Origin of the sequence: Pontibacter silvestris, assembly GCF_020907275.1 — a bacterium.
Taxonomy (GTDB): domain Bacteria; phylum Bacteroidota; class Bacteroidia; order Cytophagales; family Hymenobacteraceae; genus Pontibacter; species Pontibacter silvestris.
The window spans coordinates 57,672-156,728 of record NZ_JAJJWI010000013.1 but is presented as its reverse complement, the minus strand read 5'-3'; the positions used below and the strand labels follow the sequence as shown (position 1 = coordinate 156,728).

The following is a 99,057-nucleotide window of genomic DNA, read 5'->3' as shown; positions in this document are numbered from 1 at the left end:
ATACTTGCGCAATATATTTTATGAACTTAACTTAAAGTGATTGTGTATCAGGTACAAAACTTTTGTCCCTGCAGAACTTGCTTCTTCCAACCATAAAAAGCTTATTACGTTATAAAATAAAACACATTAATTTTTTTGTAAAGCGTCGTATGGCTAAAAATGTTCAGTATGCCGGAGTAAAACCGGAAGCTTTTGATCAGCTAAAAAGTAAATTACAGCAAATGGGGCTGAGCCTAAAGGGTAATAGTGGTAATATCAGTGAAAAAGGAGTATCTGCTAAATATGATTATAATCCAGAGGCGGAGATGCTGGCTATTGATGATTTGAAAGTAGGGTTTCCTGCTAGCATGATGCTAAATTCCGATAGCCTTGTGCAACGGCTGACACAGATAGTAGAGCAACATGGCGGTCGTGCAACAGCATAAATTAACACTTATGTAGCTCTTCCGTATAAGGGGAAAATACTATTTTAACAGAAATTGAAGACAATAACTATGGAAAATAACTCATCAAAAAGCCAAAGCAGTCAGAACAAGAAAGAAAGTTCTGAGGGTGTTCTTACATTACTGCAACCAACTGACATGTCCAGAACAGTAGAGTCTGCTTTGCATGTGTATCAGGGGCGGCATGAAAAATTGCCAGAGCTGATGCAGGATGTTGGGACAATCATTTTAAGAGCTACAAAGAAATTCTCAACAACACAACTTATTTTAGCTGCTGGTGCGTTAACAATTGGTGCTGTACTATTAACTAAATATGGTCCTAATATGGATTTAGATATTGACGCTGCTGCCTAAGGAATAAGATGCTAAAGAAAAAAGCCTTGGTTTCTTAAGAAGCCAGGGCTTTTTTTTGTCTTTCTCCTACATTATGGTACAGGTTTTGATAAGTCTAAAGCTATATATTAATAGGCAATACTTTAAGCCTTGCCTCAACATAATAAAATTTGAAGATGAAAAAGATTAGCTTGATTGCTTTGGTAGTTGTTTTACTGACATTTATGAAAACAAATGCGCAGCAAACAACAAGTATTCCACTTATTCATGTAAATGGGATTGGGGAAGTGCGTGTGCAGCCCGATGAGGTCGTGATAAATTTAGGAGTTGAGACACGGCATCTTAAACTGGAGGAAGCAAGAACCCAAACAGATGCTCAGACAGCTGCTATTCTCAAGTACCTTAAAAAGCAGGGAGTTGATCAAAAAGATGTACAGACCTCTTATGTAAATGTGCAGCCAATCTATAGTGGAGGTGAATATGGAAGAACTACACCTGAGTCTTATATGGCACAGAAAAATATGGTAGTAGTTGTAAAACAATTAAATAATTTTGAAGAAATAATGTCAGGTTTGTACAAAGCTGGTGCCAATCATGTTGATGGAATCAACTTTCGGGTTTCTGATGTCGAAAAGTACAAAGTTGAGGCTAGAAAGAAGGCTGTTGCCAATGCCAAAATGAAAGCTGAATCACTTACTTCAGAGCTAAATGCCAAGCTAGGGCGGGTGTATACTATTAATGAAAGTTCTTATGACAACGGCCCAAGACCTTTGTATACCGAAACTGCTATGATGAAATCTGCTGTGCGGGATGCCGGGAGTGCAACAATTGCAGGAGGAGAAGTAGTTGTAACTTCTAACGTAGACATTAGTTTTGTTATTGAATAAGAACCTGTGTCTTATTAACAATAAAAGGAAGCATTAACGCTTCCTTTTATTGTTAATAATTTTTAGAACTAGCTCCTGATAGACTGATACTTTTCCATCCGCATAAAGTTTCCATCTTCATCAATCAGAAAGCTAAGAGGCTGCTTCGGGTTTTGTAGAATATCTTCTTCCCTGATAGACCACGGCTTCAGCATCTCTTCCAGCATGTGGGCATAGGCTGTCATTTCCCAAGGATTAAATACTTCGTTCGTAACATCATCAATAAGGGTGTCCATAATCAGGTGATCATCTCCTGGCTTAACGGCACGTTCAAAATACTCTGGCACCACACTAAAAATATAAGCAGCATAAAAAACTCGTGCTTTAACTTCTGCTAACTGAATAGGATGCAACTGCTGTCCCTGTACTAAGCGATTTAGCCGGCCAAGCGCTTTAAGGATAATGCCATTATCAAGTAAGGTACAGACAATAGCTACAGAACCAAGCTTAATACTGAAAGCCATGGTAGTCAGTTCATCCTGATACTCAAACGGCAGATCATCTTCTGTTGGGTTTATTTCTGCAATAAAAATTGAACATGGAACAAAATCAGAAAACACCATGGGTACTCTCAGAGACTGCAGCACTTTGTAGAACGAGCGGAACTTGCCCAGCATTTTGGGGTCTTCACTTACAGGGTACTCCGGTGATATAAGCGGGTCTGCTTCTTTTATAAGTTCTGTAACTAAAGTGCCGTAATACATTTTCCCGATCCACTGGAACAGCCGCTGCTCATTTAATTCCTGCATGCCAGCTACGCCTTTCTCGGTTGCAGCTTCCACTTCTTTTTCAAGAGGAATTATGTGGTTTAAATGGCAATGGTCGCAGCAGGGGATGGTTAGTTCACCGAACGTGCTTACGCTCTTATCTAAAAGTAGAAGTTCTTTATTTTTCAGTTGATATTTTTGCTGCATCCATTCCCCAAAAACAGGTGTACGTTGCTCTTTGGTTATAGTAGTGCCACATAAGAAACAGGTAGCATCGCTAAACTGCATCTTCTCAAATGGATCATATAGTTTAAGGTTGGCCATTATTTATATCATGGTTTAAAGCTGCAAAGATAGCTGTGTAAGGCTCTACTTCCGAATTACTGATGTGAAGTTTAAGTGTAATTATTATGTTAAGTAAAAGTTTTTAAAAATTTTCCCTTACGTAGTGCTTAACTTTATCTAACCCTAAAGATTATGAGGTTAAAGAAGGAGAGAGGTATATAAAAAGTTAACAGCAAGCCTGTAAGCCGGGTTCTGTCGCACCCCCTGAGAGAGAGTGCGTCTTATCATTTATCTAGGCCTGCACTCACGCACAGGCTCCATCGACCTACCCACTGACATCGGACGAGCAGCCCTTAGCCCCACTGAAGCGAGGCGCTGTCAGCCTATTTGGTCTTTCAACTCCTAAGGTTTACCCAGCTGGGACGGTCACCCGCCCACTGGTGCGCTCTTACCGCACCTTTTCACCCTTACCTCTCTTGCAAGAGGCGGTAATTTTCTGTGGCACTAGCTGTACCTTTGCCGTTACCGACAAAGGTCCTTCCTGTTAGGAAGTAAGATGCTCTGCGTTGCCCGGACTTTCCTCTCTCCCTAAAGGGACAGCGATAAGATGGCTTGCTGTTAATTTTTTAATGCTGTAAAGGTAACAATCATTTATCAGTAATCATTTCAAAACATGCACAAACATCAGGATGGTTAGATAGTTGTACGTGTTCTTACTATAGTAGCAAGTTGATAAATGCTGCTGTTAATGTATTCTTACCAGTGTAGCTCCATAACCAAATTTTTCTTTGCGGGCATCTTCATAATACTTTATTCCCGGTGTACGGCTAAGGAGTTTCTGGATTTCTTTGCGCAACACACCATTACCTGTCCCATGTATAAATATGATTTCATGCATGTTAGTGGCGATGGCCTTGTCTAAAGCATCTAGGAACTTCTCTAGCTGTAGCTTTAGCATAGCACTATTACTCATGCCGCTATGGTCATTTACCAGCTTCTCAATGTGCAGGTCTACTTCGTGGTCTGGTGCCTGTACTTTTATGTTTTCTTTTGTAGATGCCGTTGCAGGAGCTTCTGAAAGCTGTTCTTTTATCTTGTTCGCATCTACTGCAACAGGTTTAAAATCGAGCTGAAAAAGATAAGCTTCTTTGTTTAACACTGGTGCAGTCTTTTTGCTTTTATAAAAGGAGCTGGCTTTGAATTGCACACGTCTTGTAACAGGCTCAAAAATGTTTGTTATACCATTCCGGTGCTGGATAAACTGCACCAAAAGGCTTGGCCATTTTTCAAATTCCTTTAAATGATAATGGGTGATAACGCGGGTGGCTTTAGGAGCCAGTTTATCGTTTTGCAGGCCTCGGTAATTGCCGTCTCGCTCTTCACCAGAAGTGAAAAGAACATCATAATCAGAATTATTTACTACCGTTACAGCTAACAATTCATCTGATTGATGCACCAGTGCCAGGTAAATCCCTCGTGCTGCTAAAACAGGAGTTGCTGGCTCTTTCTTTTTTACAAACTTTGGCTCCTCATCATTCTTTAAAAACTTTTGTTCTTCTGCGGCAATAACAACTATTTCACGACGAGCCACCGGAATGGTAAAGTCATTATCAATGGCTACTTCTACTATGTTATTATCTAAAATGCGGGTAACAATGCCTTCCTCCCGGCCAGACATCAGGCGCACACGATCTCCTACGTTCATATCTTATTTTGTTCTTACTATACAAAGGTACGAGGTTTTAACTAAACTAGTCAGGCTTAGAATCAGAAGTAGAGGAGGTGGGTTTTAAAGCCATCTTTATTATTGTATTCCAGCGTAGGAGCTGGAAGTTTAAGGATGCTCAATACATACAGCGCCGTTTTCAGTAACTTATTTTTGCCTTTAAAGTGCATCAGGTTTAGGTCTGGGCTGAGGTAGTACTGCCTGTGTGCCTTAAAGCCCTGTGCAATGTTTGCTGCCTCATGGTTATAAACGATCTCATCGGCTCCATATCCCATAGCTATGTTCAGCCATTTGGGATATTTGCTTTCTTCTTTCAGAAAAGCGCTAACGTTTACTGAAAGCCAGTACGTTTGTCCGTTATAGTCTTTAAGCAAACGCTCTGATAAATTATTCCCTAACACATTTGGACGCTCTGCTGCATAGCGTGTAGTATGTCCGGAGAATTTAGGCATAATGCGTATTTCGTTCCACGTCAGTTCCTGTACTATTACTGAAGCCGACCCAACGGTATTTGCCAGCTGATCTCCCCAAGAAGCCCCATATTCTGATTGATATCCATCAAATATTTCGACAGGAGTTTGCATTACAAGACCTAATAAACCTCCATAGATTACTGCTTTTTTGTCTGGTATCCCTGCCCAGCGCAACAAATCTATTCCTGCACGACTTTCATGGAATGAAGTCCATAAGTGCCCGGCTTTGTCCATTTGCATCCATTCTTTATTGTCGTTAAAGAAATGGAAACTAGTGCGTTCATTTTCTTTGTACCAAGCTTTATCCAAAGAAATAAGCATGGCTGCATAACCTGCTGTAAAGCCTGTACCTAGTAAGATTAGCCGTTTGTTATTTATATCTGGTGCTGTAGTCAGTGACGAGTCAGGCTCCACAATAGTAGCTTTGGCTGATAATGTCAGGATCAGGTTAAATAGGATGAAAATAGAAAATGCTTTTACAGTAGGCATACTGCAAAGATAAGCAATCAGGAGAAGCGCTATTCTTATTTCGCATGGTAAAAGCAATTATGATGGAAGAGTTATTTTATAACCTCAGTGTTACAGAGTGTTTGGTTATAGTAGACCAACTCTTTTACAACACATTAGAATACAAAAAAAGAGGATCAGCAGTCCCTGCTTGCCCAGGGGCTGCTGATCAGGAAAGGAAAAGGCACTAAAATTTTAAACGCTTTATTCAACTGTGGTTCCATAATTATAAGAACCTGTTCTTTGACTTTTACGATCAGAGCCTATTTTACGGCTTCTTTCAGTCATTATCAATTCTCGTCCTGATTTTCTTCCTGGTGCTCTTCCAGTGCATGAGCTTCCTGTAGCAGGCTTTCATCCAGTGTCTTGCTGGTTTTTGCTCCCAGCTCTTTTAATATTTCGACACGACGGATTAGATTGCCTTTACCATCGGTGAGTTTGTTCATGGCTGAACTGTAGGAGCTCTGGCTGTTTTCCAGGTGTTTACCAATGGTTTTAAGATCATCTACAAAGCCAACAAACTTGTCGTACAGTTTACCGCTTTCCTCTGCTATTTTTATAACATTTCGATTTTGGTCTTCCTGCCGCCACACACCTGCCACGGTACGTAATGTAGCCAGCAGGGTAGAGGTAGTTACTAGAACTATGTTTCGGTCAAAGGCATCAGTAAATAAATCGTGATCGTGCTGAACGGCCAGGTTAAAGGCTGGTTCAATTGGTATATACATCATCACGAAGTCAGGTGAATTGATACCGTTGAGGCGATGGTAGTTCTTGCGTCCTAAATCGTTAAAGTGCGTTCGAATGGAGTTGATGTGGCTACGCAGGTAAGCTTCCTGTTGGTTATCGTCTTCACAGCTGCAATAAGCTTCATAAGCTACCAGTGATAGTTTAGAATCAATGATCAGATGTTTACTGTCTGGCAAGCGCACGATCACGTCAGGGCGGTAAACTTTGTTATCTTCATTTTGCCTTACTTCTTCCCGCTCATAATGTACGCCTTTTCGCAAGCCTGATTTTTCTAACAGGCTCTCCAGCAAGTACTCTCCCCAATTACCCTGGGTTTTGCTTTCGCCTTTTAAGGCACGAGTCAGGTTTAAGGCATCCTGGCTCATTTGCTGATTTAAGGAGGCTAGCTGTGTAATTTGCTCTTTCAGTGACACGCTTTCTTTCAGCGTTTTCTCATACGTCTGGTCAACTTTAGCTTCAAAATCCTTGATGCGTTCTTTTAATGGAGCCAAGATACGCTCCAGGTTTTCAGATGATGATTTATTAAAATGCTCCGCATTGGTCATCAGGACCTGGTTGGAAATACTCTGAAACTGTTGCAGGAACTTATCCCGTAATTGTTCCAGTTCCAATGCCTGCTCTTTCATTCGCTGGCGCAGGTGATCATAATCGGTTTCTACTTTTGTTAGCGCATTAGTCAGCTCCAGGGTCTCTGTCTGTGCTTCGCGCAACTGAGACTTTAGCTGTTCATTTTCTTCTGCTTTTATTTTGACCTGGCCCTCTAATACCCCCTGTGTTACTAGAGATTGATTTACAGTTTGTTGTAACGTGTTTTGCTTCCCCCGCTGGACCAAAAAGGCTACTACCAAACCACCCAAAAAAGCCGCTATTCCGATAATGATTTCCATAGGGGTAAAGGTAGGACTTTTTATTTTTTTAGCTAAATGCTAATGTAATTAGTTTAAACCGTTTTCGACAAAACAATTTACAAATGAAGAAATATACCTGTTTGTACTGAAATGAGTATTCTGGTACTGCTGCATCAAACGCTCCGTGGCTTTATCTGTCAAAACTTTTGTATGTAGTTTTTACTTAAGAAACGGAGTATGCTTTATTGTGGTCAATCTAAGGCATGACATGAGACATATATGCCAAAGCTTATCAGTAAATTACCCACTGAATGAGCATCAATCAATATGACGCACAGATAAATTATCGTTGTTATTATTCGCTTTCTCTTCTATTTTAACCAGTATCGTGGTGGCTAAATAGTTACTACCTCCGTTACTTACAACGCGCCACCCCATGTTTTCAAGGTTCTTTTTGATGTAACGGTTCAGGAATCCATGAGCTACAAGAACGACTTTGGGTTTTTCCTCTGTAGCTCGGTCTAGTAAGTTTGCTGCTTTTTTTGCCCTTTTTTTGGCATCGGCAAAGCTTTCGACTCCCTTACCTTTTATCCCCAATATCCATTTTATGCGGGCAGTAGTAGTCCAGAACTTGATAGGCAGACGGAATTTAGGAATAAGTTTGCCAATATAGGTTTCAAACTCTCTGAAGTCATGCGATACGTTTATGGCTTCATTGTCTCCGAACAAATACTTAGCTGTAGCACGAGCACGGTTGATGGAACTGGTAAAGATGGCAACTTCATCAGTATTCTTGATGTTAAGAAAAGGCTTATCTGGAACTACTATACCTACACTATCATAGTCTTTTACAAACTGTCTGGCTTCTTTAAAGGAGAACTTGCCATCTTTAAGAAGGTCAGGCTCACCATGCCGCACCAAAGCAATCTGGCGTAGGTTATTGTAGTCAGGGACAACCTCATCTTCGGGGCGTATGAAACGGGTGTCCTGAGCCACGGGAACATCATTGACTTTCACATAGCCAGCCTGTGCATTTAATTCCTTATATTTTTGTGCTATGTTCTCTATCATCTGGTAATTTGGGTTCTTACGCTGGGCACTGGCAGAGAGCGAAGCGAATAAAACTAATATTGTCAGAGATATTTTAACCATATCCTATTAAACTTTGCTTAAGAGGCTATGGTTCAGATTTTTTGTGCAATTTTAAAAGTAAAGTTTATTATTTTAGATGAGGAAATGGCCAGAACAGTTTTTTACAACTTGGTTCTGAGTGACTTTTAATTCAGATATTAGCAGGTTAAATTTATAAAACTAAAAAAAGCGGCTATATCTGCCTCAACAAGTATAGCCGCTTTTAAATCATTGGCTTAATTAAGTGCTAATCTTTCTTTTGTGCTGCAATTACTTTATCATCCTCAAACAGCTTGTTGTTCTTCCAGGATTTAAGTTCTTTCTTCAGTTCTTTCTTCTCCGCTTTGCTGATTTTTTCTGTCAAAAGTTTGTCCAGGTTTGGTTTACCACCATCTACCCAGCAGGTATACCAGAAGTTCGAAACCATTTGAGCTGCATTACTCATTTGCTGCTCTACCATAGGGCCAAGTAGTTCCTGGTACTTCTTTGCAAATTCATCAGAATAGTACTGGCGCATTTTGCCATAACGCTCTACCTGAATAAATTTCGTATCGGAGGTAAAGCTTTTACTTGCTTCACGCTCTAATGTCAGCGTTTGCGGGACAAGGCTATTAGTGTGTCTGACAACTTCCCAGATTGCTTTTTCTGTGTTAGGCAAATACACTGCCTGTTTATTTTGTAGCTTGTACGCCTGCGCATTCATTTCCGGAACCTTTGACTCCCACAGGCTATGCAGGCCCTTTTGTTCGGTTAGCTGTCCATCGTAATTTACTGTAGTATGTAAAGGTACATGGGCATCTGCAATATAGTGGCCAAGGTCTGCTGCATAGAACAATATACTGTCAGCATTTTGAGTTCTAAATGCATTCGTTAGCCGCTCTTTCATCACAACCACGTGCCATGGCACTATTCCATATTTTAATAAGGTGTCAGTGCTGTAACGTGCTGTCGCAGCTTTCCATTCTTCAGGCATGGTATTAACGGCATCTTTACCATATACATCAATGTCAATAAAATGCCGAGGGGCTTCTGCCGGATCTTCATTCCGGCGCTCATCTGGCCTTACAGCTTTTTCTATTAGGTAGTCCTGATGTTTATAGAAGAAGTTTTGCATTTGCTTTGGCAACCCGTAAATAGCCAGCTGATGGATAACTTTATGGCCAAAGAAGCCCCAGCCATAAGACATAACACTGCAAAACAGCAAGACTGTAGCTAAAAGTGATATTTTTTTCATTATAAAACAAAGATTAATCTGGCACAAAAGTAGTGCATCTGAAGGATGTTTGCAGTAATAGTATACAAAGTTATTGTTAAGTTAATGAGGCAGAAAAGGGAAACTGATGCTACAGCTTTTACAAAGTATGCTATGTAGTTCAACCATTTTATGCTACTAAATTAACTTTATATTTTCGCCCTTTAATTTTACATGAGCTAAGTTTAGTTACGATAGCAGTTACCTGCTCTTCTGGAACAGCTACAAAACTTTGGCGGTCCTGTACTTCTATTTTACCTATCTGGTCAGCTTTTAAACCTGCTTCAGCAATTAAGGCACCTACAATATCGCGGGGGCTGATCTTATCTTTTCGCCCGCCACTGATATGTATTGTAGCAAAAGCTGGAGCAGACTTAACTGGTGGTTTGGCATCCGTTTCCTTTATATTTTTAGCAGAGAGCCACTCGTCCATACGAACCTGTTCCCAGTCCCGAAGTTGTTGTTCATCTCTGGATGAGGCCAGAGTGTAGACCATACCACTTTTGCCTGCGCGCCCTGTGCGACCACTACGGTGCAGGTAAGCGGCTGCATCGTCGGGTAACTCGTAATGTACAATAGTGGTTAGTGCCGCAATATCCAGTCCGCGGGCAGCAAGATCTGTTGCTACCAGAATGGCTGTGGTTTTATTACGGAAAAGGGTCATGGTTTTATCACGATCAGGTTGTTCCATTCCTCCATGAAGCGGTTTAGCAGCCAAGCCCTGTGCCTGTAAATGTGCTGCCAATTTATCGGCTTCAGCACGTGTGTTACAAAAAACAACAGTTCCTGCATAAGGTATGCTTTTTAGTAAACTCGTCACCACCGGCTGTCTTTCGTTATGATCAACTTTCACGCCCACTAGCCTTACCTTATCTGGAATGGCATTGGCAGAGGCTTTAACAAAAGTGGGATTTTTAAGGGAGTTTGCTATCAATTCTTTTACTTCGTCTGGCATAGTGGCAGAAAAAAGTACTGTCTGCTTCTTGCGCGGTAAGGCACCTAATATCTGGTCTAGCTCCTCTTGAAATCCCATTTCCAGTAGTTTATCTGCTTCGTCCAGAACAATTAGTGCGGTATTGGTTAACTCAAGTGTTCTGCGGTTAAGATGATCAGTCAGGCGACCGGGAGTGCCTACTAAAACCTGTGGTGGGTGTGCCAGGGAAGCACGTTCCTGAGAGAATGCATGTCCTCCGTAAAAAGCACTTATTTTAAGGTTCGGGGTAATAAGCTTGGCAAATAATTTCAATTCCTGGCGTACCTGTACAGCTAGCTCACGGGTAGGTACTATAACAAGAGCCTGTACCTGTTGCTGTTCAGGGTCAACTTTATTTAACAGCGGCAAGCCATATGCAGCTGTTTTACCGCTGCCGGTTTCTGCCTGTCCTACCACATCGTGCCCTTGCAGGAGCAATGGAATGGCATCAGCCTGAATAGGAGTAGGAGTGGTATATTTTAATTCCTGTAGGCCTTGTACCAGGGCAGGCTTTAGGTTTAGATTTTTGAAAGTGGTCATGTTACGATTTATAGTGCAAAGGTACTTAAAAAGGAGACGCTATGTGTTACACGTTACTAATTGGCAAAAGATGTTTACTCTTTCATCATTACTACTGCTTTTGTCTTCACTTCTGATGCTTAAATATATCTTATAACCTATAAAAGCAGTAATAGAAAATATGAGCAAAAAAATAAATCAGATTAAGAAGCTAACTTGGATACTCCTGTTCCTTATACTAAGTGTATATGTGCTGGTGCAGGCAAGGGAGTTTTTATATCCTATTTTTATGGCTGTGCTTTTTGCCTATCTGCTGTACCCGGTAGTAAAGAAGTTGGAGGAATGGGGAGTGCCAAGAATTATTGCCAACTTTGTTACCATTATTACAGCTATGGCCGTTGTAGTAGGGTTGTTGACTATGCTCTACAAGCAATTGGCCACGTTCCTCGACGATTTTCCGGGCTTACAGCAACAGGCTTTAAGTAACCTGGACAGGTTACAGGAGGTAATTGACAGAAAGTTTGGCGATTCCAGTCCTGATAATGAACACTGGTTACGAGCGCAGGTAGATAATGCCCTGGAATTTAGCGGAAGTGTTCTAAGGGACGTTTTGTTCGCTACTACAGGTACAATAACTAAGTTTGCCTTAATGCCTGTTTATGTCTTCCTGATGCTGTATTATCGAAACAAGTTTGAGAATTTTCTGCTTCGTTTGCTACCTTCATATAGGCACTCTACAGCTGCAAAAATCATCAGCGAAATTTCAGATGTAACCAAGCATTATATGGGAGGTGTGGTTATTGTTATTCTAATACTATGTGTGATCAATTCTACAGGATTACTGCTGATAGGAGTACAATATGCTATCTTATTAGGTGTTGTCTCAGCCTTTATAAATTTCATACCTTATTTTGGTACGCTCATAGGTGGGACCATCCCTCTGTTATACACGCTAACTGTGCAGGGTGATCCTCATAAAGCACTTTTAGTGGTTGTCCTTTTCTTGGCAGTTCAGTTTACGGAAAATAATATACTGACGCCCAACATAACTGGTAGTAAAGTTAATATTAACCCTATGTTTACTATACTTAGTATTATTATAGGAGGGATGATATGGGGATTACCAGGCATGTTTGTGGCAGTACCCTTCCTGGGCATGTTTAAAATTTACTGCGATCACCATAGCCGTTTAAGTGCTTACTCTTTTCTTTTGGGAACAGAAGGCACAGAGGAACATGCATTAACGTTAAGTAAAGTAAAAGATTTATTCAGTTCTGGTACGAAAGATAAACGATCTTAGACTTTATAGATATGGTAACAGACTTAATCTTGTCTCTAGTAAGTTTTTATCTCTTTATGATCAATAGACATAATAGCTAATATTTATTACATTTAATACTTATTCACTTGAACCAACCAGATAAAATAGATACTTTAAAACTGGAAGTGTGGCTTAGAGGGCCTTTGCCTGATATGCCTCCCTTACTTCAGCCTGTTGCGCATGCGCTGCTTCAGGCTCGTGAAGAGGTAAATGCTCTTATGAAGGATTTCCCTGAAGAGTTGCTTTGGGAGAAACCTTCAGGAGTTGCCTCTGTTGGTTTCCACCTGCAGCATTTAACGGGTGTACTGGATCGTTTATTTACCTACGCCCGTAAAGAACCCTTAACAGAAAGGCAGCTTGCAGGTCTTGCTGCCGAAGGAAAAGCCTCTGAGACTAGTGCAGGCGTTAAAGAACTGCTGGAGATTTTCAATAAGCAGGTTGACCTGGCGCTGGAGCAATTACGCATGACTGATTCAGCTACATTAACAGAGGTTCGTGGTGTAGGCCGGGCACAAGTGCCATCTACAGTTATAGGTTTGCTTGTACATGCTGCCGAGCATACGACCCGCCATGTAGGGCAGTTGCTTGTAACATCTAAAATTGTATAATTTACGTCATAAACTGAGCAAGCTGTACCACTTTTGATTCAGTACAATAACCCTCAAGATGTTATTTTATAAAAGAAATGCCTGCTGTTTATAGCAGGCATTTCTTTTATAAAACAGTAGATTAATTTCTGCGTGGAGGGCCACCCGGGAAGCTGCCGCGCTCTTGTGGTTGTAAATCTTCAGGTAGCTTGCCCCCGAAGTTGCGAATGTTATAAGTGAACGTTAGCATGAAGTAGCGCTGTAGAATGTTTGTCTGCACATCCTCAATATAGCTGGACTGTACATTACGCTGAACGCTTGTATTCTGGTTTAGCAGGTCATTAACACTTAAGCTTACCTCACCTTTCTGATTCTTAAATATTTTTTTGCTGATACTCATGTTCCATATCAGGAAGTTATTGTCAACTCCTTCCGACAAACCGGAATTGAACTGGTGATTAAGCTCCGTACGATATACGAGTCCTTTCCAGAAAATCCAGTTATACCTGAGGTTGGTGTTCTGGTTGAAGTAGTTGTTGTTTTGTTGGGTCAGAAGAGTATTCTGAACTACATTATATCTGGATCTTGTGGAGAAGTTAAAATCAATTTTCTCGCTGATGTTACTACTAAGCGAAATACCTAATCCAAAGTCCAGGTTGTTAGCATAGTTTACCTCATTGCTTGTGGTTTCTTCGTTGTTTATTAAACCCGGTATTCTGGAATAGCCAAAGCCACCGTTAACACTAAAGTTAGAGCTTATAAAGTTTACCGGACGACCAAAGTTGAAGAATGACCTGATGTTCCAGTATCCGTCCAGGTTAACTGGTTGCGTAAATCTTGCTCCGTCGCCCAGCACAATCTCATCACTTAATCTTAGTGAGTCCTCTACAATAAATGTGCTGTTTGATATGTAGTTCTGCACAAAGGAGCCCATCAGGAAAGCAAAGAAAACCTTATTCGTTTCCCGATCGAAGTTTCGGTAACGCATTCTTAACCTATTCTCATAAGATTGCTGCAGATTGGGATTACCGGTACTTACACGCAGGGGGTTAGAGTAGTCAATCACATCCTGTAGCTGTCCTACTGAAGGGGCATCTGTATCGGCCCGATAATCAAAAAAGAGGCTTCTTGTTTCAGAAAACTTATATTCCAGCTGGGCTGATGGCAGTATACTATTAAAAGTACGACTTAAATTGTACTCTCGTGGGAACTCCTGGTCGTTATCTAATGTAGCCTGCTGGTACTCCAGTTCTGTTTGAAAACGAATATTACCATTGTTGTACTGGTAACCAAGCTCTACTTCCTGTGTTAGATAATCACTTTTAAAGGTGTTACTAAGCAGCGTATCTAAGGAATTATAAGCTTGCGTCTGTTCTAAATAATTATAAGTACGTCTGTCAGAATCGTCAAACCTGTTACCAATTTCATACTCTAGCTGAAGCTGGCTGTAAGTACCAATAGGCTCTGCGTAAGAAAAGTTAGCTTCCCAAGAGTAGCCTTGCCCGTCGGTGTTGGTGTACTGGTTAAGCTCCTGTACACTATCTTGCTCCGTATAAAAAATGTTTCTGGCTACGCGGTACCTGTCGCCATTGTTGGCATTATAACTGGTAGTTAAGCGGGTAGAGAAAACGCGCCTTTCTTTACTAAACTTGTGACTATAAAATAAATTGTTATTGAAATTATAAGAGGCGTTTTCAGAGTCGTTTGTTGTTTCAGACTCGTTTATCGGGCCCTCAGCATCAAAAGTTCGGCCAAACATATAAGAGAAATCATCCCGTTTCTGAATAGAGAAGTTTGGTGTGATTAGTAGCCTGTTATTATCATCAATGTTATAATCGAGGCGCATGTTAAACCGGTGCGTGTTTTCTATATTGGTGCTGTAGTTGTTCTCATTGTATACCTGACCTTCCGGACGCACAAAGTTCTGAATGATAGTTTGTGTCTGGTCATATTTGCGGTTTGTGAAAGAATAGTTACCACTGGCTTCGATCTTCTTGCCCCACATATCGCTGTAGTTGAGGCCCAATGTGTTTGTAGATATAATGCCGTTAGGAGTGCCACCGCCCCAGCCGCCTCTGCGGCCTCTCATGCCACCTCCGGGAGTCTCGCCCACAGAAAAGTCCAACATGTTAATGTTATTCGTAAGGCCCGTTACGGTAAACCGTGTTTCATCATTAAAGAAGTTTACGGCAGCACCTACCATATATCTATCATCTGTTCCATAGCCTGCAGAGGTTTTCCCGAACTGGCCGGTTCTGCGATCTGGTTTCGTGACAATGTTGATTGTCTTTTCGCGATTGCCATCGTCAAAACCACTCATTTGAGATTGGTCGCTTCTTCTGTCGAATATCTGGACATTATCTATTATTTCAGCTGGCAGGTTACGTAAAGCAGCGTCCGCTTCCTCACCAAAAAAACGCTTCCCGTCAACAAACACTTGCTTTACATCTTCGCCCTGTGCCTGTATTTTACCATCCTGTATTGTTATGCCAGGCATTTTAGTAACAAGGTCTTCGGCGCTGGCATCGGGAGCAGTTTTAAATGCTCCTGCATTGTATTGGGCTGTGTCTCCTTTCTGATCTCCTAGAGGCACGCGCCCTACAATCTGCACTTCTTTAATGGTGGTAGACTCCTCTTGTATAGACAAGGAGCCTAAATTAACAGGACTTTGCTGTACCTGAAACGTTCTGGTAAAGGGTTGAAAGCCTAGATAGTTTACCCGTACAGTATACTGCCCTGGCTGTACACGTTCGAACCGGAACCGACCATCTGTATCAGTTACAGTAGCAGTGGTGTTAGCAGATTGTTCTAAAATAACAGTAGCACCCGGCAACGCTGTTGAGTCACTGGTACTTTGTACAGTACCAGAAACAGCAACTCCCTGCGCATATGCCTGGCAAGCACTAATAATTAAGGTAAAAATGAGTAAAGCGTTTTTCATTAATTAAAAGAATTGTGCGGTTTGTGTTTAGTAAGAGCGTTTCAGATTGAAAAGGTTTAACTGACAAAGCAGAATATTTTTTATTACCCATTTACAGCCACCTTTGTTATACCTTATTGCAATGCATAACAATAACAGTATTAAGCTGTTGTTGTGTCTGAGTTAAGGTTAAGCCAAGGAAGCAGACTAGCTCAAGAACGATAATAAGGTGTTATTATAAATAAAAGAGATACTGTTCGGAAGCAGGCTCTATTTATCAAATTAAAGTGTTTAATTTCTTGGTAGAGGACCATGCGGGAAGCCCCCTCGGTTTGAGGCTCCATCAATGGCTTTATATGAAGGAAAGATGATTTATTTTGTACGTGGTAAGTTACTTAGAACCTAAAGGGGTATTAAGAGCATGATTAAAAGCTGTATGGTGTAAAATTCCATGCAGTGTTGATGCAACTTTATTCAACAAATTATGGTCCTTTAAAGGAGAGACATTCTCTACTCAATTTTTGATTCTGCTGCCGCTGTGTATCTCTATAGTGTTATTACATCTTTCTTTAAGCTACGTGTTATTCGACCGATGCTTAACCTGCTAAAGCAGGGAATGACTCCTCGAAAGTTGGCTGCTACACTGGCAGTTGGCTCTGTAGTCGGGGTTATACCTGCTATAGGAGTAACTACTATATTAAGTACAGCAGTAGCGACCCGCTTTAGGCTAAATATTGCCGCAACAGTTTTAGTTAGTTACCTGGTACAGCCACTGCAAATTTTTTTGGCTATTCCTTTTATTAAGGCTGGTATTTTTATTTTTGGGCTTTCTGAACTAAGTTTTACGCTAGATGAGATAATAGCCATGTTTAAGGTGGACTGGCTAGCTGCTCTTAACAAACTCTGGATTGCAAACCTTACAGGTATAGCTGCCTGGGGTATAATGGCAGTTCCTACCGGAGGTATATTATACCTTATAATCTTGCCTTTATTTAAGCAGGTGCTGCCAACACAGAAAGAAGTGCAGATATAGCGAACGTTTTTTCTGTAGTAGGGGATGGCAGTTAATATTTTATTCTCTTAACTTGATGTAGTTTTTACCAAGTACAAGTGCCTGAAGCATCTGAAACAGATATATATAAACAAGAGAGCTGGCTTCATGTAAGCCAGTTCTCTTGTTTTTTATCCTAAACAATAAAATCAGGATGTCTCCAGAATCTGGAACAGCTCGTCAAGTTTTGGTGTAAGAATAATTTCTGTACGGCGGTTTTTCTGCCTGGCTTCTTTTGTCTTTGCCTCATCCAGTGGAACATATTTAGAGCGGCCAGATGGAGTGACACGTACCGGATCTACACCTGCAGTAGTCAGAATACGCGTAATTTCAGTAGCTCGTAATACGCTAAGGTCCCAGTTGTCCTGCATTCCTGCTGTACCTCTGGCAATAGGCACATCGTCCGTATGGCCCTCCACCAGTACATTAACGTCCTGTTGCTCTTTTAATACGCTAGCCAGTTTTTTCAGCGCATCCACTCCTTTAGGGTCTACTTTAGTGGAGCCGGAGTTAAATAACAGCTGCTCTGCCAGCGATACGTATACTTTGCCGTTTCGTACATCTATCGTTAAATCTTTATCATTAAAGCCAAGTAAAGCATCGCTTACTCTGCGACGCAGGTTAGCAACGGCTTGATCTTTTTCATCCAGAATACGTTGTAGCTCAGCAAGACGCTCTTCACGGGCTTTCAGGTCAGCATTAAGCCTTTCTATCTGAGACTTGCTCATGTTCAGATTCTCTCCCAGAGTTTTTCCTTCTTTCAGCGCCTGTTGCAAACTTCGTTGATACTCTGCTTTTTCCTGTTCTAACTGTGCTCGTTCCTGCTCAAGCTCCGCTTTTTGTGATTCCAGCAATGCTTTTTGCTGTTCCAAAGTAGTTTTATGCTGCAGCAAACCTGATTTATCGGTTTCAAGAGCATTTTTGCGAGCCATCAGGTCATCGTACTTTTTCTTTGATACAACGCACGATGAAAGAGACATACTTCCTGCAAGCAGAAAGATTGAGGCTCTAAAAAGATTTTTTTTCATATCCTTAAAAAAACTTATTACTAGGGTGATAGAACAAATATAGTAAATAATGAATAGCTTGAAAGGTTATGTCTTACATTTTATAGGTGGGATTTACGTGGAATCCTTTACTTATAAAGAGTCTTGAATTTTAAAGTATTATTCACTTCTAGCGCATGCAGTTCAAGTATATTTAAGGAACAAAAGTAGAGGAGGAGGAGCTCCTTAAAGCTGGCTTACCTATAACAAGTGTTGATTTTAAACTAGTTTTGTGGCTTGTACCAATAAAAAAGCCCCTGCATTGCAGGGGCTAAAAAGGTGTTCTAATAAAATGTTTTATCAATTAGTTTGGGTTGAGCTGGTGGTTCCTGTACCAGTGTTTGAGTTGAAGAATCCTTGCGGGTCAGGCATAGCAGCCAGAAGTTCTGTTAGATAAACATAATCGAAAGAGGCCATGTTTAACTGGCGGCCTTTATGCAGGTAATCCCAGGCGTCAGCATATTTCTTCTCATAGAACTTAATTTTAGAGAAGTTATATAAAGCATAAGCATTTGTAGAATCAGCAGCTATAGACTTGGTTAAATAGCTGTTCGCTTGCTTTAATAATTTTTTCTTTTTGTTCGCAGTATAAAGGGTAAGGTAAGAAGTGCCTAAGTCTGAGAGCAGAAGAGAATTATTTGCATCGTACTTTAAAGCTCTTTCATATAAGTTTATTGCTTCTTCTACTTGCCCTTTACTTGCTGTTACCAATCCAAAGGCCCAGTAGGTGTCTTTATTATCAGGATTCAGAAGCCATGCTAGGTTAAAGCGATACATGGCTGTATCAACCTGACCTTCATTGTAGTACTCCCAGCCACGCTCCATAAAAAATTTACTGGCTTCCGTACGATTAATGAAGTTTTTGTCGCAACTGGTAAGGAACGTTTCATCTTTACGCTGTTCAGCATCTGACTTTGCTTTGTTGCCAAACATGGGTAACACCAGGTAGCTCGGCTCTGGCTGTTGCTGGGCAGCTTGCTCTTGTGCAAAACTGAAAGTAGTGGCAAAAACAAAGGCCACCATTGCTAATACTAATTTCTTCATCATAAAGGCTGTGTAGCTATAAAGTCTGTGTCTTCTAATATTAAGACAACCTAAAAATATAGTAAATAGTGCAATCTTACAACCCTATTGTACATACAGCCCCTCCGGATCATTCTGTTTTTCCAGCAAAGCAGAAATAAAAGTTTCATCGGCTACATTCTTGTCCTGCTGAATGCTCTGGTGTAGGTAAGCCCTGGCTTGCTGAAACTCCCGGAGATAATAACAGTTCACGGCCAGTTTATATGAAGCCTCAGCATTATCTGGTTCCACCTTCACAGCCTCTTCCAATAACTTTTTGCTCTGTAGCAGGTCTTCCAGATCACTTAGCTCATAAAACCGACCAAGGTGGCTGGTGGCTATGTCTGTTAAAAGGCGAGAATTCTCTTTATCTGACTCTAATGCCCTGTAAAGTATAAATAATGCTTTGTCATACTCCTTTTGCTGTCCGTACACTAATCCGTATCCCCAGTAAATATCGTTATTGGTACTATCCATCAGCCAGGCACGACCGAATAAATAACTTGCTGAGTCTAAATTTTCTTCATTGAAAGTACGTTTAGCCTGCGCTACATAATAAGCTGCCGCTAATTGGCGGCTCTTGAAGCGATTTTCGTTTTCTTCTAAAAAATTTTCCTGTTGCTCTCTTGCTTCTAAAGTAGAAGGCGCTTTAACTGGTATTACGTCAGCCATTGTTAAAGTTGTTCTTTCAGGAGATGTTTGATTTTCCATTGCAACATTTTGTGTGTTGCAGGCACTTAAACTTATGGCAATAATTCCGGCTGCCACTATCCATTTATGCATGCTGTATTGCTTTGTTTTAGGAGTTCTAACGCCTCCGTAGCAGAAATAGTGCTTTTGAGAAGCATCTTTAGAAGATCGCTTCTAATCTTTTGTAAGTTCTTACGTACAAAAAGCTATGAAAAGAAACAGAGTAGGAAGCATAATGCTTATGTCTGCTGCGGCCCTTACTACCATAGGTGGGTTCCTGGCAGACTGGAACAAAACACATTTGTTTAACTCTAAATGGACATCACATGCCAAGTTTCACGATGCAATGACCATTCTTTTAGGTTCAATGCTAGGGGCAAGCGGACTGTACCTTTTACAGAAAAGAAATGGAGACCAGCAGTTGCAGCTTGAGTTAGGTGCTTTACTACCTGCGGCTTTCTGGGCAGCACAACTAGGAAGCTTTGCCTTTCCAGGAGCAAAGGGGATAGAAGCTGAATTCCCTAAGCGTGTGCCTGCACTAGGTCCTGTACGGTTGAATGAGGCACCTGTAAGCTTGCTGATGCTTTCTGTGATAAGTGTTGGATACGCGCTGCAAATGAAAGAACTGAAATAACTGGAGTTTCATTACCAAGTGTAATTTGCTCAGGTCAGTTACTTGTTCTTATTCAAGACTTACTTATGAGGGCATTATATTACCATGTTATTAATAAGTAAAACTGACTTCCCCTTATGTAAAACTTATCCTCTATGTGATCATACGTAATGAAATAGAACCCTCCTTTTCAAGCAGCTTTTGCTAAAATTAAACTTTAAATTTTTTTAACCAAAAGGACCATTTTCAACAAAGCATTACCACATTTCTTTCTTGAAGTCTGCTTCAGGAAAAAACATTAAAGCCCTCTATTACCTGTCCCAACTAAAGAATAAACAGAAGAGGTAATCCCAATTTGGGATTACCTCTTCTGTTTATTCATGAACAGGATTTATAATTTTTATAAGATATTGCTATTCATGCATATGTTCTTTCTTGTCATTGAGAAAACACCCATTCTAGATCTTTTAATCGTCTGATTCTTCTCTATTTACCCTTAGGGAATCAACAACAAAGTTATCTATACCTTTTAATCCAGTTTAAAATCTATTCTAAAACCGCTTATTCATATTGCACGGCATGCACATTAATAATCTTTATACATCATTTTATATATATGAGTTAAGCTAGGTACAGTTTTTATTAGAAGCTGTACTATAATAGAAAAGGTCTAATGTATGGCTATACAATATGCAGACTGCAGACAGTCTTGAAAATATCAGCTAATAGGTACTTCTATTAAAGCATTAATGAATTAAAGTGGAGCAGGAAAGCCTTTTGCCTGCTTAGTTTATGTTTAAAGTATGAACACAGCTAACATAGGCGCTGATACAGCGCTAAAACATGATAAAAAAACTGACATAGGCATCATTGAGAATACATATATTATAGATGATGATGCCATCAGTTCTTTTCTCACTGAAAATGTTCTTGAAGGATTTTCTAAAAACCTGAAGAGCTTTTCTTCAGCTAAAGTCGCTTTGGAGGAGATTTTTGCTTTTGAGAAGGCCGGGACATCCCCATTCGCTATTTTCCTTGATCTGAACATGCCTGTCATGGATGGTTGGACCTTTCTTAACGCAGTCGCTCACCAACATGAAAGCTTTAAGAAAAGATGTAAAATAGTTATTCTATCATCTTCAATTGATAAGGCAGAATTGTGCAGAGCGAATAAGAATCAACTTGTGCTTTGCTTTATTTCCAAACCACTAGATGAAGCCGGGGTTGCTACTGTTAAGGCCTTATTAAGCGGAGAGAAACATGATTCTGCCAACTATTCCTAAGCTCTATTGTCACAGTAAATAATATGTCAAGTTTTAAAGAAAGTAAAATAGAAGACTTTGCTTTTGATTTCCTCAAAGAGTATTATGCAGCAAGACATAGTACTGATTATTTATTTGTTGAAAGGAATCTGCAAACTAAGCGAGGAAATCAGGTTGATGGCATAATCGCATGCCATGCAAATGATGATAGTCATTTCATATCCTCTATCCATTTGCGGGGTTCGGATCGGCTGGCAAGGCTTCTTACCAACTACAAGAAGAATGGCCTTGGCAAGCTCCGCTTCTTAACGGCACTTCTTGTGTTTGCTACAGCATTCTTCTTATTCAGGGAAATGCAATCGCTGTTGTTTATGAGTATAGTACCTGCGGTTACTGCTCTTTTGGTGTTCATTATTCACTCTTTACTAAAGGAGCGTCTATTACAGGAAAAAGTTAAGAGTATCGTAGATGAGCTTCGCAAACAACCTGCGGACGAGCAGTGGCTGGGCATCTCTATCAGTAGCTTGTGCTTTCGCAACAACAGTCTGGCAAAATACCTGCTGCAATTATGTGAGAAACGGGGTATTGGTGTAATAACTGTAGGAAAACGTGCCAGAGTAGTACTGATGCAGAGGCCACGAACTATAATTTGTCGTAGAGGTGATTTTGTTTCTCATTATAGTCCTGAAGATAAAATTAGGCAAGCCCTATTGAACCAAACTTACTTAGTTGTAGCTTAAAACATCTCATTACTAGCTTACGGTCTTATCAATACCAAAGGAGCACCATAATTACTATTGGTGTTCCTTTGGTACTGTACCCCTTAAGCAAATCCTCCGTTTGCTCCAATATTCTGCCCACTTATCCAGCTGCTCTCATCAGAAGCCAGAAAAGCAACTACCTGTGCTATATCCGTAGGCTGGCCTATACGGCCCAAAGCTGCCATGGACGCAAATCGCTTAATGTCATCTTCTGATTTACCCTCTCTGAAAAATTCAGTGTCTACCGGGCCTGGAGAAACAGAGTTTACAGTTATTCCTTTAGAACCCATTTCTTTCGCAAATACGCGTGTCATTTGCTCTACTGCCGATTTGGAGGAAGAGTAAGCAGCATAGGTAGGTATCATCATACGATTGACGGATGTGGAGATATTGATTATTCTGCCGCCCTTTTCTAGCTTGGTCGCAGCCTCCTTCATGCAGAACATCACGCCTTTAACATTTACAGAGAACACTTTGTCGAAGTCTTCTTCAGTTATGTCTTTTACCAAACGGTACAGGGCAACTCCAGCGTTATTTACTAAAATATCTACTTTGCCAAAATGGCTTATACATTCATCAAATAACGTTGTGATTTCTGTTGGTTGGCTTACGTTTGCTTTAACAGCATAAGCTTCACCTCCTGCATCTGTAATCTCTTTTACTACTTCCTCTGCCTCACCAGAACTTGATGAGTAATTTACTACTACCTGAGCTCCTTGCGCTGCCAGTTCTTTTGCAATAGCTTTACCTATGTTCCTGGAGGCTCCAGTTACTATAGCGACCTTACCTTGTAATTTTGTCATTTTGTTTATTCGATCTTTTACTATGAGAAAGCGGCAGGTATAACTGTGCTTTAGCTACACCGCTGCTTCTTTAAAAAAAATATTACTGTTCCGGGTAACGCCCCTGCATAAGCATATCTACCATCCAGTTCGGGTAGGTTTTACCACTATCACTTACATTATTAAGTTCTTTTAACTCTTCATTGCTAAGCTGAAAAGTTGTGGAATGGATGTTTGATTGTAACTGCTCAGCTTTTTTAGAACCTATTATAGTACTTGTTACCCCATTTTGCTGGCGCACCCATGCCAGGGCTATTTCGGCAGCGGATACATCATAATTCCGGGCGATTTTCTTAAGCACGTCAATTGTATTAAATGCCTGCTCTTTGTCAATAATGGGAAAGTCAAAGTTGTCTCGACGCGACTCTCCACCAGTGTTAGTTTGTTCCCGGGTATACTTGCCAGTCATAAAACCTCCTGCTAAGGGGCTCCATGGCATAAAGGCAAGATTCTGGTCTTCTGCCAACGGTAGTAAGTCTCTTTCAGAATCTCTGTTGCCGGTGGAGTAGAAGTACTGCATAGCTTTAAACTGATGCCAGCCGTGTTGCTTAGCGATACCAAGAGCCTTCATTACCATCCAGGCAGGCCAATTACAAACACCTACATATCGTACCTTGCCAGTCATCACTACATCGTGTAAAGTATGCACAATCTGCTCAATAGAAGTAGCAAAATCTACTCCGTGTACATAAAGCAGGTCTATGTGGTCCATTTGGAGGCGCTTAAGACTATCATTAACCGATTGAAATATATGATAGCGGGAGAGTCCTTGTTGGTTAACACCTTCCCCCATTTTCCCTCTTACCTTGGTGGCTATTACAAGATCATTTCTGTTGATTCCCTGCTGTTTTATTCCTTCACCCAATAGTTGTTCTGATTGGCCGAAGGAGTAAACATTGGCTGTATCAATAAAATTAATACCTGCATCTATTGCAATTCTTAATAGGTTGTTTACTTCTTCCTGCTGCTGCTTGCCTATGTTTTCCCATGTGCTGCCTGTTCCTCCAAAAGTCATGGTCCCGAAGCAAAGTTCTGAAACCAGCACGCCTGTATCGGCTAATAAGTTGTATTTCATAGTTTTTAAATTATGGGTTATAACATGTGTTCCTTATAGTTCTTCAACGACAGCCCGTTTATAAAGATTTTTGCTCATTACAGATCAGGTAGAATAGGGCAATGTCAGCTTTATAAATTAGTGTAAAACAAGGGCATTAAGTCTTTGGCAATAAATCTAAATTTAATGACCTGCCGGAGGCGAAGCATGTAGCACTGGGGAGTGGAACTACTGGATATACTATAGGAGTATTCTTACTACTGCATCTGTAAAAGAAATCTTCCAATAATTTACTGGTATAGTAGAAGCTGTTTCCACCCAAACATTATGCAGGAAACAGGGAATAAATTTGTAATTGAGGGAGAACACCTGCTTTGTCAGCTACGGTGCAGGGAAACTATATTTACCTAGTTAACCCGAGGGATAAAAATCTTTACAAGGTAAAGACTTTAAGTACAGAGCTTTTAGAGTTTAGCTAAAAGCTTTTTGTTTAGTGAAGAGGTTTAACCTTCAAGCAAAGCAATTAACTTAGCAGCACCTTTCTGAGCTTCTTCAATTAGCTGTGTCGTGTCTTTTTCTTTGATAACCTCCACTGTGAGCTTATCAGGAGAAAGGTTCTTTTTATTCTCCTTGCTGAGGTCAGCGGAAATAATGAGCTTAAAATTATTTTTGAGCTTGTAGTTCTCCTTATTTAAAAGAGATTTCAGCTCTTCCCAGTTGTAATCTTTAAGCTGATCAACTGTAGTGAACCGAAGTTCAATATTATTGAGATAAGCTTTATCCCCTTTTGAGGTAACGGAGCCCGACATAGACGATTGAGCAAACCCTGCACTACAGAAAAGAGAAAATACGACAGCAACAAATAGTTTCTTCATGTTATGCATTTTTAGTTAACTGATTCTGATGGTGCTTAGTAGTTTTGATGTTACAAAGCAGCATCTGTAAGCATAATTACTTGAATGCCAAACCTGAAATTTGTTCTTACTATTGCTAGTAATGAATCATTAAATTAAGTAAGCGTTATCTGAAATGCAAAAAATATAGAGAAGAATCCATAAAGTTGCTGAGGCTACAGTACTTTAAGACCTTCTGAAAGAATGCTGTGTCTGTTTGAGAAAACCTTTCAAAGCAGAAAGCAACAACATTTCGTGCAGTTGCTTTCTGTGTAGGTTAATCAGCAGAGGCAGCCTATTTCAATTGATAGGTATTGTTTGATTTGTTGCTATCTGGCACAAAAGTACCACCAAGTTCTACTTTACTGATGACTTTATCTGCTTTTAAATTCAGCATGATAGTTTTATTACCTTTCTCCCATACCGATACATCACGGTGCAGCGTTGAAGTGGAACTATCAGTATAAGTAATAGTTAAATCTACAGGCACAGGTTTGGAACCAACAGAAGTTACGGTAACTACATAACCATTTTCCTGTTCCTTAACGTCAGAAATCGCCAGATCCGGGTTACCTTCGTTAAAGAACCAGCGTTGCCAGAACCAGTTCATATTGCGACCAGCCCCTGTGTTCATTGCGTTAAAGAAGTCGTAAGGAATCGGGTGCTTGCCATGCCACTGTTCAATATAAAAATGTAGTGCCTTGGTAAACAATTCATCTCCCAGCATGTCTTTTACATAAAGGTAGCCCAGGGCTGGCTTTGGGTAAGAGTTCAGGAACATAGATGTGCCGCGCAGCTGTGTAGTGAGTGTTGTTATAGGTAAGTCAATCTCTGTTCCTGCCAGGCTACCGTAAGGAGCTACGCCATAATCATCTGTTATAGCAGGGTCTATAATAGGAGAAACTGTCCACTCGCCTATAGTGGCCCATCCTTCATCCATCCAGCCATATTTGGTTTCGTTTATGCCCATGTAAAACGGAAACATTGTATGAAATATCTCATGATCTGTTAGCTCAATGGTTTCCGCCCGATCCTCTAAAGGATTATCATTTACCATCATCGGGTACTCCATCTGGTCTAAGCCATCGAAAACGCTAATGTGAGGGTAGGGGAATGGCCATTTGGGAAAAGAGTAACTCATGGCTTCCACTGTTTTACAGCCAAAATGTATTACCTCCTCAAAGTCTTTATGCTTTGGGTTAAAAGCTACATCTATCCTGGTTCTGCGTTTTGTTTTCGGGTCTACAACCAGGCTGGTTGATTGCCATAAATAGTGGTTGCTGGTAGCAAAGGCAAAGTCTACTATATCTTTAGCCTCAAACTTCCAGGTGTTGGAAGAACCTGAGGCTGTAATCTTGTTTTGTTTCAGGTCCGTACTGTCTACGATGGAAACAATACCGTCTTTCTTTTCAGCCTCCTGCAGGCGCTTTACATATTTTTTTTGCAGTACGTCAGAGGCATTAGTCAAATTACCTGTTGCCCAAACAATAAAGCCTTCAGGCACCCTTATTTCTGTATCAAAGTTGCTGAAGTCGTTGTAGAACTCCTCGGAGCCGCTGTAGGCATATTTGTTCCAGCCATCTATATCGTCGTAAACCGTAATGCGTGGGAAGAAATATGCGACAAAATGAGCTCCTTCGTCTACTTGTCCGGTCCGGTTGTGCGATCCTTCATTAAGAGTATAATTATAAGAAACAGAAAAAGTCATTTTCTGTTTCGGAGGCAAAGGTTTTATAGTAACAGGCATGTTGGTGCCCATAATTTGCAGCTTGCTTACATCTACTGCCTGCTGGTTCATAGATAACTTTTGTATTTGCACGCCCTCCGAAACATCCTCAGGTGCAATGTTACTAGACCTTTCAACTCCCCTTTTGTACAAGTTAGGGTAAAGCTTGAACCATACTTGCTTTAGTGTATCGGGGCTATTGTTAAAGTAGGTAATATCTACTGTTCCAGCCAGTTTCCTGGTGTTGGGGTCAAAGTTAATTTTAATGATATAGTCAGCTGTGTTTTGCCAGTAGTTCTGACCTGGCCTGCCATCGGCAGAGCGTGTGCCTTTTTCGTATGCTGGTTGTATGTTGCGGGGTACAGGCAGTTGCTGCTGTGCAAAGCTGTTAAACCCAACAGCCAGGAGCACAAGGCTAAGGAGTCTTTTTGTTATCGTCATGGAAAGCTTGGATAGCAATAGGTTAAATAAGATGATAAATGAAGAACGAATATAGCTTAATCTTTATTTAACAGAATTAATTCTTTTCCTAAGCAGAATGAAGTTTAACTTGCAACATGAAACGCTTCTTAATCTTTTTATCAGTTTGTATGTTGTCTTCTGCAGCTTTTGCGCAGGTAGACACTACACAGAAGGTGGTTCCCGGAAGGCGGAACAGCCCTGAACAGGAACAAAAGCCATATGTTATTCTTATTTCTGCGGATGGCTTCCGGTACGACTACGCCGACAAGTACCAGGCCAGGAACCTGCAGGCACTAAGGGCGCAGGGTGTAAACGCAGCTTCAATGATTCCTGCTTTTCCCTCTAAAACCTTTCCTAACCACTATTCTATTGTGACAGGTATGTACCCAGCCACACATGGCCTGATTAACAATTACTTTTATGATCCGCAACGGAAAGAGGCTTATTCTATGGCTGACAGAAACAAAGTGGAAGATGGAAGCTGGTATGGAGGAGTTCCGCTTTGGGTGCTGGCAGAGCAGCAGCAAATGCTGAGTGCCAGCTTCTATTGGGTTGGCTCCGAAGCTCCGGTGAAAGGTATACGTCCAACATACTATTACCAGTACAACGAGCTTATTCCATTTGAGGCTAGGATACAGACGGTGGTGGATTGGCTGAACCTGCCAGAGGAAAAACGACCTCATCTGATAACATTTTACATGTCAGAGGTAGACCATGCCGGCCACCGTTTTGGACCGGATGCCTCGGAAACAGAGAAGGCGGTACAGGAACTTGATGAGCAGGTAAAGCAACTAACAGATGCGGTTGCCACTACAGGTCTTCCTGTTAATTTTATTTTTGTTTCTGACCACGGCATGACAAAGATAGATACCGATAATACCTTGGATTTACCAGCAGCTGTGGATACAGCAAAGTTTATGGTTTCTGGTGGGGGAATGGTCGTGGAGTTGCATGCGAAGGATAAAAGCAACAAGAAAGAAATCAGTGCTACGTATAAGCAGCTGAAAAAAAAGGCTAACAACTATAAAGTGTACACCAGGGATAATTTGCCAAAGTACCTGCATTACGGTACGAAAGATGATGTTTATAAAAGAATCGGTGATATTATGTTGCTCTCAGACTGGCCTACAGTGTTTCATTTCTCTGATCGCAAACCATCTCCGGGCACGCATGGCTATGATCCTTACCAGGTGAAAGACATGCACGCTACTTTTTATGCCTGGGGGCCGGCTTTTAAAAAAGGAATAGTGGTACCTTCCTTCAAAAATATTCAAGTTTATCCTTTGGTGACTGAAATTTTAGGACTGCCCTTTACTCATGAAATAGATGGAGATAAGACTCTAGCAAAAGAAGTGCTGCAATAATTTAAAGTTCTGTCCACATAAAAGAAGCCGCTAAACATTAGTTTAGTGGCTTCTTTTATGTGGAAGTTATATTGGTGACTGATTCTATCTTCCAGGTAAATATATCTGGAAGCCTACAGCTACAGCTAAACCAGCAGAAGATTCATCAACCTCAATATCAGCATGGGATCTTACATAACCCAAGGTGCCTTCTAACGCTATGTTGCTAGCAACAAAATGTGCGTATCCAGCTCTAAGGCCATAAACTGCTGAAACACTGGAGTCGTCTTCACTATCCTTTGTGGAGCTACCTCCAATACCTGCTAGTATTTCGCCAAACCATCTGTGTGTTGGCGCAGCTCCCTCTGGAAAGTAGTAACGTGCAAATGGAGTGATACCATATCTGAAATCTTCACCTCCGTCATAGGAAGAAAATCCTAGTTGCACCTCAGCACCAATTGCTGCATTGTCGCTGACAAAGTAACCCGCTCTAGGATCTATTTCAATGTCAAATCTGTCTGACTTAAAATTAAAGCCAATGTTTCCTACACTAGCACCTACCATCCAGTTGCCTTGCTGAATTGCATCTCCGGCTACTGAAGCAGTTGATTGTGGTCTTGGTAAATCTTGTAAGTCTTGCCCAATTGCACCAAATACACCTGCAAAAATAAACGATGTAATTAATAGTAATCTTTTCATAGTTCTGTGTTTAAAATAGTTGCACATAAAAGGTCTGTTATTACCTTGCTGCATTATTGTGCTATTTTAAACGCTAATGAATTTTAATTGTTTGCTTTTTACTAAATACTATCATATGAAAATATAATCAACTATAGAAATAGATTATTGCTGTTAAAGTAGCTGCTAAGGTACAAATGAAGCAAAACGGGTTTTTGTGCAAGTAAAATATTAGTACTAAGATATTTGTATGCCTGTCACTAAAGCTAAGACAAAAAAATACAATTCTGCTGTCGTAAATTTTATCTGAGGAAGTAAGTGATAACTTAATTTAGAAGGGGGAGGCTTTTGTGCTTGTTTGTGTTTAAGCTGAGCATAAAACTAAACAAGCACACTATACCTATGTAGTTGTTGTCCTTGATTGATAGGAACAGTTCTTTAACTTTCAGCTACAGTTAGCCAGGAAAAGTTTATGCTTCATAAACTTTGTCCATTTCTGCAACAGTCACTTGCCAGCCATACGTTTCTTCAATTTTGTGCTTTAGTTCTTTTGTTGCTTCTTCTTCACCATGATTCAAAAAAAGTTGTTTAGGCGCTTCTTTAAGATCCTTTAGCCACCAAAGAAGATCTCCCTGATCAGCATGGGCTGAGAGGGAGCCGATCTGACTTATTTCTGCATTAACTTCATAGTTCTCACCATCTATTTCTATAGTAGCTTCGCCGCTGCTGAGTTGGTTTCCCCGCGTGCCCTTAGCTTGGTGGCCTACGAGGAGCACTGTGTTCTTATCATCCTTTAAAAGGTGCTTTAGGTAGTAGAGCACACGCCCGCCGGTTACCATACCGCTTCCTGCTATTATAATTTTGTTTTTTGGCCCGTTCTCATCCAGAACAGTTAAGGTTTCTCCAAAGCTGCTGATTATGTGCACGTTTTTTGTCAGGTTCTCACATTCGTCGTCAGACAGGTTGTGCCAGTCCCGGTACTCTTGGAACACTTTAGTTATGTCTATTCCCATTGGTGTATCGAGGTAAATAGGAATAGCCGGAATATTTTTTTCATCAATAAGGTTGTTCAGAAGCATGATAATTTCCTGGGCGCGCTCTACAGCAAAGCTTGGTATTACCACAGACCCTCCTTTTTCAAAAGCTTTGTTGACCACTTCCTGTAGTGCCTGGTATGGAGAAATGCTGTTATCGTGCAGCTTATTGCCATAGGTAGATTCCATAATAATGTAATCTGCTTCCTGTGGCCGCATGGGAGCGTTTAATATCAGGGGCATTCGCTGACCAATGTCGCCAGAAAAAACAAATCTTTTTCCCTGGCACTCCAGTTCTACTGTAGCAGAACCAAGTATATGCCCGCTTTTAATAAAGCGGAATTTTACTTCTTCATTCAAGACAATCCATTCTTTGTCAGCATATGTTTCAAAGAGCTGCAGTGTACGGTTTACGTGTTTTTCCCTGTATAGCGGCTTAAGAGGCTTCCTGGCTTGGCTACGTCTTTTATTTGCTTCCTGGGTATCTTCTTCCTGAATTTTAGCACTGTCATGAAGTATGGTTTCTGTGATAGACTTACTGGGAGTTGTGGCATATATGGGCCCCGTAAAGCCTTTTTTTACCAGCACCGGCAAGTAGCCACTGTGGTCGAGGTGCCCATGAGTAAGTATGATGGCATCTACTTCGGAAGGCTTAAAGGGTAGCTTTTTAAGCTTGTTCAGCTTGCGTTCAGGCTTGTTGCCCTGAAACAGGCCGCAATCTATGAGTATTTTGTACTTGTCTGTTTTCAGAAGTGTTTTAGAGCCGGTAACGGTGCCGGCTGCTCCTAGAAATTGTATTTGAATGGAAGCGTTTTCTTTTGCCATTAAAGCAGTATTTGTTTAAAGTTTTTTACCTGGTGCTTTACCTTTAGTGGGTGCGGAAAGTAAATACGTGCTAAAGTTTCTCCTGGTCATTCATTCAGAGCAGTATTTTCATCTATTATATAAGTTGCTAGGCCTGAAACTCACCTATTGATTGTTTTGGTAGCACTAAAGAGGCTTGCATCAGCGTGTTTTGCCATTTCATCAATACAAGACATCTTACCTTAAGTGCTGCTGTGTTGAATATTAATTAGAAGATGGTAAATCATTATAAAAGCAGCGTTTAGGTATTTATACTTAGTTTATAGAGTTAAAATACTTAAATGCAGCTTTTTGCAAGTGCCGATAAAATGGTGTGCGTAAGTATGATTTAATGAGAGCGCTTTAATTTTGTGCTCAACAAGTCACACTAATTTTTCAGCAAACATGAGTACTAAGAAATCAATATTCCTGATGATAGGGTTGGTTGCACTTGCCGGCATTATTTACATGGTCATAAAGTTCAAAAGTTCAGATAAGGAAGTAGCCGATTATGTAGTACCTGAGTTACAGGTTGCCAACATGCAGGTTACAAATCTTACTGCAAACAAAGCTGAAATGAACATGAGCATGGTAATGGACAATCCTGCTCCCGTGGGTATTAACATTGACAGCCTGCATTATGTTATTTATATTGAAGATAATGAAGTGGCAAGAACGACTTACCCGGATTCTCTACAAATTGAAGCTAATGACACCACTGCTTTTTCATTACCTTTAACTGTTTATTACAATAAGCTTCAGTCTGTGTTAAACAACCTGGAGGAGCAGGGGAAGGATAGCGCCAACTACAGAGTTAATGCAACAATATTTACTGACATGGCTATCATACCTAAAGATAAGCTTAACCTGGATATTGAGAAACGCTTGCCTTTGGTACGTCCACCTGAAATAGAAGTAGCAGATATCGGTGTTGAAGATGTTGGCTTTTCTGGTGCCACACTAAAAACGGAGATTATTGTAACAAATAAGAATGCATTTTCTTTCGGTTTCAGGGATATGTATTATGCCGTACAGCTCGATAATAACGAATCGGTGGAGGGAAGCAAACCAGGTACTGTCAACATACCAGCAAAAGGCTCTACTAGCGTTACTATTCCTGCTGAAATTAATTTTAAAGAAATGGGTAAGAACCTGATTGACCTGATCAGGAAAGGAGACGACATCCAGTACAGTTTTAATATGAATACTGAGCTAATATCTGATTCTGAAGTGCTGGAGAACAGCAAAATAAAGCTCAGTTCTTCAGGCAAACTAAAATCAGCCGTTAAAGCTGCTAAATCAGTTGCTGAAGAAAATTAACTAAAAGATATCAATTTTCACCTGATAAACTACAAGAGCTTCCTTTAATTTAAAATACCTGCTTAAATGTAAATACCAATAGAAAAGCCCACCTTATATGCTGCATATAAGGTGGGCTTTTCTATTGGTATTTACATGGATACTTACTGGTGAAAAGGACATTTAGCCGCTTTGGATGTTGTAGCACCAACAACTCCTGCAGAATCAAGAGAAGGCTTGTCTGCTGTTGCCCTTACCTGACTTATGATAAACCTGCTTACTGGTATAGTAGGCATTCTGGACAAGCTCATGTCAAGGTCCTGATTCGGTACTCTGTATTCCATTGCTTTTGTCAGGTAGTTAACAGCAACCTTCATGGCTTCAATTGTAATCCATTCCCCAGCGCAACGGTGTCCGGTCATATAGTCGCCTCCACCTTGAGGTATAAAATCAAAGGGGCTTCCATCCCAGTCTCTGAACCTCTCCGGTGAAAAAGCATTGGGGCGCTCCCACAGTCTTTCGTCGTGCAGAGTACCATATACATCTAATAGCACCATTGTCCCTTTTTTAAAGTGGTAGTTTTGCCACTCAAAGTCAGTGCGAACATGTGCCCCTAACACTGGTGTAAAAGGATAGAACCTGCGAACCTCCTGTACAAAAAGCTCAGCATAGTTGTCTTCATCTTCTTTAAGAATCTGGCGGTGTACCGGGTACTGATGCAAGGCTATAGCAGCAAAAGTTACATATCTTGCTATGGCAACGATAGGCCTCAGTACATTCATCAGCTCCACGGTAGCCATGTGTATGTCCAGTAGCTCACCATTTATGTCACGATGCCAGGCCATAGCGTGAGCAGCTGTACCCTCTCTCACTTCCAGTTTCCCTTTTCTAATATCTTTGATAACTTTACCTATCCACTTTTCGCCTCTGCTTCGAGCCCTTTTTCCTCGCCAGTGTCTTGGACCTACAGCGCCAAAAGCATCAACCATGTACCCGAAATCTGCTGCTCTTCTTCTAACCTTCGATTCCTTTAGCGGAACATCGGCCCATGCACAGGCTGCCCGGCATATGAGGTCCTGCACTTCTTTGTAAAGAACTACTTCATCCATCTCTTCCCACTTATAGATGGATGTTTGCCACTCATCGGCCATTATGCTCATCAGGTTGTTTATATTCTCCTGAGTCATTAACGACATAAATAACTCCTTCCTGCGTCTGTGCTCGGGACCGTCCATCGTCTGGATGCCATTTTCACCCATCAGTGTTTTCTGAATCCGTTTAGGAATAGCGTTCTTGCGCTCAAAAAGCTCCGGATTATAAAATATTTCTGCAGCTTCCTGCCCGTGTATGCACACAGCTTTTTGCCCTAAGAACCTGGTTCTGAATATATCAGAATCATAGTGGCGGAACTTCTCCTGAAGGAGGGGATAGCCATTCAGCAGTAATTTTAGTGTACTATCCAGGTCTTTATCACGTGGGATGGGTGTCGTCATAGCTTTGAAATTTTTGGATGTAGTTGAATATTTGGAGTAACTCTACCTGAAAATTCAGCAGGGTCATATTTGACCAATAGAGGCAGGCAGAACAAGTTATCATAGATCAGCCTTTACTAATTACGGGCTACCCTAGTTGGAGTTACTGTTAAAGTGCAGTATAACTTTTAATATTAAAAAAATAATTATCTAAAGCTGTTGTAAAAGATTATTAAATTGAAAGTCACTTTTAGAGATCTGTATAAAGGATGCCTTTTACCAGATGTTGCGTAATTTGAAGCTGTGGTATTTTGAAGTGATGTAGCCCAGATATTCAGTAAAACGGATACCAAGAATAGCGCTTAGATAGCAACGGAACTACATTGATATCTAAGCGCTTAAAGTACTTGGCTTAGTACAAACTATTAAGGTATACTATTTATGTGCGGTGAAATTTTCTTTCATCAGATGATTATAGTAATTAACAAGCAGAATGTAGCTTGTTGGCTTGTGTAGCTGGAAATCGTAATCATGCATAAACTGGTTCATCTCCTCCTCCCGATCTGCCATTAAAGGGAGCACCTGCTTTCTGAAATTTTTAATTTTTGTCAGCTCCTTATTATTTACAATGTAATAGTTATAAGTGGCATTATTTTGTGCCTGGCTTGTTGCCAAGAGATTTGAAAGGATTGGTATTATATATTTTTTGCGGGCCATACGTGATGTTTTACTTCTCCTTGCTAACACAATCTCTCCATCTATAACTATTTCATAAAATTCCTTTTGACCTGGTAAGTCATTAAGTTTCTGTGTTAAAGACGTAAAGGTACGGGTAACGCCCATTTCCTCATCTTTAAAATTAAATGAACGTACTGTCTGGGCTGTGAAGGCTTTTGTTATACCTGCATCTTTATAAAAAAGAACGTCTAACTCATTGTCATAATGTACTTCTCCTTTTATCACATCATCATCAAGAAAGACTGTTCCCTGCTGCCATGCTTGAGGTACATTATCGGCCAGTGCAGGTATGCTTAACAAGCTTAATAAAAGCATGTAGTAGAGGTGTGATATATAACGTTTCATATTAATATGCTTGAAATATTATTTTTTATTGAATTATCATATTAATAATACAGGTACACATTAAATAAGTTGTAATAAGTGTATGTTATTTTTAAAGCTGATAAATTATTAAATTAATAATTTTCGATGCTAAATGTGGTGAAAGGTAGAAATTTTGATAAGGGTTCTGAAATTGGGTTTATGTATTGTATAATATATTTCTTTAAATCATAATTAATTATTAATATTTATATGATCCATCTGTCATTCTTTCAACAATAATGAAAATTGACTATGCATTGTAACCTATACAATATTCAAAGATAAATTGTCTATAATTAATATTATTGCTAACACATGTTAGGGGTGAGCTAAATCTTATCTTGTGCATTCACTTTGGGTAGAATAATAATCAAAGTGCTTTGGCCGCTTCGGGTGGGTACACAACTTAGCTGTCTTAAAAGTAAATCTTGTAAATAAAAACCGCTTATCTATAGTTACAAAGCATGATTGTAACTATAGATAAGCGGTAGAATATAAGTAGCTTTCGCTCTGTTAGAATTTCTTATTTCGATTCCGTGAACCAGCTAGAAACGCAATGGCTGCACCAAGCCCTGCGACAGCAAGGGTGGCGACAGCAGGATGTTTCTGAGCCTGTACGTATACACTGCCTGAGCGTATCCAACCCACATTAGTTCCACGTTCATGCATGCCATAGCCTGGTTTGTACAATGCATTGTCCTCAACATCGCGTGAAGGACGGTTTGCCAGTTGTGTAGGATACATAATCACCTCCATAACTTTATCCATCAAACGAGGAGATATAGCTGCCATTACCGTGAAGAACTTCGACTGGAAACCGACAAACATATCTCTTTTAGGGGTTGCGGCTGCATAAAGTATCGCATCTGCTACCGTATCAGGCACGTAAACCATGCCCCGGTGTTCAGGCTGTCTGTCCATATAGCTTCTTGCATGTTCGTTGTAAGGAGTGTCAATTCTTCCCGGATGGATCAAGGTCACAGAAACAGGGGCTTTATCTTTCTCTAGCTCCATACGAAGGGCATCCGTCCAACCATGCAGGGCATATTTAGAGGCCGAGTAAGTGGACTGAATAGGAGCAGCCCTGTTTCCAAAAAAGCTACCGACATTTATAACAGCACCTGGGCTACCTCGCTTAATAAAATGATTTGCCGCAATACGGGAGCCATATACCACGCCCCAGAAATTAGTGTCAAACATGTGTTTCATATCCGGAATGGAAACGTCAAGGCAATGCCCAAATATAGAAACTCCTGCGATGTTTGCCCAGGTGTCGAAACCACCAAAGGTGGCTATGGCTGCTTCAGCAATACGCATAACATCTTCTTCTATTCCAACATCCGCGCCTACAAAAATGGCCTGCCCTCCGTTATGGCGGATTTCCTGTACCAGTTTGTCCAGAGCATCCTCATTTCGTGCTGCCAATACAAGTTTAGCACCTTCTTTTGCTGCCATTCGGGCAGTTGTTAAACCGATACCACTTGAGGCACCTGTTAAGACAATAACCTGTTCCTTTAAAGGTTTAAGTTTGAGATTCATAGTTTATAATTGATTTGTATTAAAAAAATGAAGTGAGGGTGATTGGTTTTACGCTTGGGGCTTGCTGAGTAACTTTTAAACACTGAAGCTAACTTAGCATACGAGCCAGTCTCAGTAAGGATTATCAGATAGAATATTTAAAGCCGGAATAACAACCAGAGCAGCAAATCATCCTTAGCTTGAAAGTTGTTTTTGAAATCATAAAGCAGGTTCTTTCGTATTGCATTTCTAAATTTGGATACAGCCAAGGAATCCGCTTAACATTTACAGGTAAAAGTAGCCTAGATATAAGCTATCTTCACGCGGCGTACCTGTGAGCTTTAGCAGATGCTGAAGCTGATCTGATGAACCTTATGGAAAATATAGAAAGTTTTTTTAATGATTTAGGCCCTATTTACGCTGCACTGATTGCCACTGTGTTTACCTGGTCCGTAACGGCATTGGGTGCCGCAATGATCTTTTTTTTCAGGACGATGAACAGGTCATGGCAGGACGTAATGTTAGGCTTTACAGGAGGAGTGATGCTGGCGGCAAGTTTTTGGTCTTTGCTGAATCCAGCCATAGAAATGTCGGAAAGACAATATCCGGATATGAGCTGGATGCCGGCAGCGGTAGGATTTACGGCTGGCGCATTATTCATTTTCGTACTGGATAAATTCGCCCCACACCTTCATATCAATTTTGAGCAGGAGGAAAAGGAGGGGATGAAAACAAAGCTCCACCAGACGACACTGCTTATACTTGCTATCACACTTCATAACATACCTGAAGGGCTGGCAGTGGGAGTGTTGTTTGGCGCTGCGGCTAACGGCACAGACGGAGTGTCTGTAACAGCTGCCATTACTTTAGCCTTGGGTATAGGATTACAAAATTTTCCGGAAGGCTTTGCTGTTGCCATGCCCTTACGTCGCCTTGGAGTCAGTCGCCTGAAAAGTTTCTGGTACGGCCAGCTTTCTGCCATTGTAGAGCCTATTGCTGGGGTGTTGGGTGCTTTTGCAGTTGTATATATACAACCAGGGCTGCCCTATGCCTTAGCCTTTGCTGCCGGAGCCATGATTTATGTAGTGGTGGAAGAGGTCATACCTGAAACGCAGCGCGATAAAAACACCGATGTAGCTGTGCTTGGCCTTATTGGTGGGTTTGTGATAATGATGGTACTGGATGTGGCTTTCGGTTAATAAGCAGAATTTCTTTAAAGGGGGCTTCTTTAGCAGAGAGATAAATTCATTTTTATATCTATAGTTGAACAGAGTTTAATTGTAGTAAATAAACCTTTTAATGGCTCTGCCACTCCTACAATAAAAGTCTCTTCTCTTTACACCTAAACTTTTTCTCACCGTACCCAATAGAAGAACATTAATGTTAAAACATGAAAAAGCTAGAGAACAAAGTTGTTTTTATAACCGGTGGTAATTCTGGTATTGGTAAAGCTTGCGCTATAGAAGCAGCTAAAGAAGGGGCAAAAGTTGTGGTGGCCGATTTACCTACTGCAAATCATGATGAAACTATGAGTGAAATAGGGGCACTTGGAGTTGAGTCTAGCTTTGTGCCGGTTGATGTATCAGATGTAGAAAGTGTGAAGCAGGCTATAGACACAACAGTACAGAAGTTTGGAAGGTTAGATGTGGCACTGAACAACGCCGGGATTGGTGGTCCATACTCAGGCATTCATGATATGGATGAAAAAGTATGGGAGAAAATTATCAGCATCAACCTGAACGGACAGTTTTATTGCATAAAATATGAGCTGCAGCAGTTCCTTAAACAAGGCGGCGGTGTTATAGTAAACATGTCCTCTCTGGCAGGCTTAAAGGCAGAACATGGACTTGCACCTTATACAGCGTCAAAACATGGTGTGTTAGGCTTAACAAAGAATATAGCCGTGCAATATGCCGATAAAAATATACGCGCTAACGCTATTTGCCCTTATTATATTGACACCCCTTTGCTAAGTGTTATACCTGATGAAATCAGGCAACTCTGGATTGAGGGTACACCGGCTAAACGTTTGGGTAAAGCAGATGAGGTGGCGAAGTCCTTTATTTTCTTTGCCTCTGATGATTCTACTTATTGCAATGGAACGCACTTGGCCATTGATGGTGGCGCTATTGCTTAACAGTCAGGTAGTTTAAGTGCTGAATTAGCCTACTGCTTTTACTTGGTTTCAAGGTAGTTGATTTATAATTAACAATTGGCCTGTATGCACGTAACTTATTAATATACATTATTTTGTAAATTAAAGAACAAATACATATGAATAATTACGTTTTGCTATACCGTTTTGACGAAGAGGAGTCTGTGCAGCAATTTGAGGATGCAATTGTCAAAGAGTTTCCCAGGCACCAGGTAGAAAAAGAAGGAGAATTTAAGTATTTCGGTTTTGCTGGAGAGCCTGAACCTGGCGTAGTAGATAAGCTCAATACTATTCTTACTTCCATGGGCAGAGGGCGTAATGGTTATTTTGGTAAAACAGAGTATGTAGCACTTTATTTTTCCAGAGAGAAAGACAATGACAATATCAAACGCCAGTTATTGATTGGAACGGAAGAGATGGTAGATGAAGATGCGCAGAGAATGTCGAATGATGCTCACAGAGACAGCATTCAGAATCTTCTGGAGTTTAATTATCTGAAAGTTTAACTTCAAAAATAATGAGAACGAAAACAGCAAAAGCAGGCATTTTTACCTGCTTTTGCTGTTTTAAAACACATTGGCTTCAGTTGCTGATAGCTCATGATCGCTGAGTTGAGTATTCTTTTTAAAATGATGAGATGGCGTATTATAGTCTCTCAATATTATATTCTAAAATAAAAGTAACACATGGAAACTAGAAAGTTAGGAAAACAAGGATTGGAAGTGCCTGCCCTGGGCTTAGGCTGTATGGGTATGTCAGACTTCTACAGTAACCGCAACGATGAAGAGTCTATTGCCACCGTACACAGAGCTCTAGACTTAGGAGTTACTTTCCTGGATACTGCCGATATGTATGGTGTTGGGGCTAATGAAGAATTAGTTGGTAAAGCCATCAAAGGCAGAAGAGATAAAGTAGTCTTAGCTACTAAGTTTGGTAATGTAAGAGACAAGGATGGCACCTTTTTGGGCATAAACGGTAAACCAGAATATGTGAAAAAAGCTTGTGAAGACAGCTTAACGCGTCTTGGGGTAGACCATATTGATCTCTATTATCAGCACCGTGTAGATAAAGATACACCTATAGAGGATACAGTGGGTGCCATGGCTGAGTTAGTGAAAGAAGGTAAGGTTCGTTTCCTGGGCTTATCTGAAGCTTCAGCTAATACTATTAAAAAGGCACACCAGATTCACCCTATTTCGGCCTTACAAACAGAATACTCTCTCTGGAGCCGCGATGTGGAAGATGATGTGTTGCCAGCTTGCCGTGATTTAGGCGTTGGCTTTGTCCCATACAGCCCGCTGGGCAGAGGCTTCCTTACCGGTCAGATCAAGAGCTTTGAAGACTTAGCTGAAGATGATTACAGGCGCTTCTCGCCGCGCTTCCAGGGAGAAAACTTCCAGAAGAATATAGATCTGGTAAAGAAAATTGAAGAACTGGCTGCCCAGAAAGGATGCAAACCAGCACAACTGGCACTGGCATGGCTGTTGGCTCAGGGCAACGACATAGTACCAATACCAGGCACAAAGCGAAGAAAATACCTAGAAGAAAACTTAGGAGCTCTTGAGGTTTCGCTTTTTCAGGAAGAGTTACAGCAAATTGACGAAATTGCTCCTAAAGGAGTAGCTGCAGGAGACAGGTATGCGCAGGCGCAAATGTCAAACCTGAACGTTTAATCACTGGTCAAAAGAAAATGACTAAATTTTCTTTTGACCAGCTTTTTATCAAAGAAAGTTCAATTTTGTTTTTGCAGAGCAAAACATGAATTTTGTACCGTCTCTGAACACGAATACCATAGGCTATGCCGGAAAGAGGATAAAGTATCTCCCGGCATAGCTTTTTACTCTACAGGAATGAAAAGAATTGTTGTTGTGCTCTTTACTTTGATTGTAAAAAGTGCTTTTGCGCAGACACAAGCCGACATGAATCATCAAGTGTATGCCGAATACCAGAAAGCAGACAATGAGCTTAATGAGGTGTACAAACAGCTTTTAGTTGAATATAAGACAGATACTGTTTATATAAATAATCTGAAGGCGTCTCAAAGAATATGGATTAACTTCAGAGATGCAGAACTGCACATGAAGTATCCGGAAAGGGAAGCTGGGTATTATGGCTCACTACATCCAATTTGTAGTACAAGTTACCTTGCAGAGCTAACCAAAGAAAGAACAAAAAAGCTCAGGGAATGGTTAGCTGGCGCAGAGGAAGGCGATATTTGTTCAGGTTCAGTCAGAATAAAGGAATAGAAACCACAAGGCAACAAAAACTAGCAAGTATTAATGTTGCCTCATGGCAAAGCTGTCAACGTAGTTGAATTTAGTATAAATTACATTCCCTGCTGAGAAGCGTAGTCAGTTATAATGCCCTCACAAATCCAGTTAGCCAGAGCCTGTCGGTTGTTCGGAATTACGAAACGCCTTTGGTCCAGATCATTTCGAATGTTACCCAGTTCGATGAAGACAGTAGGAGGGTGGCTATGCTTTACAACATACAGGCTGCTGCGTTGCGAAACATTTCCCGAATAATCCCGGTTGGGTTGGTGTCGATTATAGTTGTTTGTAAAAGTCTGGTGTATTGTTTCAGCCAGCTTTTGCCCCAAAGGGCTGTTTTCGTGATGGTAAAAGAAAACATCAATGTTCTGGCTTTTGCTACGGCTATCTACATGAATGGCTAACATGCGCTGGTAAGCTCCTTTATGTTGCGCATAAAGTTTATTGATGGCATCAGTGCGCTGGCGAAGCCTTTGGGTGTGATTATATGCTATAGGTTGGTTTGGGTAATTAACTTCATCTGTATTCATTTTCAGTATGTTTTCATCCCGTATACCATCTTTGGGGTCTTGTACAATCATATACACTGTGGCCCCGTGTTCCATTAATGTGCGGGCAAGGCGTATGGTTACATCATAAGCATATTCATCTTCGGCAAGCTGGTAAGAACCATATTTACCTACGGCCCCTGGATCTGGTCCACCGTGTCCGGAAGAGAGGTAGTAAACAGCACCTCTTAATTGCTGGTCTTTTATGTCTACTCGCTCATACTTATTTCCAAAAAGAGGAATATGCAGTAATTTAGGGGAGGCTTTGCTGGCTGTTGCTGATGGCTCAGCCTTTACAGCAGTAGTAACGGCGCTTGCAGGTATTGGAAGCCGATAAATTTTACCTATGTAGAGGCTATGGTCTTTCCCTAACTTGCCCTTGTTCAACTCTAAAAATGCATGAAGATGCTCTGAAGGGTTAAGTCCATACCTGCGTAATAAAACATAAACCCCATCCCCCGACTTAGCAACAACTTCCTGGTAAGTACTTTGGGCATACGCCTGTAATGATGTAATAATCAGAATCAGAAGAAATAAATATGTTCGCAAAACCTTAAATTTTAGCTGCATTTGATATTATTTCCGGCGATAGTAATAAAAAAAAATGATCGATAAAAGAAAAGTAAGGCACTATTCGTGTCCTGTTGAGTTTAAACGTGCTGTTCGTCTTCTTTAGTACCAACTTACTAGTTAATTCAGTTTGGGTTATTTTGATGTTAGCTATAAGAGAACTTTTTGCTTAAGATATTCAACTATATCGTATTGTAATAATATAATTATAAAGAGTGATCAATTTGTATGATTTTACAAAATGATTATGCGGTAAATACTTATACTGATTTAAAAATTAAGTATTTAATGTGCTGTTATTTATGGTTTTATATTATCAAGTCTCGTAAAAAAGGATTGAATAATACCATAATTAATTTTACAAGCTATGAAAAAGAACTGGATTTCTTTGGTAACTGCAGGTTTATTAATGTCGTCAGTGTTTGTTACTGCATGCGATGATGACGATGATGATCCAATTGCAGGTACTACAACAGGAACTACTACGGGAACTACCGGTACCACAACTGGAACAACAGGAACTACTACCGGTACTACTACAGGAACTACCACGGGAGGCACTACAACTGGAGGTACTACTGATGGGGGTACTACAACGGGAACTACCACGGGAGGTACTACTGATGGGGGTACTACAACGGGAACTACCACGGGAGGTACTACTGATGGGGGTACTACAACAGGAACTACCACGGGAGGAACGACTACTGGTGGAGGTACAACAGGAGGTTGATTAATTATCTTTTAAGCAGTAGTAAGAAGAGGGGGTAACCCCTCTTCTTATTTAACCTGTCGAATAATCACTCTAGATAATTTATTCCTATACAAATAAGTATTCCCAGATAAGTTTTAGTAACAATGAGCTAAGCATCATAACTTCCATTCATTTTGTGCCAGGTCTGCTTGTTTCTTCCTTCTTCACTGGGATAAAGTGTCATAACCTTATCCGACTGCCAAACTTGTTTACTGTCTAAATCCATTATAGAAAGGGCTCCTGTAAAGGCTGCGCCAGTATCCATCATTATGATTTTGTTCATTTGTAATGGTTTTGTTTGGTGTTGGTCTAAAGATATGGTGGGTGTATGACCCACATATATTTCTTTATAGTCTTTTATGGTAAAGGGACTGTGCTGCGTGTATAACTTATAAAATTTTCTGACAAAGCTTCTGTTCCAGATCAAATCAGTTTTATCATTTTCAGCTATTGGTAAACTGGTATCGAAACCCGCATGTACAAACAAAATATTATCTTCTGTTACATGATAAGCTTTGGCTTTACGAAGTAAGTCTAAATGTTTCTGTGGCATAGGTTTAGTTATACCATATGATTTTACAGTTGCCGCACCACCTTGCGTCAGCCATAACTCTCGTTCTGATTCTTTGCTCTGCATTTTACCTGTATAAAAGCTTACTACCCATTCATCATGGTTTCCCAGCAGGTAAACAAGATTCTTAATGCTGAGCAACAGCTCTAGGCTCTCCCGTGTTTCTGACCAACCGTCCACAACGTCTCCAATAAAGAAAAGCTGATCCTTATTTATATCAAACTCACATTTTTCTAGACACTGTATTAATGCTTTGTAGCCTCCATGGCTATCTGAGGTAACAAATCTTCTCATTGGTCTATCGTTAATTTAAGCTTTTACTACTTACGCTATAATCAGCTCTTTTGGAGGCTTAAGCAGGAGAAACCTTAAATTCAGGAGGTATATACTGTTTATGGGACCAGATATTTACCTTGCACAAATCCCCCTGTAAGGACACCATTGGCAAACATCCAGATCATTGGTCTTCCGGATGGGCTCCATCGGGTCTAGCACATGGCGAACGAACCCGCTGAGAAGATTTTCGGAGGCTGAGATAAAACTTTTAGGTGATGTTTCACCTGCCTCAGTAAAATTAAACTCCGATGACAGTACGCCTGCATCCAGGTTGCGGAAGGATAAGATGCCAGATTTCGGTGTTATGCTTTGTACTTCTACATGGGGGGCATTTTTAAGAATAGCCTCCGGCGATTGTTGCAGGGTACGCTGCAGAATGTACTGGTAAAGCCACAATTGCCGTGCTTTATCATATTTAGGATCGGAAGTGAAATGCAGTTCTACGTCCTCCGGCTTTACCACTAGCTGGTTACGTTCAACCTTGCCTGTTTTATAGTCAATTACCCGTAGCTCGTGCCCGGTCAGATCGATACGGTCGGCTTTACCTGCTATGCGTACCTGTATTTCTTCACCTGCAACTTGCACAGGCAGGGTAGCAGATAAAGTTTCTTCTAGACGCAGCACAAATAAGGGCAGTTCTTTTGATTCTTTCAGGTTTGATAAATATTTCTCAAGTACCTGTACAGCAACTTTAAACAGGAGGTAGTTCATGCCACGGTCGGGCGTGGCACCACGGGTGGCATAAATGAATTCTTTCCTTACCTTATCCGGCAGTTGTTGTAGCATTTGCTCAATATGGCTGACCTCAATAGGTTTACCATTCTCTGCAAAGGGTTTAAAAAAATCTTCCAGCACCTGATGTACCAGAGTTCCGAACTTATCTGTACCTAATTGCTCTTCCACCTCGTCCATCTCCTGTATTTTGGCAATGCGGCTGAAATAGTACTGTAAGGAGCAGTTAATATACATGTTCAGGTGCGATGGATAAAGACCTTTCTGCAGCTCTTTTTTCAGCTGCCCCAGTATCTTTTCATCCTTTTGTATCAGGATATCCTCATTATACTTCTTTGACTGTTTCTGATCAACAGCAGCAGTCAGGTCATGAAATTTAATGCGCGAATTGCGCAGCGCCAGGTCGTTCTGTAACTGTAGTATAAAGCGACTTCTCTCTCCGGAGCCATAGGTGTCGGAAGGAAGGACATAAAGCAGATGTATGCGCTTTGCACGCTGAAGCAGCCGATAAAAATTATAAGCCATAGCGCCTTCAGTTTCGGCATAAGTAGGCAGGCCGAACTCGCGTAGTACATCGTATGGCATCAGCGACTCGTGGCGCTTAGGTGCAGGCAGCGTATTTTCATTTACAGAAAGTATAATTACATTCTCAAAATCAAGTGCGCGTGTCTCCAGCATACCCATAATCTGTACATCTGAAATAGGCTCACCGCTGAAAGGCAGTCTGGTGGAGCCGATCAGTTCATACAGGAACTTACGGAAGCTGCGTACCCCGATCTTATGCTCACGGCAGTCGAAGATAGTGTCCAGCCGCTTTACCAGGGTGTAAAATATATAGAGATATTCTGTTTCAATCGTATTAGGCTGATGGCTGTAAACCTCCCGCAGCAGCTCTATCAGGCTATACATAGCCGCGATAATATCGTCACAGTCGCGCCATGATTTAAAGAGCGTCTCAAAAAGAGGGTGCTGTTGCCCCATTTGCAGCAGGTCCTGCGCCGTCACCAGTACCTTGTTATCAGCTACAATTTTATCAATTACTTTTTGGATGAAGCCGTGATACTTCTCTTGCTCTGGCTGGTCGGTGAGGTACAGCTCATACCTTCGGATGAACGGATGCGTAAGCAGCTTTGAAACGGACAGGTGGTGGTACTGGTACACTTTGTAACCAGATTCCTGAAGCTGTGTCACACCCGTCAGGTGCACCTCGAACAATAGGTCGATCAGGTTAAACAAAGGGGTGCCCTTAAAACTTAGCCCCATTGTCACGTTATAATTTGGCACCTCATCCGGTATAGAGTGAAGCACAGGCAGAAGCAGTGTTTCATCTGGCAGTATGATAGCAGTTTGCGAATGTTTGTCCTTCTGCCTGATTTCCTGCAGCAGCTGTCCTGCCAGTTTTCCCTGCATACTGGCATTGGCTACACCAATCACGTTAATCTCTTTCTCATCGGTCAGAAGTAAGTTCTGCTGCCAGCGCCACTCCGGTAACTTCCATGTACTTTTGTATTTTCTAAGAAAGCTGCCTGCCCTGTTAGGAGAGCCTTCTTCCATGTAGAAATTATCTGAATCGAACAACACCTCTGCCTTGTCATGCTTCAGGAGTGCTTTAATAATAACCTCTTCTGATTTTGTCAGTGCGTTTAATCCTATAAAAATATATTTGTGACATCCTGGCTCTTTTGCTATCGTGTTAATGTTCTCCGCAACCTTTCGGAAAGCCATACCGGTATACGCCTGCTTATTTTTCAGGAGTTGTTTCTTTAGGTTCCGGTATGTCTTCTCAATGTTGTCCCAGAGGCTGAAGTACTTTTTTATGGTGGGAGAGATGTCCTTTCCTAGGAACTTTGGGTCCCACCTTTCTAGTGCTTTTGCTTCAGAAAGGTACTCAAACAGTTTCCCCACATCCACCAGGTTTTGATCTATTCTGCTGAAGTCGTCAAGCAATGTTCCACCCCAGGTAACAAACTGATCAAAGTCCAGCAGCGGGTCCTGCTCACACATCAGGTCAAACAGTTCCAATTGCAGGTTTATCGGCTCTAGCACATCTGTTTGGGCAAGCTTGGTAATAAAATCCTCCATACCAAATACCTCCGGCGACCAGATAGGCTCTGGAGCTGCCTGTGCCAGTTCATTCTTGAAGAAGAAACTAGCTCTGCGTGACGGCATAATAATGCACAATTCACTAATATTCTCTTTGTACTTTTCGTAAATGTATTTCGCTGATAGCTCCAGGAAAGTCTGCACGAGGTGGTGATTTTAGCGGGTGATAAATTAGCGATTTAGACACTGCTGTCTAAGCTGGATAAGAGCTTTTATTGTGTAATTGCTCCTTCTTCATTGAGTGGCAGAAAAGGGTTGTAAGCTATTTCCCACAGAATATCGTCCGGGTCAGACACATAGCTGCTGTATCCTCCCCAAAAAACTTTTTCAGGACGCTTTACAATAGTTGCGCCTCTTTCCTCTAAGACTGCCACTAACTCATTTACTTCCTGTTCAGACTTTACATTGTGAGCCAGAGAGAATCTTCTGAAACCTTTGCCATCGGCAGGAACACCTGCGTCATCTGCCAAGGATTCCTGCGGGAAAAGAGCTAGCTGAATGCTACCGTCTAATTGGAAGAAAATAATGCCGTCTGTGCTGGCTTCTGTCGGCTGCCATCCAAATACGTTTTTGTAAAAGTCTTTTGACCGCTGCAGGTTCTTTACACCTAGTGTAATTAAGGTTAATCGTTGTTCCATATTAATTTAGTTTTACCTTTTGTGGGGGTGGTTAAAAACAGCAAATCCTTTGTAGCCCAAGCATCATAAGGCTAGTCCCATTTGTAAGCTTTTCCCGCCGTAGCTCCACTCAATTACCTGTTCTGTATCAAAGTAATAAAGTATGCATTTTACTTTTTGATAACCCAGTTGCTTAAAACGCACAGCATAATGGTCCAGCTTATTGCGGTGTTCCAGTTCCGGAGGCGGGAGTTTAAACTCTATCAGCACCACCTGGTCGCCATCGAACACTACGCGGTCTGGCTTGTACAGATAGGCCCGGGCATCGAGTAGCTCTTTCTCATGCTCTACTACCACTTTGTCCGTGAAATGGTGGTGCAACTTTGGCTGGCGAATAACCTCCTCTAATCGCTTGCTAAGGTCCGGTCTTTCACGTTCACTGATGATGCCCTGGTTAACCATCTGCCGTAGTATGTCATCCATTTGAGTGGCTACAATAACCCGGGATAAAGCATAGTGCAGCTTCTTATTAGCCTGTCGTTGCCTGGTCTGTGTCTCAAAATCAAAGACATTGTTAGCATGTTGTTTTAGCTGCAGTCGTTGGGCCCAGTCTGTAGTTATCAGGTGCTCCAGCGTATAGGTGTTTTCTTTGGAGACTTCTGAATAATGTTGCTTAAGGACTCCCTTGTGTAGCTGGTAACAGAACTGATCCGGCTGCCACATTTGCTTGTGTACCAGGAAGCGGTAGAGCAGGTGACTTACATTTTTAGCTGTACCCTCCAATGCTCTGGATGCTTTCTTCTTGTCGAGTAAATCTTTGCTGTTCCCAATAAGGTAAAGCCTGTCGATGGGACGGGTTAGAGCCACATACAGCATATTCAGGTTCTCTATAAAGTTTTTTTCTATTTCGGTGCGATACTGCTCGCCCAGTACTGTTGTCTCCAGCTTAGTACTAATGTTAACAGCCACACTACGCAGCTTGCCCGTTACGCTTACCTCCTGCGGTAGCTGGCTCCACATCAGTGCGCGGGTCATGGGTTCTGTGCTCCAGTCGGCAAACGGTATAATCACAATAGGGTAAGCCAGTCCCTTGGATTTGTGGATGCTGGTGATGGTGATGGCATTGCGGTTTTTAGGCGTGTTAATGCTTAACTTTTCTTTTTGCAAATCCCAATAAGCCAGGAAATTATTAAGGTTGTTACTGTTCTTTAGACTATATTCCAGCACCAGGTCCAGGAACCGGAACAGGTATTCGCACTCACTATTATGACCCAGCAGGTCAAAAATGCGAATTAATTGCTCGGTTAACTCATAGATGGATAAGTTACCGGTTTCTCGTTCATTCACATCAAAGCCAAACACGCGCAGTTGGTCAAAGAATTCCTGCGGATCAGGGGCTTTGGCTATTTCGGCTATTGTTTGTGTTATTTCTGTATCCGGAATGGTTTCCATTGCTACAGCACACACAAGGTATAAAGCCTCAGACTTTGCCAGTGTATCATTGGGCCGGTTAAACACACGGAACAAGGCAATAATTAGATTAATAACCTCTGCAAACTGTAGTGAAAGCGAATCTTGTGAAATAATGTCAAAGCGACGTTCTTTCAGGAAATTGGCAATAAGCTTACTTTTGCTGTTGGTGCGGCATAAGATAGCCATATCTTTTAAAGTATACCCTTCTTCCAAACTATGTTTTACAAGCTGCAGCACCATGTTCAGCATGCTTTCATCGTAACTCAGGATTTCAGGCCGGGCATAGCCTTCGTAGAGTATATCAGTGCGTTGGCAACCATCTAAATCATACTTATAATTAGTGTCTTCAGGGTGCGTGAACATAACCTGAACATGTCCGCCGCTTTTGTCACTACCACCCGGTACCTGTTGCTGAAACTTATCGTCATAAATAGAGGCGAACATTTCAAACGTTTCGTGTTCTCTGCTGATGAAGGTAAATAACTCATTATTAAAACCAGTAATTTCTGCCCTGCTGCGGTAATTGGTATTTAGGACGGCAGGGGATAAGGTATGATTGATGGACTCATAGCGCTCCCGGATAATTTGCCCGTGGCGGCGGTTCTGATACAGCTTTTCAGTACTTTTCTTATAGAGGTGCAGTATCTGCTCCATCTCACCACCACGCCACCGATAAATAGCCTGCTTTGCATCGCCTACTACCATACTGAAATAGCCGGAAGCCAGCGCATTGTCAACTAATGGCAGCAGGTTGTTCCATTGTAGTACTGAGGTGTCCTGGAATTCATCGATCAGAATGTGGTTATATTTTTCGCCCAGTCGCTCATAAATAAAGGGCACCGGCTCCTGCAGCACAATATCGATGATGCGTTTGTTGAACTCAGAAATGTGTACCGTGTTTTTGTCGCGCTTAATCTCCTGCAGGCACTTCTCCAATTCGTTCAGTACAGACACCTTATAAAGGTGCGGCACAATAGCATTAATGAGAGTGAAGGTGGCAGCATACTTCTCTTTTATGTCTTCGATGTGGTAGTATAGTTCCGTAAGCTGCGGTCGAATACTATCAATATGGTTTTTGGTAGCCGGTGATGCCTTGCCTGCATACCATTTGTCATCGGCTATGGTTTGGCATGCGTAGTTATTGCCGTAGCTTAAATCGGCTTCTTTTGTAAACTTGCTAAAGTAACCGAATAAACCACGAGTGCTCTGGTAGAAGTCGGCAGGGGAGAGGCCGGCATTTTCAATAGTTGTCAAAGCCTGTTGAGCTGCCTCCTGTGCAGCCTCTTCTATTTGCTTTTTGGTCTCTAGCAGTTGGTTCCTTACGCTCTTAAAATCCTCCAGCGTTAATGTCTGCAGGTCTGTGACTGCCTCATACACTTGCTCGTTCAACAGGTTTTTAGCAAAGTCAGCGAGATCATCGGGTAGTGTATTCCAACTGCGTCCTTCTCGCGCCTTCTCCAGTGCATAGTTTTCCAACGTTTCGGACAGAAGGTCATTTTTGCTATTTGATACCTTGTCAAGCAACAGTTGAACAGCAGTAGTGACCAGTGTCTGAGAGTCCAGATCCACCTCAAAATTATGCGGAATATTCAACTCTCTTGTGAATGCCTGAACAATCTTATTTACGAAACTGTCTATGGTGCTTACACTGAAATCGGAGTAGTTATAAAGTATCTGACTAAACAGCAAGCCCGCCCTCCGTCTTATTTCCTCTTTATCCAGCTTCTCTTCAGGGTACTCTACTTGCAGGTCTTCTGTTATACTTACCAGTAATTCTTCACTCTTCTGTTTTTGCTTCTCAGGCAGGCTGTTGTCTTTAAAGTTGCGCAATGCTCCAAGGATACGCTCCTTCATCTCAGCAGCAGCATCATTGGTAAAGGTTATAGCCAGTATAGAACGATAATAATCTGGGTTGGGCGTGTGAAGAGCCAGCTTAAGGTATTCCTTTGTCAGGTGATAAGTTTTACCGGAACCGGCAGAAGAGGAATATATTTTAAAGATTGATGGCATGTAAGGCTCCTTTTAAATCAGAACCCTTAAAGATAGTGTATGCCGAAAGGCAAAGCCAGTATTCTTTTAAATCTTTGAATGATGTTGGCTTAAAGTATGTGTAGGATAAAAGGTATAGTAGTGTGCTTAAAGACATAATACCTTAATTGGAGGAATAAGGGGCTTACTTCAATTAAATTAAAGTAGCAGCATTGCTGTAGGTAACTATTCAGATTAATAAGACCCTCTCAGACTATACAGAGAGGGTCTTATTATATAATACAGCAGCATTTTTAAGCATATACAAGGTTCCCTTTTTTAGTTCCTGTTTCCTTTGATGGGGCAAAGTCTTTAACACATACATGGTAGATGATACGTGCCATAGAAATGGAGTAATCTGTTATGATGCATGTTTGTTGTTCTGAACTTATTAGAGCTTTGCTCGCGCCTAAAGTCAGTTTGTTTAATTCAACTACCTCATCAAAATTCTGTCGCAGCATTTTAATGGCTTTGAAGGAAGGCTCATTATAATACACCGGAATAACCTGACAAACAGCATAGCTACCTTTCGCTCTCTCTTTTGCAATCATTTTGCACAGCGATTCTGTGTTTAGCTTGTCAAGATCAGAGATAATCACAAAGAAAACCTTTTGCTGATCAGAATCTGTCGCTCCACGCGCTGGCACACTACCAAGTAGCATATTGCGGCTGATCTTGGTTCCTTGCAGGAAAGTCTCATCTTTTAAGATCTTGTTATGTATCTTAAAAGCTAGCGCCCCAGAAGCAATAAGATTAAAATCTTTGCCTTGGGTAGTAATTTTGGAGAAGTGTAGCATAAGTTTATTTGGTTAAGTGTGTTGAGATTCCCTGTGATTTTAATTTTTAAAGCAATTACATTACTGCAATATAAGTTGCATGATGCTGTTCCTTAAGTAATTAGGTGATGGTTAATAAGTTTCTATTTAAAAAATTATTAGAATAAAAGCAAAAATAAATATTTGATAATTTATAATATATAGTTCTTTAAATGTTTAAAAGATAACTTTTTACATTATAAATAATATATTCAGGCTCTATAGCATATTTATAAATACTAAACCTTAGTAAAAGAATAAGTTTTTAAGTTTATTTATAGTTAATTTAATTTATCTGTTAAATATATAGATAATTTCCAATTAAACCATCGAATTGTTATTTATATTTTTGTAATGAATCTCACGGAAAGTTTCTTTCAATTATATGTCAGCCTGAAAAAAAGGTGCATGATGAGAATAACTAGTTAATTTGAAATATATTTTGTACCTTTGCGGAAGATTTGGAATCAGTCTGATTTACTGTATAACTGGATACCCCATTTGTTCTGTTTGGCTACCCTAGTTAATTTTTAGTTTGACGTGTCGTACTCATTAGCTGTTGTTTCGTACTTCAGTAATAGAGGAAGGTTTACAAGCAGGCTGCCTCCAGATGAGTTATATACATTAAGTAAATTAGATGAATAAAATCAAATTTGAAGAACTTCCGCTTTCGCAGGAAGTTCAGCGAGCTATTGCTGACATGGGCTTCGAAGAAGCCTCTCCCATTCAAACAGAAGCAATCCCTGTTGTTTTAGAAGGAAAAGATATAATTGGTCAGGCCCAGACAGGTACTGGTAAAACTGCTGCCTTTGGTATACCGACCATTGAAATGATTGATGAACGTGACAGAAGCGTTCAGGCCTTAATCCTTTGCCCTACCAGGGAGTTAGCCATTCAGGTTTCAGGTGAAATACAGAAGCTTGCAAAATATAAGCAAGGCATCAGTGTGGTTCCTATTTACGGAGGCCAGTCATACGACAGGCAGTTGCGCGCTTTAAAGCAAGGTGTTCAGATTGTTATCGGTACTCCTGGTCGTGTAATGGACCACATAGAGCGTGGTACGCTGGTGCTGGATAATGTACGAAAAATTATTCTAGATGAAGCAGACGAAATGCTTGACATGGGATTCCGTGACGACATCGAGTTTGTATTAGAGCGTATTCCGGAAGACCGCCAGACCATTTTCTTCTCGGCTACTATGTCAAAACCGATCATGGAGATGACTAAACGTTATCAGAAAGATCCGGTACTGGTAAAAGTAGTGCATCAGGAACTGACTGTGACAAACATCGATCAGGTGTATTTCGAGGTACGTAGCAGTGCAAAAATGGAAGTACTGTCTCGTTTGCTGGATATGTACAACCTGAAAGCTGTTATTATCTTCTGTAATACCAAACGCATGGTAGATGAACTGGTTTCTAACCTGCAGGCCAGAGGCTATTTTGCTGACGGCTTACATGGTGACATGAATCAGAACCAGCGTTCAAACGTGATGCAGAAGTTCCGTAGCGGCACACTTGAAATATTAGTGGCTACTGATGTAGCAGCACGAGGTATAGATGTAGACAACGTTGAGGCTGTGTTTAACTATGATTTACCTCAGGACGAGGAGGCCTACGTTCACCGCATTGGTCGTACTGGTCGTGCCGGTAAGTCAGGTAGAGCATTCTCATTTGTAGGTGGTCGTACAGACAGCTACAAATTGAAAGACATTATGCGCTATACAAAAGCTAAGATAGTGTTGCAGCAGGTGCCTACGCTGGAAGATGTCAATGAAATTCGCACGAACATGTTCTTCGATAAAGTTCGTGAGGTATTGCAGAAAGGCACTCTTACCAAACACATTTCACGCATAGAGCGATTCGTGAACGAAACAGAAGAATATACTCCGTTAGAAGTAGCCGCTGCCCTTTTAAAAATGAGCTTGAAAGAAGCTAAAGTAAAAGAGCAGGGTGCAGAAATAGAGAAAGGCTTGAACAAGTCTAAAGATGGTTTTGACCGCTTATTTATCACCATTGGTAAAAAAGACCGTGTTCATCCAAAAGATCTGATTGACCTTTTGTCAAATAACAGTAGCATTCCTCCAAATAAAGTGGGTGATATTGATTTGTATGATAAATTCAGCTTTGTTGAAGTACCCAATGAATATACAGCCGATATTCTGGATAAAGTTTCTCGTATAGAGGTTGATGGCCGTATGGTGGTTGTCGAAAAATCTCAGAAGAAAGGATCCGGCGACGGTGATAAAGGCCGTGGAGGAAGAGGCAACAGAGAGAGTTTTGGCTTTGATAAATCAGAAGGAAGCGGTGGTGGAAGAAGGTTTGGTGGCCGCAGTGGCGATCGTAACTCTTCTTTCAGAGGTGACCGTGATCGTGATGGCGGAAACAGAGGCTTTCGTAAAAGAAGATTTTAGGGTGCAAGACTACTTCTAAAAACTTATTTTAGAGTCTCCTTTTCAGTATGTTTAAAATAGAAGAGAGCCAGCTTATAGATAAGCTGGCTCTCTGTTTTTATTGAGTAAGCAAACCTTTTGTTGATGTTGCCGTTATGGTAAATATCATAAAAGGTTGGAAGATTTAGTTAGCTGCTTAGGCAGTTAGTCTGCAAAGGTGACATTGTTAGATGTCACCTTTGCTGTTTTAGGAGAATTCGTTTAGAAGAAACAGTTTAGCTGATTATACATAAGGTTCTTACTGAATATCAGGCTAAGTTTGTATGTTGCATTGGCTATAAAAAAAGGAGCCGAAGCTCCTTTCCTGAATTATTAGTCTCTGACATAATATCAGTATTAATTTTCTTTAGCGCTGTCGCGTAGTGTACGAATGTGGTCATGAGCACTTTTTACATCATCATACTGTTGCTCCACAATAGACTTCAACTCTCCCGGAAGGCTCTTTTGCAAAGCTTCTTCATATGCTTTCACAGCATAATCCTCTCCACGTTCGCACTCTTCCAGTACACGTACTCTGTCTCTGGAAGTAAGCGCAGACTTAAGGTCAATCCATGCACGGTGAGCAGTACCTTCAATAGAGCTGGACTCATCGTCGCTACCGCCCATCTTAAATAACTGATCCTGTAGTTCCGTAATCATGCTGTCTCGCTGTACAGCATATTTCTTAAATAGGTCTTTTAGATCCTTATCCTGAATGTCCTCTGATGCAGTTTTATATCCTTTAGCACCATCTTTGCATCTTTCAATTAAATGGTGTACAGTTGATTTTACTTCTTTATTGATTTCCATAGTTTTTACCGTTTAGTTTAATATGAGTTTTTACTTATATTCTAACTAATAAGTTGCCTGATTGTTTATTTAACTTATTCAGATAAAGCCTTTGCCATTGCAGACCCAGCTAGAAAACCGGTAGTCCAGGCCGCCTGAAAGTTGAACCCTCCCGTTATACCATCAATGTCCAGTACTTCACCTGCAAAATAAACACCTGACTGTATCCGGCTTTCCATCGTTCGCATTTCGACCTGAGATAAGTCAATCCCGCCACAGGTAACAAACTCTTCTTTAAAAGTAGTCTTACCTTGTACCTCGAAAGGAGCACGAATCAGGGCTTCTATTAATTTATTTGTATTCTTGGCAGGAAGTTCTGCCCAACGTATTTCTTCTGCGACTTCTGCTAACTTGGTAAGAGCCTTCCACAGGCGTTGCGGTATACCAAATAGAGGATTAGTAGCTACTAACTTTTTAGGATGAGCTTGCCTGTAGTTTTGTAAATGTTCTCTCAAAGACTCTTCAGAAAAATCAGGTATCCAGTTTATGAGCGCCGTGAAGTTGTAATTCTGTTCATGAAGCAGGCGGGCCCCCCAGGCAGAAAGTTTCAGTACGGCGGGTCCGCTATAACCCCAATGGGTAATAAGCAGGGGGCCTTCGTACTCCAGTTTCTGACCAGCAACTCTTACTCTGGCTTTAGGCACAGAAACTCCCTGGAGTTCTTTTAAGGCTGAACCGGGTACATTAAAAGTAAAAAGAGAAGGTACGGGTTCCTGTACTGCATGGCCTAAGGCGCGTAACCAGTCGTATGCTGCTGATTTAGGGTTGCCTCCGGTACAAATAAGTATTTTATTGGCCAGTATAGTACTATTATTGTTTAAGTAAAGCTTAAACTCTGTTATACCATCTTTTCTAGTTAAAACTTCTATTTCTTCTACACTGGCACTTGTTTTTATTTTTACACCAGATTTGCTTGCCTCCTGCAACAGACAATCCACTATTGTTTCTGAGCTGTTGCTGACCGGAAACATTCGCCCGTCTGGTTCTGTTTTCAGTTGCACGCCACGTTGCTTAAACCATTCTATAGTCTCGCCAGCTCCAAACGTTTTAAAAGCTTCTTTTAACTTTTTAGACCCTCTGGGATAGTTCTGAGCTAACATAGAAGGTACAAAGCAATGGTGTGTGACATTGCAGCGACCACCTCCTGAGACACGTACCTTAGAGAGCAGCTTACTTGTTTTTTCCAGTAGCAGCACTTGTGCCTGAGGATTTTCCTGTGCACAGGTTATCGCTCCAAAAAAACCTGCTGCACCGCCGCCTATTACCACTACTTTCATTAGTTAACTTCTTCTTTAATGACTGTAACAAGATTAACGAACAAATAATCTTATCACGAATAATGCTTTAGAGAATTGGATAGAATAAAACTCTTCTTTTGTCTCTTGTATGGCCTGTTAAGAATCGTGCGTCTTGATTCGCGCTGTTTCTTCCAAAGAGCAAAGGTACTAAAAGAACTTCATCGGGTCAGGGTGAAGGAAGGAGTACGCCAGGTCATCTTTTAGCTTTTGACTATTGATGCGTTTGAATTGCGTTTCCTGCATATCATTAAACTGGGGAGGAGCCAGATTCAGGGCAATGGCTGCTTTGGTGTAGAAATCTTTCCGGGCTGGATGTTCATCTGCACAGGCATTATATACCTGTCCCCATTTCTTCTGTTCTATTATTTGTGATAGTATACTAACACAGTCATCCAGATGAATCAGGTTAACAGGCGCATCGCCATTAGGAACATCTCTTTTTCCGGCCATGAACCTTCCGGGGTGGCGGTTATTGCCTACCAGACCACTGAATCGGACTATTGTAGTAAGCCATTCTCCCCGGTCCTGAAACATTCGTTCTGCTTGTAATAATATATTATCCGGGTCAAGTTCATCAGTGTAAGCAATATCTTCTTCTTTTACTATCCTGTTTATATCAGGATAAACAGAAGTAGAAGAGACGAAAAGTAACCTTCTGACGGTAGAGTTTATCAGAGCTTTTAAAAGTTTTTTTAACTGGTGTAGGTATTTTTCGCCGCTATCAGAGCGTAACCTCGGCGGAATATTCAGTACTAATATATCTGAATCAAGAAAAGCAGCCAATTCTTGTGTATCTGCAGGTTCGTTTTGCAGATTTAGTACATAAGGGTAAATACGACTCTTTTGCAGCAGTTCTACTTTAACAGGACTTGTGGTAGAACCATTAACCCTGTACTCTTTTTGTACCAGTTGCGTTGCCAGTGGTAGTCCAAGCCAACCACAACCCATAATGCTTATATCTGCTTTTTCAGCCATAATTCCTGCTAATACTTTGCTCAATCGTAACAATTTGCTTCTGATTCTGTTATTCTCCCTTAAAAGAGCCAGTAACGCTGCAAAGTAAAGCATAAATGAAGTATGATGTAATATTAGTTGGGTCAGGTTTTGGGTCGTTAACGGCGGCAGCGTTGCTGGCTAAACATGGACTAAAGGCATGTGTGTTAGAGCAGGCAAAGTACCCGGGAGGTTGTGCTACCTCTTATAAACGTAAAAGTTATTGGTTCGAAACAGGTGCTACCACTCTGGTTGGTTTGGATGATGATATGCCTTTGCGTTACCTGCTTGATGAAACAAAAATAGAGGTGCCGGTGCGTAAACTGAATATACCCATGCAAGTACATTTGCCTGACGGGCTGTTGCTGACGCGATATCAAAAGATGGAAAGCTGGATACTTGAGGTAGAGCGTGTTTTTGGAAAAGATAATCAGCGGTCGTTTTGGGAACACTGTTACCAGCTCAGCAGGAAAGTATGGAGAATTTCAACCAGGCAAACAAGTTTCCCTCCTTCAAATTTTAGCGACTTCTGCTCCTCAGCCTTAAAAGCCACTCCTGGTCAGCTAAGTTTATTGTCCGGTGCATTCAGAACTATGGATGAGGTGCTGCGAAAATATAACTTGCATCAGAATAAGCTGTTTGTTGATTTTATAAATGAGCAGCTGCTAATTACCGCACAGAACTACGCTCCTGAAGTTAATGAATTGTTTGGTGCAACAGCCTTATGCTATACTTTGTACAGCAACTATTATGTGGACGGTGGGCTTATCAATCTTGTTCAACCCATAGTTGATTATATTAATGAAAAAGGAGGGGCAGTGCTTTACCGGCAGGAAGTAAGAGAAATAGTGCCTGATGAAGATGGGTATCTTATAAAAACAAACACGTCGCACTTTAAGGCACGTTTTGTAGTGAGCGGTATTCCATTGAATAACACCTACACATTATTTAAAAACGAAAAGGTAAAGCAACGATTACTGAAGTACATTATGCCCTCGAGTATGCTGAACAGTGCTTTTACTATGAATCTGTTGCTAAAAGGGCAGCAGGTTCCTGAAATATTACATCATCAGATACACGTGCCGGAGCAACTCTCCATAATAGGCAGTAAAAGTATATTTGTCAGTTTCAGTCATCCGCAGGATAAGCTTAAGGGACCTGTTGAGGGTTTAGTTGTAAGCATCAGTACTCATGTGTTTGATCCTGAGAATAACTATATCCATAATAAAAGAGAAATTGAAAAAGCCATTATTGAATTGCTGGTTGAAAAAGAACTTATAAAACAGGAAAATATTACCTACACCCAATCAGCCACTCCCGGGGCATGGATATTCTGGACCAACAGAATTTTTGGTGCCGTGGGAGGTTATCCGCAGTACAAGCACATAAAGCCCTGGCAAATGAAGGATGCCCGCCTGGATCAGCGCGGAGCATATGTTTGTGGCGACACGGTCTATCCGGGGCAGGGGGTTCCAGGAGCTTGCCTTAGTGGCATTATAGCAGCTAGTAAGCTACTGCAGGATCATTATTAGATGCTTAACCTGCAGTAGCCATTAGCTTAAGCATTTATGTCTACTATAATTGTTTTGTAACCTGCATAATTACCATCTTCTGTTCTGCCCAGTAAATAAACTTCAGTACCTAACTCATTGATAAGATACACCTTTACGTCCTGCAGTAGTTCATTCATTTTGGAGATCAGTTTTTTATAATGTTCTCCTTCTTCTTCACTGACAGTTTCATCTTCGGCATAGGTATTATCATAAAATATATGATTGAAGAATCGTTCTACTTCCATTGTTTCCACTTTTTTACCCCCGGGCTTACCAGCCCATTTAGCCACCAACTGCTCGCTAAACTCTTCGTCCTGCGGCTTTTCGTGGTAGTAAAATTCTAGAGGGGCTTTGGTGTCCGGCACCAGTAAGCCACTTGACACTTGTACCAGTTCTTGCTGAAGTTGATCTCTGTTCATATTTCTTTTACCTTAAGCGTTGCGTTTTAAAATGTAATACTTATCATTAACTGTCTTATGTAAATCTGTTACGGCTATACGAAAGCCTCATCCACTTAAACGAAAGAATTTATATGAAATCAGAGCCAATGCTGAAAGATAATGCGCTAAAAGATAAAACAATTATTGTGACAGGTGGCGGAACAGGCCTTGGACGTTCTATGGTGAAATATTTTTTAGAACTTGGGGCAAATGCTGTTATATGCAGTAGAAAGCTTGATGTATTAGAGGCTGCAGCCAAAGAACTGGAGCAGGAGACAGGGGGTAAGGTATTGCCAATAGCCTGCGATGTTCGTAAGTACAATGAAATTGAAACTATGCTGCAGACCTCCATTGATGCCTTTGGAAGGGTGGATGTGTTGGTAAATAATGCTGCCGGAAATTTCGTAAGCCCCACAGAACGACTTAGCCATAAAGCCTTTGATGTGATTACGGACATCGTTCTAAAAGGTAGTTATAACTGTACTCTGGCCTTAGGTAAGCATTGGATTGAGAAGAAGCAGGAGGGTACTGTTCTTAATATTGTGACCACCTATGCCTGGACAGGCTCTGGCTATGTAGTACCGTCTGCGTGTGCCAAAGCTGGAGTGCTGGCTATGACACGGTCGTTGGCAGCCGAGTGGGCAAAGTATGGCATTAGATCTAACGCGATTGCGCCAGGCCCTTTTCCGACTGAGGGAGCCTGGTCCAGGTTATTCCCAAAGCAGCTGGCTGACGAACTGGACCCTGTAAAACGTGTACCTGTAAAACGTTTTGGAGAGCACCAGGAGCTGGCAAACCTGGCTGCTTACCTGGTTTCAGATTATGCTTCTTTTGTGAATGGTGAAGTGGTAACTATAGACGGAGGCGAATGGCTTTATGGTGCCGGAGAGTTTAATAGCTTTGACAAAATACCACAGGAAATGTGGGACGTAATGGAAAAGCAAGTAAGAGGGAAAGGGTAATGATAGCATCTAACTAAGAACTAATAAAGATAAAGTTAAACCAGGATTGGAAAGTTTTATCACTTACTCTTACGTGGCATAGAGTGAACTTTACAAGTATCCTGCATTATAAACATTAAAAAAAGCCCTGGCTTATGAAACCAGGGCTTTAAAAAAGCTTTATTTAAATCTTTAAATTAATGAGGGTTTACATAAGCGGGATCACCAGCTTCATCATCGGGGGGATAGTTCTCACGAAGCTGAGCAAGACCTTTTTTACCGTATGCCAACCTTGTAATAACAACATATAGTACCGGTACCACAAAAATAGCCAGGAACGTAGCAGCCAACATACCACCAATTACAACCCAGCCAATAGTCTGACGTGATACTGCACCGGCACCACTTGCCATAGCCAATGGAACAACACCCAGTATAAAGGCAGCTGAAGTCATCAGGATAGGGCGCAGACGCAATTTAACAGCTTCTATGGTTGCCTCAATCAACTCCATTCCGCGGTCTACACGTTCCTTGGCAAACTCCACAATCAGAATGGCGTTCTTTGCTGCCAGACCAATTAGAGTAATCATACCAATCTGCGCGTACACGTTGTTATCCAAGCGAGGCAGGAATGTAAGAGCCAGGATAGCACCGAACATACCAAGTGGTATGGCAAACAGAATAGAGAAAGGAACAGACCAGCTCTCGTACAGGGCGGCTAGAAGAAGCAACACCAGTACAATTGAAAGTGAGAAGATGTACACCGTACTGTTACCGGCAGCAAGTTCTTCACGGCTAAGGCCAGAGAAGTCATAGCCATAACCCGTTGGCAATACTTGCGCAGCGACTTCCTGTAGTGCCTGAAGTGCCTGTCCGCTACTATAACCAGGAGCAGCATTACCCATTATCTCTGTAGATCTAAATAGGTTATAATGCGAAATCACAGCTGGGTTTTCCTCCACTCTGGTAGTAACAAGCGCACTCAGCGGAACAGATTCCCCTTGTCTGTTCAGTACATAATATTGGCTTAAATCTTTAATATCCATTCTATAAGCTGTATCGGCCTGGGCTACCACTCTGAAGTTTCGTCCGTAGCGTGTGAAGTCGTTTATGTAACGGCTACCCATATAAGACGACATGGTCGCATAAATATCTGAAATGGATACACCCAGCCTTTTTGCCTGCTCACGGTCCACATCAACATGGTACCCAGGAGTTCTGGTGTTAAAGAAGCTATAAGCCATAGCTATTTCAGGTCTCTGGTTTGCTGCCATAAGGAACTGTCCCATTACGGCCTCAAACTGTTTCAGGTCGCCTCCACCTGATCTTTGCTCTAACATAAAGCTGAAACCACCAGACTGACCAAGACCAGGAATAGCAGGAGGAGCTACCACAATAACATTAGCTTCGCGGATGGCGGCAAAACGCTGGTTTAGCGTGGCCATAACTCCCTGCAACTGCTGAGACTCGTCTTCTCTTTGGTCCCAAGGCTTAAGCTGAAGGAAGAAGGTACCACTGTTAGACTTAAACGAGAAGTTAATTACGTTCAGACCGGCAATTGCCGTATAGTTTTTAACTGCAGGTATGTCTGCCAGAATAGTACCCATCTGTGCCATAACAGACTCAGTTCTTGTTGAAGATGAACCTTCAGGCAATTCTATTGAAATGAATACCCGTCCTTCGTCCTCGGTAGGAATAAAGCCAGTTGGTTTATTGGCAAATAAGCCTACCGTTCCGGCATATAAGCATGCAAGCAGAATTAACATAAGTGGAGTTGCTTTAATGCTTTTGCGTACACCACGAGAATAAGTCTCCGTTGTTCTTTCAAACCAGTTGTTGAACTTATAGAAGAATTTATTCAATCCTCGGGAGTTCTTGTTCACATTCATTGGCTTTAGCATAAGCGAGCATAGTGCCGGCGTAAGCGTAAGGGCCACAAATGCAGAAATTAGCACTGAAATGGCAATTGTAATAGCAAACTGCTGGTACAGACGACCCACAATACCCGGTATAAAACCTACCGGAATAAACACCGCAGCCAAAATCAAAGCGATGGCTATTACGGGAGCCGTAATGTCTTTCATGGCCTTACGGGTTGCATCCTTGGCAGAAAGTCGCTCATGGTCAATATAGTGCTGTACCGCTTCCACCACCACAATGGCATCATCTACCACAATACCTATTGCCAGTACGAAACCAAATAAGGTAAGTGTATTTATGGTGAAGCCAAGTGGTATAAAGAAGATGAACGTACCGATGATGGATACCGGAATTGCCAGGATTGGTACCAGTGTAGCGCGCCAGCTCTGCAGGAACAGGAACACTACGATAATTACCAGTATAAGCGCCTCTACCAGTGTGTGTACCACCTCATTGATAGATACCTGAACTACTGAAACTGTTTCGAAAGAAACAACATAGTCAACATCAGCTGGGAAAGACTTCTTCAGTTCATCTAAAGTAGCGTAAATTCCTTCTGCGGTTTCCAGTGCGTTACTTCCCGGTGCCTGGTACAAAAGCAACATAGCCGATGGGTTTCCATTGATCATTGAACTTCGGCCATAGTCAAAGCGACCGAATTCAATTCTGGCTACATCTCTTAAGTAAACAATTGAACCATCTTCCGGATTGGTGCGCACAATTATATTTCCAAACTCTTCCTGTGTCTGCAGGCGGCCTGTTACTGTAATTGGAAATTGAAATGCCTGATCTGGGCTCTGTGGCTGCGCTCCTACTGTACCGGCAGCCACCTGAAGGTTCTGCTCCTGGATAGCCGCAGTAATCTCATTAGCACCGATGCTGTACTGGGCCAGCCTGTCAGGCTTCAACCAGATACGCATACTGAAATCCTGACCCAGCGAGCTAATGTCACCCACACCAGCTACCCGAAGCAGGGCATCACGCACAAAAATGTTTGTGTAGTTATCCAGGTACTGAATATCATGTGTGCCGTTCGGTGAGTAAATACCAATTACCATCATGATACTAGGATTACGTTTCCTTACCGTTACACCTAATCTTCTAACCTCTTCGGGCAGGGTTGGCTCTGCAATACTGGCGCGGTTCTGCACATCCAGCGTGGCAATGTCAATGTCTGTCCCTACCTCAAAGGTTACCGTCATGTTCATTTGGCCGGTACTGGTGTTGGTAGAGGTCATATAAGCCATACCAGGGGTACCGTTAATCTGTGTTTCTACCGGTGTGGCAACTGTCTGCTCTACAGTCTGTGCATCGGCACCTGTATAAGTAGCCGAAATAGACACCGTTGGAGGGGAGATATCCGGATACTGTGTGATTGGAAGGTTCATCATGGCCAACACACCAACCAGCACGATCACAATGGAGATCACGATAGAGGTGACAGGCCTTTTTATAAATACGTCTGAAATCATGTTTCTCTGAAAATTTCTTTAGAAGCTTTTCTTAAAATATTACTGTCTTGCAGCTGCGCCAGACTGTGCTCCCTGTGGGGCTCCTACCTGAACTTTGGCGCCCTGACGCAGTCTCTGTAACCCTTCCACTACAATTTGGTCGCCTGCATCTACGCCCTCACGAACTACTATATTAGCGCCAAAACGGGTACCGAGGGTAACGTTTTGCTGTATTACTGAGTCTGCCTGAACTTTATAGACATAGTATTCACCCAACTGCTCTGTTACTGCTCTGTAAGGAATTACCAATTGGTTGCCGATATCCTGGTTCAGCACATTTATATTCACAGACATACCTGGAATAAGCTGGCGGTTCGGGTTCGGGAACTGAACTCTTGCTGTAGTTGTACCTGTCTGACGGCCTATGGCTCTGTCTACTGTAATAAGCTTACCGCTGTGAGGATAAGACTCACCGTTGCCAAGTTCCAATGTGAAAAGCGAATCAGGCTGTGACTGGCTGTTGTTTAGAAAATTAGCAAATCGCGGTACTTCCTGCTCATTTATGGCAAAATCAGCAGCAATAGGGTCCATAGACGAAATAGTGTTCAAAAGGGGCTGACCTGCTGAAACCTGCGCGCCTACTCTCACCTGAGATATACCAATGATACCATCGAAAGGAGCCGTGATAACTGAATAGCTAAGCTCAGTGGAGGCACTGCTTACCTGTGCCTGTGCTGCATCTACCTGCGCCTGTGCTGTCTGCACATCGGTACGGGCATAATCTACCTGCTGTCTTGCAATCGCATCCTGCTCAGCCAGTCTTTCGTAACGCTCCAAATCTTTCTGCACCCTTGCCAGGTTAGCTCTGGCGCTTTGCAGACTCGCCTGTGCCTGCTGGTAGGCTGCCTGGTACCTGGTTCTGTCTATTTCGTAAAGCCTTTGTCCTTTCGTAACGCGCTGCCCATCTTCCACAAAAATATTTGTAATATAGCCAGCTACCTGAGGGCGCAGTTCTACTTCTTTTAATGGTACAACAGTAGCAGGGTAAGTGTCGGTGCCAGTCACACTTTCTTCTGAAACGTGGTATGTGGTAACTGGAACAGCCATGGAAGCAGGGTTCATTTGCTGTTGAGCATTTTCTTCGCCACCGCAAGATATGAGTATGGTCGGGCAGATAACAGCTGCCATCAGCCAAGAGAGATTTCTCTTCATTATAGTTAATTGTTTAATATTTTAGTTGACGTCTATAGTACCTATTGCTCTCTGGTAATCAAGTTTGCTGGATAGCAAGTTGAAAAGCGAGTTGTAGTAATTCAGTTGTGTTGTCCTAAGGTCTGTTTCGGCTACAATAAGATCAACATAAGGTTTGATTCCTTCGTCGTACTGTAGCCTGATAACATCATATACCTCCTGGGCCAGCTGTACATTGTCACGTATGGTTATCCAGTCGTTGTAGTCGCTTTTGTAGTTCGCCAGCGCTGTCTGGTATTCAGTGTTGATAGCTTTTCTTGTATCTTCTACATCAAGTTCCAAACGTTCTTCCTGTAGTTGTGCCAGCTTGATATTCTGGAATCTTCTGCCTCCCTGGAAAACTGGCAGAGAAACTTGTAGTCCTACTGCCGAGGTTGGAAAAGACTGGTTGTAGAGATCAGAGAACTCATTATTGAAATAGAGCCAGTTATAGTTAATGTAAGCAGACACTGTTGGAATAAAACTCCATTTATAGTACTGTGTATTTAACTGAGTTAATTGTCTCTGTGTTTCCAGCTGCTGAAGCTCCACTCTGTTGGCAAAGTTAACCATAGTGGTCGTGTCTACAGACACGTCCTGTTGCATTAGGTTATAGTCGTAAGCAAGCGATAAATTCTCTTCAATAGGGTATCCTAAGAGTTGTTTCAGGTAAGCGTATTTTGCTTTTACGCCTTCCTGTGCTCTTTTCCTGTCGCTACGGATGTTTGCCAGCGTAATGGCTGCTCTCTGGTAGTCGGTTTTATCAACTAGGCCAACTTCGTAGCGGCTTCTTGCGTCGTTATATTGTTTCTCTTGCCTGGCAAGGTTTTCATCCAGAATGCGAAGCTGCTCCTCTGTTAGCAGAACATCATAGAAGGCTTTACTGACATCTACCACAGTGTTTATTTTATTATTAACCGTGTTCTGGTCCAGCTGTGTTCTCTGGTATTGTGCCGCTTTAGAAGCAAGCAGGAGGTCTCTGTTAAATAAGTTTTGGGTTGCCTCAACCAACACATTAGAAGTATACTTCCTGCCGAGGGTAAGAACCTGATCCCCAAATGGCTGTTGCTGTAGCTTCAGGTTGTGCGTTCCGCCAAAGCTGGCGGCTATCTGCGGGAACCATCCGGATAAATTGGCTTTGATTTCCCGTTCGCCTATAGCCTCATCTATAAGCGACTGTCTGACAACAGGCCTTTGCTGCAAAGCGTATGCGAGACACTGCTCGAGCGTCAGCTTTTTAGGCTCGCTGCCTGTGTTTGTCTGAGCCAGCAGGAGGGAAGAGGGGAAAAGTATACACCCTACTAACAGTGGCTTTAAACGTCTTAATAGTTTCATGAAATTTAATTAGTACTTAGTGTTTAGTATCTTTCATAGTTCATTTGTGATGTATAAGTGCTCCGTAGCCCGTGCAGCATATACTTTTAAGGATTAGCTCATAGTTAATATCTATTGTTTAAACATTATTTAAAGTAATAAATTATAATACTAAGTATCTTGATCTGTAGATTGGTTATTCGTCATACCATTCCATAGTATTTGTAAAATTTGCTTAAGATCAGTATCTTCAAAAGCTATTTTGCCAAAGGTGTGTATCTTAGCCATTGTAATTACATTTCCATGTGCTAAAACCGAAGCTATCTCGGGTGTCACATTTCTGATTTGTCCGCTCTTTATTCCTTTCTGGTAAAAGTTGAATAAAAGGCTGTTAAAATCATCAGACATAGACCCTTTTTCGTTATAGGGGGAGTTTACAAACTGCTCAAAGAACTTTAATACGTTAGGGTTGTTTATATAAAACCAGTACAGGTTCATGCAAACACCAAAGAACCGATCTTTGTAAGGAATGCTTTCATCGTCTCCTTGCTGAACGGCTTCAATCATTTGCTTTCTTATATAAGAAAAAAGCTCGCACAACAGATTCTCTTTGCTTTCAAAGTAGTGGTATATGGTACCTGCAGCAACGCCTGCATTCTTAGCTACCATACTCATAGGGGTACCATGAAACCCATTATCTTTTACTAGTTCCAGAGTGCTCTCAAATATGGCCTTTTTCTTCTCCGCTATCTGCTCCATCTAAATCAATTTCTGAATTGAATGTTCATTCGGTCACAAAAGTAGCAGCAATATTTTAATTAACACCTATCAAGGGAATGTTTTTTATAAACTACAATCCATATAAAAAATGGTTTAATTAAGATTTATTATTCTTGGATAGTTTGTAAAGTGTTGATAATAATTGATATAGATTATTTTAAATATATAGCAGATGACTGGGTTGGCCTTGGTAAGGGTGCGAATTTGAATGCAGGGAAAATTTCTGTAATTCAAATGAAAATCAGTATATCCACCATTCCGTTTTCACCCCACCATATATTCCCCATTGTTGTTGACCTGATCGTTGCAGGAAGGGTGAGTACAGGTTATCTTTTGCAAAGTCGTTATATCGGGCAGCAGAAAATACTAATCTTAAATGGGGTCTGGCCCAGGGGCTTCTACGAGCGGTGGGTACTACTGTAGGAGCGATGCTTACCTTAAACATAGTGGCCGAAGGTTGCTCTCCGTCTTTTCTTACTGTGTAATGGGCCTCATTTAGTAGGTGGAACCAGTCAGTGAGGTATACAAAGGTGCGAAAGCCAACGGCAAAGTCTGTTTTACGGTTATAAATGGGTCTTCCTAAATAATCGGGAGCTTTATTGTCAGAGTCTGCCGCCCCTTTACTCTTCCTGAAAAGACTGTAGCCGTTCAAGCTAAAGCGGTCCGATAAGTTTAACAAAAAGTGTTCTACAACTGATATAGAATAGGCATTATTGAATTCCTTGGTTTGTTCGTCAGGTGCTCCATATGTCAGCCAGGTTCTGGTTGAGCCGCCGTCACCTCCGTTGGCAATTCCTCTTCCATAGCGCACTGAAAATTGATTGAATGATCCGGCTTTTGCAGTATTAAGATCTTTATTGTACTTTATGCCTGCAACCCAGCCACCATCACCAGGGTAGCACATAGAGTCTCCTTTAGCATTAGCCAGCCGATGCCATTCTCCCAGTAATTCAATCACATTACCGTTTTGCAGGTTAATGCTGTGTTCTGCTATGCCTATAAAACGTTGCCTAACAGATTGAGTAGGCGTTCCATTTACAGTTGTGACAAAGGAGTAGGGCGGGTAATTGGCTGACGAATCTCTGATAGCAGGAAAGATAAAGGATAGCGCAGTGTTATTGCGGCTTACCCCAAAGCCTTGTGATGAGTGGTCATCGAAATAATACATATCAATAATATGAACATCATCGTCCCGATAATACCTAGATCCAACCCAGGCAGACCACTGGCTTCCCACTATGTTATGAGCTTCCACAAAAAACTCGGGAATCCTGAGGACGAGCCCCCTCTCAGATGCTGTCGATACATTACCTATAAAAGGACCGCCTGAGGCAAACATAGAGAGAAGCACCTGCGCATTTATATAAGTTGTATCGTTACTGTTGTTGACAGGTTTAAAATGATAATCGCCGACCAGCTCTAGGTAATCTTGTTCTTCAAGCCTGCCTCCAATAGAGCCCTGACCCTGAAGGTTTAATGGAACACCTGTATTGCCGGGAATCTCAGGTGAAAAGCCAACACCTATTCTTCCATAAGACCCTAATGAAAAATTATCATTAGAAACTATCTGTGCAGTACTCACAGATGTGTTCATCAAGACAATAAATATTATAAGTATAGCAGGAAGCTGTAATTCTTTGATAATATTCATTAGAAACTGTTTGTTTTCCTAGTGGATAAAAGATGTAGTGTAGTTTAGAGTGCTATTTACTGTAAATAAAAAGTTCTGGCGGGTTATAATTATCTTGCTGAACCACACCTCTCCACACTGCTTGGGGTGTGGCGCAGCCGGGGCGAAAAGTGTATGAAGAGGGAACTTGTGCTAGTGTAAATTTAACCTTAAAGTGCAGGTTTTATTCTGCTATGGCTGCACTTTAAGGTTTAGGGGCTTCAACGAAAAGAGCCTGTGCTTTAACTTATTATAGAGAGCCTAAGGTTGGTTCAAAACTCTGTTCGGCCTCCCATTCTTGGAACTTAATAATCTCTTTTTCGAAAGAAGAAACAAACCAAGCCATTATGCTAAGATCATCCATTAAACCTATGGCAGGAATAAAATCTGGTATAATATCGAAAGGAGTAATAAGGTAGAGCAGAACAGCTACAGTAATTATCATGGATTTCTTTGATATGTTTCTGTATGAGCCATTGGCATAGGCTTTCACCATTCTGACAAAAGCCTGCATGACACCCTTTAACTGCTGAAAGCCACTCTGCTGTTTTTCTACATCAACTAACTTACCATAGGCAGTGGAGAGTAATATGCCTAGTTTAACAGGTTTAGTCATTACGCCTCCGGCTTTTCCCATTAGCTTTTTAAACAGGGGGTTTTGTGAGTACACGAGACCTTTTTGAATCAGATCAGTTAACATCATGTTGTCTTAGTTGTTTTGTTTGATTTCCTGCTACGTAAAAAATTAACAGAAGGCTTTAAAAATATTTATACCCTTACCTATTGCTTGTTTACGTGACACTCCTTAAAATTGGTGCTGTTTACTCTGCTTACAGTACAAAAAGAGCGCCCATAAATTTCAGTAAATGAAGCTGATTATAAAATTGCTATTGCCGGTACTAATATTGCTGGCTGTACTTTGTACAGCATCTATGTGGCTACCAAATCAGTGCGTGGTAGAACAAGTAGTTGTGCTAAAAGCACCACCTGAGGAAGTGTATGCTTTCATTAATAATCCTGCTGAATGGCCTAAATGGACAATACTCAACAAAAAAACTGATCCAAGTGTTATACACCTGTATGCCGGACCTATGCAAGGTAAAGGAGCACGTATGCAGTGGAGTGGCGATAAAGTTGGAAATGGACAACTTATTATAACTGAAAGTACCAATCCGTATTCTATAACTTATGTACAAAAAGAGGAAGGAGGAGAAGATACTACTCGCGGTGAATTTGTGCTACAGCAGGTAAATAGAGGCACGATGGTCCATTGGAAACAAAGAACACCATTGGCTGATAATCCCTTAGGTAGGGTACAAGGGGCTATTCGTAAGTATAAAAAACAAAATGAGCTACAACAGAGTTTGCAAGGCCTAAATAACTTGATAAGCAACAACAGTAAGCGCAGAGCTTCAAAATAGGAAAGGCTATGACTACTACCATAATAAGACCTCCTCTGGAAGATTACCCCGTGTTCTATAAGGATTATATAAAACTACTGCCAGAGGGCGATGTACTTTATTTGCTGGAAAGGCAGGCGGTTGATCTCAGGCATATGTTCAAAAAAATATCTGATACACGTGCAGAAGAAACCTATGCAGAAGGTAAATAGAGCATGAAAGAATTGCTACAGCATATGATAGACTCAGAGCGCATTTTTACTTACCGGGCTTTATGCTTCAGCCGTGGCGAAAAGGCCTATTTGCCTGGTTTTGATGAGAATAAATATGCTTATAATTCACTAGCTAACATTCGGTTGATAGAAAACCTGCTGGATGAGTATGAGGTCGTTCGGAAGTCTAGCTTGTATCTGTTCAGGAGTTTTACACCCGTTATGTTGGATGAGGTAGGTGTGGTAAACGGTAGTTCCATTTCTGTGCGTGCCCTTGTTCATGTTCTTGCCGCACATGAACTGCATCATATTAATATATTGCAGGAGCGTTACTTAAAGCGCAAAAGCTGATTAATGTGAAGGAGCGGGTTACAGGGTTGGCTAGCTCTGATTTTCTTTTATCCTTACAAATAAAAAAAGTGTGTACATTCTTTATTTGTAAGGATAAAAGAAAAGCTAAATAGTTTTCTGTTAAAGTAATTCATTGGCCAGGTTCGCAAGTTCAGAGCGCTCACCTTTTTGCAATGTTACGTGGGAGTAAAGAGGGTGATTCTTTGCCCTGTCTATTAAATAGGAGAGGCCATTGCTTTGCGAATCCAGGTAAGGCGTATCGATTTGGTAAATGTCTCCTGTAAAAATGATCTTGGTATTTTCTCCGGCCCTGGAAATAATAGTTTTTACTTCGTGAGGAGTCAGGTTTTGCGCCTCATCTACAATAAAAATTATATTAGATAAGCTGCGGCCCCTGATGTATGCTAATGGAGTAATGAGTAACTTCTCCAGGTCCAGCATGTCTTTTATCTTCTGAAACTCTTTACTGGTTTCAGAAAACTGATTCTGGATGTACTTGAGGTTATCCCACAGCGGCTCCATGTACGGGTTTAACTTTGATTTGATATCACCAGGAAGATAGCCTATGTCTTTGTTGCTTAATGGCACAACCGGGCGAGCCAGGTAAATCTGCTTATACTCTTTGCGCTGTTCCAGGGCACTGGCCAGAGCCAGCAAGGTTTTACCTGTACCTGCCACTCCCTGCACCGACACTAACTTTATTTGAGGGTTCATCAGGGCATGTAGTGCGAAGGCTTGTTCTGCATTCCTTGGCTTTACACCATACGCCGTTAGTTTGTCTACCCGCTCCAGCTGTTTTTCTGATGAATTATAAAAGGATAAGATAGAGCTTTTGAAGCTCTTCAGTATAAAGTAATGATTATCTGCCGGAGCTTCGTCCAAAACATTTTTAATGTCTGACTTTCCTTGTTCATAAAGTTCATTAATTACATTGGCGGGAATATCTTCAAGCGTATCATTTCCTGAATACAGCCCTGCCACATCCTGGATTTTGCCTGTTTCATAATCTTCAGATGTGAGGTTCATGGACCGGGCCTTTAGCCGCAGGTTTATGTCTTTAGTTACAAGCACAACTTTATGCTCCGGAAACTCTTTTTGCAATTGAAGTGCCGAATTGAGAATGCGGTGGTCGTTCTTATCTCCGAAAATTCTTACAGCATCAATATTTGCTGTATCACCCATCAGTACTTTAAAAGAACCCTTGTTCTTGCCATTTAAAGGCAGCCAGTCCTGCAGTTTATGTTCAGAAGATAATTTATCTATAAAGCGAATGAACTCCCTAGCTTCAAAGTTCTTAATGTCATTGCCTTTCTTGAAGTTGTCCAGCTCTTCCAGTACTGTGATAGGGATGGCTACATCGTTCTCTTGGAAGTTCTGAACAGCGCTGTGGTCATAAAGTATGACAGAAGTGTCTAGTACAAAGATTTTTTTCCGGACTGAGGCTGCTTTTGAAGTGTTTGTCTTTTTTACAGAACTGGTTGACTTGCCTTTTTTAGGAGTAGCTTTTTTATCAGCTGGCGTACTTACTGCACTTAAAGTTTGGTTGGGCATAAGCATTAGGTTAAGGGTAGAACCAATTTCATCCATATTGTATGCTGCACTTACCTCACACGTTGGCTTTGTGGTAGCAATGTGTTTTACGTTTATCACTTCCCTCCGGATGAAGTTTCTGCAGTGCGTGCAGAACAGCTTAGGAACTTAGATACATATTAAATATTATAGATGTAAATACCTAATTGATTATCAATTCATTCTGTTAGATAATTATCAAGCTAATTATTTTGCTGGCTCGAAATATTTTCTTTTACATCATTTACTTCCTTAGTAGTGGACAGTATCATGAACCTTGAAAAGTTGATGCTAAAGAAACCAGGTAGATGAAAGAGAACCATAGCAGGCGAAACTATGAGATAATCTTACCCGCACCCATGTAAATGATAAGCTTGCTAAAGTTGGAAAGGCAACAACGGTGTGAACTTGGGCTGTCTTCAGGCACTGCTTGGAATATGACGAGGAGGGGGAGTACTCTCATATGGAACACCATAAACAGGAAATTCAGTAAGTAAGGAGTAAGTCTTTAAAAGGTCTATTAATTTTATTTTGACATCTACTTGATATTCAATGAAGCTATTACTCTTTTAAGGAATGGAGCAGTTACCTTAAAGTATAATAATCTTCCTTCTCTTTGTCGTGAAGGCGCAGGTAACCGTGAATAACCAACTTAACCAGCGTACGGTAAGCACGACGCTGAGACAGATTAGCTAACCTCATGTATTGGTTTAAGGTAATACGCGGGTTCTTTTGCAGGTAATCTAACACTGAAGTCTCATGCCTTTCCAATGGAAGTTGCTCAAAAGTCTGCTCTTCCTGCTGCAGTGTTTTGTTTACAATTTTACTGGTTTGCACACTGGTGTCCTTTACCCGTATATATCCCCGCCAATCATCTTCTTTTACTTTTGCGAAATGAGGTTTTTGCTTGCTTTCCGGCACCAGCACTTTTAAAACAACACGGTCGTCAATTTCAATTTCCTCATACCGTAGCGCTATGGGTGGATCACAATAAAAGTCTGCTGCCATTTGCAGGGTGTGCTTTTCCTCTTCCGGATCTACTCCGCTAATAGTGCCATTGTCTTTTACGCCAACCAATATGATGCCGCCCTTTGTGTTTGCAAAGGAAACAATGGTTCTCGCTATCTTCTCAGGTTGAGTTACTCTTTGTTTGAAGTCTAACCTGTCATTTTCGCCATACATAATCAGGCGCTGAAGTTCTTCCATAAATTAAGAAAGGTTCAGGTTATCAAACTATGAACTTCCATTTTAAGTTTTCTCTGGATAAAAGAAAACTTAAAATGGAAGTTTTCAACATGAGAGAACCTTATTTTTTAATCAACATAGATATAATGCAAAGAAGCGAGCCTTGGGANAAAGAAAACTTAAAATGGAAGTTTTCAACATGAGAGAACCTTATTTTTTAATCAACATAGATATAATGCAAAGAAGCGAGCCTTGGGAGCTCGCTTCTTTGCATTATATCTATGTTTAACTTAGAACGGTAAATCATTGTCTACATCGCTGTTATAGAACGAAGGGGCAGGCTCAGACTGCGGTGGTGCACCGGCAGGACCATTGCTGGCAGCTGGCTCTACGCGCCATGCCTGCAGGTTTGTGAAGTACATTGTCTGACCATTCTTCGTGAAAGGCTTACCGGTTAAATTAAAAGTTACTTTCAATTCATCTCCTGATTTAAACTGGTCAAGCAGATTGCACTTGTCTTGTGTCAGCTGAAACTTTACATACTGCGTGTAAGAACCATCCGGAATCTCCAACACAAACTCTCGCTTTTTGAACTTGTCACTTATCTGTTGTTCTTCAAACGATTCGTAAAGTTTTCCTTGAATATCAAACGACATAATAGCTTAATTAAAATATGAATAATATAAAGCAAAGATACTCATTTCTGCAGAAATTCGGGACTCTTTGACCATCTTTCGCAGTAATTTTACCACTCTTTCTGATTCAGAAAACTACTGTTATACAGCAGGCGTAGAGCCTACCATAATATAAAACATCTCGACAAAAATGAAAGACATTTCCATTGCGGTACATGGTGGAGCAGGTACTATTTTACCTTCCTCTATGACGCCTGAACTTGAAGAAGCTTACCAGTTTGCTTTAAAAACAGCTGTAGAGGAAGGGCACCAAATCCTTCATCAGGGTGGATCTGCTTTAGATGCGGTAGAACACGCAGTAAGGCTATTGGAGGATACCCCCTTATTCAATGCAGGCAAAGGATCTGTTTTCACAAAAGACGGTCGGCACGAAATGGACGCTGCTATAATGTGTGGTAATACGCTCAAAGCCGGAGCAGTGGCTGGAGTTCGGAGCATTCGAAACCCCGTGCGACTTGCGCGGACTATCATGGAGCATTCGGACCATGTTTTTATTAGTGGCTGTGGGGCAGAAGATTTTGCCCGTAACCACGGACTTACTTTTGAGCCTGAGAATTATTTTTTCGATAAACACAGGTATCAGCAATGGCAGGAAGTAAGAGATTCTCATGTGTTTATGCTGGACCACAGCCATGATGAGAAATTTGGAACTGTAGGAGCTGTGGCACTTGATCAGAAAGGCCATGTAGCAGCCGCAACATCAACAGGAGGCATGACAAACAAGCGTTTTAACCGCATAGGCGATTCTCCTGTTATTGGAGCCGGAACATATGCTAATAATAATACCTGTGCAATTTCTTGTACCGGCCACGGCGAGTACTTTCTAAGGGCAGTGGTGGCTTATGACGTTTCTTGTTTAATGGAATACAAAGGCTACAGCTTGTCACAAGCCTGTGAAGAGGTAGTTCTCAACAAATTGGTAAAGTTCGGAGGAGAAGGGGGATTGATAGGAGTTAGTAAAACAGGTGATATTGCTTTAACTTTTAATTCTGAAGGAATGTACCGTGCCAGCAAAAAGAATAAAGAACAAACCTATGTCGGTATTTATAAATAAAGCTCATCAGAAATAATAGATATAGAGTAGTTTTGGGTGTTAACTCTACAACTGTTCTGATATACTCAACACAGGAGGTGTTTCATCAATACTTCATCGTTTCTCTTTCTCCCGAATCATTTTCAGAAAGCTTTCGCGGTAGGTTTCTCCCAAAGGGATAGCTTTGTCGCCCATGGAAATGGTGTTACCGTCAATCATGTTTACTTTATCGATGGAGATGATATAGGATTTATGCACACGGAAAAAGGGCGGTTGCGGCAGTTGCTCATCCAGGTCTCTTAGCGTCTGATAGGTGACAATCCGCTGCCCTGGCAAAAAAATGGAAACATAGTTCTTAAGCCCTTCTACATACAGAATTTCACTGTAATCGATTTTCAGAAACTTGTTCTTGCTTTCTCCTTTGATGAACATGTAATCTGGGGCAGGAGCAGCATTAACAGGAACGGCTGTCGGTTGCTGCTGCATGATACTTTGCGCTTTGTGCACGGCCTTCAGAAACCGGTCGAAGGGGATAGGCTTTAGCAGGTAATCTATCACATCGTGTTCGTAGCCTTCCAGAGCATACTCCGGGTAGGCAGTGGTAAGTATAACCTTGCACTTGCTCCCGCGCAGATCTTCATAAACTGTATGCCCGTCAGCTCTGGCATCTGTATATCCAGAAACACCAGGTCCACGCGGCCTTCCTGCACCCAGTTAATGGCTTCAATCGGGCTGGTGGTGGTGCCAACCAGCTCCAGGAACGGCACCTTCTGAATATAGTCGGCTAATATGCGGGAGGCGTAGGCTTCATCATCAACAGCTATGCAACGGATCATTTTAAGTTAGAAAGTTAGAGGGTTAGAAAGTTGTTCTGTCTGAATCAGGATTGACTTTTATCAAAGGAAACATGCTTATGAAGATTTTGCAAAAGGTAATCAAACTTAAGTTGATCAATCCTGAAAATCATTCAATCCTGTAAATCCTGATTTAGCTTACATGTTGCAGTTTAAGTCTTGTCTGGTACTGCTTCCCATCCTCGTTTATCTCCAGGTTATAGTTGTCGGGGTAGAGCAGGTCGAGGCGGCGGCGGATGTTGGCCAGGCCGATGCCTGTGGTTTGGTCTTTCTGGCTTTGGTTGATGCGGTTGCTCACATCAAAGAACAACGTATCGTTTATCAGCCGCAGGTTGATGTTGACGGGTGATGTGGCATCGTCTACTACGCCATGCTTCAGGGCATTTTCTACAAAGGGAATCAGTACCAGCGAAGGCACACGCTGCCCGTTTACATGGCCTTCTATGTTAAAGTTAACAAAAAATGTCTCCTCAAAACGAAGGCGGTAAATGTTAATGTAGTTATGCAGGTAATCCACCTCTTTCTGCAGCTCTACTTTGCCGTCTTTGCTTTCGTAGAGCATGTAACGCATCAGGTCCGATAGTTTAATAATAGCATCGGCCAGCTTATCGGAAACAGGATAGGCTAAAGAGTATAAATAATTTAACGTATTATACAGAAAGTGCGGGTTAATCTGTGTCTTTAAGAAAGCCAGCTCTGCCTGCGTTTTCTCCTGCTTTAAGGTGCGGTTCTCACGCTCCTTCTGTAGCGTTGCCTCGAAAGCCCATACCACAGCACCCAGAAAAATGCCAGGCATGGCCCAGTACAGGTTATCGAATATATAATATGTCAGCGAGGTGCCAGGGCTATAGTTGCTGAAGCCGAAAAATACCTGGAAAAGTACTTCCTCAATGGTATATCGGAGGCAGGTATAAAGCAGCATGACAGCGGGGATGCCAACTAGCAGCACAAGCCAGTTCTTGTTTCTCATCCAGAGCGGGAAAACCAGCAGGTAACAGAGGTAAAACTCCACCAGGTGCAGTACATCCTGGCTAAGGCTAAGCAGCAGAACTTTATAGTCCCAGCTATACAGGAAGTAACCTAACATAGTATAGCCGATGTAGAGTGTCCAGCCCAGCAGGTGCAGGCCTATCTTTTTTTGCGTCGCATTCATGTTCTAAAGCTAAAAAGAACTTCCTGCAACTACACTTTTTTTATCCCAACCGCTTTGTTTGTGATGCCAAATCCTGCTTTTCATACTCCAATACCATTTTTGCCTTTTTTTCGGATTCAGATAATGTTTTAACAGGTTCGGATAGTTTAATTTCTATCGTACAAGGTTTGCTGCATCTTTGGCTCAACATCAACGAAAAACACCTGAGCCATGATTAAATCAACTACTCCCGCGACAAATGCCAAAGGGCAAAAGCATTTCAGAAGCCTGGCAGCTTTAACATTAATTATCGCTTTCTACTTAACAGCTTTTACTTCCCTGGCACAGTCCGCCGCTACAGTTAAAGGCACTGTTGCAGACGCTGCCACGCAAAAGCCATTGGACTATGTGTCGGTGGTGCTGTTGCATTTACCAGATTCTGCAGTGGTAGCCTCTGAAATGACGGACGCTGCAGGAGCTTATGTTTTTATGAAGGTAAAGTCTGGGAAGTATGTTGTCAAAGCCTAGATGGTTGGTTTTGCACCTGCGCAAAGTATAGTTTTTGAGGTTAAAGAGCAGGAGCTGCAGGTGCCAGGTATAAACATACAGGAAAAAGCCAATGCGCTGCAGGAAGTAGTGGTAAAAGGGCAGAAGCCGCTGCTGGAGCAGGAGGCAGACCGATTGGTGATGAACGTGGAGCAACTGAACACTGCAGGAGACAATGCCCTGGAAGTGCTGAAGTATGCGCCTGGGGTGCGGCTGGATAAGGACGATAACATCATCTTCAGGGGAAGCGGAAGCGTGAACGTGATGATAAACGGCAAAATGACTTATATGTCAGGAATTGAACTGCAGAACTACCTGAAGTCGCTGCCTGCCTCTGCGGTGAGTAAAGTAGAGTTGATAGCCAACCCGCCCGCCTCTTTCGATGCAGCGGGTACCGCAGGCATCATTAACATTCAGCTAAAAAGAGATGAGACCTTGGGGATGAACGGCACCATGAACCTGGGCGTGGGGCAGGGCAGGTACGATAAAGTATGGGGCGGCCTGAACCTGAACTATAACACAGGCAAAGTGAGTCTTTTCACCCGCCTCAATGCAGGGCATTATAATTCCTTCAACCGCCTGACGCTAAGGCGAAACATCAACGACAGCCTGTACAACCAGGTTAACTACTGGCACCCGATTACCAAAAGCTACAACGTAACGGCAGGAGCCGATTATTTCATCAATAAAAAACACACGGTGGGCGTGATGGCAAAAGGCTATGCATCACCCGAAAACACCCTCACCACCAGTAACTCTATTAACTATAACGCAGCAGGCGTGGCTTTCGGAAGTATGGATATGTCTAATCCCAAAGAAGCCAGCTCTGACAACTATAGCCTGAACATAAACTATAAATTCGATATCGACAGCACAGGCCGCAGCCTCTCTTTTGATGCAGATTATGTGAACTATAGCAGCGAAGCAGACCAAAGCTTCACCAACAACTTTTATGGTGCGTCGGGAGAAGCTACGCAGGTGCCAATGCAGTTGCGCAGCGCTAGTGATGCCGAGGCAAGTATAAAATCATTGAAAGTAGATTATGTACAACCGTTCGGTAAAGGCTACAAAGCAGAGGCAGGCGTAAAGAGCAGCTGGGTAAGCAACGATAGTAAAATCAGATTTGAAGAGCAGCAGGAGCAGGGGTGGGTAAATGATGAGAAGCGCACCAACAGCTTTGTGTACAACGAAACGATACAGGCAGGTTATTTGAGCCTGAGCAGAAACTTCAGCAAAAAGCTGAGCATGAAAGCTGGTGTCAGAGCAGAGCGCACCATGGCGGATGGGCATTCTGTAACCACAGGCGAAGTTGTGAAACAGGATTACCTGCAGTTTTTCCCTAGCTTTTTTGTAAGCTATAGCGCCAATGATAACAACCAGTTTTCTGCTTCCTATAGCCGCCGCATCAGTCGCCCTTCTTACAGCAGCCTGAATCCCTTCACCTTTTTCTCAGATCCTTATACTGCTATGGAAGGAAATCCTTTTCTGCAGCCATCATACTCCAACTCGCTTCAGGCAAGCTATACCTACAAGAGTTCCCAGTTGCTGAGCATTAGCTACCTAGAGTCCAACAACTTTGTGGCAAGTGTTATTGAGCAGAACAACGCAACGAAGGTAAGTATCAGCAGACCCGAAAACCTGAGCCAGGCAAGGTATCTGAGCCTGAGCAGCGGCGGTACCTTGCCCATTAACGATTGGTGGACCTCGACACTTCAGTTAGAAGGTTATTACAGTACTGTGTCAACACCTGTGTTTGACCAAGCCTATAACAGCAAACAGTTCAGTTGGTCGGCCAGTGCAGACCAGAACTTTGACTTGCCCAAGGATTATAAACTGCAGCTTTCCGGCTACTACAGTTCTCCTTCTATACAAGGTTTAGACAACATGCAGGCCAACTACCAAATCGACTTAGGCCTAAAGAAAACCTTCTGGAATGATAAAGCTACTGTAAGCCTGAAACTGCGCGACGTGTTTAACAGCAGCCGCTCCAGGAGCACCTTAAGGTATGCCAACGTGGATATGTTCTGGCAAAACCAGTGGGAGAGCCGCCGCGTTAACCTCACCTTCAACTATAAGTTCGGCAGCAACAAAGTAAAAACGGCCCGCAACCGCCGAACGGGCACAGGCGAAGAGGAGGGAAGACTATAACGCTGCATTATCTCAACCTATAAAACTAAAGACATGAAAAAAAAATTTAATGTTCTTCCTGTTGCTGTTCAGTATAGCAAACATGACTGTTGCACAGAAGATGACTCAAAAGCAGATAGAACAACGGGTACAGGAAATTTTCCCTGACTCGTTGGTGAAGGCGGATGTGTTGCTGCTGGGCCTGTTCCACTTTAACTATCCAGGCTTGGATGGTTATAAAACCGAGGAAAGCATGCAGGTGGAAATCCTCTCCAAAGAGCGGCAGCAACAGGTAAAGGAGCTCACGAAACTTTTGGCTACCTATAAACCAACCAAAATTGTAGTAGAGTACCCTGCGGCTTCGCAGGGTAAACTGGATGCGCTTTACGCAGATTTTAAGTTAGATGACCTGAAGACAAAGCGGGATGAAACCTACCAGTTGGGCTTTAGGCTCGCGAAGCAACTGCAGCACGAGAAGGTGTACGCCTTTGACTCTAAACCTTTCCGGTACTCGCTTGCCTCCGAAGATTCTGCCTGGATAGCGAAACAGTTTGAACAAGGAGAACCATTGGTAAAGGCCTGGTACGATAGATATAATCAGTTTTATGCCTATGACGATACCATAACGAAGCGCATGCCTCTGAAAGATTATCTGCTCCTGCTAAACTCCGATGAGGCGCTTCGTATAAGTCACGGCGTTTACTTGGTGGAAACACGCATTGGTACAGAGACAGAGCCAGCAGGGGCCGATGCCTTCATTACGAGCTGGTACAACCGCAACATCCGTATGTTCTCTAATCTACAGCGGTTGGCAGGTAAAGGTGATCGCATCTTAGTACTGGTAGGAGCCGGGCACGTGCCCATCCTTAAGCACCTGCTCAAAAATGCTCCTGACATGAAACTGCGCAGGCTGGATGAATTTGTGAAGTATTGATATTAAAAGTAAAAATATACAATATAGCTTTTAGCTGAAAATATAATACTATTGATAAGGGCTTATATGCCTTTATCTTGAACTAAACTTATTTAACAATTAAGCCAGATTACACTCATGTTAGTAAACCCGGTGGGAGAGCTGGCGCATTAACCTTACCATTAACTATGAACTTGGCAACACTTAAGTTAAAACAGCCCGTAACCACCGAATTAGCACAGGAGAAGAGGGGAGGCTGAAACGACCTTTAATTTAACAAAACTTATTCCACAGATTTAGCTTAGAGCCACTTCATTAGAAAGCCTTTTTACATACTTAATTATTTTACCTTCGTAATGTTAGTTAGGTAAATAGTAAGGACAAAATAATGCTATGAGTAAAATAAGTGATCAAATATTACCTTTTATAAATGACGGAGAGATAAACTATTCAGTACTAAATGAAGGCAGACACACAATGTCTCTTAAGTTCTTTGAGGCAACTTTCAAACTAATTGCTTTTAGTGAACTTCCAGAAATTGAAAAATACGCTTACTACTACCAAAGCCTAAATGACCCGGACCTGGTTATGTTTGTAAGAGTAACTAAAGAGGGATATTCTGCTATGTTAGCACAGTATAATGACCCTGATGAGCATTTTTATCATTTAAAGTCAAAATTGGGATTTACCATAAACGAAGAGCTATAACATTTATTACTGCGTCATTTAAGCAGAAGAGTTGTAAGCCAAAGCTTTGTGTTTGGTAGAAAAGACCAAACTTACATCAACCTCAGGCTTTGAGAGATAAGTACGATACAATGTTTCAGCAGGAGGTAGGCAAAACAAAGTAAATAAGCTGTTTAGGTTTAAGCTCTATTTAATATGCTTTCGCTCTTGCTGTAACTGGGCATGTTGTCTGGCCTCCATATCTCTAAAAAATTTCCGGGTATTTATGTCGTAGATGTTGCCCTTTGCTAATACATGCATTACCATTCTTTCTATTGCAACTGGTCGTCCTTTTTCTACTTTCGCAATGTTTGTGTAGCCAATGTCATGTCCATCAGCAACTACAACTAAATTAGACCCAACTGTTTCTACCAGGTGTCCAGCCTTTATCAAAACTCCGGTGTCTTCGCCAAGACCAATACCAATTGTTTTCGGGTGAGTGGCAACAGCTTCCATCAGCCGGCCAAACCTGCCTCTAACAACAAAATGAGTGTCTATGATAACATCATCTAAAAAACTTAAGCCTTGCCCCATTTTAACTGATCCGCGCATAAGTGCCTCTGTAGCACTACCGCCTTTAATCATTGCTTTAGACATAGCCATGGCACCAGCACTTGTTCCTGCTAATATAAAATTTTCGTGCAGGTAACGCTGCCTCAGAATTTCTAATAACTCAGACCCCAAAAACATGCGGGTTATTCTGGACTGGTCTCCACCACTAAACATAACGCCATCAGCTTTCTGAAGTCGCTCTGCATAGGCAGGTATCAACACATCAGCCTCCTCTTTTATATGCATCAGGCTTATGTTAGTGGCTCCGAGAATACCAAAGGCACGAACGTATCTTTCGCCAACTTCTTCTGGTATTGCGGAGGCTGTAGTAATAACTTCTATGTGAGGGTTTTGAGTAGGTATCTCCTGTAAAAATCGTTTCAGTATGCCGAGCTCAAAAAAATCGAGGTAGTACTTTCTTCTGGACTTAGGGTTTGGGTAAGTTCCCTTGTCTTCATTGCCTCCAATTGCTATAAGTATTCCTTTAGGGGTATCAGCTTGCATTCTGAAAATAGTTCTTCCGTTAATTAATGAAGGTTAATTTAGTATTGTCTTCTACAGTGCCGAAGGGTAAACACTACTCCAAATACCCTTTTTTTAAAAAATCGTTGCCAACGTTAATTAAAGAGGTGCGGATAATAGATGTATCTTATGCATTTATATTAATATATAAAATATAGTAAATATTTATTAGTTTATAAAAAAGATATTGTATGCTTTCAAATTTAAAGCTTTTACCTGATTTAAATCATAAAATTAATAACCCCTGCCAAAGCGGGTCGTATAGTTAAGTGCAAGCTGTAAGATGCAGCATATGTTTGACGATAAACCTTTCCAAGCTATGAAACTTAATAATTTGAAAGATCTTTTAATTCACGAATTAAAAGATGTATATAATGCTGAACAACAAATTACTAAAGCCCTTCCTAAAATGATGGAGGCAACTTCTTCTGATAAACTGAAGTCTGCTTTCCAGGAGCACCTGGATGTAACGAAGATGCAGATTGAACGCCTTGATAAAGTTTTTGATATCATGGGTGAGAAAGCATCAGGAGAAAAATGCAAGGCAATGGAAGGCATCATAAAAGAAGCTAATTCAATGATGAGTGAAAAAGCTGATGCCAGTGTGATGGATGCTGCTTTAATTGCCTGCGCACAGCGTGTTGAGCATTATGAAATTGCAGCATATGGTACTGTATGTGCTTATGCTAAGCAGTTAGGCATGAACGATGTTCTCGATTTACTAATGGCAACACTAGATGAAGAGAAACAAACTGATGAGAAGCTGACTGCAATGGCAAAAGAAACTATTAATACCCAGGCTGCAAGCTAGAAAGCACCTCATCTTATGAAAACATTTGTAAGACTCTGTGCTTTCGCCTGGCTTCACTAGCAGGTAAGAAAGTGCAGAGTTTTACGGAACAGAAAAAGCAAAGGCCCGGCTATAATAGCCGGGCCTTTGCTTTTTCTGTTCCGTATTATTCTTTATAGTTAGTTTACTTCAGCATTTCATCGAGTGTGACAGTAGAAACCGCATGGTAATTTGGTCTTGCTTTGGCATAAATAGCCAGTGCTTTTTTCTTCCCTTCTGGTGTAGAAACCAGTGCCTTGAAAATTGGCACCAGAAACTTGCGGCGACCCACATTAACGAGAAATGTTTCCAATGCTTCATCTGCAGTTACATAATTATTGCGGATGGCATGCAGGAACCAGGCAGCCAGAATTTCAGAGTTACCAGAGTCAGTAAAGTTAAATGCTTTATCCAGTTCATACATTTGCTGTTGTGTCATTTGCTCTGGCAGCATTCGTATAAAGTGTAGCCATTCGTGGCTTGTCCAGTCTTTGGTGTTCAGGTGGGTTGCCGGGGTGCCGCTCTTCCAGGAGTTAAAGGTTTCTTCTACTTTGGCAAACCGGCTGGAACTTGGCTTTACAAAGTCCGCTGGCAGACCAGGTGAGTAAACCCAGCCCTCAATATTGATCTTATCTGCAAGCTGCTTATCACCTCTTATAAGTTCTTTTTGCAGAAAATCCAGGAAAAGATCCGTGTTCGTGCTCTGGAAAGAAAATGTTTTAAAGTAATCATTCAGGAAAACATCGAACTTCTCTCTGCCAACTGCTTGTTCAATATTCTGTAAAAAGAAGCTTCCCTTTTCATAAGCGATATCTGTTAATCCCTCATCCGGATCACGCCCTTCCAGGTCCAGTTTAAGACGAGTGTCTTCGCTGTAACTGCCAAAGTTCTTAATCGTTTCTTGCAGGTCCTGATAGCCCAATACATTCAGCATATCGGCATATTCTTTTCCATAAAGCTCCTCCATTATGCGCCGCTCAAAATATACTGTAAAGCCTTCATTAAGCCAGAAGTCGTTCCAGGTCGCATTCGTTACTAAGTTACCACTCCAGCTATGTGCCAGCTCATGAGCTATCAGGCTGGTTAGGGAACGGTCTTTAGCCAGAACGGTTGGAGTAACAAAGGTCAGGCGAGGGTTTTCCATACCACCAAAAGGGAAAGACGGAGGCAGCACCAGCAGGTCATAGCGATCCCAACGGTACTTGCCATACAGCTTTTCGGCAGCAACCAGCATTTTATCCATTTCTGCAAATTCATAGGCAGCTGCGTCTATAGTAGCGGGCTCCGCATAAATGCCTGTTTGTTCGCCGACAGACCGGAATACCAAATCACCTACCGACAGCGCCATCAGGTAAGAGGGGATAGGCTGCTTCATCTCAAATCTATAATTCCCATTTTCGTCTTTCTCCTGAGGGTTCTCAGCACTCATTACTGCCATCAGTTCTTCAGGTACTTTCACTTTAGCACTGTAAGTGATACGGATGCCCGGGCTATCCTGAATTGGTATCCAAGTACGAGCCAGGATAGCTTCTGATTGGGTGAAGAGAAATGGATATTGCTTTCCTGCAGTTTGCTGCGGACTTAACCACTGCAAAGCAGCTGCAGTTGGTGAGGTATGGTATTGAATGGTTACTTTTTTCGTACCTGGTTTAATGTTTACATAAAGAGGCTGGCCAAGAAATTCCTTTTTCTCACCGAATTTAAAACTGGTTTCCTCCATGTCTTCGCCCAGATAGACCTTTTCAATTATCAGGTCACGGGTGTCGAACACTATCTGATCTGTTCCGGCTAAGTTTTCAATCAGGTAGCTTGCTTTTCCGTTTATTGTTTTGTTATCAAAGTTGACTGCAATATCCAGGTCTAGGTGTTTGGCAACTGCTTCAGTAGGTTTAGAGAAGCTATGCACGTCTAAGGGGGTGCGCTCTAGCGCATTTAGTTCTGTTGTCATAGTTTGATTTTCGCTGGTGGTTTGAGTGGTGCAGGAGCTAAGTTGCAAACTGCCTGCCACGCTTAAACCAAGTAAGCAACGTTGGTAAACTTTCATAGGTTATGAATGGTGTCTTTAACGTTGTAAGTTAATTAATCTGGCCCGAAACATGAAACCTAGCATGATATTGGCTTTGTTATAGTAATAATAAAGCTTAGCAATTAAAGTTAATAGTTGCTAAATTATGTTAAGTAATACAATGCAATGAAATAGTTGCGAACTATAACATGAGCTAAAAGAATTGTAGTGCTATCTCTAAAACATTTTACTTGTTTTTGAAGTACATTAAGATGATTTGCCTGTTATAAGTTATTTCAGGTTATTTTATTGAATTATTTTAATATTATAATTGCACCTATTGTCGAGCAAAAGCCTTTTTAAACTACATCGGCATAAATAAAAGATAAGAAAAATTTATGAACCCTTATAAGTTAAAGCACATAACCTCCCCGCTTTTAGGATTAATGTTGCTGTTTTTAGCTGTGAGTTGTAACCAGTCATCAGATACCACAACTGCTACCAATTCTGTATCTGGCCTTTTTGGCAAGGACGAGTTGCCACAGGCTAAAACAGATAGTCTGGAAGTGCTTCAGTACATCAGCAAAAATCCCGATTTAGGGGAGTATGAAGAGTTGATGTTTAAGTTTTACGGTGATAGAGACTACAGGCTTGCCTGGTTTCATGATAATGAACTGGTACCCCAGACTGAAAAATTATTATCTACCATAGATCACGCCAGCAAAGAAGGACTTAACCCTAAAAACTATCGCCTGGCAGACTATGATAGTATGTTTAAGCGTTACGAGGAGATGGATGAGCAGGATTCAACTCGTTTGGACTTGCAGAAACAGATTGATCTGGCACTAACTGCTACATATTTTAATTATGCTTCTGATTTTTACAGAGGCCGGGTTAGCCCCCAGGCAGAGGATAACCTTCATTGGGATGTGAGGAGGAATAAAATAAAACTGCATAAAGCATTGCAGACAATTTTAAAGGAGCGAGATAGTACATACCCTTACTATGAATTTGAAGCGCTGCACGATGGCTATGTTAAGCTGCGTGATGCGCTGGCAAAGTATCAGGCCTTGCAGGAAAAAGGCGGCTGGCCTAAGGTGGAGTTAGGCAGTAATAAAATGCTTCAGAAGGGAGACTCTGCACAGGCTGTTTTAACTATTCGTAAACGCCTGGACCCTGAGCAGGACCTTAATGCTGAAGATAAGAAGCTTTATTACTTTGACGACAATCTGCAACAACAGGTGAAGAAGTTTCAGCGGTTGCACGGCTTAGAGCAGGATGGGGTTGTTGGTGGTAATACCTTAACTACAATGAACGTGCCTCTTGAGGACCGTATTAACCAGATTATGATTAATATGGAACGCTGGCGCTGGATACCAAAGCGAATGGTTCCTAAGAAACTAGACCAGAAGTATATTTGGGTTAACATACCAGAGTATAAACTTTACATTTATGAAGACCCTGATAATGACCCAGAAGCTGAAAGAAAGTACAAGAAAGTGATGGACATGCGGGTGATTGTTGGTAAGACAATGCATTCAACACCAATATTCAGTGATAAGGTACAGTATGTTGTTATGGCTCCTTACTGGAACATGCCTGGTAGTATAGTTGAAAATGAGGCTAAGCCGGCCATCATGCGTGACCCGAATTGGCTTGTAAGAAATAACATGGAGATCGTTACAAGAGACAAAGCCAATAATCCTGTGTCACCTTCTTCCATTGATTGGTCTGGTGTAACGGCAAATAATTTTCCTTATTTGCTAAGACAGAAGCCCGGGCCAAAAAACTCTCTGGGTATGATTAAGTTTCTCTTCCCGAATGAGTATAGTGTTTACCTGCACGACACGCCGGCCGATGCACTGTTCAACCAAAGGGAACGGGACTTTAGCCACGGTTGTGTAAGATTAGAGAAGCCTGTTGAGCTTGCGAAATACCTTTTAAAAGATATGCCCGAATGGGATGAGAATAAAATCCGTACTACGATGCAGGGAGGGAAAGAAGAATGGGTGACATTACCTAAGAATGTTCAGGTTTACATTGTGTATTTTACTACATGGGTAGATGAAGATGGTAACCTTAACTTTAGAGAAGACTTGTACGGACACGATAAAAAACTAGAACAAGAGTACTTCGGTTAATACATTTAGTTTATAGAGCCAAAGGGAGAACATTTATGCTGAAAAGAATTTTCTATATAGGGAGTTTAGTAACTTTTTTGTACAGTTGTGGCCCCGTAGCTGAGTCTGAAGAAGCTTCATCGGCCAGTAATCCGGAAACAGATACTGCTATGGCTACCAATACAGTGCCTCAGCCTGCAGAAGAACCTGATTCAACCCTTCAGCCAGTAGTGGAGCTGAAGTTACGCGCCATCGGCAATAATCTGGAAGAGATAGCATACTCGGAAGATTCATTAGAAGTGGCTGCAGGTAGTTTGGTTAAACTTGAGTTTACGAACGAAGGTGTAGACCAGCCCATGATTCATAATGTAGTGGTGACAGAGCTGGGCAAGTATAAAGAAGTTGCATTGGCAGGGGAGAAGGAGGGAGCACCAAGTATGTACCTTCCTGATGACTCAACTAATGTGCTGGCTGCATCTCCCTTGGCTTTACCCGGGCAAACTGTTACCATGGAATTTGATGCCCCTCTTACTCCTGGTACCTACGACTTTGTTTGCACTTACCCTGAACACTGGAAGCGCATGCATGGTAATCTAATAGTGAAATAGAGTAGTCTGTTTTAATAATCCTTTGGAAGCTCCTAAAGCTGGAAGTATGTATTATTTCCCGGTTTTAGGAGCTTTTTTATATTCCCTTTCTTAAAAGTACCTCTCTGCTTCAGTGGTATTCTCTATAAATAGTGCAATAGCTTACAGTCTACAATATCTACAATCACATGCTAAGCCCGGAGGCCTTAGCCCCTTTATCATCATTGGTCAGTTTTGCTTAGGTACTGTTAAAATAGCAGTATAAATTAAAGCTTTAACTGCTGCTATAACATACTAGTAAATAGTTTCTTATGCTATTGTGGATAAACCGAGTTATCCACAATAGCATATTTTGTTATGCCATATTGTCATTTGCTATAAAAGAAAGGGCTTGCTCAAAAGCAATATATAAGTATCAGGTTATAAGTATATAATGGCTTTATCGAAGGAAAATATTGGTTTAGATTGGATAAACAGTACAGTTTACAATTGTATATACATTTGTAAACTATACTGTTTATCCAATCTAATTTGTGCATAAATTACTTATAATATGATTATTAAGTTTTTATGTGAAAGCCATTGTTTAATTACTCGTTTTGATTTAATTACTATATTCAGTTTGTTAGTTTACTTTTATATATACATTTGTATTCAGGTTATGGTAGAAAGAATAAGGCATCTTATGGAGTATAAATCGCTTACAGCTTCTCAGTTTGCAGATGGAATGGAAGTCCCACGAGCTGTTATCAGTCACATACTCAGCGAGAGAAATAAGCCAAGCCTGGATGTAGTTTTAAAAATTATCTCTACCTATAGAGATATTAGTCTTAAATGGTTGTTGCTTGGAGAAGGGAATATGCTAAATGATTTAGTAACAAATATGCCTGAAAATGTCGCAGAACTGGATAAGAATTATGAGGTACAAAGAGCTTCAACTGTTGCCAATGTATCCCCTAAGCAGGAAGATAAAGTACAAAACCCTAAAGAAGAGTCATCATCTGCTTTTCCCGTTGCCGCAACGAATAAAGCAATAGAGCGTGTCATGATCTTCTATACTGATCACACTTTTAGTTCTTATACACCCGAATAAATTTGTGTTTAATAAGGTTATTATTCTGTAATTTTCTTAATCCATTGTCGGTCGTTCTATTGATTGGCTCGTCATTAACTTTGGTTATGAAATGGTAGCATGAGTCCTTTTAATAAAAAAGCTTCTTCTCCCATGTATATTCTACCACTTGGTTGTGTAATTTTACTTCTATTCTAAACTAATGCTTATGAAGTTCACACCGCCGGATTGCCAAAACTGCCTGAGCAGAAAGTCCTCCTTGCTTGGCTGTTGCAATGGAAGCGAAGTGGAAGAACTTTCTACTAGCAAAACCAGCTGTCTGTATAAAAAAGGCCAGGTCATTTTTTTTGAAGGCGCTAAGCCTACAGGCCTTTACTGTGTGAATACCGGAAAAATAAAGGTTTCCAAAATGGGCAGCGAAGGCAAAGAACAGGTTATCAGATTGGCCAAGCCTGGTGATGTTATTGGCTATAGGGCACTTATGGCTGATTCTAGTTTTTCTGCTTCAGCAGTTGCCCTGGATGATGCAGTAGTGTGCTTTATTCCTAAGTCACAGTTTCAGAATCTGATTTCCCACAACATGAACTTGTCCAATGGATTAATAAAACTACTTTCCAAAGCGTTGGGTGAGGCTGAAGACCGGATAGTGCAAATGGCTTGTAAACCTGTGCGTGAACGTTTGGCAGAGGCGCTACTATTACTACAGAAAACTTACGAAACAGATAAGGAAGAGCAAGAGCAAAAGGATAAGTTTACTATCTCCATTTCCCGGGATGATCTGGCCTCTATTGTGGCCACTGCCAAAGAAACAACTATCCGTTTGCTATCAGATTTCAAAGATGAGAATATTATTGCTGCGAAAGGAAGCAGCATCACCATTCTAGACCCTGATAAGCTTTTTGAGATTTGCCATTTGTATGATTGATTAATAACCTTTCTAAAAGAAAAATAACGACAGACCTGTAATAAGTCTGCCGTTTCTGTTATGGTAAGTGTCCACCTCATGCAGCTTTACTAAACTTCTTTATTTCTAAAGAATGCTGTGCATGCACAATAGCTTAAAACCCTTAAGGCCTTATTTTATAGTAAGATGATGTTTGTAACTTCAAGTAACACAGGTATCATCTGCAGCTTGCTTTTTTTGCCACTACAAATTTCTTAACCACCGTCTGAATTAAGCTTTCTGTAAAACAATGTAGTCCTAGGCATAGACTGGCTCAACTATGTTTTAGCTGAAGGTCTGGAGCAGTTTGCTTTGCGCAGAAGGCTGGAGAAGTTACCCTTGGAGCCATGAAAGTTAAAAAAGCTTTTCATAGCTTTTAGCCTCGCCCGATTCTACGTCCAGACCCGGAGCTATTTTGTTTGATTTTCATCAGCTTGATAGTACAAAACTCTCACTTACTATGAAGATGTATACTGACAACTATCAATGTTATAAGTGATTTTCATCATCTTTTAAGGTAGTGTATGAGCTTACTTTTGTATTAACAAGAAATGACAAAGAAGCGATGAAAGCAGCCATAAAGACCGAAGTCCAACACTGTTACCACTGCGGCGACGAATGTATTGATGAGCTGATATGGGTACATGATAAAGCATTCTGCTGCGCTGGTTGTAAAACTGTGTACGAACTGTTGGAAGAGAACAATCTCTGCACATACTATTCGCTGGAGCAGAACCCCGGCATTACAGGAAAGCAACTTGTAGCTGAAACCCGTTTTGCCTATCTGGACGATGCAGGGGTGGAAGCACAGCTCATTAGTTTTAGGAACGACTCTATCTGCAAGTTAACTTTTTATATTCCTCAGATGCACTGTAGTTCCTGCATCTGGTTGTTGGAGAACCTCTTCAAACTTAATACCGGTATATCACAATCAACTGTCAATTTTCTTCGCAAAGAAGTTTCTCTTACTTATTTTCATGAGAAAACACCACTTCGCGAGGTAGTGGAGCTTTTGGCACGAATTGGTTATGAACCGGCTATTACTCTTGCTGATACAGATGGTAAAAAAGCGAGCAAACAAAGCCGGGATATTATATACAAACTGGGTATTGCAGGGTTCTGCTTTGGAAACGTCATGTTGCTCGCCTTTCCTGATTACCTTGCTGTAACTGAAAATTTACAGCGAAGATTTGGCTCCTTCTTCGGATATCTTAGCATGCTGTTGTCTTTGCCCGTGTTCTTTTATAGTGCAAGGGGCTTTTTTACCTCGGCTATTGAGGGTGTTAAACAACGCCTGATTAACATCGACATGCCTATTGCAACGGGTTTGCTGGCTTTATTTAGCGTAAGTCTCTACCAAATTATAACAGGTACTGGTCCGGGGTATCTGGATTCATTTACAGGTCTTGTATTCTTTATGCTGATCGGAAAATATTTTCAGCAGAAGACCTACGACACCCTGTCTTTTGACAGGGACTACACCTCATACTTTCCGGTGTCCATTACTGTATTAAAAGATAACAGGGAGGAAGCGTCAGTAGCCGTACGAAATCTTAAAGTTGGTGATCGCATCCGGATTCGGAACCAGGAACTTGTTCCTGCCGATGCTATCCTGATGCAGGGAAGTGCCATGATCGACTACAGTTTTGTGACAGGTGAGTCTGAGCCAATAGAAAAAGTGGTGGGTGAAGTGATTTACGCAGGAGCCCGTCAGGTAGGAGAGAGTATTGAACTGGAGGTAGTGAAAGAGGTGTCACAAGGTTACCTGACGCAGCTATGGAATAATACAGTATTCTCTAAAAGTGAGGAGCAAAGTGTAGGCTCTTACGCTAACATTGCTGGTAAATGGTTTATTATAGTGACGCTATTGGTGGCAGCAGGTGCGCTGGCGTACTGGGTGCCCCGCGACATGAACATGGCCATGAAAGCCTTTACATCGGTATTGATTATTGCCTGCCCATGTGCTTTGTCTTTAGCTACGCCCTTTGTGCATGGTCATACATTGCGTGTATTCGGTAAAAATAAGTTTTACCTGAAGAACACGGCAGTAGTGGAAACACTGGCTAAAATAGACACCATCGTATTTGATAAAACAGGTACACTTACAGAACCTAGTGCAGCGGAGATCAACTATACCGGAAAAACTTTAATACCAACTCAGGAGCAAAGTGTAAAGTCTGTACTGCGCCACTCTACCCACCCGTTAAGTCAGCGCATTTTTCAACACCTGCCAGGAAACACATCTGATGTGCAGCACTTCCAAGAAGTAGCCGGTAAAGGGTTAGTCGGAGAAGTAGAAGGGCAGTTGGTGCGAGTTGGATCAGCTTCATATTTAGGCGTTACAGATGATAAAGTTAAAGACACACTTAAAACAACTGTTTATGTTTCAATAGACGGAGTAGTGCTTGGGTATTATACATTCTTTAATGTTTACCGCAGTGGCTTAAAAGACATACTGCTTGATTTAAATGACAAAAAGCTGGCGGTACTTTCAGGAGATAATAATCATGAGGAAGCCAGATTGCAGGAATTGCTGGGTAGAGAAGCAGAGCTAAACTTTAACCAATCGCCCGTGCAGAAGCTAGAGTTCATTCAGCGACTGAAAAATGATCACCACCAGGTGCTGATGGTGGGCGATGGCTTAAATGATGCTGGGGCCTTGCGGCAAAGTGATGCAGGTATAGCTCTTACGAATAGCATTACCAACTTCTCTCCATCCTGCGATGCCATTCTGGATGCTACAGCTTTTGATAAACTGAGTAAATTCCTGAGTTTCTCAAAAAAGACAATGAATATTATTCTGGCAACTTTTGCGGTGTCTTTGATCTATAATGTAATTGGCTTAACACTGGCTATACAAGGCTTGTTTTCACCAATTGTATCTGCCATACTTATGCCGATCAGTTCACTAAGCGTGATTGTGTTTGCTACTCTGTCAGTAAAGTTTGCAGCGAAGAGGGCAGGGCTTTAATATACTATGGAAGCGTCTGTAGCTGATCTGTTATAGCTCAGACGCCTGCCCTGCTGTACGTGCAGTGCAAAGTTTTACAATTTTAACTCCTCATAGATAAAGTTATGATTATTATCTTTCTACTTATCGGCATTAGCGTTACCGTAGCCAGTGGCTTTTTAGGAGGCTTTCTTTGGGCCGTACGCTCAGGCCAGTTCGACGACGACTATACACCGGCGGTTCGGATGCTTTTTGAAAATGAAGTAACTATTAGTAACGATAAAACAGAAGCACAAGAGGCAAAGTAAATACTGCTTCAGCTCCTTTATCTTAGTGAGATAGAAAAGGCTTTAGCAGGATCTACTTCTGTTACTTTGGTATAGGTAGCTTCATTTTGCATTAGGTGATATGTTACATTTAAAGTAATCTCTTTAAAAGAAGACTTCCTGAATTAACCCTGACTTAACGGGGGGCATAAAGGGTAATAGCATAGTATAGCTTGCTGTACCGCTATTAAATGGGTATAATTCATTAAGCTATGATGGTACCTTTTGCTTTAGAATCGTTTTTGCAAGCACAGCTTACAATTAAAAATGCAAAAGCTATTACTTCTCTTTTATCAAATCTGAGTTAGGTTGTTTGCCAGCCTTTCAAGCTGATATCAATCACTTCCTTTAGTGACAATCGTCATCTTTTATCAGGCGCTTCTTTAGGAATTTTGAAGAGTTAAAACAGCAACAAAACATTATAACACTAACAATACAAATCAATTTAATGGAGGACACCGCACATGTCAACTAGCGTAGTCGAATTAGTCGAGAAAACTCCCGAACGCCTGGTGCCTAGAGGCCCCAAAAGGGGAGGAGCCGAAACTTTCTTTTATGATAACAAGATAGTTCGGGATTTTGGTGTAGCCACAGTGTTCTGGGGTATTGCCGGTATGCTGATCGGGGTGATCATTGCGTTCCAGCTGGCTAACCCAGATGTGAACATAGGTACACAGTATACAACCTTTGGCCGGGTAAGGCCACTGCATACAAATGCTGTCATATTTGCTTTTGTGGGTAATGCTATTTTCATGGGAGTGTATTACTCGTTACAGCGCCTTTGCAAAGCTCGTATGTTCAGCGATGCCCTAAGTAAGATACATTTTTGGGGCTGGCAACTCATTATTGTTTCTGCTGTAATCACTCTGCCATTAGGTATTACAACTTCCAAAGAATATGCGGAACTGGAGTGGCCAATTGATATTGCCATTACGCTTATCTGGGTTGTGTTCGGCTGGAACATGTTCGGTACTATTGCCAAACGCCGAGAGAAGCACATGTATGTAGCCATCTGGTTCTACATTGCTACTTTCTTAACAGTAGCTGTACTGCATGTTGTTAACTCCTACGAGATGCCGGTAAACTTTCTGAAAAGCTACTCAGGCTATGCTGGTGTGCAGGATGCGCTGGTACAGTGGTGGTATGGCCACAATGCGGTGGCGTTCTTCCTTACAACGCCGTTCCTGGGCCTGATGTATTACTTCCTGCCGAAGGCTGCTAACCGTCCGGTTTACTCATACCGCTTGTCTATCATTCACTTCTGGTCACTGATTTTTATCTATATATGGGCAGGCCCGCACCACTTGCTCTATACAGCTCTGCCTGACTGGGCGCAGTCATTAGGTGTTGCTTTCTCTGTAATGCTGATTGCTCCAAGCTGGGGTGGTATGATCAACGGACTTTTAACACTTCGTGGTGCCTGGGACAAAGTACGTGAAGAGCCTATCCTGAAGTTCATGGTAGTTGCTATTACTGCCTACGGTATGGCTACTTTCGAAGGGCCGATGCTTTCACTTAAAAATGTCAATGCCATCGCCCACTTTACCGACTGGATTGTAGCACACGTACACGTAGGAGCACTTGGCTGGAATGGTTTCTTGACCTTTGCTATGCTATACTGGTTGTTCCCAAGACTTTACAAAACACCGTTGCACTCCCGTAAACTGGCGAATACCCACTTCTGGCTAGGCACCTTAGGTATCTTGTTCTATGCCATCCCAATGTACTGGGCCGGCTTCACGCAAGGTTTAATGTGGAAACAGTTCTCAGAAGAAGGCATGCTGCAGTATCCTAACTTCCTGGAAACAGTATTGCAAATTGTGCCAATGTACTACATGCGTGGTATTGGCGGGGTGCTTTACCTAAGCGGCGTCTTCCTGATGGTGTATAACCTTTACAAAACAGCACAGGCAGGAGCTCTTGTAAGTAATGAGGCCGCAGAAGCTCCTGCCATTGTAACAGAACAAAGCAAAAACGCTGGCCACTGGCACAGTTGGATCGAAAAACGTCCTACACAAATGGCCATTTTTGCAACTATTGCGATCATGATTGGTGGTTTGGTAGAGTTTATTCCGGCTTTTGTTATAAAATCTAATGTACCAACCATTGCCAGTGTGAAACCTTACACTTCACTGGAGCTACAGGGACGCGACCTGTACATTAAAGAAGGCTGTGTGAACTGCCATACACAAATGGTTCGCCCGTTCCGTTCAGAAACCGAGCGTTACGGAGAGTATTCTAAGGCAGGTGAGTTTGTATACGACCACAACTTTCTGTGGGGCTCGAAACGAACTGGCCCCGATTTGCACCGTGTAGGAGGCAAGTACCCGCACTCATGGCACTACCACCACATGATGGACCCAACGTCTATGTCTCCGGGCTCTATTATGCCGCCTTACCCTTGGTTGTTTGAGCAGGAAATCGACTTAAGCACTACGTATGATAAGCTGCTGACACTTAAAAAGCTGGGTGTGCCTTATGAAGATGAGTACATTGCCAATGCAAACGAAGAACTGATGACACAGGCAAAACAGGTAACTACGGAACTTGCCAAAGAAGGCTTAGAGGTTAAACCAGAGGCAGAAATTGTTGCTCTCATCGCTTACCTGCAACGCCTGGGTACTGACATAAAAGTTAAAGTAGAAGAATAGACACTAGAAGTTAAATACTGGATTTTAAACTGTCACACTATTTACAAAGAGTCTGAAGTCAGGTATTTAACTTCTGAATTCTAACATCTAAAATCTAAAGAAATGTATAAAAATGTTTTACAAGCCATCGCGGGCATCGAAATTTATCCGCTTATCTCGTTGAGCATCTTCTTTCTGTTCTTTGTTGGCCTTTTGATTTATGTGCTTGTCATAGATAAAAAGCATGTGGAGGCGATGAGCATTATGCCTTGCGGGCAAGAAGATGGATTTGAAGCTATCAGTACAGGAGGATCCAAGTAATGAACCGGACGTTTTATAAAATAAGGAAGTGCAGCCTTGCCTTAGTAGGAAGCTTGCTTCTGATGAGTGCTACTGCTGTACAGGCACAGGATTCCATTCAGGAAAGTGTAACGGCAGTTGAACAGGATGTTCCTTTTTTGAGTCTACCTCCTTTGATGCTTGCTGCTATTGCACTGACAGTTATAGTACTGGCCCTCTTGATAGCAACTGTGGTTATGCTGTTCAGACTCTTTATACCTATGATGGGAGACAGCATTTACGATGAAGACTTTCGAAGCTCTTTTGCCGGCAAGGTGCTGTTCCTGACGCAGGGTGATGTAACCTTGGTAACAGGTAAAGCAAAAGATGAGATTCACTCGCACCACGACTTCGACGGCATTGAAGAGTATGATAACGACCTGCCACCTTGGTGGAAAACCATGTTCTATGTAACCATTGTGTTTGCTGTAGGTTATTTGCTGTACTTCCACGTTTTCGATAGCGGTCTACTACAGCATGAAGAGTATGAACTGGAGATGCAACAGGCTGCTCTGTTTGCAGCCAAAGCAGATAATGACCCTAACGCAGTTACTAACTTTGAGGTTCTGACTGATGCTACTGCGTTGGAAGGTGGCAAGTCAATTTTCATGACAAACTGTGCAGCCTGCCATGGGCAGGAGGCACAAGGCTCCGTTGGCCCGAACCTAACTGACGAATACTGGCTGCATGGAGGTGATGTAAACGATATCTTTAAAACTGTTAAGTTTGGTGTGGCCTCTAAAGGCATGGTGCCATGGCAAGGTAAGCTGTCAAAAGACCAGATTCTGGAAGTAAGTAGTTACATTCTTTCTTTGCAAGGATCTAACCCAGCCAATGCAAAAGAGCCGCAAGGGGAGAAATTTGAGCCAAAGGCGAAATAGGTTAAAGATGTAAATTTCAGGAAGTGTAGGCACAAAGCTTCCTGCAAAGAGCAGGCACTTTAAAGTTAAGTGCCTGCTCTTTTTATATAGTGTCTGCCATTACTGACTACAATCACTTGTATTTATGATTTTAGTCATCTTTTAAAAGAGGCCAAATATAGAATTTTGTTCTAGCAGATCAGTGTGATCTGTGAGTTTATTTTTCACATTAATAATAGGCAGGAATAAAATCCGCACAAGTTATCACTGCCATGGCAATAGCAACAAAACAAACCGCACCCACCGACGAATTCCGGGACCATATTTCTACTGTAGACGCAGACGGAAAAAGGGTATGGGTGTATCCAAAACAACCGAAAGGAACCTTCTATAATTACCGCAAATTTGTAAGCTACGGACTGCTGGCTTTACTGTTTGCAGGCCCCCTCATTAAAGTTAATGGTCTGCCACTGCTTATGCTTAATGTAGTGGAGCGTAAATTTGTCATTTTTGGCGTGCTTTTCTGGCCGCAGGACTTCTTTATATTGGTACTGGCCTTTCTGGCTATAATGGTCTTTATCATTGTGTTTACAGTGGTATATGGCCGCTTATTCTGTGGATGGGTTTGCCCGCAGACAGTTTTCCTGGAGATGGTCTTCCGCCGCATCGAATACATGATAGAAGGGGATTACACAAAGCAGAAAGCTCTGAACAAGATGCCATGGAACAAAGAGAAGATATTGAAGAAAGGAGGTAAAAACTTAATCTTTTTACTGATTTCCTTCCTGATCGCGAATACCTTTTTAGCTTATATCATCGGTATAGACAGTTTAAAGGAAATAGCTGTAGATAACCCACTTAACCATTTGGGAGGCTTAGGAGCAATTGTAGCTTTTACAGGTGTGTTTTATTGGGTGTTTGCATATTTCAGAGAGCAGGTTTGTACCATTGCCTGCCCTTACGGACGCTTACAGGGGGTGATGCTGGATAAGAAAACAGTGGCAGTGGCATATGACTACAGCCGTGGCGAACCCCGTGGCAAAATTCGCAAAGGCGAAGAACGCACCAAAGGCGACTGCATAGACTGTAAACAATGCGTACATGTATGTCCTACAGGCATAGACATCCGCAATGGGTCACAGCAACTGGAGTGTATCAACTGTACAGCCTGCATGGATGCCTGTAACGACATCATGCGCATGATTAACAAACCTGAAGGCCTGATCCGATATGAATCAGAAGAAGGAATAGCTGAAGGTAAAAAATGGAAGCTGATGACACCACGCGTAATGGGTTATACTGCCGTGCTGGCAGTACTGCTCACAGCTCTGACTACATTGCTGCTTACACGCGATGAGGCTGAAGCTACCATTCTGCGTACGCCGGGCCAGCTTTATCAGACAACAGCGCAGGGGAATATCCGAAATCTCTATAATATCTCCCTTATCAACAAAACAAACCACCAAATGCCACTAACCCTAAAGTTATTGGAGAAACAGGGTAACATAACAGTGGTGGGAAATGAACTGAAGCTGCCTGCACAAGGCATTGTAGAGGGAGTCTTTTTCATGGAAATTCCGAAAAGCCAGTTAAGTGGCATGAACTCTAAAGTTGAAATAGGGGTGTACAGCGGCGATGAACTGATCACAACACAGAAAACCAAATTCTTAGGACCTGCTAACTAGAAGCAGGAAAGCTGTTGAAACACATACTTATGAAATTACTAAAAATTAAAATAATGGCATCTACATATAATCAACTAAAAAATAAAAGCTTCTCCTTATGGCCCTATGCCATTGTAACGGCTATTGTGCTTTTTATGAGCTACATTATTTACTTTGTTGTACAGGCGATGGGGCAGGACGTAGACCTGGTAAGCACTAACTATTACCAGCAGGAGATAGCATATCAGGAGCACATGGATAAAGTAGGACGGACAAAAGCTACAGGTGATGTGCAGCTAAACTATAACGCGGAAGCACAAAATATTCTTTTACAGCTTCCTGCTGGTTTTAAAAGCAAGCGTGTGAATGGTAATATAAGCTTCTTCCGCCCGTCCGACGATGCCCTGGACTTTGATGTTCAGCTACAATTAGGGAGGGATATGAGCCAGTTAGTCAGTGCAGAGGAAATGAAAAGTGGCCTATGGAAAGTGCGTGTAAATTTTACGGCTGATACTGAAACTTACTTCACAGAAAAGACAATTCTGATACAATAATATCATGGTTTGGGCAGGATTCTTATTTGGATTGGTCGGCAGTTTCCATTGTGTCGGGATGTGCGG

At 41.7% G+C, this 99,057-nt stretch carries 85 protein-coding genes and 1 other RNA gene (1 of these 86 cut by a window edge); 41 read left to right on the top strand and 45 right to left on the bottom strand.

Translation table 11 applies throughout. From position 1 onward, the window contains the following. Positions 1-149 precede the first annotated feature (149 nt). From LN995_RS13480 to LN995_RS13470, 3 genes are all read left to right on the top strand, one after another. On the top strand, positions 150-425 hold the full coding sequence (locus LN995_RS13480; RefSeq protein ID WP_229961608.1) for a hypothetical protein: 276 nt from the start codon (positions 150-152) through the stop codon (positions 423-425). Between the two features lie 69 nt (positions 426-494). After that, positions 495-797: a hypothetical protein gene (locus tag LN995_RS13475; RefSeq protein WP_229961607.1), complete on the top strand. Its 303-nt coding sequence runs from the start codon at positions 495-497 to the stop codon at positions 795-797. 155 nt (positions 798-952) lie between these two features. Then, positions 953-1,663 (top strand): SIMPL domain-containing protein, encoded by a 711-nt coding sequence (locus tag LN995_RS13470; RefSeq protein ID WP_229961606.1) that lies wholly within the window; start codon positions 953-955, stop codon positions 1,661-1,663. A 68-nt stretch (positions 1,664-1,731) separates the two neighbouring features. On the opposite strand, the gene LN995_RS13465 is transcribed toward LN995_RS13470, so the two are convergent. The 8 genes from LN995_RS13465 to LN995_RS13430 all read right to left on the bottom strand — a co-directional run bounded on the left by LN995_RS13465 (position 1,732) and on the right by LN995_RS13430 (position 10,894). Further along, positions 1,732-2,733, bottom strand: coding sequence for a hypothetical protein (locus LN995_RS13465; RefSeq protein WP_229961605.1), 1,002 nt, complete (start codon positions 2,731-2,733; stop codon positions 1,732-1,734). A gap of 186 nt (positions 2,734-2,919) precedes the next feature. Next, an RNA gene (gene rnpB / locus LN995_RS13460) (RNase P RNA component class A) lies at positions 2,920-3,313 on the bottom strand. Positions 3,314-3,439: 126 nt separating this feature from the next. Then, a complete protein-coding gene (locus LN995_RS13455) occupies positions 3,440-4,399 on the bottom strand; it encodes a Smr/MutS family protein (protein WP_229961604.1) in 960 nt (319 codons plus the stop codon). A 62-nt stretch (positions 4,400-4,461) separates the two neighbouring features. After that, a complete protein-coding gene (locus LN995_RS13450) occupies positions 4,462-5,382 on the bottom strand; it encodes a DUF2279 domain-containing protein (RefSeq protein ID WP_229961603.1) in 921 nt (306 codons plus the stop codon). 308 nt (positions 5,383-5,690) lie between these two features. Further along, positions 5,691-7,037 carry a DNA recombination protein RmuC gene (rmuC, locus tag LN995_RS13445; RefSeq protein ID WP_229961602.1) on the bottom strand — a complete coding sequence of 449 codons (1,347 nt, stop codon included), beginning with the start codon at positions 7,035-7,037 and terminating at the stop codon, positions 5,691-5,693. Positions 7,038-7,316: 279 nt separating this feature from the next. Next, positions 7,317-8,150 (bottom strand): phosphoglycerate mutase family protein, encoded by an 834-nt coding sequence (locus LN995_RS13440; protein ID WP_229961601.1) that lies wholly within the window; start codon positions 8,148-8,150, stop codon positions 7,317-7,319. Between the two features lie 226 nt (positions 8,151-8,376). Further along, on the bottom strand, positions 8,377-9,363 hold the full coding sequence (locus LN995_RS13435; protein ID WP_229961600.1) for a zinc dependent phospholipase C family protein: 987 nt from the start codon (positions 9,361-9,363) through the stop codon (positions 8,377-8,379). Positions 9,364-9,511: 148 nt separating this feature from the next. Further along, positions 9,512-10,894, bottom strand: coding sequence for a DEAD/DEAH box helicase (locus tag LN995_RS13430; protein ID WP_229961599.1), 1,383 nt, complete (start codon positions 10,892-10,894; stop codon positions 9,512-9,514). A 160-nt stretch (positions 10,895-11,054) separates the two neighbouring features. Between LN995_RS13430 and LN995_RS13425 the strand changes: the two genes are divergently transcribed. After that, positions 11,055-12,173 (top strand): AI-2E family transporter, encoded by a 1,119-nt coding sequence (locus LN995_RS13425; RefSeq protein WP_229961598.1) that lies wholly within the window; start codon positions 11,055-11,057, stop codon positions 12,171-12,173. Between the two features lie 173 nt (positions 12,174-12,346). Next, positions 12,347-12,802 carry a DinB family protein gene (locus LN995_RS13420; protein WP_229961609.1) on the top strand — a complete coding sequence of 152 codons (456 nt, stop codon included), beginning with the start codon at positions 12,347-12,349 and terminating at the stop codon, positions 12,800-12,802. 121 nt (positions 12,803-12,923) lie between these two features. On the opposite strand, the gene LN995_RS13415 is transcribed toward LN995_RS13420, so the two are convergent. After that, positions 12,924-15,722, bottom strand: a complete 2,799-nt coding sequence (locus LN995_RS13415; RefSeq protein ID WP_229961597.1) for a TonB-dependent receptor — start codon at positions 15,720-15,722, stop codon at positions 12,924-12,926. Between the two features lie 571 nt (positions 15,723-16,293). On the opposite strand from LN995_RS13415, the gene LN995_RS13410 reads away from it, so the two are divergent. Then, positions 16,294-16,734 carry a DUF2062 domain-containing protein gene (locus tag LN995_RS13410; RefSeq protein WP_262910488.1) on the top strand — a complete coding sequence of 147 codons (441 nt, stop codon included), beginning with the start codon at positions 16,294-16,296 and terminating at the stop codon, positions 16,732-16,734. A gap of 167 nt (positions 16,735-16,901) precedes the next feature. On the opposite strand, the gene LN995_RS13405 is transcribed toward LN995_RS13410, so the two are convergent. The 3 genes from LN995_RS13405 to LN995_RS13395 form a co-directional block, all read right to left on the bottom strand. Further along, positions 16,902-17,780, bottom strand: a complete 879-nt coding sequence (locus tag LN995_RS13405; RefSeq protein WP_229961595.1) for an OmpA family protein — start codon at positions 17,778-17,780, stop codon at positions 16,902-16,904. A 318-nt stretch (positions 17,781-18,098) separates the two neighbouring features. Then, positions 18,099-18,845 (bottom strand): tetratricopeptide repeat protein, encoded by a 747-nt coding sequence (locus tag LN995_RS13400; protein ID WP_229961594.1) that lies wholly within the window; start codon positions 18,843-18,845, stop codon positions 18,099-18,101. An 81-nt stretch (positions 18,846-18,926) separates the two neighbouring features. After that, positions 18,927-19,643, bottom strand: a complete 717-nt coding sequence (locus LN995_RS13395; RefSeq protein WP_229961593.1) for a tetratricopeptide repeat protein — start codon at positions 19,641-19,643, stop codon at positions 18,927-18,929. Between the two features lie 115 nt (positions 19,644-19,758). On the opposite strand from LN995_RS13395, the gene LN995_RS13390 reads away from it, so the two are divergent. The 3 genes from LN995_RS13390 to LN995_RS13380 all read left to right on the top strand — a co-directional run bounded on the left by LN995_RS13390 (position 19,759) and on the right by LN995_RS13380 (position 22,165). Next, entirely contained in the window at positions 19,759-20,184 is a 426-nt protein-coding gene (locus LN995_RS13390; RefSeq protein ID WP_229961592.1) for a DUF6640 family protein, read from the top strand. A 782-nt stretch (positions 20,185-20,966) separates the two neighbouring features. Next, positions 20,967-21,446, top strand: a complete 480-nt coding sequence (locus LN995_RS13385; protein ID WP_229961591.1) for a response regulator — start codon at positions 20,967-20,969, stop codon at positions 21,444-21,446. A 23-nt stretch (positions 21,447-21,469) separates the two neighbouring features. After that, positions 21,470-22,165: a hypothetical protein gene (locus tag LN995_RS13380; protein ID WP_229961590.1), complete on the top strand. Its 696-nt coding sequence runs from the start codon at positions 21,470-21,472 to the stop codon at positions 22,163-22,165. Positions 22,166-22,248: 83 nt separating this feature from the next. On the opposite strand, the gene LN995_RS13375 is transcribed toward LN995_RS13380, so the two are convergent. The 4 genes from LN995_RS13375 to LN995_RS13360 all read right to left on the bottom strand — a co-directional run bounded on the left by LN995_RS13375 (position 22,249) and on the right by LN995_RS13360 (position 27,142). Continuing rightward, positions 22,249-22,989, bottom strand: a complete 741-nt coding sequence (locus LN995_RS13375; protein WP_229961589.1) for an SDR family oxidoreductase — start codon at positions 22,987-22,989, stop codon at positions 22,249-22,251. Between the two features lie 82 nt (positions 22,990-23,071). Continuing rightward, positions 23,072-24,103 carry an aldo/keto reductase gene (locus tag LN995_RS13370; protein ID WP_229961588.1) on the bottom strand — a complete coding sequence of 344 codons (1,032 nt, stop codon included), beginning with the start codon at positions 24,101-24,103 and terminating at the stop codon, positions 23,072-23,074. 482 nt (positions 24,104-24,585) lie between these two features. Next, the gene (locus LN995_RS13365; protein WP_229961587.1) at positions 24,586-24,957 is read right to left on the bottom strand and encodes a hypothetical protein; all 372 of its coding nucleotides are present in this window, start codon (positions 24,955-24,957) and stop codon (positions 24,586-24,588) included. Between the two features lie 313 nt (positions 24,958-25,270). Beyond that, positions 25,271-27,142 carry a M1 family metallopeptidase gene (locus tag LN995_RS13360; protein WP_229961586.1) on the bottom strand — a complete coding sequence of 624 codons (1,872 nt, stop codon included), beginning with the start codon at positions 27,140-27,142 and terminating at the stop codon, positions 25,271-25,273. A gap of 116 nt (positions 27,143-27,258) precedes the next feature. Between LN995_RS13360 and LN995_RS13355 the strand changes: the two genes are divergently transcribed. Beyond that, positions 27,259-28,527: an alkaline phosphatase family protein gene (locus tag LN995_RS13355; RefSeq protein ID WP_229961585.1), complete on the top strand. Its 1,269-nt coding sequence runs from the start codon at positions 27,259-27,261 to the stop codon at positions 28,525-28,527. An 84-nt stretch (positions 28,528-28,611) separates the two neighbouring features. On the opposite strand, the gene LN995_RS13350 is transcribed toward LN995_RS13355, so the two are convergent. Together LN995_RS13350 and LN995_RS13345 are read right to left on the bottom strand one after the other, a co-directional pair. Then, positions 28,612-29,205, bottom strand: a complete 594-nt coding sequence (locus LN995_RS13350) for a hypothetical protein (RefSeq protein WP_229961584.1) — start codon at positions 29,203-29,205, stop codon at positions 28,612-28,614. Between the two features lie 449 nt (positions 29,206-29,654). Next, a complete protein-coding gene (locus LN995_RS13345) occupies positions 29,655-31,043 on the bottom strand; it encodes an MBL fold metallo-hydrolase RNA specificity domain-containing protein (protein WP_229961583.1) in 1,389 nt (462 codons plus the stop codon). Between the two features lie 423 nt (positions 31,044-31,466). On the opposite strand from LN995_RS13345, the gene LN995_RS13340 reads away from it, so the two are divergent. Further along, positions 31,467-32,381, top strand: a complete 915-nt coding sequence (locus LN995_RS13340) for an LEA type 2 family protein (protein ID WP_229961582.1) — start codon at positions 31,467-31,469, stop codon at positions 32,379-32,381. 143 nt (positions 32,382-32,524) lie between these two features. Here the strand turns inward: LN995_RS13340 and LN995_RS13335 are convergent, their stop codons facing one another. The 3 genes from LN995_RS13335 to LN995_RS13325 form a co-directional block, all read right to left on the bottom strand. Then, positions 32,525-33,853 (bottom strand): cytochrome P450, encoded by a 1,329-nt coding sequence (locus LN995_RS13335; protein ID WP_229961581.1) that lies wholly within the window; start codon positions 33,851-33,853, stop codon positions 32,525-32,527. 414 nt (positions 33,854-34,267) lie between these two features. Next, positions 34,268-34,915: a hypothetical protein gene (locus tag LN995_RS13330; protein ID WP_229961580.1), complete on the bottom strand. Its 648-nt coding sequence runs from the start codon at positions 34,913-34,915 to the stop codon at positions 34,268-34,270. Between the two features lie 534 nt (positions 34,916-35,449). Then, on the bottom strand, positions 35,450-36,475 hold the full coding sequence (locus LN995_RS13325) for an SDR family oxidoreductase (protein ID WP_229961579.1): 1,026 nt from the start codon (positions 36,473-36,475) through the stop codon (positions 35,450-35,452). 353 nt (positions 36,476-36,828) lie between these two features. Between LN995_RS13325 and LN995_RS13320 the strand changes: the two genes are divergently transcribed. The 5 genes from LN995_RS13320 to LN995_RS13300 all read left to right on the top strand — a co-directional run bounded on the left by LN995_RS13320 (position 36,829) and on the right by LN995_RS13300 (position 40,855). Further along, a complete protein-coding gene (locus tag LN995_RS13320; protein WP_262910484.1) occupies positions 36,829-37,653 on the top strand; it encodes a ZIP family metal transporter in 825 nt (274 codons plus the stop codon). Between the two features lie 191 nt (positions 37,654-37,844). Further along, on the top strand, positions 37,845-38,591 hold the full coding sequence (locus LN995_RS13315; protein WP_229961577.1) for an SDR family NAD(P)-dependent oxidoreductase: 747 nt from the start codon (positions 37,845-37,847) through the stop codon (positions 38,589-38,591). Positions 38,592-38,728: 137 nt separating this feature from the next. Continuing rightward, positions 38,729-39,115, top strand: coding sequence for a hypothetical protein (locus LN995_RS13310; protein WP_229961576.1), 387 nt, complete (start codon positions 38,729-38,731; stop codon positions 39,113-39,115). 180 nt (positions 39,116-39,295) lie between these two features. Further along, a complete protein-coding gene (locus LN995_RS13305) occupies positions 39,296-40,282 on the top strand; it encodes an aldo/keto reductase (protein WP_229961575.1) in 987 nt (328 codons plus the stop codon). Positions 40,283-40,459: 177 nt separating this feature from the next. After that, positions 40,460-40,855, top strand: coding sequence for a lysozyme inhibitor LprI family protein (locus LN995_RS13300; protein ID WP_229961574.1), 396 nt, complete (start codon positions 40,460-40,462; stop codon positions 40,853-40,855). 80 nt (positions 40,856-40,935) lie between these two features. On the opposite strand, the gene LN995_RS13295 is transcribed toward LN995_RS13300, so the two are convergent. Then, positions 40,936-41,976 carry an N-acetylmuramoyl-L-alanine amidase family protein gene (locus LN995_RS13295; RefSeq protein ID WP_229961573.1) on the bottom strand — a complete coding sequence of 347 codons (1,041 nt, stop codon included), beginning with the start codon at positions 41,974-41,976 and terminating at the stop codon, positions 40,936-40,938. Positions 41,977-42,443: 467 nt separating this feature from the next. Here LN995_RS13295 and LN995_RS13290 point away from each other — a divergent pair, with 467 nt between their 5' ends. Continuing rightward, positions 42,444-42,734 (top strand): hypothetical protein, encoded by a 291-nt coding sequence (locus LN995_RS13290; RefSeq protein WP_229961572.1) that lies wholly within the window; start codon positions 42,444-42,446, stop codon positions 42,732-42,734. 126 nt (positions 42,735-42,860) lie between these two features. Here the strand turns inward: LN995_RS13290 and LN995_RS13285 are convergent, their stop codons facing one another. The 5 genes from LN995_RS13285 to LN995_RS13265 all read right to left on the bottom strand — a co-directional run bounded on the left by LN995_RS13285 (position 42,861) and on the right by LN995_RS13265 (position 51,408). Further along, on the bottom strand, positions 42,861-43,616 hold the full coding sequence (locus tag LN995_RS13285) for a metallophosphoesterase (protein WP_229961571.1): 756 nt from the start codon (positions 43,614-43,616) through the stop codon (positions 42,861-42,863). 114 nt (positions 43,617-43,730) lie between these two features. Next, a complete protein-coding gene (locus LN995_RS13280) occupies positions 43,731-46,637 on the bottom strand; it encodes a PD-(D/E)XK nuclease family protein (protein ID WP_229961570.1) in 2,907 nt (968 codons plus the stop codon). 68 nt (positions 46,638-46,705) lie between these two features. After that, positions 46,706-47,131: a VOC family protein gene (locus tag LN995_RS13275; protein WP_229961569.1), complete on the bottom strand. Its 426-nt coding sequence runs from the start codon at positions 47,129-47,131 to the stop codon at positions 46,706-46,708. 63 nt (positions 47,132-47,194) lie between these two features. Next, entirely contained in the window at positions 47,195-50,593 is a 3,399-nt protein-coding gene (locus LN995_RS13270) for a UvrD-helicase domain-containing protein (protein ID WP_229961568.1), read from the bottom strand. 272 nt (positions 50,594-50,865) lie between these two features. Beyond that, the gene (locus tag LN995_RS13265) at positions 50,866-51,408 is read right to left on the bottom strand and encodes a hypothetical protein (protein ID WP_229961567.1); all 543 of its coding nucleotides are present in this window, start codon (positions 51,406-51,408) and stop codon (positions 50,866-50,868) included. A gap of 655 nt (positions 51,409-52,063) precedes the next feature. Between LN995_RS13265 and LN995_RS13260 the strand changes: the two genes are divergently transcribed. Beyond that, complete coding sequence (locus LN995_RS13260) at positions 52,064-53,839, top strand: DEAD/DEAH box helicase (protein ID WP_229961566.1); 1,776 nt, start codon at positions 52,064-52,066, stop codon at positions 53,837-53,839. A gap of 375 nt (positions 53,840-54,214) precedes the next feature. Here LN995_RS13260 and LN995_RS13255 read toward each other — a convergent pair whose 3' ends face one another. The 3 genes from LN995_RS13255 to LN995_RS13245 all read right to left on the bottom strand — a co-directional run bounded on the left by LN995_RS13255 (position 54,215) and on the right by LN995_RS13245 (position 56,979). Further along, positions 54,215-54,667, bottom strand: a complete 453-nt coding sequence (locus tag LN995_RS13255) for a ferritin-like domain-containing protein (RefSeq protein ID WP_229961565.1) — start codon at positions 54,665-54,667, stop codon at positions 54,215-54,217. Between the two features lie 74 nt (positions 54,668-54,741). Continuing rightward, positions 54,742-55,983 carry a BaiN/RdsA family NAD(P)/FAD-dependent oxidoreductase gene (locus tag LN995_RS13250; RefSeq protein ID WP_229961564.1) on the bottom strand — a complete coding sequence of 414 codons (1,242 nt, stop codon included), beginning with the start codon at positions 55,981-55,983 and terminating at the stop codon, positions 54,742-54,744. A 168-nt stretch (positions 55,984-56,151) separates the two neighbouring features. Next, complete coding sequence (locus LN995_RS13245; protein WP_229961563.1) at positions 56,152-56,979, bottom strand: SDR family oxidoreductase; 828 nt, start codon at positions 56,977-56,979, stop codon at positions 56,152-56,154. A gap of 95 nt (positions 56,980-57,074) precedes the next feature. Here LN995_RS13245 and LN995_RS13240 point away from each other — a divergent pair, with 95 nt between their 5' ends. Further along, positions 57,075-58,529, top strand: a complete 1,455-nt coding sequence (locus LN995_RS13240) for a phytoene desaturase family protein (protein WP_229961562.1) — start codon at positions 57,075-57,077, stop codon at positions 58,527-58,529. A 26-nt stretch (positions 58,530-58,555) separates the two neighbouring features. Here the strand turns inward: LN995_RS13240 and LN995_RS13235 are convergent, their stop codons facing one another. After that, entirely contained in the window at positions 58,556-58,969 is a 414-nt protein-coding gene (locus LN995_RS13235) for a nuclease A inhibitor family protein (protein WP_229961561.1), read from the bottom strand. 113 nt (positions 58,970-59,082) lie between these two features. Between LN995_RS13235 and LN995_RS13230 the strand changes: the two genes are divergently transcribed. Continuing rightward, positions 59,083-59,952, top strand: coding sequence for an SDR family oxidoreductase (locus LN995_RS13230; RefSeq protein ID WP_229961560.1), 870 nt, complete (start codon positions 59,083-59,085; stop codon positions 59,950-59,952). A 176-nt stretch (positions 59,953-60,128) separates the two neighbouring features. On the opposite strand, the gene LN995_RS13225 is transcribed toward LN995_RS13230, so the two are convergent. The 6 genes from LN995_RS13225 to LN995_RS13200 all read right to left on the bottom strand — a co-directional run bounded on the left by LN995_RS13225 (position 60,129) and on the right by LN995_RS13200 (position 68,998). Next, entirely contained in the window at positions 60,129-63,323 is a 3,195-nt protein-coding gene (locus tag LN995_RS13225; protein ID WP_229961559.1) for an efflux RND transporter permease subunit, read from the bottom strand. Positions 63,324-63,362: 39 nt separating this feature from the next. Further along, a complete protein-coding gene (locus LN995_RS13220; protein ID WP_229961558.1) occupies positions 63,363-64,514 on the bottom strand; it encodes an efflux RND transporter periplasmic adaptor subunit in 1,152 nt (383 codons plus the stop codon). A gap of 21 nt (positions 64,515-64,535) precedes the next feature. Next, complete coding sequence (locus tag LN995_RS13215; RefSeq protein ID WP_229961557.1) at positions 64,536-65,867, bottom strand: TolC family protein; 1,332 nt, start codon at positions 65,865-65,867, stop codon at positions 64,536-64,538. Between the two features lie 150 nt (positions 65,868-66,017). Further along, positions 66,018-66,605, bottom strand: coding sequence for a TetR/AcrR family transcriptional regulator (locus tag LN995_RS13210; RefSeq protein WP_229961556.1), 588 nt, complete (start codon positions 66,603-66,605; stop codon positions 66,018-66,020). A 262-nt stretch (positions 66,606-66,867) separates the two neighbouring features. Next, the gene (locus LN995_RS13205) at positions 66,868-68,277 is read right to left on the bottom strand and encodes a carbohydrate porin (protein ID WP_229961555.1); all 1,410 of its coding nucleotides are present in this window, start codon (positions 68,275-68,277) and stop codon (positions 66,868-66,870) included. Positions 68,278-68,545: 268 nt separating this feature from the next. Further along, positions 68,546-68,998 carry a YkvA family protein gene (locus LN995_RS13200; protein ID WP_229961554.1) on the bottom strand — a complete coding sequence of 151 codons (453 nt, stop codon included), beginning with the start codon at positions 68,996-68,998 and terminating at the stop codon, positions 68,546-68,548. A gap of 229 nt (positions 68,999-69,227) precedes the next feature. On the opposite strand from LN995_RS13200, the gene LN995_RS13195 reads away from it, so the two are divergent. From LN995_RS13195 to LN995_RS13185, 3 genes are read left to right on the top strand one after another with little or no spacing between them, the layout of a single operon-like run. Next, positions 69,228-69,716 (top strand): SRPBCC family protein, encoded by a 489-nt coding sequence (locus tag LN995_RS13195; RefSeq protein WP_229961553.1) that lies wholly within the window; start codon positions 69,228-69,230, stop codon positions 69,714-69,716. Positions 69,717-69,724: 8 nt separating this feature from the next. Beyond that, positions 69,725-69,907, top strand: a complete 183-nt coding sequence (locus LN995_RS13190; protein WP_229961552.1) for a hypothetical protein — start codon at positions 69,725-69,727, stop codon at positions 69,905-69,907. Between the two features lie 3 nt (positions 69,908-69,910). Then, positions 69,911-70,258 (top strand): DinB family protein, encoded by a 348-nt coding sequence (locus tag LN995_RS13185; RefSeq protein WP_229961551.1) that lies wholly within the window; start codon positions 69,911-69,913, stop codon positions 70,256-70,258. A 120-nt stretch (positions 70,259-70,378) separates the two neighbouring features. On the opposite strand, the gene LN995_RS13180 is transcribed toward LN995_RS13185, so the two are convergent. The 3 genes from LN995_RS13180 to LN995_RS13170 form a co-directional block, all read right to left on the bottom strand. Further along, a complete protein-coding gene (locus tag LN995_RS13180) occupies positions 70,379-71,809 on the bottom strand; it encodes a PhoH family protein (RefSeq protein WP_262910486.1) in 1,431 nt (476 codons plus the stop codon). Between the two features lie 603 nt (positions 71,810-72,412). After that, on the bottom strand, positions 72,413-73,033 hold the full coding sequence (locus LN995_RS13175; RefSeq protein ID WP_229961549.1) for an AlbA family DNA-binding domain-containing protein: 621 nt from the start codon (positions 73,031-73,033) through the stop codon (positions 72,413-72,415). 269 nt (positions 73,034-73,302) lie between these two features. Then, positions 73,303-73,668: a DUF3127 domain-containing protein gene (locus LN995_RS13170; protein ID WP_229961548.1), complete on the bottom strand. Its 366-nt coding sequence runs from the start codon at positions 73,666-73,668 to the stop codon at positions 73,303-73,305. A 169-nt stretch (positions 73,669-73,837) separates the two neighbouring features. Between LN995_RS13170 and LN995_RS13165 the strand changes: the two genes are divergently transcribed. Beyond that, complete coding sequence (locus tag LN995_RS13165) at positions 73,838-74,761, top strand: isoaspartyl peptidase/L-asparaginase family protein (protein WP_229961547.1); 924 nt, start codon at positions 73,838-73,840, stop codon at positions 74,759-74,761. Positions 74,762-74,854: 93 nt separating this feature from the next. Here the strand turns inward: LN995_RS13165 and LN995_RS22050 are convergent, their stop codons facing one another. The 3 genes from LN995_RS22050 to LN995_RS13155 all read right to left on the bottom strand — a co-directional run bounded on the left by LN995_RS22050 (position 74,855) and on the right by LN995_RS13155 (position 76,747). After that, a complete protein-coding gene (locus LN995_RS22050) occupies positions 74,855-75,298 on the bottom strand; it encodes a LytR/AlgR family response regulator transcription factor (protein WP_317206954.1) in 444 nt (147 codons plus the stop codon). Continuing rightward, the gene (locus LN995_RS22045; protein ID WP_317206953.1) at positions 75,295-75,576 is read right to left on the bottom strand and encodes a LytR/AlgR family response regulator transcription factor; all 282 of its coding nucleotides are present in this window, start codon (positions 75,574-75,576) and stop codon (positions 75,295-75,297) included. The genes LN995_RS22050 and LN995_RS22045 overlap by 4 nt, the downstream gene beginning before the upstream one ends. A 151-nt stretch (positions 75,577-75,727) precedes the next feature. Next, positions 75,728-76,747: a sensor histidine kinase gene (locus tag LN995_RS13155; protein ID WP_229961546.1), complete on the bottom strand. Its 1,020-nt coding sequence runs from the start codon at positions 76,745-76,747 to the stop codon at positions 75,728-75,730. Between the two features lie 210 nt (positions 76,748-76,957). On the opposite strand from LN995_RS13155, the gene LN995_RS13150 reads away from it, so the two are divergent. The 4 genes from LN995_RS13150 to LN995_RS13135 all read left to right on the top strand — a co-directional run bounded on the left by LN995_RS13150 (position 76,958) and on the right by LN995_RS13135 (position 81,020). Beyond that, positions 76,958-77,254, top strand: a complete 297-nt coding sequence (locus LN995_RS13150; RefSeq protein ID WP_229961545.1) for a carboxypeptidase regulatory-like domain-containing protein — start codon at positions 76,958-76,960, stop codon at positions 77,252-77,254. Further along, complete coding sequence (locus LN995_RS13145) at positions 77,255-79,420, top strand: outer membrane beta-barrel family protein (RefSeq protein WP_229961544.1); 2,166 nt, start codon at positions 77,255-77,257, stop codon at positions 79,418-79,420. Between the two features lie 82 nt (positions 79,421-79,502). Continuing rightward, positions 79,503-80,333 carry a DUF5694 domain-containing protein gene (locus LN995_RS13140; protein ID WP_229961543.1) on the top strand — a complete coding sequence of 277 codons (831 nt, stop codon included), beginning with the start codon at positions 79,503-79,505 and terminating at the stop codon, positions 80,331-80,333. Between the two features lie 372 nt (positions 80,334-80,705). Further along, entirely contained in the window at positions 80,706-81,020 is a 315-nt protein-coding gene (locus LN995_RS13135; RefSeq protein ID WP_229961542.1) for a hypothetical protein, read from the top strand. A gap of 165 nt (positions 81,021-81,185) precedes the next feature. Here the strand turns inward: LN995_RS13135 and LN995_RS13130 are convergent, their stop codons facing one another. Continuing rightward, on the bottom strand, positions 81,186-82,094 hold the full coding sequence (locus tag LN995_RS13130) for a cyanophycinase (protein ID WP_229961541.1): 909 nt from the start codon (positions 82,092-82,094) through the stop codon (positions 81,186-81,188). A gap of 310 nt (positions 82,095-82,404) precedes the next feature. Between LN995_RS13130 and LN995_RS13125 the strand changes: the two genes are divergently transcribed. Next, the gene (locus LN995_RS13125; RefSeq protein ID WP_229961540.1) at positions 82,405-82,923 is read left to right on the top strand and encodes a YciE/YciF ferroxidase family protein; all 519 of its coding nucleotides are present in this window, start codon (positions 82,405-82,407) and stop codon (positions 82,921-82,923) included. A gap of 163 nt (positions 82,924-83,086) precedes the next feature. On the opposite strand, the gene LN995_RS13120 is transcribed toward LN995_RS13125, so the two are convergent. Next, positions 83,087-84,985 (bottom strand): M1 family metallopeptidase, encoded by a 1,899-nt coding sequence (locus tag LN995_RS13120; RefSeq protein WP_229961539.1) that lies wholly within the window; start codon positions 84,983-84,985, stop codon positions 83,087-83,089. Between the two features lie 425 nt (positions 84,986-85,410). On the opposite strand from LN995_RS13120, the gene LN995_RS13115 reads away from it, so the two are divergent. The 12 genes from LN995_RS13115 to LN995_RS13060 all read left to right on the top strand — a co-directional run. Next, the gene (locus LN995_RS13115; protein WP_229961538.1) at positions 85,411-87,087 is read left to right on the top strand and encodes a L,D-transpeptidase family protein; all 1,677 of its coding nucleotides are present in this window, start codon (positions 85,411-85,413) and stop codon (positions 87,085-87,087) included. Between the two features lie 35 nt (positions 87,088-87,122). Next, positions 87,123-87,674: a plastocyanin/azurin family copper-binding protein gene (locus tag LN995_RS13110; protein ID WP_229961537.1), complete on the top strand. Its 552-nt coding sequence runs from the start codon at positions 87,123-87,125 to the stop codon at positions 87,672-87,674. Between the two features lie 640 nt (positions 87,675-88,314). Then, entirely contained in the window at positions 88,315-88,746 is a 432-nt protein-coding gene (locus LN995_RS13105; RefSeq protein WP_229961536.1) for a helix-turn-helix domain-containing protein, read from the top strand. A gap of 187 nt (positions 88,747-88,933) precedes the next feature. Then, positions 88,934-89,650: a Crp/Fnr family transcriptional regulator gene (locus LN995_RS13100; protein WP_229961535.1), complete on the top strand. Its 717-nt coding sequence runs from the start codon at positions 88,934-88,936 to the stop codon at positions 89,648-89,650. A gap of 583 nt (positions 89,651-90,233) precedes the next feature. Then, positions 90,234-92,639: a heavy metal translocating P-type ATPase gene (locus tag LN995_RS13095; RefSeq protein ID WP_229961534.1), complete on the top strand. Its 2,406-nt coding sequence runs from the start codon at positions 90,234-90,236 to the stop codon at positions 92,637-92,639. A 104-nt stretch (positions 92,640-92,743) separates the two neighbouring features. Further along, on the top strand, positions 92,744-92,926 hold the full coding sequence (ccoS, locus tag LN995_RS13090; RefSeq protein WP_229961533.1) for a cbb3-type cytochrome oxidase assembly protein CcoS: 183 nt from the start codon (positions 92,744-92,746) through the stop codon (positions 92,924-92,926). A 482-nt stretch (positions 92,927-93,408) separates the two neighbouring features. Continuing rightward, positions 93,409-95,595 carry a cytochrome-c oxidase, cbb3-type subunit I gene (gene ccoN / locus LN995_RS13085; RefSeq protein ID WP_229961532.1) on the top strand — a complete coding sequence of 729 codons (2,187 nt, stop codon included), beginning with the start codon at positions 93,409-93,411 and terminating at the stop codon, positions 95,593-95,595. Between the two features lie 102 nt (positions 95,596-95,697). Continuing rightward, a complete protein-coding gene (locus LN995_RS13080) occupies positions 95,698-95,895 on the top strand; it encodes a hypothetical protein (protein WP_229961531.1) in 198 nt (65 codons plus the stop codon). A gap of 62 nt (positions 95,896-95,957) precedes the next feature. After that, the gene (locus LN995_RS13075; RefSeq protein ID WP_229961530.1) at positions 95,958-96,794 is read left to right on the top strand and encodes a cbb3-type cytochrome c oxidase N-terminal domain-containing protein; all 837 of its coding nucleotides are present in this window, start codon (positions 95,958-95,960) and stop codon (positions 96,792-96,794) included. Between the two features lie 251 nt (positions 96,795-97,045). Beyond that, the gene (gene ccoG / locus LN995_RS13070) at positions 97,046-98,458 is read left to right on the top strand and encodes a cytochrome c oxidase accessory protein CcoG (protein WP_229961529.1); all 1,413 of its coding nucleotides are present in this window, start codon (positions 97,046-97,048) and stop codon (positions 98,456-98,458) included. 29 nt (positions 98,459-98,487) lie between these two features. Then, positions 98,488-98,991: a FixH family protein gene (locus LN995_RS13065; protein WP_229961528.1), complete on the top strand. Its 504-nt coding sequence runs from the start codon at positions 98,488-98,490 to the stop codon at positions 98,989-98,991. Positions 98,992-98,995: 4 nt separating this feature from the next. After that, positions 98,996-99,057, top strand: the 5' portion of a protein-coding gene (locus LN995_RS13060) for a sulfite exporter TauE/SafE family protein (protein WP_262910482.1). It continues 655 nt past the right edge of the window; 62 of the gene's 717 nt are visible here — the first part of the coding sequence; the start codon lies at positions 98,996-98,998; the stop codon falls past the right edge of the window.

What these genes read in the sequence shown, in the direction of transcription:
- LN995_RS13430 (WP_229961599.1), bottom strand. Translation starts at nt 10,894, where the DNA reads ATGACCACTTTCAAAAATCTAAACCTAAAGCCTGCCCTGGTACAAGGC.
- LN995_RS13105 (WP_229961536.1), top strand. Translation starts at nt 88,315, where the DNA reads ATGGTAGAAAGAATAAGGCATCTTATGGAGTATAAATCGCTTACAGCT.
- LN995_RS13305 (WP_229961575.1), top strand. Translation starts at nt 39,296, where the DNA reads ATGGAAACTAGAAAGTTAGGAAAACAAGGATTGGAAGTGCCTGCCCTG.
- LN995_RS13120 (WP_229961539.1), bottom strand. Translation starts at nt 84,985, where the DNA reads ATGAAAGTTTACCAACGTTGCTTACTTGGTTTAAGCGTGGCAGGCAGT.
- ccoS (WP_229961533.1), top strand. Translation starts at nt 92,744, where the DNA reads ATGATTATTATCTTTCTACTTATCGGCATTAGCGTTACCGTAGCCAGT.
- LN995_RS13475 (WP_229961607.1), top strand. Translation starts at nt 495, where the DNA reads ATGGAAAATAACTCATCAAAAAGCCAAAGCAGTCAGAACAAGAAAGAA.
- LN995_RS13425 (WP_229961598.1), top strand. Translation starts at nt 11,055, where the DNA reads ATGAGCAAAAAAATAAATCAGATTAAGAAGCTAACTTGGATACTCCTG.
- LN995_RS13080 (WP_229961531.1), top strand. Translation starts at nt 95,698, where the DNA reads ATGTATAAAAATGTTTTACAAGCCATCGCGGGCATCGAAATTTATCCG.
- LN995_RS13140 (WP_229961543.1), top strand. Translation starts at nt 79,503, where the DNA reads ATGACTGTTGCACAGAAGATGACTCAAAAGCAGATAGAACAACGGGTA.
- LN995_RS13465 (WP_229961605.1), bottom strand. Translation starts at nt 2,733, where the DNA reads ATGGCCAACCTTAAACTATATGATCCATTTGAGAAGATGCAGTTTAGC.
- LN995_RS13360 (WP_229961586.1), bottom strand. Translation starts at nt 27,142, where the DNA reads ATGACGATAACAAAAAGACTCCTTAGCCTTGTGCTCCTGGCTGTTGGG.
- LN995_RS13365 (WP_229961587.1), bottom strand. Translation starts at nt 24,957, where the DNA reads ATGAAGAAACTATTTGTTGCTGTCGTATTTTCTCTTTTCTGTAGTGCA.
- LN995_RS13470 (WP_229961606.1), top strand. Translation starts at nt 953, where the DNA reads ATGAAAAAGATTAGCTTGATTGCTTTGGTAGTTGTTTTACTGACATTT.
- LN995_RS13325 (WP_229961579.1), bottom strand. Translation starts at nt 36,475, where the DNA reads ATGAATCTCAAACTTAAACCTTTAAAGGAACAGGTTATTGTCTTAACA.
- LN995_RS13375 (WP_229961589.1), bottom strand. Translation starts at nt 22,989, where the DNA reads ATGACAAAATTACAAGGTAAGGTCGCTATAGTAACTGGAGCCTCCAGG.
- LN995_RS13200 (WP_229961554.1), bottom strand. Translation starts at nt 68,998, where the DNA reads ATGATGTTAACTGATCTGATTCAAAAAGGTCTCGTGTACTCACAAAAC.
- LN995_RS13230 (WP_229961560.1), top strand. Translation starts at nt 59,083, where the DNA reads ATGAAATCAGAGCCAATGCTGAAAGATAATGCGCTAAAAGATAAAACA.
- LN995_RS13265 (WP_229961567.1), bottom strand. Translation starts at nt 51,408, where the DNA reads ATGCTACACTTCTCCAAAATTACTACCCAAGGCAAAGATTTTAATCTT.
- LN995_RS13420 (WP_229961609.1), top strand. Translation starts at nt 12,347, where the DNA reads ATGCCTCCCTTACTTCAGCCTGTTGCGCATGCGCTGCTTCAGGCTCGT.
- LN995_RS13180 (WP_262910486.1), bottom strand. Translation starts at nt 71,809, where the DNA reads ATGCCCAACCAAACTTTAAGTGCAGTAAGTACGCCAGCTGATAAAAAA.
- LN995_RS13100 (WP_229961535.1), top strand. Translation starts at nt 88,934, where the DNA reads ATGAAGTTCACACCGCCGGATTGCCAAAACTGCCTGAGCAGAAAGTCC.
- LN995_RS13350 (WP_229961584.1), bottom strand. Translation starts at nt 29,205, where the DNA reads ATGAAAAGATTACTATTAATTACATCGTTTATTTTTGCAGGTGTATTT.
- LN995_RS13065 (WP_229961528.1), top strand. Translation starts at nt 98,488, where the DNA reads ATGAAATTACTAAAAATTAAAATAATGGCATCTACATATAATCAACTA.
- LN995_RS13165 (WP_229961547.1), top strand. Translation starts at nt 73,838, where the DNA reads ATGAAAGACATTTCCATTGCGGTACATGGTGGAGCAGGTACTATTTTA.
- LN995_RS13135 (WP_229961542.1), top strand. Translation starts at nt 80,706, where the DNA reads ATGAGTAAAATAAGTGATCAAATATTACCTTTTATAAATGACGGAGAG.
- rmuC (WP_229961602.1), bottom strand. Translation starts at nt 7,037, where the DNA reads ATGGAAATCATTATCGGAATAGCGGCTTTTTTGGGTGGTTTGGTAGTA.
- LN995_RS13345 (WP_229961583.1), bottom strand. Translation starts at nt 31,043, where the DNA reads ATGGCAAAAGAAAACGCTTCCATTCAAATACAATTTCTAGGAGCAGCC.
- LN995_RS13125 (WP_229961540.1), top strand. Translation starts at nt 82,405, where the DNA reads ATGTTTGACGATAAACCTTTCCAAGCTATGAAACTTAATAATTTGAAA.
- LN995_RS13405 (WP_229961595.1), bottom strand. Translation starts at nt 17,780, where the DNA reads ATGAAAAAAAATCTTTTTAGAGCCTCAATCTTTCTGCTTGCAGGAAGT.
- LN995_RS13450 (WP_229961603.1), bottom strand. Translation starts at nt 5,382, where the DNA reads ATGCCTACTGTAAAAGCATTTTCTATTTTCATCCTATTTAACCTGATC.
- LN995_RS13410 (WP_262910488.1), top strand. Translation starts at nt 16,294, where the DNA reads ATGCTTAACCTGCTAAAGCAGGGAATGACTCCTCGAAAGTTGGCTGCT.
- LN995_RS13095 (WP_229961534.1), top strand. Translation starts at nt 90,234, where the DNA reads ATGAAAGCAGCCATAAAGACCGAAGTCCAACACTGTTACCACTGCGGC.
- LN995_RS13300 (WP_229961574.1), top strand. Translation starts at nt 40,460, where the DNA reads ATGAAAAGAATTGTTGTTGTGCTCTTTACTTTGATTGTAAAAAGTGCT.
- LN995_RS13335 (WP_229961581.1), bottom strand. Translation starts at nt 33,853, where the DNA reads ATGACGACACCCATCCCACGTGATAAAGACCTGGATAGTACACTAAAA.
- LN995_RS13415 (WP_229961597.1), bottom strand. Translation starts at nt 15,722, where the DNA reads ATGAAAAACGCTTTACTCATTTTTACCTTAATTATTAGTGCTTGCCAG.
- LN995_RS22045 (WP_317206953.1), bottom strand. Translation starts at nt 75,576, where the DNA reads ATGATCCGTTGCATAGCTGTTGATGATGAAGCCTACGCCTCCCGCATA.
- LN995_RS13320 (WP_262910484.1), top strand. Translation starts at nt 36,829, where the DNA reads ATGGAAAATATAGAAAGTTTTTTTAATGATTTAGGCCCTATTTACGCT.
- LN995_RS13155 (WP_229961546.1), bottom strand. Translation starts at nt 76,747, where the DNA reads ATGAATGCGACGCAAAAAAAGATAGGCCTGCACCTGCTGGGCTGGACA.
- LN995_RS13150 (WP_229961545.1), top strand. Translation starts at nt 76,958, where the DNA reads ATGATTAAATCAACTACTCCCGCGACAAATGCCAAAGGGCAAAAGCAT.
- ccoN (WP_229961532.1), top strand. Translation starts at nt 93,409, where the DNA reads ATGTCAACTAGCGTAGTCGAATTAGTCGAGAAAACTCCCGAACGCCTG.
- LN995_RS13275 (WP_229961569.1), bottom strand. Translation starts at nt 47,131, where the DNA reads ATGGAACAACGATTAACCTTAATTACACTAGGTGTAAAGAACCTGCAG.
- LN995_RS13185 (WP_229961551.1), top strand. Translation starts at nt 69,911, where the DNA reads ATGAAAGAATTGCTACAGCATATGATAGACTCAGAGCGCATTTTTACT.
- LN995_RS13175 (WP_229961549.1), bottom strand. Translation starts at nt 73,033, where the DNA reads ATGGAAGAACTTCAGCGCCTGATTATGTATGGCGAAAATGACAGGTTA.
- LN995_RS13435 (WP_229961600.1), bottom strand. Translation starts at nt 9,363, where the DNA reads ATGAAAAAAATATCACTTTTAGCTACAGTCTTGCTGTTTTGCAGTGTT.
- LN995_RS13310 (WP_229961576.1), top strand. Translation starts at nt 38,729, where the DNA reads ATGAATAATTACGTTTTGCTATACCGTTTTGACGAAGAGGAGTCTGTG.
- LN995_RS13250 (WP_229961564.1), bottom strand. Translation starts at nt 55,983, where the DNA reads ATGAAAGTAGTGGTAATAGGCGGCGGTGCAGCAGGTTTTTTTGGAGCG.
- LN995_RS13235 (WP_229961561.1), bottom strand. Translation starts at nt 58,969, where the DNA reads ATGAACAGAGATCAACTTCAGCAAGAACTGGTACAAGTGTCAAGTGGC.
- LN995_RS13380 (WP_229961590.1), top strand. Translation starts at nt 21,470, where the DNA reads ATGTCAAGTTTTAAAGAAAGTAAAATAGAAGACTTTGCTTTTGATTTC.
- LN995_RS13400 (WP_229961594.1), bottom strand. Translation starts at nt 18,845, where the DNA reads ATGATGAAGAAATTAGTATTAGCAATGGTGGCCTTTGTTTTTGCCACT.
- LN995_RS13330 (WP_229961580.1), bottom strand. Translation starts at nt 34,915, where the DNA reads ATGAAACGTTATATATCACACCTCTACTACATGCTTTTATTAAGCTTG.
- LN995_RS13260 (WP_229961566.1), top strand. Translation starts at nt 52,064, where the DNA reads ATGAATAAAATCAAATTTGAAGAACTTCCGCTTTCGCAGGAAGTTCAG.
- LN995_RS13270 (WP_229961568.1), bottom strand. Translation starts at nt 50,593, where the DNA reads ATGCCATCAATCTTTAAAATATATTCCTCTTCTGCCGGTTCCGGTAAA.
- LN995_RS13145 (WP_229961544.1), top strand. Translation starts at nt 77,255, where the DNA reads ATGGTTGGTTTTGCACCTGCGCAAAGTATAGTTTTTGAGGTTAAAGAG.
- LN995_RS13440 (WP_229961601.1), bottom strand. Translation starts at nt 8,150, where the DNA reads ATGGTTAAAATATCTCTGACAATATTAGTTTTATTCGCTTCGCTCTCT.
- LN995_RS13110 (WP_229961537.1), top strand. Translation starts at nt 87,123, where the DNA reads ATGCTGAAAAGAATTTTCTATATAGGGAGTTTAGTAACTTTTTTGTAC.
- LN995_RS13390 (WP_229961592.1), top strand. Translation starts at nt 19,759, where the DNA reads ATGAAAAGAAACAGAGTAGGAAGCATAATGCTTATGTCTGCTGCGGCC.
- LN995_RS13205 (WP_229961555.1), bottom strand. Translation starts at nt 68,277, where the DNA reads ATGAATATTATCAAAGAATTACAGCTTCCTGCTATACTTATAATATTT.
- LN995_RS13480 (WP_229961608.1), top strand. Translation starts at nt 150, where the DNA reads ATGGCTAAAAATGTTCAGTATGCCGGAGTAAAACCGGAAGCTTTTGAT.
- LN995_RS13225 (WP_229961559.1), bottom strand. Translation starts at nt 63,323, where the DNA reads ATGATTTCAGACGTATTTATAAAAAGGCCTGTCACCTCTATCGTGATC.
- LN995_RS13075 (WP_229961530.1), top strand. Translation starts at nt 95,958, where the DNA reads ATGAGTGCTACTGCTGTACAGGCACAGGATTCCATTCAGGAAAGTGTA.
- LN995_RS13355 (WP_229961585.1), top strand. Translation starts at nt 27,259, where the DNA reads ATGAAACGCTTCTTAATCTTTTTATCAGTTTGTATGTTGTCTTCTGCA.
- LN995_RS13210 (WP_229961556.1), bottom strand. Translation starts at nt 66,605, where the DNA reads ATGGAGCAGATAGCGGAGAAGAAAAAGGCCATATTTGAGAGCACTCTG.
- LN995_RS13195 (WP_229961553.1), top strand. Translation starts at nt 69,228, where the DNA reads ATGTGGCTACCAAATCAGTGCGTGGTAGAACAAGTAGTTGTGCTAAAA.
- ccoG (WP_229961529.1), top strand. Translation starts at nt 97,046, where the DNA reads ATGGCAATAGCAACAAAACAAACCGCACCCACCGACGAATTCCGGGAC.
- LN995_RS13130 (WP_229961541.1), bottom strand. Translation starts at nt 82,094, where the DNA reads ATGCAAGCTGATACCCCTAAAGGAATACTTATAGCAATTGGAGGCAAT.
- LN995_RS13215 (WP_229961557.1), bottom strand. Translation starts at nt 65,867, where the DNA reads ATGAAACTATTAAGACGTTTAAAGCCACTGTTAGTAGGGTGTATACTT.
- LN995_RS13240 (WP_229961562.1), top strand. Translation starts at nt 57,075, where the DNA reads ATGAAGTATGATGTAATATTAGTTGGGTCAGGTTTTGGGTCGTTAACG.
- LN995_RS13290 (WP_229961572.1), top strand. Translation starts at nt 42,444, where the DNA reads ATGATGATCCAATTGCAGGTACTACAACAGGAACTACTACGGGAACTA.
- LN995_RS13455 (WP_229961604.1), bottom strand. Translation starts at nt 4,399, where the DNA reads ATGAACGTAGGAGATCGTGTGCGCCTGATGTCTGGCCGGGAGGAAGGC.
- LN995_RS13370 (WP_229961588.1), bottom strand. Translation starts at nt 24,103, where the DNA reads ATGAAATACAACTTATTAGCCGATACAGGCGTGCTGGTTTCAGAACTT.
- LN995_RS13285 (WP_229961571.1), bottom strand. Translation starts at nt 43,616, where the DNA reads ATGAGAAGATTTGTTACCTCAGATAGCCATGGAGGCTACAAAGCATTA.
- LN995_RS13245 (WP_229961563.1), bottom strand. Translation starts at nt 56,979, where the DNA reads ATGGCTGAAAAAGCAGATATAAGCATTATGGGTTGTGGTTGGCTTGGA.
- LN995_RS13340 (WP_229961582.1), top strand. Translation starts at nt 31,467, where the DNA reads ATGAGTACTAAGAAATCAATATTCCTGATGATAGGGTTGGTTGCACTT.
- LN995_RS13170 (WP_229961548.1), bottom strand. Translation starts at nt 73,668, where the DNA reads ATGTCGTTTGATATTCAAGGAAAACTTTACGAATCGTTTGAAGAACAA.
- LN995_RS13220 (WP_229961558.1), bottom strand. Translation starts at nt 64,514, where the DNA reads ATGAAGAGAAATCTCTCTTGGCTGATGGCAGCTGTTATCTGCCCGACC.
- LN995_RS13190 (WP_229961552.1), top strand. Translation starts at nt 69,725, where the DNA reads ATGACTACTACCATAATAAGACCTCCTCTGGAAGATTACCCCGTGTTC.
- LN995_RS13395 (WP_229961593.1), bottom strand. Translation starts at nt 19,643, where the DNA reads ATGCATAAATGGATAGTGGCAGCCGGAATTATTGCCATAAGTTTAAGT.
- LN995_RS13255 (WP_229961565.1), bottom strand. Translation starts at nt 54,667, where the DNA reads ATGGAAATCAATAAAGAAGTAAAATCAACTGTACACCATTTAATTGAA.
- LN995_RS13385 (WP_229961591.1), top strand. Translation starts at nt 20,967, where the DNA reads ATGAACACAGCTAACATAGGCGCTGATACAGCGCTAAAACATGATAAA.
- LN995_RS13315 (WP_229961577.1), top strand. Translation starts at nt 37,845, where the DNA reads ATGAAAAAGCTAGAGAACAAAGTTGTTTTTATAACCGGTGGTAATTCT.